The sequence below is a fragment of the Cupriavidus taiwanensis genome, from assembly GCF_900250115.1.
Lineage (GTDB): Bacteria > Pseudomonadota > Gammaproteobacteria > Burkholderiales > Burkholderiaceae > Cupriavidus > Cupriavidus taiwanensis_B.
The window spans coordinates 288,358-403,700 of record NZ_LT984805.1; the positions used below are offsets into that span (position 1 = coordinate 288,358).

82 protein-coding genes and 26 pseudogenes (2 of these 108 only partly in view) are annotated in these 115,343 nt (G+C 57.6%); 60 read left to right on the plus strand and 48 right to left on the minus strand.

The window, feature by feature from the left end; all coding sequences use genetic code 11:
* Positions 1 to 549, plus strand: the end of a protein-coding gene (locus CBM2586_RS30430; RefSeq protein ID WP_012353615.1) for an ISL3-like element ISRta1 family transposase. It extends 672 nt beyond the left edge of the window; 549 of the gene's 1,221 nt are visible here — the last part of the coding sequence; the start codon falls outside the window, past its left edge; it ends in the stop codon at positions 547 to 549.
* 51 nt (positions 550 to 600) lie between these two features.
* On the opposite strand, the gene CBM2586_RS30435 is transcribed toward CBM2586_RS30430, so the two are convergent.
* Both CBM2586_RS30435 and CBM2586_RS30440 read right to left on the minus strand, forming a co-directional pair.
* Positions 601 to 1,572: a ParB/RepB/Spo0J family partition protein gene (locus CBM2586_RS30435; RefSeq protein WP_012354633.1), complete on the minus strand. Its 972-nt coding sequence runs from the start codon at positions 1,570 to 1,572 to the stop codon at positions 601 to 603.
* Positions 1,569 to 2,780: a ParA family protein gene (locus CBM2586_RS30440; RefSeq protein WP_012354634.1), complete on the minus strand. Its 1,212-nt coding sequence runs from the start codon at positions 2,778 to 2,780 to the stop codon at positions 1,569 to 1,571. The genes CBM2586_RS30435 and CBM2586_RS30440 overlap by 4 nt, the downstream gene beginning before the upstream one ends.
* A gap of 1,226 nt (positions 2,781 to 4,006) precedes the next feature.
* On the opposite strand from CBM2586_RS30440, the gene CBM2586_RS30445 reads away from it, so the two are divergent.
* Positions 4,007 to 5,404: a replication initiation protein gene (locus CBM2586_RS30445; RefSeq protein WP_012354635.1), complete on the plus strand. Its 1,398-nt coding sequence runs from the start codon at positions 4,007 to 4,009 to the stop codon at positions 5,402 to 5,404.
* Here CBM2586_RS30445 and CBM2586_RS30450 read toward each other — a convergent pair.
* Positions 5,391 to 6,719 (minus strand): helix-turn-helix domain-containing protein, encoded by a 1,329-nt coding sequence (locus CBM2586_RS30450; protein ID WP_012354636.1) that lies wholly within the window; start codon positions 6,717 to 6,719, stop codon positions 5,391 to 5,393. The two genes, CBM2586_RS30445 and CBM2586_RS30450, sit on opposite strands and share 14 nt — an antisense overlap.
* Positions 6,720 to 7,000: 281 nt before the next feature.
* Here CBM2586_RS30450 and CBM2586_RS30455 point away from each other — a divergent pair, with 281 nt between their 5' ends.
* From CBM2586_RS30455 to CBM2586_RS30475, 5 genes are all read left to right on the plus strand, one after another.
* Positions 7,001 to 8,101 (plus strand): IS5 family transposase, encoded by a 1,101-nt coding sequence (locus CBM2586_RS30455; RefSeq protein ID WP_115691555.1) that lies wholly within the window; start codon positions 7,001 to 7,003, stop codon positions 8,099 to 8,101.
* 247 nt (positions 8,102 to 8,348) lie between these two features.
* Positions 8,349 to 8,624: a DUF2933 domain-containing protein gene (locus CBM2586_RS30460; protein ID WP_012354637.1), complete on the plus strand. Its 276-nt coding sequence runs from the start codon at positions 8,349 to 8,351 to the stop codon at positions 8,622 to 8,624.
* Complete coding sequence (locus CBM2586_RS30465) at positions 8,621 to 9,286, plus strand: methyltransferase family protein (RefSeq protein ID WP_012354638.1); 666 nt, start codon at positions 8,621 to 8,623, stop codon at positions 9,284 to 9,286. The genes CBM2586_RS30460 and CBM2586_RS30465 overlap by 4 nt, the downstream gene beginning before the upstream one ends.
* Positions 9,287 to 9,310: 24 nt before the next feature.
* Complete coding sequence (locus CBM2586_RS30470; RefSeq protein WP_012354639.1) at positions 9,311 to 9,577, plus strand: DUF5676 family membrane protein; 267 nt, start codon at positions 9,311 to 9,313, stop codon at positions 9,575 to 9,577.
* A gap of 363 nt (positions 9,578 to 9,940) precedes the next feature.
* Complete coding sequence (locus CBM2586_RS30475; RefSeq protein WP_012354640.1) at positions 9,941 to 10,510, plus strand: formate/nitrite transporter family protein; 570 nt, start codon at positions 9,941 to 9,943, stop codon at positions 10,508 to 10,510.
* Here the strand turns inward: CBM2586_RS30475 and CBM2586_RS30480 are convergent.
* On the minus strand, positions 10,447 to 11,667 hold the full coding sequence (locus CBM2586_RS30480; RefSeq protein WP_012353615.1) for an ISL3-like element ISRta1 family transposase: 1,221 nt from the start codon (positions 11,665 to 11,667) through the stop codon (positions 10,447 to 10,449). The genes CBM2586_RS30475 and CBM2586_RS30480 overlap by 64 nt on opposite strands.
* Before the next feature lie 1,161 nt (positions 11,668 to 12,828).
* On the opposite strand from CBM2586_RS30480, the pseudogene CBM2586_RS30485 reads away from it, so the two are divergent.
* The 10 genes and pseudogenes from CBM2586_RS30485 to CBM2586_RS30525 form a co-directional block, all read left to right on the plus strand.
* Positions 12,829 to 13,020, plus strand: a pseudogene (locus CBM2586_RS30485) (transposase); the annotation flags it as partial.
* 139 nt (positions 13,021 to 13,159) lie between these two features.
* Positions 13,160 to 14,524, plus strand: coding sequence for an LLM class flavin-dependent oxidoreductase (locus CBM2586_RS30490; RefSeq protein WP_012354641.1), 1,365 nt, complete (start codon positions 13,160 to 13,162; stop codon positions 14,522 to 14,524).
* 53 nt (positions 14,525 to 14,577) lie between these two features.
* The gene (locus CBM2586_RS30495; RefSeq protein WP_012354642.1) at positions 14,578 to 15,087 is read left to right on the plus strand and encodes a flavin reductase; all 510 of its coding nucleotides are present in this window, start codon (positions 14,578 to 14,580) and stop codon (positions 15,085 to 15,087) included.
* Between the two features lie 130 nt (positions 15,088 to 15,217).
* Positions 15,218 to 15,964, plus strand: a complete 747-nt coding sequence (locus CBM2586_RS32590) for an aldehyde dehydrogenase family protein (RefSeq protein ID WP_306414577.1) — start codon at positions 15,218 to 15,220, stop codon at positions 15,962 to 15,964.
* Positions 15,940 to 16,689, plus strand: a complete 750-nt coding sequence (locus tag CBM2586_RS32595) for an aldehyde dehydrogenase family protein (RefSeq protein ID WP_306414578.1) — start codon at positions 15,940 to 15,942, stop codon at positions 16,687 to 16,689. The genes CBM2586_RS32590 and CBM2586_RS32595 overlap by 25 nt, the downstream gene beginning before the upstream one ends.
* Positions 16,690 to 16,911: 222 nt before the next feature.
* Positions 16,912 to 17,037, plus strand: a complete 126-nt coding sequence (locus tag CBM2586_RS32600) for a hypothetical protein (protein ID WP_018003724.1) — start codon at positions 16,912 to 16,914, stop codon at positions 17,035 to 17,037.
* A complete protein-coding gene (locus CBM2586_RS30510) occupies positions 17,034 to 18,509 on the plus strand; it encodes a sodium:solute symporter family protein (RefSeq protein WP_025586772.1) in 1,476 nt (491 codons plus the stop codon). Before CBM2586_RS32600 ends, CBM2586_RS30510 begins: the two co-directional genes overlap by 4 nt.
* A 47-nt stretch (positions 18,510 to 18,556) precedes the next feature.
* Positions 18,557 to 19,096: a 6,7-dimethyl-8-ribityllumazine synthase gene (locus tag CBM2586_RS30515; protein ID WP_012354644.1), complete on the plus strand. Its 540-nt coding sequence runs from the start codon at positions 18,557 to 18,559 to the stop codon at positions 19,094 to 19,096.
* Between the two features lie 59 nt (positions 19,097 to 19,155).
* A complete protein-coding gene (locus tag CBM2586_RS30520) occupies positions 19,156 to 19,695 on the plus strand; it encodes a GNAT family N-acetyltransferase (protein ID WP_012354645.1) in 540 nt (179 codons plus the stop codon).
* Between the two features lie 104 nt (positions 19,696 to 19,799).
* Complete coding sequence (locus CBM2586_RS30525) at positions 19,800 to 21,011, plus strand: MFS transporter (RefSeq protein WP_051073457.1); 1,212 nt, start codon at positions 19,800 to 19,802, stop codon at positions 21,009 to 21,011.
* Positions 21,012 to 21,930: 919 nt separating this feature from the next.
* Here the strand turns inward: CBM2586_RS30525 and CBM2586_RS30530 are convergent.
* Positions 21,931 to 22,074 (minus strand): hypothetical protein, encoded by a 144-nt coding sequence (locus CBM2586_RS30530; protein WP_198053012.1) that lies wholly within the window; start codon positions 22,072 to 22,074, stop codon positions 21,931 to 21,933.
* Positions 22,075 to 22,169: 95 nt separating this feature from the next.
* Here CBM2586_RS30530 and istA (CBM2586_RS30535) point away from each other — a divergent pair.
* From istA (CBM2586_RS30535) to CBM2586_RS30550, 4 genes and pseudogenes are all read left to right on the plus strand, one after another.
* A pseudogene (gene istA, locus CBM2586_RS30535) lies at positions 22,170 to 23,723 on the plus strand (IS21-like element ISRme9 family transposase).
* Between the two features lie 7 nt (positions 23,724 to 23,730).
* Positions 23,731 to 24,486: an IS21-like element ISRme9 family helper ATPase IstB gene (gene istB / locus CBM2586_RS30540; RefSeq protein ID WP_012354650.1), complete on the plus strand. Its 756-nt coding sequence runs from the start codon at positions 23,731 to 23,733 to the stop codon at positions 24,484 to 24,486.
* Positions 24,487 to 24,859: 373 nt separating this feature from the next.
* Positions 24,860 to 25,960: an IS5 family transposase gene (locus tag CBM2586_RS30545; RefSeq protein WP_012354651.1), complete on the plus strand. Its 1,101-nt coding sequence runs from the start codon at positions 24,860 to 24,862 to the stop codon at positions 25,958 to 25,960.
* A 147-nt stretch (positions 25,961 to 26,107) separates the two neighbouring features.
* Positions 26,108 to 26,452 (plus strand): annotated as a pseudogene (locus CBM2586_RS30550) (Tn3 family transposase); the annotation flags it as partial.
* 347 nt (positions 26,453 to 26,799) lie between these two features.
* Here the strand turns inward: CBM2586_RS30550 and CBM2586_RS30555 are convergent.
* The 6 genes and pseudogenes from CBM2586_RS30555 to CBM2586_RS32320 form a co-directional block, all read right to left on the minus strand.
* Positions 26,800 to 29,844, minus strand: coding sequence for a hypothetical protein (locus tag CBM2586_RS30555; protein ID WP_240988751.1), 3,045 nt, complete (start codon positions 29,842 to 29,844; stop codon positions 26,800 to 26,802).
* A gap of 127 nt (positions 29,845 to 29,971) precedes the next feature.
* Positions 29,972 to 30,808 (minus strand): IS21-like element helper ATPase IstB, encoded by an 837-nt coding sequence (gene istB / locus CBM2586_RS30560; RefSeq protein ID WP_012354406.1) that lies wholly within the window; start codon positions 30,806 to 30,808, stop codon positions 29,972 to 29,974.
* Positions 30,805 to 32,303 (minus strand): annotated as a pseudogene (istA, locus tag CBM2586_RS30565) (IS21 family transposase). The gene istB (CBM2586_RS30560) and the pseudogene istA (CBM2586_RS30565) overlap by 4 nt, the downstream one beginning before the upstream one ends.
* Positions 32,269 to 33,150 carry a WD40/YVTN/BNR-like repeat-containing protein gene (locus CBM2586_RS32315; protein ID WP_012354653.1) on the minus strand — a complete coding sequence of 294 codons (882 nt, stop codon included), beginning with the start codon at positions 33,148 to 33,150 and terminating at the stop codon, positions 32,269 to 32,271. Before CBM2586_RS32315 ends, istA (CBM2586_RS30565) begins: the two are co-directional and overlap by 35 nt.
* 308 nt (positions 33,151 to 33,458) lie before the next feature.
* The gene (locus CBM2586_RS30575) at positions 33,459 to 33,824 is read right to left on the minus strand and encodes a hypothetical protein (RefSeq protein ID WP_145987298.1); all 366 of its coding nucleotides are present in this window, start codon (positions 33,822 to 33,824) and stop codon (positions 33,459 to 33,461) included.
* A gap of 28 nt (positions 33,825 to 33,852) precedes the next feature.
* A pseudogene (locus CBM2586_RS32320) lies at positions 33,853 to 34,889 on the minus strand (IS3 family transposase); the annotation flags it as partial.
* Between the two features lie 89 nt (positions 34,890 to 34,978).
* On the opposite strand from CBM2586_RS32320, the pseudogene CBM2586_RS30590 reads away from it, so the two are divergent.
* Positions 34,979 to 35,185: pseudogene (locus tag CBM2586_RS30590) on the plus strand (IS110 family transposase); the annotation flags it as partial.
* A 232-nt stretch (positions 35,186 to 35,417) separates the two neighbouring features.
* Here the strand turns inward: CBM2586_RS30590 and istB (CBM2586_RS30595) are convergent.
* A complete protein-coding gene (gene istB, locus CBM2586_RS30595; RefSeq protein ID WP_116342723.1) occupies positions 35,418 to 36,122 on the minus strand; it encodes an IS21-like element ISRme9 family helper ATPase IstB in 705 nt (234 codons plus the stop codon).
* A 57-nt stretch (positions 36,123 to 36,179) separates the two neighbouring features.
* A pseudogene (gene istA / locus CBM2586_RS30600) lies at positions 36,180 to 37,732 on the minus strand (IS21-like element ISRme9 family transposase).
* Positions 37,733 to 37,827: 95 nt separating this feature from the next.
* Here istA (CBM2586_RS30600) and CBM2586_RS30605 point away from each other — a divergent pair.
* Entirely contained in the window at positions 37,828 to 37,971 is a 144-nt protein-coding gene (locus CBM2586_RS30605; RefSeq protein WP_198053012.1) for a hypothetical protein, read from the plus strand.
* A 148-nt stretch (positions 37,972 to 38,119) separates the two neighbouring features.
* Here CBM2586_RS30605 and CBM2586_RS30610 read toward each other — a convergent pair whose 3' ends face one another.
* Complete coding sequence (locus CBM2586_RS30610; RefSeq protein ID WP_115671149.1) at positions 38,120 to 38,680, minus strand: hemerythrin domain-containing protein; 561 nt, start codon at positions 38,678 to 38,680, stop codon at positions 38,120 to 38,122.
* Between the two features lie 816 nt (positions 38,681 to 39,496).
* On the opposite strand from CBM2586_RS30610, the pseudogene CBM2586_RS30615 reads away from it, so the two are divergent.
* Positions 39,497 to 40,833: pseudogene (locus tag CBM2586_RS30615) on the plus strand (IS4 family transposase).
* Between the two features lie 205 nt (positions 40,834 to 41,038).
* On the opposite strand, the gene cysC reads toward CBM2586_RS30615, so the two are convergent.
* From cysC to nodB, 9 genes are all read right to left on the minus strand, one after another.
* Positions 41,039 to 41,635 (minus strand): adenylyl-sulfate kinase, encoded by a 597-nt coding sequence (gene cysC / locus CBM2586_RS30620; protein WP_232348030.1) that lies wholly within the window; start codon positions 41,633 to 41,635, stop codon positions 41,039 to 41,041.
* A gap of 161 nt (positions 41,636 to 41,796) precedes the next feature.
* On the minus strand, positions 41,797 to 43,518 hold the full coding sequence (nodU, locus tag CBM2586_RS30625) for a nodulation protein NodU (protein ID WP_012354659.1): 1,722 nt from the start codon (positions 43,516 to 43,518) through the stop codon (positions 41,797 to 41,799).
* 14 nt (positions 43,519 to 43,532) lie between these two features.
* A complete protein-coding gene (gene nodS / locus CBM2586_RS30630) occupies positions 43,533 to 44,156 on the minus strand; it encodes a nodulation methyltransferase NodS (protein WP_012354660.1) in 624 nt (207 codons plus the stop codon).
* Positions 44,157 to 44,246: 90 nt separating this feature from the next.
* Complete coding sequence (locus CBM2586_RS30635) at positions 44,247 to 44,840, minus strand: NodA family N-acyltransferase (protein ID WP_012354661.1); 594 nt, start codon at positions 44,838 to 44,840, stop codon at positions 44,247 to 44,249.
* 108 nt (positions 44,841 to 44,948) lie between these two features.
* On the minus strand, positions 44,949 to 45,674 hold the full coding sequence (locus tag CBM2586_RS30640) for a sulfotransferase (protein ID WP_081479546.1): 726 nt from the start codon (positions 45,672 to 45,674) through the stop codon (positions 44,949 to 44,951).
* 103 nt (positions 45,675 to 45,777) lie between these two features.
* A complete protein-coding gene (locus CBM2586_RS30645; RefSeq protein WP_012354663.1) occupies positions 45,778 to 46,566 on the minus strand; it encodes an ABC transporter permease in 789 nt (262 codons plus the stop codon).
* A gap of 3 nt (positions 46,567 to 46,569) precedes the next feature.
* A complete protein-coding gene (nodI, locus tag CBM2586_RS30650; RefSeq protein WP_012354664.1) occupies positions 46,570 to 47,484 on the minus strand; it encodes a nodulation factor ABC transporter ATP-binding protein NodI in 915 nt (304 codons plus the stop codon).
* 63 nt (positions 47,485 to 47,547) lie between these two features.
* A complete protein-coding gene (nodC, locus tag CBM2586_RS30655; RefSeq protein WP_012354665.1) occupies positions 47,548 to 48,900 on the minus strand; it encodes a chitooligosaccharide synthase NodC in 1,353 nt (450 codons plus the stop codon).
* Between the two features lie 412 nt (positions 48,901 to 49,312).
* Complete coding sequence (gene nodB, locus CBM2586_RS30660) at positions 49,313 to 50,023, minus strand: chitooligosaccharide deacetylase NodB (protein ID WP_012354666.1); 711 nt, start codon at positions 50,021 to 50,023, stop codon at positions 49,313 to 49,315.
* Positions 50,024 to 50,198: 175 nt separating this feature from the next.
* Here nodB and CBM2586_RS30665 point away from each other — a divergent pair, with 175 nt between their 5' ends.
* From CBM2586_RS30665 to CBM2586_RS30680, 3 genes and pseudogenes are all read left to right on the plus strand, one after another.
* Positions 50,199 to 51,131, plus strand: coding sequence for a LysR family transcriptional regulator (locus tag CBM2586_RS30665; protein WP_012354667.1), 933 nt, complete (start codon positions 50,199 to 50,201; stop codon positions 51,129 to 51,131).
* Positions 51,132 to 51,594: 463 nt separating this feature from the next.
* A complete protein-coding gene (gene nifA, locus CBM2586_RS30670) occupies positions 51,595 to 53,226 on the plus strand; it encodes a nif-specific transcriptional activator NifA (protein ID WP_012354669.1) in 1,632 nt (543 codons plus the stop codon).
* A gap of 86 nt (positions 53,227 to 53,312) precedes the next feature.
* Positions 53,313 to 54,325: pseudogene (locus tag CBM2586_RS30680) on the plus strand (IS3 family transposase); the annotation flags it as partial.
* Between the two features lie 71 nt (positions 54,326 to 54,396).
* On the opposite strand, the pseudogene CBM2586_RS30685 reads toward CBM2586_RS30680, so the two are convergent.
* Positions 54,397 to 54,618, minus strand: a pseudogene (locus CBM2586_RS30685) (transposase); the annotation flags it as partial.
* 236 nt (positions 54,619 to 54,854) lie between these two features.
* Here CBM2586_RS30685 and CBM2586_RS30690 point away from each other — a divergent pair.
* On the plus strand, positions 54,855 to 56,093 hold the full coding sequence (locus CBM2586_RS30690; protein ID WP_012354672.1) for an IS110 family transposase: 1,239 nt from the start codon (positions 54,855 to 54,857) through the stop codon (positions 56,091 to 56,093).
* Between the two features lie 25 nt (positions 56,094 to 56,118).
* On the opposite strand, the pseudogene CBM2586_RS30695 reads toward CBM2586_RS30690, so the two are convergent.
* Positions 56,119 to 56,945, minus strand: a pseudogene (locus tag CBM2586_RS30695) (IS256 family transposase); the annotation flags it as partial.
* 240 nt (positions 56,946 to 57,185) lie between these two features.
* Here CBM2586_RS30695 and nifE point away from each other — a divergent pair.
* From nifE to CBM2586_RS30720, 5 genes are all read left to right on the plus strand, one after another.
* Complete coding sequence (nifE, locus tag CBM2586_RS30700) at positions 57,186 to 58,556, plus strand: nitrogenase iron-molybdenum cofactor biosynthesis protein NifE (protein ID WP_012354673.1); 1,371 nt, start codon at positions 57,186 to 57,188, stop codon at positions 58,554 to 58,556.
* 132 nt (positions 58,557 to 58,688) lie between these two features.
* Positions 58,689 to 59,996, plus strand: coding sequence for a nitrogenase iron-molybdenum cofactor biosynthesis protein NifN (gene nifN, locus CBM2586_RS30705; protein WP_012354674.1), 1,308 nt, complete (start codon positions 58,689 to 58,691; stop codon positions 59,994 to 59,996).
* Between the two features lie 99 nt (positions 59,997 to 60,095).
* Positions 60,096 to 60,782 (plus strand): nitrogen fixation protein NifX, encoded by a 687-nt coding sequence (gene nifX / locus CBM2586_RS32725; RefSeq protein ID WP_012354675.1) that lies wholly within the window; start codon positions 60,096 to 60,098, stop codon positions 60,780 to 60,782.
* Positions 60,783 to 60,801: 19 nt separating this feature from the next.
* Positions 60,802 to 61,104: a ferredoxin III, nif-specific gene (fdxB, locus tag CBM2586_RS30715; protein ID WP_012354676.1), complete on the plus strand. Its 303-nt coding sequence runs from the start codon at positions 60,802 to 60,804 to the stop codon at positions 61,102 to 61,104.
* Positions 61,105 to 61,122: 18 nt separating this feature from the next.
* Positions 61,123 to 61,689: a nitrogen fixation protein NifQ gene (locus tag CBM2586_RS30720; protein WP_081479563.1), complete on the plus strand. Its 567-nt coding sequence runs from the start codon at positions 61,123 to 61,125 to the stop codon at positions 61,687 to 61,689.
* 84 nt (positions 61,690 to 61,773) lie between these two features.
* Here CBM2586_RS30720 and CBM2586_RS30725 read toward each other — a convergent pair whose 3' ends face one another.
* The 7 genes from CBM2586_RS30725 to CBM2586_RS30755 all read right to left on the minus strand — a co-directional run bounded on the left by CBM2586_RS30725 (position 61,774) and on the right by CBM2586_RS30755 (position 67,591).
* Positions 61,774 to 62,259 (minus strand): hypothetical protein, encoded by a 486-nt coding sequence (locus CBM2586_RS30725; RefSeq protein WP_012354678.1) that lies wholly within the window; start codon positions 62,257 to 62,259, stop codon positions 61,774 to 61,776.
* A gap of 238 nt (positions 62,260 to 62,497) precedes the next feature.
* Entirely contained in the window at positions 62,498 to 62,797 is a 300-nt protein-coding gene (locus CBM2586_RS30730; protein ID WP_012354679.1) for a ferredoxin family protein, read from the minus strand.
* Complete coding sequence (locus CBM2586_RS30735; protein WP_012354680.1) at positions 62,794 to 64,104, minus strand: FAD-dependent monooxygenase; 1,311 nt, start codon at positions 64,102 to 64,104, stop codon at positions 62,794 to 62,796. The genes CBM2586_RS30730 and CBM2586_RS30735 overlap by 4 nt, the downstream gene beginning before the upstream one ends.
* Positions 64,101 to 65,228 carry an electron transfer flavoprotein subunit alpha/FixB family protein gene (locus tag CBM2586_RS30740; protein ID WP_012354681.1) on the minus strand — a complete coding sequence of 376 codons (1,128 nt, stop codon included), beginning with the start codon at positions 65,226 to 65,228 and terminating at the stop codon, positions 64,101 to 64,103. The genes CBM2586_RS30735 and CBM2586_RS30740 overlap by 4 nt, the downstream gene beginning before the upstream one ends.
* Complete coding sequence (locus CBM2586_RS30745) at positions 65,225 to 66,073, minus strand: electron transfer flavoprotein subunit beta/FixA family protein (protein WP_012354682.1); 849 nt, start codon at positions 66,071 to 66,073, stop codon at positions 65,225 to 65,227. Before CBM2586_RS30745 ends, CBM2586_RS30740 begins: the two co-directional genes overlap by 4 nt.
* 15 nt (positions 66,074 to 66,088) lie before the next feature.
* Positions 66,089 to 66,427 carry a nitrogenase-stabilizing/protective protein NifW gene (locus tag CBM2586_RS30750; protein WP_012354683.1) on the minus strand — a complete coding sequence of 113 codons (339 nt, stop codon included), beginning with the start codon at positions 66,425 to 66,427 and terminating at the stop codon, positions 66,089 to 66,091.
* A gap of 108 nt (positions 66,428 to 66,535) precedes the next feature.
* Positions 66,536 to 67,591 carry a homocitrate synthase gene (locus tag CBM2586_RS30755; RefSeq protein WP_012354684.1) on the minus strand — a complete coding sequence of 352 codons (1,056 nt, stop codon included), beginning with the start codon at positions 67,589 to 67,591 and terminating at the stop codon, positions 66,536 to 66,538.
* 400 nt (positions 67,592 to 67,991) lie between these two features.
* On the opposite strand from CBM2586_RS30755, the gene nifB reads away from it, so the two are divergent.
* The 13 genes and pseudogenes from nifB (at position 67,992) to CBM2586_RS30830 (ending at position 83,225) form a co-directional block, all read left to right on the plus strand.
* A complete protein-coding gene (gene nifB / locus CBM2586_RS30760; protein ID WP_012354685.1) occupies positions 67,992 to 69,563 on the plus strand; it encodes a nitrogenase cofactor biosynthesis protein NifB in 1,572 nt (523 codons plus the stop codon).
* An 84-nt stretch (positions 69,564 to 69,647) separates the two neighbouring features.
* On the plus strand, positions 69,648 to 69,839 hold the full coding sequence (locus CBM2586_RS30765; protein WP_012354686.1) for a 4Fe-4S binding protein: 192 nt from the start codon (positions 69,648 to 69,650) through the stop codon (positions 69,837 to 69,839).
* A gap of 207 nt (positions 69,840 to 70,046) precedes the next feature.
* The gene (locus CBM2586_RS30770) at positions 70,047 to 70,454 is read left to right on the plus strand and encodes a nitrogen fixation protein NifZ (protein ID WP_012354687.1); all 408 of its coding nucleotides are present in this window, start codon (positions 70,047 to 70,049) and stop codon (positions 70,452 to 70,454) included.
* Between the two features lie 334 nt (positions 70,455 to 70,788).
* The gene (gene nifT / locus CBM2586_RS30775; RefSeq protein WP_081479548.1) at positions 70,789 to 71,007 is read left to right on the plus strand and encodes a putative nitrogen fixation protein NifT; all 219 of its coding nucleotides are present in this window, start codon (positions 70,789 to 70,791) and stop codon (positions 71,005 to 71,007) included.
* A gap of 1 nt (position 71,008) precedes the next feature.
* Positions 71,009 to 71,290, plus strand: coding sequence for a hypothetical protein (locus CBM2586_RS30780; RefSeq protein ID WP_012354689.1), 282 nt, complete (start codon positions 71,009 to 71,011; stop codon positions 71,288 to 71,290).
* 667 nt (positions 71,291 to 71,957) lie between these two features.
* Positions 71,958 to 72,839 (plus strand): nitrogenase iron protein, encoded by an 882-nt coding sequence (nifH, locus tag CBM2586_RS30785; RefSeq protein WP_012354691.1) that lies wholly within the window; start codon positions 71,958 to 71,960, stop codon positions 72,837 to 72,839.
* A 77-nt stretch (positions 72,840 to 72,916) separates the two neighbouring features.
* Positions 72,917 to 74,377 carry a nitrogenase molybdenum-iron protein alpha chain gene (nifD, locus tag CBM2586_RS30790; RefSeq protein WP_025586731.1) on the plus strand — a complete coding sequence of 487 codons (1,461 nt, stop codon included), beginning with the start codon at positions 72,917 to 72,919 and terminating at the stop codon, positions 74,375 to 74,377.
* Between the two features lie 68 nt (positions 74,378 to 74,445).
* On the plus strand, positions 74,446 to 76,005 hold the full coding sequence (gene nifK / locus CBM2586_RS30795) for a nitrogenase molybdenum-iron protein subunit beta (RefSeq protein WP_012354693.1): 1,560 nt from the start codon (positions 74,446 to 74,448) through the stop codon (positions 76,003 to 76,005).
* A 337-nt stretch (positions 76,006 to 76,342) separates the two neighbouring features.
* Positions 76,343 to 76,498: pseudogene (locus CBM2586_RS32730) on the plus strand (hypothetical protein); the annotation flags it as partial.
* Between the two features lie 306 nt (positions 76,499 to 76,804).
* Positions 76,805 to 77,155, plus strand: a complete 351-nt coding sequence (gene tnpB / locus CBM2586_RS30805; RefSeq protein ID WP_025586775.1) for an IS66 family insertion sequence element accessory protein TnpB — start codon at positions 76,805 to 76,807, stop codon at positions 77,153 to 77,155.
* 31 nt (positions 77,156 to 77,186) lie between these two features.
* A complete protein-coding gene (tnpC, locus tag CBM2586_RS32735; RefSeq protein ID WP_012354695.1) occupies positions 77,187 to 79,997 on the plus strand; it encodes an IS66 family transposase in 2,811 nt (936 codons plus the stop codon).
* 580 nt (positions 79,998 to 80,577) lie between these two features.
* Positions 80,578 to 81,612, plus strand: a complete 1,035-nt coding sequence (locus CBM2586_RS30825; RefSeq protein WP_012354696.1) for a pyridoxal phosphate-dependent aminotransferase — start codon at positions 80,578 to 80,580, stop codon at positions 81,610 to 81,612.
* Positions 81,613 to 81,626: 14 nt separating this feature from the next.
* The gene (locus CBM2586_RS30830) at positions 81,627 to 83,225 is read left to right on the plus strand and encodes a thiamine pyrophosphate-dependent enzyme (protein ID WP_012354697.1); all 1,599 of its coding nucleotides are present in this window, start codon (positions 81,627 to 81,629) and stop codon (positions 83,223 to 83,225) included.
* A gap of 556 nt (positions 83,226 to 83,781) precedes the next feature.
* On the opposite strand, the gene CBM2586_RS30835 is transcribed toward CBM2586_RS30830, so the two are convergent.
* From CBM2586_RS30835 to CBM2586_RS30845, 3 genes and pseudogenes are all read right to left on the minus strand, one after another.
* On the minus strand, positions 83,782 to 86,145 hold the full coding sequence (locus tag CBM2586_RS30835; protein WP_197714832.1) for a PEP/pyruvate-binding domain-containing protein: 2,364 nt from the start codon (positions 86,143 to 86,145) through the stop codon (positions 83,782 to 83,784).
* 415 nt (positions 86,146 to 86,560) lie between these two features.
* The gene (locus CBM2586_RS30840) at positions 86,561 to 86,779 is read right to left on the minus strand and encodes a hypothetical protein (protein WP_172587146.1); all 219 of its coding nucleotides are present in this window, start codon (positions 86,777 to 86,779) and stop codon (positions 86,561 to 86,563) included.
* Positions 86,706 to 87,689: pseudogene (locus CBM2586_RS30845) on the minus strand (transposase). Before CBM2586_RS30845 ends, CBM2586_RS30840 begins: the two are co-directional and overlap by 74 nt.
* Before the next feature lie 687 nt (positions 87,690 to 88,376).
* Here CBM2586_RS30845 and CBM2586_RS30850 point away from each other — a divergent pair.
* Complete coding sequence (locus tag CBM2586_RS30850; RefSeq protein WP_012354701.1) at positions 88,377 to 89,483, plus strand: efflux RND transporter periplasmic adaptor subunit; 1,107 nt, start codon at positions 88,377 to 88,379, stop codon at positions 89,481 to 89,483.
* 20 nt (positions 89,484 to 89,503) lie between these two features.
* Positions 89,504 to 92,722 carry an efflux RND transporter permease subunit gene (locus CBM2586_RS30855; protein ID WP_012354702.1) on the plus strand — a complete coding sequence of 1,073 codons (3,219 nt, stop codon included), beginning with the start codon at positions 89,504 to 89,506 and terminating at the stop codon, positions 92,720 to 92,722.
* A 47-nt stretch (positions 92,723 to 92,769) separates the two neighbouring features.
* On the opposite strand, the gene CBM2586_RS30860 is transcribed toward CBM2586_RS30855, so the two are convergent.
* Positions 92,770 to 93,030, minus strand: a complete 261-nt coding sequence (locus tag CBM2586_RS30860; protein ID WP_162098836.1) for a hypothetical protein — start codon at positions 93,028 to 93,030, stop codon at positions 92,770 to 92,772.
* Here CBM2586_RS30860 and CBM2586_RS30865 point away from each other — a divergent pair.
* A complete protein-coding gene (locus tag CBM2586_RS30865) occupies positions 92,993 to 94,093 on the plus strand; it encodes an IS5 family transposase (protein WP_012354616.1) in 1,101 nt (366 codons plus the stop codon). The two genes, CBM2586_RS30860 and CBM2586_RS30865, sit on opposite strands and share 38 nt — an antisense overlap.
* Before the next feature lie 451 nt (positions 94,094 to 94,544).
* On the opposite strand, the gene tnpC (CBM2586_RS30870) is transcribed toward CBM2586_RS30865, so the two are convergent.
* From tnpC (CBM2586_RS30870) to tnpA, 3 genes are read right to left on the minus strand one after another with little or no spacing between them, the layout of a single operon-like run.
* Entirely contained in the window at positions 94,545 to 96,119 is a 1,575-nt protein-coding gene (gene tnpC / locus CBM2586_RS30870; RefSeq protein ID WP_167330478.1) for an IS66 family transposase, read from the minus strand.
* A 31-nt stretch (positions 96,120 to 96,150) separates the two neighbouring features.
* Positions 96,151 to 96,501, minus strand: coding sequence for an IS66 family insertion sequence element accessory protein TnpB (gene tnpB / locus CBM2586_RS30875; RefSeq protein ID WP_012354445.1), 351 nt, complete (start codon positions 96,499 to 96,501; stop codon positions 96,151 to 96,153).
* Positions 96,501 to 96,914, minus strand: a complete 414-nt coding sequence (gene tnpA, locus CBM2586_RS30880) for an IS66-like element accessory protein TnpA (RefSeq protein WP_373429609.1) — start codon at positions 96,912 to 96,914, stop codon at positions 96,501 to 96,503. The genes tnpB (CBM2586_RS30875) and tnpA overlap by 1 nt, the downstream gene beginning before the upstream one ends.
* A gap of 341 nt (positions 96,915 to 97,255) precedes the next feature.
* On the opposite strand from tnpA, the gene CBM2586_RS32335 reads away from it, so the two are divergent.
* The 6 genes and pseudogenes from CBM2586_RS32335 (at position 97,256) to tnpB (CBM2586_RS30905) (ending at position 100,539) form a co-directional block, all read left to right on the plus strand.
* Complete coding sequence (locus CBM2586_RS32335; RefSeq protein ID WP_240991495.1) at positions 97,256 to 97,372, plus strand: transposase; 117 nt, start codon at positions 97,256 to 97,258, stop codon at positions 97,370 to 97,372.
* 881 nt (positions 97,373 to 98,253) lie between these two features.
* Positions 98,254 to 98,337 (plus strand): annotated as a pseudogene (locus tag CBM2586_RS32340) (hypothetical protein); the annotation flags it as partial.
* A 131-nt stretch (positions 98,338 to 98,468) separates the two neighbouring features.
* Positions 98,469 to 99,091 (plus strand): annotated as a pseudogene (locus CBM2586_RS30890) (Mu transposase domain-containing protein); the annotation flags it as partial.
* A gap of 7 nt (positions 99,092 to 99,098) precedes the next feature.
* A pseudogene (locus CBM2586_RS30895) lies at positions 99,099 to 99,718 on the plus strand (ATP-binding protein); the annotation flags it as partial.
* A gap of 29 nt (positions 99,719 to 99,747) precedes the next feature.
* Positions 99,748 to 100,017: a hypothetical protein gene (locus CBM2586_RS30900; protein ID WP_145987455.1), complete on the plus strand. Its 270-nt coding sequence runs from the start codon at positions 99,748 to 99,750 to the stop codon at positions 100,015 to 100,017.
* Positions 100,018 to 100,150: 133 nt separating this feature from the next.
* A pseudogene (gene tnpB, locus CBM2586_RS30905) lies at positions 100,151 to 100,539 on the plus strand (IS66 family insertion sequence element accessory protein TnpB).
* Here tnpB (CBM2586_RS30905) and istB (CBM2586_RS30910) read toward each other — a convergent pair.
* Together istB (CBM2586_RS30910) and istA (CBM2586_RS30915) are read right to left on the minus strand one after the other, a co-directional pair.
* Positions 100,536 to 101,365, minus strand: a pseudogene (gene istB, locus CBM2586_RS30910) (IS21-like element helper ATPase IstB). The pseudogenes tnpB (CBM2586_RS30905) and istB (CBM2586_RS30910) overlap by 4 nt on opposite strands.
* Positions 101,362 to 102,860 (minus strand): annotated as a pseudogene (gene istA, locus CBM2586_RS30915) (IS21 family transposase). The pseudogenes istB (CBM2586_RS30910) and istA (CBM2586_RS30915) overlap by 4 nt, the downstream one beginning before the upstream one ends.
* A 229-nt stretch (positions 102,861 to 103,089) precedes the next feature.
* On the opposite strand from istA (CBM2586_RS30915), the pseudogene tnpC (CBM2586_RS30920) reads away from it, so the two are divergent.
* Together tnpC (CBM2586_RS30920) and CBM2586_RS30925 are read left to right on the plus strand one after the other, a co-directional pair.
* Positions 103,090 to 104,634: pseudogene (gene tnpC / locus CBM2586_RS30920) on the plus strand (IS66 family transposase).
* 40 nt (positions 104,635 to 104,674) lie between these two features.
* Positions 104,675 to 104,797: pseudogene (locus CBM2586_RS30925) on the plus strand (ATP-binding protein); the annotation flags it as partial.
* 91 nt (positions 104,798 to 104,888) lie between these two features.
* Here CBM2586_RS30925 and CBM2586_RS30930 read toward each other — a convergent pair.
* Positions 104,889 to 105,153 (minus strand): annotated as a pseudogene (locus CBM2586_RS30930) (transposase); the annotation flags it as partial.
* A 274-nt stretch (positions 105,154 to 105,427) separates the two neighbouring features.
* Between CBM2586_RS30930 and CBM2586_RS30935 the strand changes: the two are divergent.
* Positions 105,428 to 106,043: pseudogene (locus CBM2586_RS30935) on the plus strand (IS30 family transposase); the annotation flags it as partial.
* On the opposite strand, the pseudogene CBM2586_RS30940 reads toward CBM2586_RS30935, so the two are convergent.
* A pseudogene (locus CBM2586_RS30940) lies at positions 106,023 to 106,289 on the minus strand (transposase); the annotation flags it as partial. The pseudogenes CBM2586_RS30935 and CBM2586_RS30940 overlap by 21 nt on opposite strands.
* Positions 106,290 to 106,414: 125 nt before the next feature.
* Positions 106,415 to 108,541, minus strand: a complete 2,127-nt coding sequence (locus CBM2586_RS30945) for a prolyl oligopeptidase family serine peptidase (RefSeq protein WP_012354770.1) — start codon at positions 108,539 to 108,541, stop codon at positions 106,415 to 106,417.
* 233 nt (positions 108,542 to 108,774) lie between these two features.
* Between CBM2586_RS30945 and CBM2586_RS30950 the strand changes: the two are divergent.
* Both CBM2586_RS30950 and CBM2586_RS30955 read left to right on the plus strand, forming a co-directional pair.
* Positions 108,775 to 109,179, plus strand: a pseudogene (locus CBM2586_RS30950) (transposase); the annotation flags it as partial.
* A gap of 412 nt (positions 109,180 to 109,591) precedes the next feature.
* A pseudogene (locus tag CBM2586_RS30955) lies at positions 109,592 to 110,919 on the plus strand (IS4 family transposase).
* On the opposite strand, the gene CBM2586_RS30960 reads toward CBM2586_RS30955, so the two are convergent.
* The 4 genes from CBM2586_RS30960 to CBM2586_RS30975 form a co-directional block, all read right to left on the minus strand.
* Complete coding sequence (locus CBM2586_RS30960; RefSeq protein WP_115691563.1) at positions 110,891 to 111,991, minus strand: IS5 family transposase; 1,101 nt, start codon at positions 111,989 to 111,991, stop codon at positions 110,891 to 110,893. The pseudogene CBM2586_RS30955 and the gene CBM2586_RS30960 overlap by 29 nt on opposite strands.
* A 224-nt stretch (positions 111,992 to 112,215) precedes the next feature.
* On the minus strand, positions 112,216 to 112,449 hold the full coding sequence (locus CBM2586_RS32740; RefSeq protein ID WP_012354716.1) for a transposase: 234 nt from the start codon (positions 112,447 to 112,449) through the stop codon (positions 112,216 to 112,218).
* A gap of 715 nt (positions 112,450 to 113,164) precedes the next feature.
* Positions 113,165 to 113,932 (minus strand): hypothetical protein, encoded by a 768-nt coding sequence (locus CBM2586_RS30970; protein WP_012354717.1) that lies wholly within the window; start codon positions 113,930 to 113,932, stop codon positions 113,165 to 113,167.
* Between the two features lie 165 nt (positions 113,933 to 114,097).
* On the minus strand, positions 114,098 to 115,343 hold the 3' portion of the coding sequence (locus tag CBM2586_RS30975; protein ID WP_012354718.1) for an aldehyde dehydrogenase. The gene runs 236 nt beyond the window's last position; only the last 1,246 of its 1,482 coding nucleotides appear in the window; its start codon lies off the right edge, out of view; its stop codon occupies positions 114,098 to 114,100.

Sequence of the window (115,343 nt, forward strand, 5' to 3'; positions counted from 1 at the left end):
CGGGCGCATTGCCCGCAAGCAGAGGTGGTCTTCGACCTGTTCCACGTGGTAGCTAAGTACGGGCGTGAGGTCATCGACCGAGTACGGGTGGATCAGGCCAATCAGCTGCGGCACGATCGGCCGGCCAGACGGGTGCTCAAGTCCACACGCTGGCTACTGCTGCGGAATCGGGAGAACTTGAGCGTCCCCCAGGCGGTTCATCTGGATGAGGTCCTGGAGGCGAACCGGCCATTGCTGACAGTCTATCTGTTGCGCGACGAGCTAAAGCGGCTATGGTTCTACCGCCGCCCGGCGTGGGCGCAAAAAGCTTGGGAGCAATGGTGCGAGCAGGCTCGGCAGAGCCGAATACCTGCCCTGGAGTTGTTTGCGAAGCGCCTGCAAGGCTACTGGCATGGCATCTTGGCCCGCTGCCGCCACCCATTGAACACCAGCGTGGTCGAAGGCATCAACAACACCATCAAGGTCATCAAGCGCCGCGCGTACGGCTATCGCGACGAGGAATACTTCTTCCTCAAAATCCGCGCAGCCTTCCCCGGAATTCCTCGATGAACCAAAAAAAAACCCGCCATTTGGCGGGCCTTCTTGTCACCTCGGGTCAGATTACTTCGGCTGGTGGTGGAACGTCTCGCTGATCAGCTGGCGGATCTGGTTCTCCAGCGCCTCGCTCAGTGCACCGAACTTGATCTTGACGGTGAAGCCGTTGGCGTCCTTGGTAATCGAGCCGGCATGCTCCTTACCGGCAAAGAACTTGTCGATGCTTCGCTCGCTCGCTGAATTGGCGGCATCAACTCGACGGGTTGCCAGCGCTTTTATCGCATTTGCTGCTTTGCCCTGGTCCATCTTCCCCGATGCCACCAGTGGCCAGATTTCCTTCGCCGCTGCATCGCCCGCCTCGCCATACTTGCGGATGGTCATAACGATCGCTTCGGCGGCCGTCCCGCCGAGCAGGGTAGGCTGAAGATCCAGATCCCGGATTACATAGTCGGGGAGTTGGGCAAAGCTGAGGAATCGGTAAAGCCCGCTTCTGGACAGCCCGAGAGCCTCGGCCAGACGAGCGCGAGACGGGAATTCCTTCTCGGTCTGACGAATGGAAAGCGCAATCTCATAGTCAGAGAGATCATCACGGCTGACGTTCTCCACGAGAGCCAGCACCGCCATATCGGCGTCAGACGGCTCAGCGACCACCGCTTTGATGGTATCGGCGCCCAGCATCTTGTGGGCCCGCCACCGGCGCTCACCGGCCACGATCTGATAACCCATTTCGGCGCGGCGTACCACGATAGGCTGCATCAACCCAACCTCTCGGATGGACTCCGCGAGGTCCGCGAGTTTTGAATCGTTGAAGACGCGCCGAGGCTGCCAGGGGTTCGGCACGATGTCAGCGACCGCGATTAGGGACGCAACCCCGGCAGCCTCGAGCTCCTGCACGCGCATCTGTGCCACGGCCAGTGCACCAGCCAACCCAGGTGCGGTCTGCGTGCGATCGTTACGCTTGATCTCGTCCTTCTGAATTGCCGACGTCTTCCGGATACCAGCCGTCTTCGCCAATAGCTGTTCTCGCATATTGCTCATTGCGCGCTCCTCCATTTTTCTGCGTAGATTTCATCCAACCATCGGCAATAGTCGACAATCGGCTGGCGCACCCGCTGCAGCGATTTTGCAGCGCTATGGGTACTACTCACGTCGAATACCGTTGAGAAAGCCAGGGCCCCAGTGCTCATCACAGAACTAGCGGGCACTTCAATTGAATGCAGCCAGCTCTCATAGGCGCTTTGAGCCCATGCCCGAACAATCGGTGCAGAGGACGTACGCCCATAGTCGACCCTCGACAGCAGCAGCGACACGAAGTCGTACTTCTTGTCCGCTTCGTATTTGATGAAGCTCTTGGAGACATCGGAGAACAGGCGCCAGAACGACAGCGAGCTGATGAAATCCAGGTTCTCTGGCACCATTGGCATGACCATGGCATCTGCCGCCAGCAAGGCGTTCAAGTTCATATAGGAAAGCGAGGGCGACGTGTCCATCAGGATGTAGTCGTAGTGCTTCCGTAACGGCTCCAGTCCCTCCCTGAGAACAGTCCAGAAACGGAAGCCCGGCTTGACCTTCTGCATGGCAGGCAAATGGAACTCCGCGCCGATCAGTTCTGTGTGCGCGGGAATGAGATCCAGGCCGTCCCAGTATGTCGATTGCACTTGGGACAGCAAGCCCCCCTCGATCTGCTGATCGTAGATATACGGCAGAACGGAGTCTTCTGGCGAGACGTCCTTCTCGGCGTAGAGACCACACAGCTCGGAAAGCGACGCCTGTGGGTCTAGGTCCACCACCAGCACCTTTCTGCCGCGCAGCGTCAGTCCCTGGGCGAGGCACATCGTTGTCGTAGTCTTGGCCGAACCGCCCTTCAGTTGGGCCGTGATGATGATTTTCCCTTCGGGCTCCCGCGTACCGGTGACCAGCGGTGTCTGATAAATGTCCGACACCTTCTGCACCCACGTGCGCGCCTCCTCCAACGTGAAGGTCCGCGTGCGTCCTGTTCCCGCTGCAGTACCTGGCGGCAATTCCCCATCGCCCTTGGTGGCAAGGTATTGAACCTGGGAATGTGAGATGTTGCACATCTCGGCGATCTCCCCGGTCTTGAATACCGGGGCGGTTTTTCTAGGACGCGGCGCAAGGATCGTCTGACGCAGTTCATCCGTGAAAATGGTGACCTTTTCCGCGAACTGGGATATTTGCTCAAGCGGGACAGTCCGATCGACTGCAGGAAGTTGGCTCGTTTTCACCATTCTGAGGTTTTTCCGCAAAATTCTGGAAAGCTCAGAATACAAGAAACGCTTGAGCAATGCTTTATAAACTGTTGTTTTTGAAACCAACTATCCTAAAAAACCACAGTTTTGCTCAAACTTTAGGCGAATTAGGGCGTCTTGCCCTGCACAACCCCATACAGGCGGTGTCAAACAAGCGGCCCCCGGGCGTATGCAGGCGCGGCAAACCAGCACAAATGACCTCACCATCCCGGCCAATCCAGTCAATCGTGATGCCAATTGCCTGGATGCTAGAAGCCTAGTTCTGGGATTATGCACAATTGACCTCACCTTGCCGGTCGAGCCGTGGGCCGCCTAGGCCATTGACACCACCTCGCACGGCGCTTCGACGGGAACGCTCTGCTTGGATTTTGCCTCGTTCAAATGAGGTCGCGACGGCCGGATTCACCCTGCATCGACAATGGTGAGGTTCATTGTGCGTGCTTCGTACGCGCCTTATTGAGGTCGCACAATGAACCTCACCCTGCAGGAGAAAAGCCTGCCAACGTCTTGCACAACGGACCTCACCTTTACTGCAGCACAAAAAACCTCACCATCAAAGACTTGTGTGACGACCGGCATGAAGGATCCCCGGCAGAGGGAGCCTTGGCGCTTCGTGAAGAATTCTGCAGCCGGCCCAGCGTGATGTTGGTGCCGTCGGCTGGGCGACCCTCCACGGCAGGACGAGGTCTGCGTTGCCCGCGCATCTGACGAGCCCCAGCACAGTCGGCGATCTTGTGAGCGTGGACCGTGCCTGTTTGTTTAGTTTTTTGAGAAGTAAACACACCGACAAACAAACGGAAAAAAGCAAAGCCCTTTCTAATCAAACACTAGATGCCAGCAAGGTGAGGTGCAATGTGCCAAAGGTGAGGTGTGTTGTGCCACGAACGTGCGGTTTGATGTGCGAGCAAGGTGAGACTCGTTGTTCCGCAAGGTGCTAGTTCTTGTGCCGAGGCAGTCAAGGTGAGGTACGTTGTGCGGACGCTGTGGATATCCCCGCTGACGCTAGGCTAGATGCCAACTTAGCCACTGCCCGCCTTGCGCAACGGTGAGGTCCATTGTGCGTAGGGTGAGGGTCGTTGTGCTGGGACCGCAGGGCAAGGTCAGGGCCGCTGATGCCTGGCTTTTATGGTGAGGTTCATTGTGTTGAGAACCTCACCATCACGTGCTAGAGTCACCCCAGCCTAAAAAGAGGGGAACCACAAGTTATGGCGGCCGAGAATCCGGTGGAGATCAAAACGAGGACCACGCCTCGGCAAATGGCGCTCGCATTGTTCGAAGACATGTTTGACCTCGGCACGTCCATCAACGAGGCGAACCGCGAAATCGGCTATCAGCGCAATAACTTCTTCACGGAAATCGTGAACATGGGGCTAGCGGCGCGACGGTTCCTCGATGCCGCCTACTTCATCGTCGCCCAAGAGCCGGAAGTCCCAGATCAGTACGACGTTGAGCTGAACTACTTCAAATGGCTGATGCGGTACGACAGCCGCAACCTGAAGCATTTGCGCACCATCGCAGACGAAGCGCAGAACGCGAAGGTCCGCGTCACCAACACGCCGTCAGACCGTGAGCCGGCGGAAGATGATATTTGGGTGCAGGTGCAACTGATCGGTATGGTGGCCATGCATCGTGGCCGCATCCGCTTCGACGTGCACCACAGCCTGATCCCCCACATTCGCGACCCACGCAAGTCCCACTGGCTAAGCCTGCGGATTTCGACGGCATTTACGCGCAGCCTGGCGCGCGCCATCTACGACAAGGTCTTGCCGAGCGTGCCGGCAGGGCGCACCGACTGGATCAAGCTGGACGAGATGCGGACCTGGCCAGGGAAGATGGGCGCGAACGCCAGCATCTTCAAATATTTCAAGCGCGACTGGCTTGAGCCAGCGGTCCGGGAAATCAATGAGATCTCGGACATCGAGCTGTCCTACGAAACTCGGACGGAATCGACCTCGTCGAAGAAGGTTGACCGCATCCGCTTCCAACTCCAGCGCAAGGACACGGCCGATGCGGTGATGGCGAGCCTATCTGACGCGAGCCAGATCTACAAGATCCTGAAGGACGAGTTCAACCTGTCCACGCGCCAGTTCACCGAGATCTCCGAGAACCGGGAAGCATGGAATGACGACCGCATCCTGCAAGCGATCGAGTACACGCGGTTCAAGCTCAATCGGGGCCAAGTGAAGAAGAGTCCGTCCGGCTATCTGATGAAGGCGTTGCGCGACAACTGGCGCATGTCCGAAGCTGAGCGGACCATGGTTCAGGTCCAGACGAAGCTGCTCACGGAGGAAACGGAGAAGGAAGCCGTAAAGGCAGCAGTGAAGTCATCCGTTGAGCACAGCGTGGCGTCGCGTGATGAAGAGACGCGTGCACGCATGAATGAAGAATCAGCCCAAGGTCGCGCGCATTTTACGTCGGCTGATACCAAAACTCGCAGGGAGTTTATTCGGGCTTGGCTGGCGTCGCGCGAAGGCAAGCTTGTACTGCGGCGGATGAAGCTGGAGCCTGCATCCGTCTCCGAAGACGTCATCCTGACGACGCCAGATTTGTCCTGGTACTTGGGACAGTTCGTGTTCGGCCGCGTGGCACTCAGTCGCGCATGACACAGCGGATTTCTTCGCGTTGATCGACGCTGTCGCTATCGCAGGTTTTTGATTCCTGCGCTGACTTCCGTAGCATGCCATAACCTGTTCGGGGTGTAGCCAGTTCCTTGGATATGCCGAGGCCAAAGCAATCTAACTCCTGAGATGCGTTCCTGCCGTGCACCAGCCCGCGGATAGTCTCAATAGCCGCTCGCGCCACTACCGACGACGGCTGCCCCGGCTGCGTTAACTGGATGGGGCCGGAAGAGGACCCACACGCTACTCTGTCCATCTCAAAGAGCCAGGCGCGCGCCTGATCGTGCCCCACCGAACTCCGGCGACCGTTGCGGTCAATAAACACGATCGACGCTGAATCGACTTCATAGGTCGACCCATCTGGTGCTGAAACCCGCTTGCCTCGGTATCTCGCCACCAGCTCGGCAATCTGCTGCCGCTCTCGTGTGGCCCGAGCCTCGGCTGCTCGCCCTGCATCTTCACGGAGCTTCCGCGTCCGGACTATATGTCCGTAGTCAACAGGCATCTCGAGGAGCGACTTGAGGTACGCGAACAGTTCTCGTCCCCGGAGCGGCCTGAGCGCATTGCCAGCCGCCGAGACGACGTCTGACAAACGGTGGCCCGTGGTTCTCGCAAGCTTCATCAGTAGGAACAGCGCGGACATCTTTAGGGCTTGGTCGCGTACCAAGGGCGCCAGGTCCATCGGCACCGCGCGACCGTCAATCCGCAAAAAGGATCCCGGCCCCGGATGTTTCTTCGTAGAAGACTGCATGGTCTTGTTTACGCCATTCACCGGTGCGAGACATGTAGAGGCCCCCGACTCATCAGAGCGGGTCGGAACGTGGATAGTGGACTGAACCTGCAGGCTGGTGATTCCAATGCATCGGAGCAACTTTGAGGAGAACCCGATCCGCCCAACGACCTCAAGCTGCGCCCTGGTGCGCCGCTGCCGTTCACGCTTAATAAGCCCGGCATCTTCAAGCGCACCAAGCGCTCGATAGACCGTGGCCTCACTCATCCCGAGGTGTTGCGCAATCGTTGCCTTCTTTATGAAGGCGAGCGCAGACGGATCCTTCTGGTTCAAAGCGAAGCGGACGAGCGTGGCCAGTACCTGACGATTCGTGATGTGCAAAGTCCGAAGTCCATCGGACTCGTAGACCAGCGCGATTGCTCTAAGAATCCGCTCAGGCAGCCGGCCGGCATCGAGCCTTGCTGCATTGGGTTGCAGGCCTTCGGCGGCGACAGGTTTAGGAGCATGCGACGCATCGCCGCACTTTGTTGTTCTTCGGGCAATAGGAAGCCCGTCGAAGCTACATGTCATCTTCGATCAGCGCAAACTTGGAAAGGAGGCATTGACAGCGAAGGCGCGGGCTTCGTACACTCGATCTGTCTTGTAGGTCGAGTCAAAGGGGTTTCGAAGCTCGTGACCTCTTTTGCCTATGCCGATGAAAAACCTGGAGTTGCTGGACTTATACCCTGCAGGTACATAGTTGCAGTGGGGAGCCGCCAGAGACCTAGCAGGCCGCTGAAATACCTCCAGCGGACGTCAGCGCGACGACTGGCTGAAGCGTTGCTTTGAGGATCCCATCCAATCCCACATTCATGCGCGGCGCAGATACCTTCACGGAAAGCTTGTTCACTATGCGGAGGCTGGAGGATTTCGTGCCGCAGTCCCATCCGCTGCGCTCGATCCGGACTATGGCCAACCAGGCGCTGGTGAAGATGGACCGGCTGTTCGCGCAGATGTACGAGGCCGATATCAAGGGTGGCCGCCCCAGTATCGCGCCGGAGAAGTTGCTGCGGGCCATGCTGCTGCAGGTGCTCTACAGCATTCGCTCTGAGCGCCAGCTCATGGAGCAGACGCAATACAACCTGCTGTTTCGCTGGTTCATCGGGCTGTCGATGGACGACTCAGTTTGGGTGCCCACGGTCTTCACCAAGAACCGCGAGCGACTGATCAAGCATGATGCGGTGATCCAGTTTTTCAACGAGGTGCTGGCCATCGCGCAGAAGAAGAACTGGCTGTCGGGTGAGCACTTCAGCGTGGACGGCACGCTGATACAGGCGTGGGCAGGCCACAAGAGCTTCGTGCGCAAGGATGGCGACGACCAAGACGATGACGCCGGCGGCAACTTCAAAGGTCGCAAGCGCAGCAACGAGACACACGAATCCAAGACCGATCCCGATGCCAAGCTCTACCGCAAGGGCAAGACATCCAGTGAGCTGCGCTACATGGGTCATACCCTGAGCGACAACCGCCATGGCCTGGTGGTTAGCGCCATGGTGACCAAGGCGGACGGACACGCCGAGCGGGAGGCCGCAAAGGTCATGCTTAACGATGCCAGGCAGGTGATTGAAGACCTGAATGTGGAAGTCACCGTGGGCGCGGACAAGGGCTATGACGCGCACGAGTTCATTGAGGCCTGCCTGGAAATGAAGGTGACGCCCCACGTGGCGCAGAACACATCGGGTCGTCGCTCGGCCGTTCCTGATGCCATTGCTTCCAGCGCCGGTTATGCCGTCTCGCAACAAAAGCGCAAGCTGATCGAACAGGGCTTCGGGTGGGTCAAGACCGTGGGGCGCATGCGTCAGGTGATGGTGCGCGGTCTGAAGAAAGTCGATCAGATGTTTGTGCTGAGCATGGCCGCCTACCACCTCGTGCGCATGCGCTCGCTGGGACAAATCCGTCCGCAGTTGCAGTAATCGCGCTAATGAGGCCGGAATGGGCGCCAAAACGCGGAAAAAGCCGAGGCAGTGACGTCCGGCTTCCGGATTGTGAAAAACAGCGCTCCCCGCCTTGCGGGGAAAAACTCATCGCTAGCGCGATGAGTACTTCAGCAGCCTGTTAGGCTTCGATTTCCTTGATCGACCTCAAGGGCGAGCGTCTTTCGGCACCGATACTGAAGAGAAGCAAGGCTTTGCCTGCGCCGTTGCGCGCAAGGAGGCTTCTATGTCGGGCAAGCTGGCAACGACAAGCAATGATGAGCGCGTTCAAGCGACGGAGCGGCGGCTATCGAGGTCAAGACTGGTTACGGTCGGATTTCTGCTTGTCATTGGCTACTTTCTCTGGACAGAGCACCGGGCCCATGTCATCCAGGCCCTGCCTTACCTGCTCCTGGCCGCCTGTCCGTTGATGCATCTTTTCATGCACCAGGGGCACGGGCATGGTCATCACCGACAGGGGCGAGCGCGGGACGGTCATGACATCGATGGAGGACGGCGATGACCGAGCATCCGCAATACGGCTATGGGCTGTGGTCGCTGGTGATCATCAATTCGGCGGTATTCATCGTCTTCGCCTTCAGCTTCGCCAAGCCCAAGACATCTCGTGACTGGCGGTCCTTTGGCGCGTTCTCGGCGTTCATTGTTGCTCTCTTCACCGAGATGTACGGGATCCCCTTGACGATCTACCTCATGCTGCCGTGGCTCTCGGCGAGATTCCCTGGCATCGATTTCCTGTCGCACGACGCGGGCCATCTGCCTGAGATGCTGTTCGGCTGGCAAGGCAATCCGCACCTGGGGCCATTCCATATCGCCAGCAATATCCTTATCTTCGGCGGCTTCCTGATGTTGTCATCCGCCTGGCGTGTTCTATACAATGCGCAGCAGGAAGGCCGTCTGGCGACGACGGGCCTCTACGCGCACATCAGGCATCCGCAGTATGTTGCGTTCATTCTCGTCATGGCCGGCTTCCTCCTGCAATGGCCGACGATTCTTATCTTGTTGATGTTCCCGGTTCTCGCCTGGATGTATGTTCGCTTGGCCAGAGCGGAGGAGCAAGATGTGCTGGAAGCATTCGGCCAGCAGTATGAAGCGTACCGCAGGCGAACGCCTGGGTTCGTTCCACGGATTCGATTCAGCCAGTTGTTTCGCGCCAAGCCTCACTGAAGCGGCTGAACCAAGGAGGTAGTCATGAAACCCATCAAGACTGGCATCGTGCTTTCCCTCACGGTTGTGTTGTTCTATATCTTGTGTACTCTGGTTTGGGTAGCACTCCCGGAGCCGTTCATGAACTTCATGAACTCACTTTTTCACGGGCTCGATTTCAGGCGGCTCCAGACCGGTCAGTCGTTCTCCTGGTGGGATACCGCGTATCCGGCCATTGTGTTCGCGATCTGGTTTTTCGCCGTTGGTGTCTTCTTCGCCTGGCTTGGCAACAAAGTGGGAAATGAGGATTGAAGCCATGGGCATATGCACGCACCGGCGCGTCGGCACCGTTAGGGTGTTGGCCTTGCTGGAGCCACTACCGCTGCAACCATGGGCCATGCGCGTAGAGAAGCAGCGTCCACGTGTCAGAGTCGTCGCGTTGACAACGACTCAATGTACGCAGAGCCTGGCGCGAGCACGATCATCCGCGAGTCATCTTCGATTGCCCGGTGGTTCTGAGCGCGATTGCCGCGCCCTTGAACTCGTCCAGACGCGCGTCGCAGCGCATTGCCATTACCCATAATACTTGCGGCCGATCAAATGGAGGCCGGTCTGGCGTCCTACAGTAGCTTGCACCAGGAACTCTCCCAGCTAACGCCCCCCAGGAGTGTCGCAATGACGCCTGTAGCCGACCATGGCTTTGACGTTTACTCGCCTAAACAAGTCGCGAGCAGGGTCAACGAATTCTGCATTGCCAAGGCTCACATGCCGCTGCTCACGCTGGCAATGCTAGGCATGCTCGCGGGGGCGTTCATCGGGCTGGGCGCGCTGATGTTTGCTCTGGTGAGCAGCGATGCATCGCTCGGCTTCGCAGCGAGTCGCCTGCTAGGGGGGCTTGGATTTTCGCTTGGCCTGATTTTGGTGACGGTGGCCGGTGCTGAACTGTTTACCGGCAATAACCTGCTGGCCATGGCCTGGGCCAGCGGCTGCGTAAGCACTCGCGACGTGCTGCGCAACTGGGTGGTCGTGTGCATGGCCAATTTCATTGGCGCACTCGGGCTGGCGCTGCTGGTCTGGCTTTCGGGCCACGCCACGATGAATGGGGGTGCCGTAGCAACCACAGTCGTCGCCATCGCCACCGCCAAGGCCGGACTTTCGGCAACCGACGCCTTTTTTTGGGTTCATCGAGGAATTCCGGGGAAGGCTGCGCGGATTTTGAGGAAGAAGTATTCCTCGTCGCGATAGCCGTACGCGCGGCGCTTGATGACCTTGATGGTGTTGTTGATGCCTTCGACCACGCTGGTGTTCAATGGGTGGCGGCAGCGGGCCAAGATGCCATGCCAGTAGCCTTGCAGGCGCTTCGCAAACAACTCCAGGGCAGGTATTCGGCTCTGCCGAGCCTGCTCGCACCATTGCTCCCAAGCTTTTTGCGCCCACGCCGGGCGGCGGTAGAACCATAGCCGCTTTAGCTCGTCGCGCAACAGATAGACTGTCAGCAATGGCCGGTTCGCCTCCAGGACCTCATCCAGATGAACCGCCTGGGGGACGCTCAAGTTCTCCCGATTCCGCAGCAGTAGCCAGCGTGTGGACTTGAGCACCCGTCTGGCCGGCCGATCGTGCCGCAGCTGATTGGCCTGATCCACCCGTACTCGGTCGATGACCTCACGCCCGTACTTAGCTACCACGTGGAACAGGTCGAAGACCACCTCTGCTTGCGGGCAATGCGCCCGGATCTCCAACTCATACGCGGTCGTCATGTCGATGGCGACGGCCTCGATGCGCTGCGCAACGCCGGCGGGGAGCTGCTCAAAGAAGGCTCGGGCGGTCTCGCGTGAGCGCCCCTGTCCGATCCAGAGCACCTGCCGCCCAATGGGGTCGACTACCACCGTGGCATATCGATGCCCCTTGTGTAGCGCGAACTCATCCATGGCCAGGTAGCGGATATTGGACCAGTCCGGCTCGGCCACTGCCTCACGCAAGCGAGCCTTATCGATCGATTTAACTGTGTGCCAGCCCAGATCGTAGAAGGCCGCCACCGCCTGCACCGTACAGTGGCGCAACAAGTGGCCGCAAGCCTGGGCCAAGCGGGCCGTCACGCGTTGGTAGCGCCCAAGCCATTCCAGCCGCTCCAGCCTCGGACCGCCGCAACGGTCGCACCAAACGCGCCGGCGCGGCACGTGCAGTACGACCCGATACTCGAACAGCGGAAGGTCCCGGACTCGCCTGACCACTGTCTCATGCACCTGATGGCAGCGCGCGCCACACTCCTCGCAATGCATGACCTTGCTGACCGGCTTCAAGTACAACGACAGCGTACGGCTCTCTCCCTCCGGCCATTCCACGCGCTCCAGCCGGTAGCCCTTCCAGCAACCCAGTGCTTGCAGCGTCTTGCGATCCAGCACACATCCCCCTGATACCTGAAGAAACAGACATCAGCATACAAAATGTGCTCTTTCGGGCCACGGTTTTCTGCGAAGAACCCTTTTTTTACCCACCAACGCTTCGCTTGGTGCGGCTGGAGTTCACGTCCGGCGTTTTTCCTGTCCGCGATTCTCGCCCATGGCCGGCGGAGATGTTCTCTTATTGATCGGCTTGATGTGTCTCTATTGAGCCAGGCAGTTCGAAAATGAATAGCCCGACGGGTAGCTACCCGCGTTATACAGAAATCATGGCAAAGCGCGGCGCGGCTGACGCGCGACCTTCTGTCGAGGATAAGGCATTCAGCGCAGTGGAATGGATTTCGCGGAATGATTTCCTTGCAGACGTCGAACTAAGAAACGGTAGTGTGCCCGTTTGCCTCTTGAGGTCATGCGCTCAGTCCATGGGATGCATCAATGGGTTGGCTCGGAATTTAGCCGTTTGTCACGATGGATCTCAGTGTACTGCCTAATTCATGCGGGAAATGTCGGTCCGACTATGTCGTCGGGGATATTAGGGGCGTTAATTAAATGTAATCGGGCGAACCCGATGCCATTTATCGCCCGCAAAGGACGGCGTTGGATCGTGCGCTTCGCCTGTAGTGGCATTACGAAAGCACAGAATGCATTCGATATTGCCATCAACTATCCGTCAATGGAGGAAGCATGGCAGCAGAGAAGTCGTTACGTTCAATGGTTGAAAAATGGCTTACACCGTCGGTAGGGAAGCCGCCCCGCGTTATCGGTACGGGCCGCCTGCGAGACTGCCGCAGCCGCTTTGTTTGTGTGGAGTGCAACCGCGCTACTGGTACGCTGTCGATCATGTTCTTCCGGCACTGCGACGGTGGCTGGTATGTGTTTCCACCTGTGACAAGCAGAGCTGGAGGGGCTAGATAGGTTCGCACTCATGTTGTGGGCTTGCGGGCTAGTGCCATATCAGAAAATCCTTGGTGGAAATTCGAGAAGATCTGATAATACTTTTTGTGGGCTGCGATTAGTATGTTCATCGGGGTGCGCCAGTTAGGTGCACCCAAGTCGGTTGTATGTATCCCCCGACAATGCGTCCCTTATAGCGCCCGACGTTTCGTCGGGCGTTTTTTCTTTAGTTTTCGAAGAATTTGGGGGGCTGAATTGCCACATGCCGGCATTCGTTCCCTAGCCATGGACGAATTCGCGCTGCACAAAGGCCATCGCTTTGCCACGGTGGTAGTCGATCCGAGCGGCAGCAAGTGCTCTGGATCTGTCAGGGCTGCTCGCGCGAGACGGCGCGCCTTCTTCGAGCAACTGCCACCAGACGCGGCCAGGCGGATCGAAGCGGTTGCGCTTGAAGCTAGAACCGAAGGCTGCATAAACTCAGATCCCATCTAGGGGTTTACCTCCGGCCGAAATGTCTTTTTTCATGCTCGATTGTTTACTATAGTAAACGGCATGGGGGGATACCTTCCTTCCAAGTCTCTCTCGACAACTAGGAGTAGAAATGAGTCGTGAAATCCACCTGAACGCATTTGAGATGAACTGCGTGGGTCATATCCAGCAGGGACTGTGGACCCATCCCCGTGATGAATCGAGCCGGTACAGCGAGGTTCAATACTGGGTGGACTACGCCAAGAAACTTGAGCGTGGGCTGTTCGATGGCATCTTCTTTGCCGATGTCGTTGGGGTCTATGACGTCTTCGGTGGTAACGCCAACGCGGCTGTTCAAAACGCCGTGCAGGTGCCGGTGAACGACCCAATGTTAGTGATTCCGGCCATGGCCGCGGTCACACGCAATCTGGGGTTCGGCGTTACGGCCAACCTCACCTACGAGCAGCCGTTCCTGTTTGCCCGCCGCATGTCGACGCTCGACCATCTGACAGGTGGGCGCATCGGCTGGAACATCGTGACTGGCTATCTGGACAGCGCGGCGCGAGCCATCGGCCTCGACGGGCAGGTTGCGCACGATGACCGTTACGATCTGGCCGACGAGTACCTGGAGTTGGTGTACAAGCTCTGGGAAGGAAGCTGGGATGACGACGCGGTCATCAACGACAAGGCCAGAGGCATCTACGCAGACCCGTCGAAGGTTCGCGTGATCCACCATCGCGGTCGTCAATACAAGGTAAATGCGATGCACCTATGCGCTCCGTCGCCGCAGCGGACACCGGTGCTCTACCAGGCAGGCTCCTCGACGCGTGGCAGGCAGTTTGCCGCGACGCACGCTGAATGCGTCTTCGTGAATGGCCAGAAGAAGGACGGCGTCAAGACCATCGTCGACGACATCCGCGCGAAGGCTGTGGCCTTTGGCCGCATCGCGGACGATGTCAAGGCATTCCTGGGAGCGACGCTGATCATTGGTGGCACCGAAAAGGAAGCGCAGGAGAAGTACGAGGAATACAAGCGATATGTGAGTTCGGAAGGCGCACTCGCACACGCAGCCAGTTCGCTTGGCATCGATTTTTCGCGCTACGACCTCGACGAGCCGATCGATGTGAGCAAGAGCCAGGCGATCGTTTCCAACGTGGAAGCCATGACTCGCAGCGCAGGGGCCCAATGGACCTTGCGCAAGCTGCTCGAACAGATGCCGCTGGGTAGCCGCCAGGCACCGTGGGTCGGCTCTGCCGAACAGATCGCTGACCTGATGATCGAGTGGACCAACGAGACCGGTGTAGCAGGGTTCAACCTGTCGCGTACGGTGGCTCCGGAATGTCTCGACGACGTCATCGATCTGCTGGTACCGCTCCTGCAGGAGCGCGGCGTGTACAAGACCGCCTATCGCGAAGGTACGTATCGCGAAAAGCTGTTCGGTCATGCACGCCTGCCGGTCACCCATGCCGCAGCCAAGGCACGCGCCGCTGTGCGGTAATCCGCGCAGCACGTCCTTCACAAACTATGAGGCCCCAAGCTAAGGGGAGCACTATGGTAGACAAAACATCGTTCCGAGAAGCCATGGCCGGGCTAGGGGCCGCGGTCAACATCATCACTAGTAACGGCGAAGGTGGACTGGCCGGCTGCACAGTATCGGCAGTGTGCGGCATCACGGACGAGCCGCCAACTCTGCTTGTCTGTATCAATCGTGGCAGCAAGAACAACGAGGTTGTGCGTGAGAACGGCTGCCTTTGCGTCAATGTTCTCGCAGCGGATCAGCAAGACGCGGCTATCCGGTTCTCGAGCAAGAGCGTCTCGGTCGAGGAGCGTTTTGCCGATGTGGAATGGGATCGGCTGGTGACCGGTGCCCCCGTGATTGCCGGCACCGTCAGCGCTTTGGACTGCGAAGTCGCATCCATGATGGACGTTGGCACGCACACCATGTTTCTCTGTGAGATCAAAGCCGTGCGGACGCGCAATGATCGCGACGCCTTGATCTACTTTGGGCGCAACTTCCATAGTGTCGAAGCGCCGGCTGTGAAAGGCGCCGTAGCCGCCTAGGTCCAGCTCCAAAACCCCCGAGACGTCAGGTCGCACATGGGCGCTACGCGCCCATGTCGGACACGCTCGTCCTTCCCGATGCGCCGTGTGCGCGCCAGGTGTCACGGGCGTCCCCATCGCAGGCGACTGAATGGCTTCGATCTCTCCTTATCTCCAGCAGGCAATGCACATGACTTCCTATCCGGAAATTCGAATGCTGATCGCCGACAAGTGGCGCAGCGCGCCCGGTCGGCCCGTTATCAACCCATCGGACGAAACAACCATCGGCACTGTGCCAATCGCAACGACTGCAGACCTCGACGATGCCTTGTCGGCCGCGGCCGATGGTCTGAAGATCTGGCGTCGCACGTCGCCCGCACGGCGCGCCGAGATCATGCTGAAGGCGATTGACTTGATTCTCGAACGAGTCGAGGCCATTGCGACCGCCATTGCCCTGGAGCAAGGCAAGACCCTGGCGCAGGCGCGCGCTGAGGTGCTGCGTGGTTGTGACTTGATGACATGGGATGCGAACGAAGGCAAGCGGTTGTACGGACGTGTGATCCCGGCAGAGCCGCCCATGCGGCATACGGTGATCCGCGAACCCATTGGCGTGATTGGCGCATTCACGCCATGGAACTTCCCGATGAGTTCTCCCGCGCGCAAGGTGGGTGGTGCCCTCGCTGCCGGATGTTCGATCATTCTCAAGGCCGCTGAGGAAACGCCTGCGGGAGCCGTGATGTTGGCCCAGGCCTACCGCGATGCCGGACTTCCTGCTGGTGTGCTGAACCTGGTATTTGGAGAGCCGGGGATGATCTCGTCGTCCTGGTCGCCAGCCCGGTCGTCCGTGCCGTCACGTTTACTGGCTCCACGCTCGTGGGGAAGCACCTGGCCGGCCTGACAGCCCAACACATGAAGCCGGCGATTCTGGAGTTGGGCGGTCACGCGCCGGTCATCGTTTGCGATGATGCCGATCCCGACGCGGCAGCCCTCGCCTGCGTAAAGGGGAAATTGAACAACGCCGGGCAGATATGCGTTGCCCCTACGCGCTTCTTCGTTCATCGCAAGGTCTACGACAGGTTTGTCGAAGCATTTGCTCGGTACGGTGCCCGGATCCGGGTGGGGCATGCGCTGGAGCCGAGCAGTGATATCGGACCTGTCGCAAATGAGCGGCGACTTGCCTGCCTTGACGAGTTGGTGAAAGACGCGATCCATCAAGGAGCTCGCCTGCTTTGCGGTGGGGAGCCATTGCCGGGCGCAGGATACATGTTCCCGTTCACCGCACTTGCCGATGTCCCGTCCACCGCCCGCGCGATGCTAGAAGAGCCATTCGGGCCTCTGAGCCTGATTGCCCCTGTCGAATCGCTCGACGAAGCCATCGAACGTGCCAACAGCCTGCCTTATGGCCTTGCCGGATACGCATTCACTCGCTCTGCAGCGGCCGCCTATCGCCTTGGCGACGAGCTGGAGGTGGGCAACCTCGCAATCAATCACCTGACTTCCGCCGTGTCGGAAACGCCATTCGGTGGCGTGAAGGAAAGCGGGTACGGACGCGAAGGAGGCATCGAAGGGCTCGAGTGCTACACGAACGTGAAAAGCATTTCACACGTGATGGCCGACGCCTGAAGCGACGAACACCAGGACAACTCCAGAAAGCACAACAACGTTCCGCCCAATCCGGCCCGTTCACGTTGGTACCTTCGGTCACCAACTTGAGCGGGGTAGGAAGTTTATTGCCACCAAAGGAGATGCAGATGCGCCCCATCCATTTACTAGCCTTGCTACCCGCCGCAGGCGTGCTGATAGGCCCGTTCTTTCTGAACCGCGTTACCCCCCCAGATTCTCGGTATGCCCTTTCTGCTGGGCTGGCTGTCCCTCAATCTCGTACTCACGTCAGTTGTGATGGCGATCATCTTTCACAGCGATAGTAAGGCGCACGACGATCGCGGGACCGCGGCTGAGGAGCACGTATGAACAGCGCCCTGATCTTCATTTTTGGTGCCATTGCCCTGGCACTTGCGCTCGGTTTGCTGGCCAGGCGAGGAAAAAAGATGAGCCTGGAGGAATGGGCGGTGGGCGGCCGAGGCTTCGGCACGGCAATCGTGTTCCTGTTGATGGCCGGTGAAATCTACACGACGTTCGTCTTCCTTGGCGCGAGTGGATACGCATATGGCCACGGTGGTCCGGCCTACTACATGCTGGGCTATGGAAGCCTTTGCTTTGTCCTGTCGTACTGGCTGTTACCGCTGATCTGGCGCTATGCCAAAGCGAAGAACCTGATCTCTCAATCCGACTTCTTCGCGTCGAAGTATGACAGCCGGCCACTGGGCATCCTGGTCGCCGTTGTCGGCATCGTGGCACTGATGCCATACCTGGTGTTGCAGCTCAAGGGGCTTGGCATTATCGTGAGCGTTGCATCGTATGGCGCCATCGACTCCAGCCACGGCATGTGGATCGGTGCCATTGTGGTGGCCTTGTACGTGGCCATCTCCGGCGTACACGGGTCCGCGTGGACGTCGGTGGTCAAGGACATCCTGGTCATGTTTGTCGCCGTGTTCCTCGGCCTCTATCTGCCGTTCCACTACCACGGTGGCGTCGGGCAGATGTTTGCGGACATCGAGGCAGCAAAGCCAGGTTTTCTTGCCCTGCGCGAGTCCGGTGAAAGCCCGGTGTGGCTGGTTTCGACCGTTCTGCTTTCGGCGCTCGGCTTCTACATGTGGCCACACATGTTCATGGCGACCTACACGGCAAAGACCGACGTGGTGTTGCGCAAGAATGCCTACGTTCTGCCGATCTACCAGTTGATGCTCTTGTTTATCTTCTTCGTCGGATTTACTGCAGTCCTGCAGATTCCTGGGCTCAAAGGAAGCGACATCGATCTGGCACTGTTGAAGATTTCGCTGCAAACCTTCGACCCATGGTTTGTTGGTGTCATCGGGGCGGCAGGCGTTCTGACAGCGCTAGTGCCGGGTTCCATGATTCTGATGACATCGGCAACCTTGCTGGCCAATAACGTCTATCGTCCGTTGCGCCCGTCTGCCAGCAGCGCCGAGATCGTAAAGCTGAGTAAGTGGATGGCACCGTGCATCATGGCAGTCGGGCTCTTCTTCGCGCTCCAGGGCGGGAAGACGATCGTCGCACTTCTGCTGATGGCTTACGCGTTCGTCACCCAGTTGTTCCCGGTCCTTGTGATGAGTTTGCTGCGGAATAATCCGGTGACGCCGGTCGCGGCAATGACTAGCATTGCCGTGGGAGAGGCGACGGTTGCGTGGGTGTCTTTGACTAAGCAGTCGGTGGCTTCGCTCTTTCCATTCCTGCCGGATGCTTTGAAGGACGTGAATGTCGGCGTTGTCGCACTGGTACTGAACATCGCGACGTTGATCATCGTAACCTTGCTGACGCGGCGAAGCGAGCGCCCGGGTCTGACGGCTCCGGTTTCCCAATAACACCTGGGTGATGTGGGCGGAGGCGATCCCTCCGCTAGGAGATTGTTATGAAGACAAGCATTTTTTCCCGCGCGGCGCGTGTTGCATTCATTCAGGCGGAGTGGCACAAAGACCTGCTGGAGAACGCGCTTGAGGGATTCCTGCGCCGCATGGTCCAACTCGGGGTGTCTACCGATGCCGTAGACTTCTTCGAAGTGCCTGGAGCATTCGAAATTCCGCTGTTCGCCAAACGGATCGCGACACGCGGAGACTATGCGGCGATTATTGAAAGTGCGCTCGTTGTTGACGGAGGCATCTATCGGCACGAGTTCGTCGCTCAAGCCGTCGTGGAGGGGTTGATGCGCGTGCAACTCGAAACGGACACACCGGTGTTTTCAATGGTGCTGACGCCGCACAATTTTCGAGCTGAAGAGCACATGCGCGGATTCTTCGCCAAACTCTTGATAGAGAAGGGCGATGAGGTGGCAGACGCGTGTGTTAGGGCAGTCGGCTGCCTCGAGCGCCCGGGTGGATGCATGTCTGCTGAGGCAGCACGGCATCTGGCTCCTGGACGAGTAGGCGAGCGCCTGATTTCGACCACCGCATAGGGATCCAATGCCGCCGCCAGCAGGCAGCGCGGAGACCTTTGACCATATTGAAGGGGTACATGATGACCGAAATAACGATTCGCGATGCCACGCCAGAAGACATGGAAGCGGTATGTGCGATCTACAACGATGCTGTGGAGAACACGACGGCAATCTGGAATGAGGTCCTTGTCGATGTGGCCAATCGCTTGGACTGGCTTTCCGCACGGCGCAAGGCCGGCTTACCGGTTCTCGTGGCGCTGGACGCAACGGGCGTTGTGGTCGGCTATGCGTCATTTGGGGATTGGCGCGCGTTTGATGGCTATCGCCATACCGTGGAGCACTCGGTGTACGTGCGAACTGACCAGCGTGGCAAAGGTATTGCCGGCTCGCTAATGAAAGCTCTTATCGAGCGTGCGGGCGAACTCGGCAAACACATCATAGTCAGCGCGATCGAAGCAGGTAACGCGAGCTCGATCCGTCTACATGAAAAACTGGGCTTCGAGCAGGTCGGCCTGATGAAGGAGGTTGGCACGAAGTTCGGCAAGTGGCTGGACCTTGTCTTCATGCAGCTCAACATCGACCATCGTGCTGACCCGGATGGTGCGCGGAAGCAGTAGCGCATACGTGTGCTCCATCGTTTCCCCTCGCCGATCAAAGGTGCTGCGCTGGCTGATACCGCGGATTGAAGTCCGCTCCCAGCAACAGAATGCATTCCCAGAGTATGGCTCAATCTTCAAATGCTGCTCTGAAGTCGGGATGGCTTCGTCTCGACCCTGTATTGACAATAGCCACCGCGCAATTGTTCGGAACCTCGCTTTGGTTCAGCGCCAACAGCGCGGCCGACGATCTTGCCCGGACGTGGGGGCTGACGGCCGCAAACATTGGCATGCTCACGGCGGCGGTTCAGAGCGGCTTCATACTGGGTACCCTGGTATTCGCCGTATTCGGACTCGCGGACAGGTTCTCGGCGAGCCGAATTTTTTGCCTTTCGGCACTGCTTGGTGCTGCTTTCAACGCGTGGTTCGCGTGTCTGTCAGGGGATTTCTCCGCAGCAATCGCACTTCGGTTTGCTGTGGGCGTATGTCTCGCTGGCGTCTATCCGATTGGGATGAAGCTGATTATTAGCTGGGCCCCCGATAGAGCAGGGGCAGCGCTTGCATTGCTGGTAGGCATGCTGACCTTAGGGAGCGCGCTGCCGCATGGCTTGCGAATTATGGCCGCACAATGGCCGTGGCAGTACGTCATGGCTGGCTCTTCGGTGCTGGCAGGTATTGCGGCAGTCATGGTCATCTACTTGGGTAACGGACCGCACTTGCCGATGCGCCGCCCGGGCGGCCCGAATCCGGGTAATCCATTGCACGCGTTTCGCGATCCCCAGTTCAGAGCGATTGCGGTAGGTTATTTCGGGCACATGTGGGAGCTTTATGCCTTCTGGACCATACTACCCATGCTCGTTGCACGCTCGCCCCTGCCTTCGCTTTTCGAAACACAGGGCATCTCAGCGCTGGCCTTCGCCATCATTGGGGTTGGCGCCATTGGGTGCGTCTTCGGCGGCGTGCTAACCCGCTGGGTAGATAGTGCCCGCGTCGCGCTCAGCGCTCTCGCGATTTCAGGAGTGTGCTGCTTTCTCTTGCCGTTCGCGGCAGACGCGCTGTCACGGGGTTGCCTGTTGGTTTTTTTCTTGATTTGGGGAGCGGCAGTTGTCGCAGATTCCCCGCAGTTTTCAGCGTTAGCTGCCAAGACATGCCCTCTGCCCTTGGTCGGCGGTGCACTCGCCATTCAGAACTCGATTGGATTTGCGCTGACGGTGGCTTCCATTACCCTCGTGTCCACGTTGCTAGGGGACCTGGGCATGAAAACGTCCTGGGTGCTTCTGCCGGGCCCAGTTTTGGGAATCATAGGCTTCCTGTCGTTGCGCCGCAGTTCCCGCTGACAGCGGCTGCGGCAGCGAACGCTCGGCTCGGATATGTGTCGGGAATCGCTCCTTAACGCCCGATCAATATAGTTGAATGCGCGTCTAGCACGCAAGTACGGCCGCTTTCGGCGCCGTCCATGTTGCAGTTCACAAGGATGTCGGCTGCAGGGGTGAACTTGCTCGAGGCAACCCCCCCGTTTCCTAAACAGGCCGCATTCAGAAGGATTCACTCATGAGCAAGGTCCGTCGCGGGAAGGTACGAAAACCGTGACCACGATCTTTACCGTAGGCGCGATACTCCGCGAATACACCGGCGAAGTACTCTACTCTCCACTTCAATGGTGCGCTGGCAGGCTGGACCGCGTGGTCAGCGATCTGGAGTTCTAGATGCTGGAAGGCATTTCAGCGACCTCGATATCCCTTGATCGGCTCAGCAGAGGAGCGTGCGACTTGAGCGGCCGGAACCCCCATGGGGCACTTCACGGGTTCTGGGCGCATTGACCCGAAGCCTCGGAAAGTCTTCTTTACGCCCGTTGGCTGCCAACGCCATGTGACACTTCCGCTCATTGCCGACAAGCGTCAGCATTAGGATTTCATATTGGTGTGGTCAGTCCACTGACCACGTCGAGGAACGGCTGTCTTGTTCTCGAGCGAAGGAGATCGCAGGCGTGCACACACGGCGCTATGCTTGAGCTGCGATGGGGCCGCAGTGGAAGCATGCGCCCTTTCAACCGGCTACTCTAGGGAAGTGCTTATGTGGACGCCTCCCGGATAGCAAGGTCGATTTGACATGGTGGTCGACAGGTAGAGGCAGCACGCTTATGTCCGGCCCGTTTGTTGCAGGCCTTAAGGCCTGCTGGCCCATATGGAATTCGCTGACGAGGTCCCCAGCTTGCGTATTTCGGGGCGCTTGATCAGCGATTTCGGGGGAACGTGATCACCTGTTTCGGCGGGAAGCTGCTCGCTGGTTTCGGCGGAACGTGATCACTTCGACGACGCTGCCGAAATCGGTGATCACGATCCCGAAACGAGTGATCACGTTGCCGAAATAGGTGATCAAGCAGCCGAAACGGGTGATCACGCACCGTAATGGGGCCGGGCAAGGGCTGGGGTGGGACTGCGCATGGACTAGAACGCCGGCGATACGCTGCTTCCTTTTTGCAAGGAAGCAAGCTGATGCCGGCCAACCGGATGACCATGCGCAAGATCAAGGAAGTGCTTCGCCTGAAATGGGCGTGTGGCCTTTCGCACCGGCAGATCGCTAGGGCGACGGGTGTGAGTGTTGGTGCCGTTTCGCAGTACGCGCGATGGCGAAGGCAGCGGGGCTGGATTGGGCGCAGGCGGATAGCCTGAACGAGGATACGCTGGAGCAGCGGCTGTTCGGCGCACAGAAGCCGGCCAACAGCCCGGGCGGACGGGTGACGCCGGACTTCCCCTACCTGCACCGCGAGCTGCGCCGCAAGGGCGTGACACTGCAGTTGCTGTGGGAGGAATACCTGGACGCGAATCCCGGGGTCCCCATTTACCAATACACGCAGTTCTGCTGCCGTTACCGGGACTGGGCAGCGACACTCAAGCGGTCCATGCGCCAGCAGCACCGCGCCGGCGAGAAGCTGTTTGCGGACTTCGCAGGTCAGATGGTGCCGATTCTGGACCCGGAAGGCGGCCTTGCGTTTGAAGCCAGCATCTTCGTCGCTGTGCTTGGCGCGTCGAATTACACATACGCGTGCGCCACCCGGGGGCAGACCACCGCCGACTGGATCGGGGGCAATGGTCTGTGCGATGGAATTCGCCGGCGGCGTGCCTGAGCTGCTTGTGCCGGACAACCCGCGCGCGCTGGTGGCTCGCCCTGACCGATACGAGCCAGTGCTGTCCCGAACTGCAGAAGACTTCGTTCATCACTACGGCACGGCCATGCTGCCGGCACGGCCGCGCAAACCGCAAGACAAGGCCAAGGTCGAGACCGGCGTGCTGATCGTCGAGCGGTGGATCCTGGCGCGGCTGCGCAACCATCGCTTTTACAGCTTGGGCGAGCTCAACAAGGCCATCAAGAAGCTCGTCGCCGACCTGAATGACCGACCGTTCAAGAAGCTGCCTGGCACGCGCCGGGAGTGGTTCGAGCGGTTGGACCGGCCAGTGTTGCGACCGCTGCCGCCGCGGCGCTACGAAGTTGCAACGTTCAAACAATGCCGCGTCAACGTCGACTACCACGTCGAGATCGACGGTCACTACTACAGCGTGCCGCATGCCCTGGTGCGAAAGGCGGTCGAGGCTCGCGTAACCCGCCACACCATCGAGATCCTGTACGGTGGCAAACGGGTGGCGCTGCACGCGCGCAATACCCGCAAGGGCAGCCACAGCACGGTCAAGGAACACATGCCGGTGGCCCACCGCGCGCACCTCGAATGGACGCCCGGCCGGCTGCTCAACTGGGCAGCCTCGATTGGGCCCAACGTCGCCGTCATCGTCGAATACCAGCTCACCCACAAGAGCCATCCCGAGATGGGCTATCGCGCCTGCCTGGGTCTGCTGAGTCTGGCCAAGAAGTACAGCAAGGAGCGGCTCGAAGCCGCTTGCGCTCGCGCCGTCGCCATTGGCTCGCTCACGCGTAAGTCTGTGGTCTCCATCCTTGAAAACCATCTGGACCGGCAAGCCACTCTGCCGGTATCGCAAACCGAGTGGCATTCCCCCATGCACGACAACGTGCGCGGACCCGACTACTACCATTAGGAAAACTATGCTGATGCAACACACCGTCGGCCAGCTCAAGGCCCTCAAGCTCGACGGGATGGCGCGGGCCTTCGAGGAACAGTCTGCCCTGACCGCCAGTTCCAGCCTGCCGTTCGAAGAACGCTTCTCCATGCTGGTCGACCGGGAGATTGCTTGGCGCGACACCAGGCGCCTGGAGCGGCTGCTGCGCTCGGCCAAGCTCAAGCACACCCAGGCATGCCTCGAGGATGTGGTCTATGACGGCAGTCGCGGCCTTGATCAGCGGCTGGTCGCTACCCTGGCCAGTTGCGACTGGATCCGCAACGCTCAGAGCCTCATCCTGACCGGGGCGACCGGTGCCGGCAAGTCCTGGTTGGCCTGTGCGTTTGCTCAGCAGGCCTGTCGACAGGGATTCTCTGCTCTCTATCTGCGGGTGCCTCGACTGTTCGAGGAACTGCAGATCGCCCACGGCGACGGGAGCTTTACGCGCCGCCTGGCGCAACTCGCACGCATCGATGTTCTGGTGCTGGACGACTGGGGCCTACAGGAGCCTTCTGAAAGCGCTCGCGGCGATCTGCTGGAAGTTCTGGACGACCGCGTCGGTACCCGCTCGACCATCGTGACAAGCCAGCTCCCGATCGAGCATTGGCACCAGTGGTTGAATGATCCGACGCTGGCTGACGCCATCCTGGACCGGCTGGTCCACCAGGCGCACAAGGTGGCGCTCAAAGGCGAATCCATGCGCAAGCGCACGGCAACCGACGCCAAGAAACGGGCATCGTGATCACCTACGCTACAATCTCCTGACCGCGCAGTACCACCTTCCTTCCCTGATCACGTTCGCCGAAACCGCTGATCACCTTCACCGAAATCCGCAAATTAGACCAAGTCATCAGGGTATGCGCTATCAGCGACCATCCGTGTCATGAAACCCGAGGGGTCAACGTCTTCCGAGGGGTTCATTGGCGCTGCTCGAATTCGCTTCTCCATCGCCACACGACCAAAGCACCGAGAAGCAAAAAGAATCGCCGCGGCGGGATGCGGAGACGTCCCGACACGCTTTTCGGCCCTAACAGGCCGCTGAAATACCTCCAGCGGACGTCAGCGCGACGACTGGCTGAAGCGTTGCTTTGAGGATCCCATCCAATCCCACATTCATGCGCGGCGCAGATACCTTCACGGGAAGCTTGTTCACTATGCGGAGGCTGGAGGATTTCGTGCCGCAGTCCCATCCGCTGCGCTCGATCCGGACTATGGCCAACCAGGCGCTGGTGAAGATGGACCGGCTGTTCGCGCAGATGTACGAGGCCGATATCAAGGGTGGCCGCCCCAGTATCGCGCCGGAGAAGTTGCTGCGGGCCATGCTGCTGCAGGTGCTCTACAGCATTCGCTCTGAGCGCCAGCTCATGGAGCAGACGCAATACAACCTGCTGTTTCGCTGGTTCATCGGGCTGTCGATGGACGACTCAGTTTGGGTGCCCACGGTCTTCACCAAGAACCGCGAGCGACTGATCAAGCATGATGCGGTGATCCAGTTTTTCAACGAGGTGCTGGCCATCGCGCAGAAGAAGAACTGGCTGTCGGGTGAGCACTTCAGCGTGGACGGCACGCTGATACAGGCGTGGGCAGGCCACAAGAGCTTCGTGCGCAAGGATGGCGACGACCAAGACGATGACGCCGGCGGCAGCTTCAAAGGTCGCAAGCGCAGCAACGAGACACACGAATCCAAGACCGATCCCGATGCCAAGCTCTACCGCAAGGGCAAGACATCCAGTGAGCTGCGCTACATGGGTCATACCCTGAGCGACAACCGCCATGGCCTGGTGGTTAGCGCCATGGTGACCAAGGCGGACGGACACGCCGAGCGGGAGGCCGCAAAGGTCATGCTTAACGATGCCAGGCAGGTGATTGAAGACCTGAATGTGGAAGTCACCGTGGGCGCGGACAAGGGCTATGACGCGCACGAGTTCATTGAGGCCTGCCTGGAAATGAAGGTGACGCCCCACGTGGCGCAGAACACATCGGGTCGTCGCTCGGCCGTTCCTGATGCCATTGCTTCCAGCGCCGGTTATGCCGTCTCGCAACAAAAGCGCAAGCTGATCGAACAGGGCTTCGGGTGGGTCAAGACCGTGGGGCGCATGCGTCAGGTGATGGTGCGCGGTCTGAAGAAAGTCGATCAGATGTTTGTGCTGAGCATGGCCGCCTACCACCTCGTGCGCATGCGCTCGCTGGGACAAATCCGTCCGCAGTTGCAGTAATCGCGCTAATGAGGCCGGAATGGGCGCCAAAACGCGGAAAAAGCCGAGGCAGTGACGTCCGGCTTCCGGATTGTGAAAAACAGCGCTCCCCGCCTTGCGGGGAAAAACTCATCGCTAGCGCGATGAGTACTTCAGCAGCCTGCTAGAGGCATCAACCTGATACCTCGCATGCGCAATATCAAGAACCTTGTGCTGTACAAGGCGGACCGACGACGCCGATACGACCATATCGAGCGCCTGTGCCGCCGGTCCATCGACTGGGACCTGATCCAACGACACTACCCCGACATGATGCGGGTTGCCGTCTCGATCAAGGCCGGCAAGATGCCGCCGTCGACCATCCTGCGCCGGCTGGGTTCGGAGAGTACGAAGAATAAGCTATACTTTGCGTTCCGGGAGCTGGGCCGCGTCATCCGCACGGTGTTCTTGCTGAAGTACCTGGACGACCCGGAACTCCGTCGCACCATTCATGCCGCAACGAACAAGAGCGAATAGTTCAATGGATTTGCGCAGTGGTTGATGGAGACCGCGCCAAAACGGGGGCAGACGACCGGACCCCGGACCGCTGCCGAGCAACTTTGCTCGCTGGCCGCATAATCCTAGCACCCCCGCGACTCCCGGCTGGCACTACCTCCTTATCGCGACAACCTTCTCCCCTCGGTGTGTTAGCTCAGTCCTCAGCCGAGAGGATCGTCCCAGTTCTAGGGTTGTTGTCAAGCCGCGCCCAGCCAGGACAGCTCTGTCCGTTGCATGGCTTGCCATCGCTGCGCCAGATGGCTCCATCGTCATGCAACTGGTACAGCACACCAGCTGCACCTGCAATCGTTTGCGCGTGTCCATTATTGTCCATCAGCCGCCATCCAGGACACGATTGAACTGCGCATTTCTGGCCGGTGGACTCTCAGATTCGCCCATCGTCGTGACGCTGATACAACTATGTCGACCGTGCGCGGGTCATTGTCCATCATTTGCCATCCTGGGCACGACGGCCCGGAACACCGTACGCCGGTGTGCGTCCAGATCCGACCATTGTCGTGCAGCTGATGCAGCAGTCCGCCAGCCGCGACGAGCTTTCTGGTTTGCGGGTTGTTGTCGAGCATGATCCAACCGGGACAAGACTCGCCCGTGCAGTTGACGCCGGTCCAACGCCAAATCCGACCGTTGTCGTGCAGTTGGTACAGCTGCCCACCACCCGCCACAATGTCGCGCGTAGCCGAATTCTGATCGAGACGCACCCAGCCGGGACAGCTCTCGCCGCTGCAGGCCTGGCCAGTGAAGCGCCACACCTGTCCGTTGCTGTGCAACTGGAAGAGCTGGCCCGCAGACGAGACGATCTTGGTCGTGCTCGGGTTGTTGTCGAGCAACTCCCAGCCAAGACAAATGTCATCAGTGCAGGGTCGGCCGATCGATCGCCAGATGCGGTCGTCGCGGTGCAGCTGATACAACCTGCCACCGCTCGCGGCAAGTGCCTTCGTGTTCGGATTGTTGTCAAGCCGTTGCCATGACGGACAAGACTCACCGGTGCAAGCCCCGCCGATTGACTGCCATATCGCGCCGTCGTTATGCAGTTGGAACAGTTTGGGCGCATGGAGTTGATACAGCAGGGCGTTCTCGCCATCTGCTGCCGCCACCAGCTTTGTACGCGGGTTGTTGTCCAGCATGTCCCAGCCTCGACAAGCTTCGCCGGCGCAAGGCGAGCCGGTGAACCTCCAGACGCGTCCGTCATGGTGCATCTGGTAGACACCGCCTGCAATAGCGGTGGAATGGAGGTTGTTGTCCATCCTCACCCAGCCCGGGCAATTTTGACCGGAGCATGCGGCGCCGTTCGAGCGCCAGATCCATCCGTTGCGGTGCCGCTGGAACAGGCCACCTGCGTTGGCACTGAAGTCGACCGTGGCGGGGTTGTTGTCAAGCTGCACCCAGCCCGGACAACTCTGGCCAGCACAGGCTTGGCCCGTCGAACGCCAGATCCGGCCGTTGAAATGCATCTGATACAGCATACCGTCCGCGGTCCGGATGGCCACGGTGGCCGGGTTGTTGTCGAGCATGCGCCAGTGCGGGCAACTGTCACCTCTGCACGGACTGCCGGTCCATTCCCAGATGCGGCCGTCCCGGTGGAGCTGGTAGAGCTTGTTGCCGTTGGCGGCGATGGCTACAGTGGCCGGGTTGTTGTCCAGCCGCTGCCAGCCCGGACAGTTTTCTCCCGAGCACGCGACGCCAGTAGATCGCCAGATCCGGCCATCGTTGTGCAGTTGATAGAGATCCGCGCCACCGGCCGCGATCGCCACCGTCTTCGGGTTATTATCGAACATCTGCCAGCCGGGGCAGCTGTCGACGTTGCAAGGTGTTCCGTTCGAGCGCCAGATGCGGCCATCGAGGTGCAACTGGTAGAGACGCTCGCCGCCAGCGGCGATCTGCACGGTGCGGATGTTGTTATCCAGCATCTGCCATCCGGGGCAGCTGTCGCCGACGCAGGGGGCTCCGGTCGAGCGCCAGATTGCGCCCGCCCAACGGCTCTCGATGTCCACGCCCACCCGCCAGACGCCGCGGCCGCGCGCGCCGACATAGACATTCATCCGTTCATTACCTAGCGATTCAAAGTGCGCAAACAGCGGCCGGGAAATGTGTGGGCGCAGCGTCGAGTTGCTGACTGGATCGGTAAGTGGCGTCCAACTCGTTCCCCCATTTGCGCTCAGGTACAGGCCCGAGTCTTGCCCACCAATGAGGATCACGCTGCGGTTGCGCGGGTTGATCGCAACCAGCGAGGCCTGCGGATAGCCATTACCGGTACCGAACGCACCAAACCCCTGCTGGACGCGGGCCAGGAATGCGCCGTTGCCCGTCAGCAGTGTGTCGATGCCGGGAACGACTGCCCAATTGGCGCCACCGTCGATCGTGCGCACCATCGAGGGTGAGGCCCCCGAAAGGTCGTTGGCGATGATGTGGTTGAAGTCGGAACGGTCGACCCCGAACGCACCGAACTGACTATTGCCATTGCGGGCCACCTGCACCCAGGCGCCGATCGAAGTCGCACCTTCGTGTCGCCAGAGCGACCCCGTGCCGCCCAGGTTGCACGCTCCGATGCCCGCGCGCAGGTAGAACACCGAGGTGCCATCGTTGCGCCTGGACACGTTGATGCCGCAGGCGTTGGCTGGCGCGCCCGTGCCCAGCGTGCGCCAGGTCACCGTATTGCTCGAGATGTTGGAGGTGAAAAAAACACCGCTGCTGGTGACCACCGCATAGCTGTTGCTGGCGTAGTTCACCAGGGATCGGTTGTCCTTGAATCCTGTGAGGCTGCCGGCCGGATAGGTTTGGATTTCAGTGCCGCTGCTCATCGCGTCGCCGTCGAGGAACATGCGCGTGGCGGGCGCCACGTTGAAGCGACAGACGGTGTAGACCACCCGACCGGCTTCGGCTTCTACATCAAAGACATCGCAACATGTCGGGCTGTTCCAGTCCCGCGTCGCTTTTCCGCCGTCGCGCGTGCCAAAGCCACCAGAGTCCTGCTGGCCGATGTAGACGCCTTTCTCGCCCTGCGCTGCGCGTTCATTGCCGGCCATCGACCAGAGCCATAGCGCGGTGACGGTCGTCGTTTGCTGCTGCCAGCGCGGGTCGTGGCAGTCTGCCCCCGTGCGCTGGTTGAAGTAGATGCCGCCGTCGTTGGAGAACAGGGCGGGGCACGCGTTGAGGCCGCTGGCCGTATTGAAGGCAATGTCACCAACGTCCCAGTGCGCCCCGGTCTGCGCGGCTGCCCACGCCGAACTGGCGGGACAACGAGCCGCCGTCGACGCTGTGTTCGTTGGCGTCGCGCAGGCCGCTCGATAGAGTTGAGTGTCTCCGAACCACAGATCGAAAGCGCGCCCGTCGCGATCGTTCACCTTCACGAACGGGATGCGCCCCTGGGGGCCGGGGTTGGAGAATTGTGTGGGCCAGGTTAGATAGCGTCAAGCAGGACGGCCGGTCCAGCGACAATCATTTTGGCCGGTTGGCCGGGATGATTGTCGGTGAGTGTTAGGTCATGGTTGTCGCTCCGTTATCGATGTCGCGGTGATTGTCGTTGTCGCTGGATGATTGTCGTCGGCGAGCAGACTGCTTGTCGCTTGCGGTGCGCCGACGGTAGCTTTCGACGTTCATTTCAAAGATCGTCGAATGGTGGACGAGTCGGTCAATCGCGGCGATGGTCATGCCGGGGTCAGGGAACACGTTGTCCCAGCCTGAGAACGGCTGGTTGGCCGTGATCAGCAGACTGCGCCGCTCATAGCGCTCGGCGATCAGTTCGAATAGGACACTGGTTTCGGCCTGGTCCTTGCGGGCGTACGACAGGTCGTCCAGGATGATCAGGTCAAAGCGGTCGAGCTTGGCCAGGGCTGCAGGTAACTGCAGGCTCTGCCTGGCTGCCTGCAGCTTCTGGACGATCTCGCTGGTACGCGTGAACAGTACCCTGTACCCAGCGTCGATCAGGGCATGCCCGATGGCCGATCCGAGGTGGCTCTTCCCACCGCCCGGCGGGCCGAAGATCAACACATTGGCACCTTTCTCCAGCCAGGAATCACCGCTCGCCAGTGCCATCACGTGCGCCTTGGAGACCATGGGCACAGCACTGAAGTCGAAGGCAGCCAGCGTCTTGGTTGGATCCAGGCGGGATTCGGTTCGGTGTCGTTCGATACGCCGCTTGGCCCGTTCGGCCAGTTCGTGTTCGAGCAAGGCGCCAAGCAGCCGGGTTGCCTGCCAGCTTTCCTTGTCGGCGCGCTGTGCGAACTCTGGCCAGAGCCGGCCAATGGTGGGCAGGCGCAGTTCGTTGAGCATCAACGTCAGGCGGGCGGCATCAATTGGGAGCGGCGCGTTCATGCTGCGACCCCCTGGCCCAGCAGGGCGTCGTAGCAACTGGTCGCCGGCATCTGGACATGGATGACGGGGTGATCGGCTTGCCGCGGCGAGAACTCCTCGCGCAGCGCTTCCAGATCCGGCAGATCACCATCGCCCAACATGGCTTCCAGGCGCACGGCCAGCACGGCTTCGATACCGTCCATGGCCGCCAGCTCAAGCAGGCCAACCATCGTCTTGCACGCGTCGCGTTGCGACAGCCGGGCATCAAGCTGCTCCCAGGTTCGCCGATAGGCCTCCCGAGGGAACAGATCGTCCCGGAACGCCAGGCCCTTGAAGGCCTGCGGCTTACGTTTGAGCCCTCAATGAAGTGCCGATAGTCGATAGCGCGGCGGGTGCTGTGCGCGGCGTGGGAGCCCCGAGGAGTGCTGAACACCATGGCTCCGGACAGGTAGCAGTCCAGTCGGTCGCCGTACACACGCACCTTCAGACGGTGACCAATCAGGCGGGACGGCGCGCTGTAGAGGATGCCGCGCACGGTGAATGTGCTGCAACGGGTGACACGCGCTTCCTCTTCGGCAAAGTCCGTCGTGCGCCGGGGAGGCAGGTCCGTCAACTGCTCGCGCTCGAGACGGAACGCCGCTGCATGACGCCGGTTACGACGCATCACGACCTCGCGCAGGAGCGCCTCATAGGCGGCTCGATCCTCGAAGTCCCGGTGGCCGCGCAGCATCAGTGCCTGGTCGACAGCCTCCTTCAGATAGCGGTGGGATGATTCCACACTGCCGTTCTCGTGGCCCAGGCCGCGGTTGTTACGGGTGCCGGTCATCCCATAGTGGTCCAGCAGGGCTTCGTAGCGCGTTGTGAAGTCCTCCTGCTCCTTCAGGTTCTTGAACGCCGCCGAGAGGCTGTCGGTGCGATGTTCTCGCGGGCAGCCGCCGGCCTGCCAGAGCGCGTTCTGCAAGCCCGAGGACAGCGCCTCGAAGCTCTCTCCGCCTTCAACCACTTGGGCGTACTCCCAGCGCGAGAACGCGAACACGAAGTGATACAGGCGGTGAGGGAATGGAACGCCGGAGATGGTGATGCCCAGCGCCTGCATATCGGTGAAGTCCGACAGTGCCCGGATCCCCGGCGCGTGTTCCTGTGGGAAGAAGACTTCTTTGGCCGGTCCAGACACAGCCCGCCACTTGCTGATGCGCCGTTCGAGCGTGCGGCGCATGCTGTCAGGGTATTGGTCGGGATGGTCGTCCTGGAGCTTGCGCAGAATGGTGATGGCTTGCAGGCGCGGCTCGCTAGCAAGCATCGGCACGACCTCGGTGTCCCAGACCTCGACGAATGGATCGGGCCGCGAGCGCCAGTAACGGCGGGGCTTCTGCGAAGGCAGTTGGCTATCACGTTCGATACGCCGGGCACTGCGCACACTGATGCCGGCCTTGGCAGCGGCAATCTCCTGGGTATGCTGTTTGCGTTTGGACATGTAGAGGCTAACCTGTTGGTCGGTAATACGGGTTCCAGACATGGACTGACCGCTTATTGATGCGATCAGCCATCGTAGAACCCGGCCAACTCGGCGCCGCCGGTGGCGGAAACTCTCCGGCGGCTACGCCGCCTCCGAGTTCCCGCCACCGGCCAAGATGTTTGTCGCTACGCCGGACAAAATGATTGTCGCCGCCCAGCCAGGTCGCGCCGCCGTCCCGGCTCTCGAAGATTTGCGTGCCGACCGAGAGGAAAATCACGTTGCCTTCGTCGGGAGAGGCTGCCAGTGAACATAAGCCTGCCGGCTCTGCACCACCACCAATGAAGGTGGCCGCATTGTCGGTGGAGCGCAGGTGCCCCTCGTCACCGCAGATGTCGACAACACCGTGGTGGACGATGACGCTCCACACTCGCATGCCCCCATAGGCTGGCGTGGGATCAATGTAGCGCCACGTGACGCCAGCATCGGTGCTGGTCGCCAGACCGCAGCTTGTGCCCACGTAAATCGTGTTCGCATTCGCGGGGTCAAACGCAATACCGAAAGCCTCGGGCTCCGTCCTGTCCACTGCGAATCGGCAATCACTCGCACTGGGGCGCGCGGTGGGAGGAACTGTCCACGTGGTGCCGCCGTCCCGACTGACGCTGATCCCGGAGTCCGGGGTCGTCTTGCCGTCGAACCGCGAGGTAGCAACGAGGATCGTGGGATTATTCGGACTGAACTTCACATCCCAGACTGCCTGCGCGCGGTGCCCGGGAACATATACCCAGTTGCGCCCGCCGTCGGTCGTTCGATACAGGCCGCCCCATTCGCTGGCCGCAAAGTAGATCTGGTTGTTGGTGGGATGCGCGCCAAGTTTGTTGACGCGCCCCCCCGCTAGCACTGTTTGCATCGGACGTGTGGCGGTCCGAATTGAGTGGGCTGATGTTGTCGATCCGCCAATTGACCTGCGCTTGGGCCACAGGGGAGCCCTGCGATCAATGCAACGCCGAAGGCGGCAATCGCCCTCCGCACACGCTGCCTGAATGGGCTACACCGCACATGTCTTCTTTGTTGTTCGCTCCCCTGCAAGGCGGCAGCAGACTGACCTTCACGCATGATCGCCTCCCCCATTTACGTTGCGATTTTTACCGCGGATTGCTTGACCGCAGGGCGCCTGGTGACAGACGCGAACCCCTTTATGTCTTCGACAAGCCGCCCTTACCTCGGCTGCACGAAATCGGCAGGGCAGACCGGTACTCGGCATACGTTCTCCGCCGCCGTCATGGTTTCGGCATCGCGCTCGTGCACGACGCGCACGCCATAGGTAAGCCCAGGTTGCATGCCTTCGATCACCACGGTGCGCTGAGGGTGCTCCCGCGCGCTTTCGACCCCCTGGGCGACCACGCGCATCTGCTCAAGCCCTCCAGTGCGAGCGTCGCGCTGGAGGGCTTCCTGGAGATCCGCGGGCAAAGTTGCCTGCGCCGAAGGCAGGACGAGCACCTGCCGCAGGCGCTGTGGAGTCAGCGCCGGATCACGGGGCACGATGCGGTTCGCCTGCACCTTGTGGAAGACAGCAGGGTTCACGAGATGTCGTAGGCGCTCCACGTCGAGGCCAGTTAGCGATAGAGCGGCGCGCATGGCTGACCGAGTCGTAGGCTTTCAGGTAGACCTCCTCGTATTTGACGCTGCGCCAAAGGCGTTCGACGAACACGTTGTCGCGCCAACTGCCCTTGCCGTCCATCGACAGTCGGATGCCGCGGTCGAGCACAGCGTCTGTGAACCCCGTCGCGGTGAACTGGCTGCCCTGGTCGGTGTTGACGATCTCCGGCGTGCCGTATTTCGCAAAGGCCTCCTCCAGCGCCTCGACAGCATGGCAGCTCTCCAGAGTGATCGCCACCCGGTGGGCCAGTACTTTGCGGCTCGCCCAGTCCACCACCGCCATCAGATACACGAAGCCCCGCGCCATCGGAATGTAGCTCGTGTCCAGCGCCCACACCTGGTTGGCGCGATCGATCGTCCGGTCGCGCAGTAGGTATGGCCAGATCTTGTGCGCCGCATGCTTGCGGCTCGTGTTGGGGCGACGGTACAGCGCCTCGATGCCCATGCGCTTCATCAGCGTGCGCACGTGCCGGCGGCCGACCGGGATGCTCTCCCGTCGCAACAGGCGGGCCAGCATGCGTGCGCCCGCGAAGGGATGCTCCAGATGCAGTTCGTCGATCCGGCGCATCAGCCTCAGATCCGCGTCGCTGATTGGACGCGGCTGGTAGTAGACGCTCGATCGGGAAATGTCGACCAGCTTGACCTGGCGGCTCACCGGCAGCGGGTGATCGCGGTCAATCATCGCTTTCCGCTCAGCAATCCCGCCTTGCCGAGCGCGTGCTCTAAAAAATCGTTCTCCAGTGTCAATTGGCCTATCTTTGCATGCAGCGCCTTCACGTCCACCGGCGGCTCGGCCGCAGTCTTGGTTTTGCCGCCGCCGAACACGTCCGCGGCGTGCTCCGCCAACTGTTGCTTCCACTCCGTGATCTGGCTCGGGTGCACGTCATACTGCTGGGCCAATTCCGCCAGCGTCTTGTCGCCCTTGAGCGCGGCCATGGCCACCTTGGCCTTGAAGGTTGCCGAGTGGGTCCGTCTGCTTCGTTTCGTCATCTTCTGGATCCTTTATGCCCGCCATTATGGCCGGCTCAGGCCCCAGCTCTTCCACTTAACCGACTGTCCGAATTTCCGCCGCCACCTGTGACACCTATCTCCGCACCTTGCTCATACACGGCGCCAGATCCGTGGTCACTCGAGGTGCGGGAACCGCCTGGCTCGACGAATTGCTCAAGCGACGTCCCTTCAACGTCGCGGTCGCTGCGGTAGCTAACAAACTCGCCAGGACCATCTGGGCAGTATTGGCCAGGCAAGGGAGATATGAGGCACACCTGCCCATAGCTGCATCATAGCCTCCCAAGCGGATACACCAGGACTGATCAACCCTTCTCAAGGAGCGCAAGCAATGATCGCATGATGGCTAACAGGTTGGACCGGGACGAGGAAGACCCGATAGGGAACGTGAGCCGCAAGGCTCGATAATCAGCTGGGTGCGGATTTCGGTGAAGGTGATCAGCGGTTTCGGCGAACGTGATCAGGGAAGGAAGGTGGTACTGCGCGGTCAGGAGATTGTAGCGTAGGTGATCACGATGCCCGTTTCTTGGCGTCGGTTGCCGTGCGCTTGCGCATGGATTCGCCTTTGAGCGCCACCTTGTGCGCCTGGTGGACCAGCCGGTCCAGGATGGCGTCAGCCAGCGTCGGATCATTCAACCACTGGTGCCAATGCTCGATCGGGAGCTGGCTTGTCACGATGGTCGAGCGGGTACCGACGCGGTCGTCCAGAACTTCCAGCAGATCGCCGCGAGCGCTTTCAGAAGGCTCCTGTAGGCCCCAGTCGTCCAGCACCAGAACATCGATGCGTGCGAGTTGCGCCAGGCGGCGCGTAAAGCTCCCGTCGCCGTGGGCGATCTGCAGTTCCTCGAACAGTCGAGGCACCCGCAGATAGAGAGCAGAGAATCCCTGTCGACAGGCCTGCTGAGCAAACGCACAGGCCAACCAGGACTTGCCGGCACCGGTCGCCCCGGTCAGGATGAGGCTCTGAGCGTTGCGGATCCAGTCGCAACTGGCCAGGGTAGCGACCAGCCGCTGATCAAGGCCGCGACTGCCGTCATAGACCACATCCTCGAGGCATGCCTGGGTGTGCTTGAGCTTGGCCGAGCGCAGCAGCCGCTCCAGGCGCCTGGTGTCGCGCCAAGCAATCTCCCGGTCGACCAGCATGGAGAAGCGTTCTTCGAACGGCAGGCTGGAACTGGCGGTCAGGGCAGACTGTTCCTCGAAGGCCCGCGCCATCCCGTCGAGCTTGAGGCCTTGAGCTGGCCGACGGTGTGTTGCATCAGCATAGTTTTCCTAATGGTAGTAGTCGGGTCCGCGCACGTTGTCGTGCATGGGGGAATGCCACTCGGTTTGCGATACCGGCAGAGTGGCTTGCCGGTCCAGATGGTTTTCAAGGATGGAGACCACAGACTTACGCGTGAGCGAGCCAATGGCGACGGCGCGAGCGCAAGCGGCTTCGAGCCGCTCCTTGCTGTACTTCTTGGCCAGACTCAGCAGACCCAGGCAGGCGCGATAGCCCATCTCGGGATGGCTCTTGTGGGTGAGCTGGTATTCGACGATGACGGCGACGTTGGGCCCAATCGAGGCTGCCCAGTTGAGCAGCCGGCCGGGCGTCCATTCGAGGTGCGCGCGGTGGGCCACCGGCATGTGTTCCTTGACCGTGCTGTGGCTGCCCTTGCGGGTATTGCGCGCGTGCAGCGCCACCCGTTTGCCACCGTACAGGATCTCGATGGTGTGGCGGGTTACGCGAGCCTCGACCGCCTTTCGCACCAGGGCATGCGGCACGCTGTAGTAGTGACCGTCGATCTCGACGTGGTAGTCGACGTTGACGCGGCATTGTTTGAACGTTGCAACTTCGTAGCGCCGCGGCGGCAGCGGTCGCAACACTGGCCGGTCCAACCGCTCGAACCACTCCCGGCGCGTGCCAGGCAGCTTCTTGAACGGTCGGTCATTCAGGTCGGCGACGAGCTTCTTGATGGCCTTGTTGAGCTCGCCCAAGCTGTAAAAGCGATGGTTGCGCAGCCGCGCCAGGATCCACCGCTCGACGATCAGCACGCCGGTCTCGACCTTGGCCTTGTCTTGCGGTTTGCGCGGCCGTGCCGGCAGCATGGCCGTGCCGTAGTGATGAACGAAGTCTTCTGCAGTTCGGGACAGCACTGGCTCGTATCGGTCAGGGCGAGCCACCAGCGCGCGCGGGTTGTCCGGCACAAGCAGCTCAGGCACGCCGCCGGCGAATTCCATCGCACAGACCATTCCCCCGATCCAGTCGGCGGTGGTCTGCCCCCGGGTGGCGCACGCGTATGTGTAATTCGACGCGCCAAGCACAGCGACGAAGATGCTGGCTTCAAACGCAAGGCCGCCTTCCGGGTCCAGAATCGGCACCATCTGACCTGCGAAGTCCGCAAACAGCTTCTCGCCGGCGCGGTGCTGCTGGCGCATGGACCGCTTGAGTGTCGCTGCCCAGTCCCGGTAACGGCAGCAGAACTGCGTGTATTGGTAAATGGGGACCCCGGGATTCGCGTCCAGGTATTCCTCCCACAGCAACTGCAGTGTCACGCCCTTGCGGCGCAGCTCGCGGTGCAGGTAGGGGAAGTCCGGCGTCACCCGTCCGCCCGGGCTGTTGGCCGGCTTCTGTGCGCCGAACAGCCGCTGCTCCAGCGTATCCTCGTTCAGGCTATCCGCCTGCGCCCAATCCAGCCCCGCTGCCTTCGCCATCGCGCGTACTGCGAAACGGCACCAACACTCACACCCGTCGCCCTAGCGATCTGCCGGTGCGAAAGGCCACACGCCCATTTCAGGCGAAGCACTTCCTTGATCTTGCGCATGGTCATCCGGTTGGCCGGCATCAGCTTGCTTCCTTGCAAAAAGGAAGCAGCGTATCGCCGGCGTTCTAGTCCATGCGCAGTCCCACCCCAGCCCTTGCCCGGCCCCATTACGGTGCGTGATCACCCGTTTCGGCTGCTTGATCACCTATTTCGGCAACGTGATCACTCGTTTCGGGATCGTGATCACCGATTTCGGCAGCGTCGTCGAAGTGATCACGTTCCGCCGAAACCAGCGAGCAGCTTCCCGCCGAAACAGGTGATCACGTTCCCCCGAAATCGCTGATCAAGCGCCCCGAAATACGCAGTCTAATTGATCGAAACGCTTTCACAACGTATCGCTCATTAGAGGTCAAAGGTGTCAACTTGTATGCCGCTTGTGACTTGGAAAAAGGGTCGCCGGTATTCAGTTCACCGATCCAACTGCTCCTCATCATGTATTTGCTTGCGCAATGTCGCGAAATGCTCCTGAAGACTTATCCCACATACTGGATGAACGCTCTCCGGAACGACGGCGGCACCGACTTTGGCCCAATCCTCTGCAGTCAGCATCTCCCCTGTTCGTGGCATGACTAGCTTTTCCTCGGAAGATAGATGATTGCGATAGTAAGCAAGATATACTGCCGCTTGCGCCACTAACACGTCTCTAGGCGTTATAACGTCCCATTCGGCGCCCTTGAAGTGGTCAAGTAGTTGGGCGCTGGTTTCCGCGATCACTAGATGTTCCTGTAGAAGTCGATTCACCACGAGCTGTATATCGGGATCTCGCTTCACCAGTAAAGAAAAAGCAACATCCTCTCGAGGGTGATGAATGCGATCGCCATAATCACACATGTACTCGACGATTTTAGCTATCAATCGATAATTAGGATGTCGTCCCTCAAAAAAAGCCCCGATTTGATTTTGGAGTAGGTCTAGTAAATGAGCGAAGTACAAATGATCATTATGCCAATCAGTAATGGTATTGTTCATTTCGTTGGCCATCCCAAGGGATGGGGTTGTTATTGGAATTTAGGTTAAAGTTTTAATTTTTTACCAAAGGCTAACATCCAGTGGCTTTAAAAAAACCAAAAATGCGAGTAAGACAGAGTCCGCGTGATGTTTAACCCGTGTCCATGCCAAGGGGATAGCGCTAGAGCAGTCAAGTTCTCCTCGTGCATTATTCCTGCGCCCCATGACCGTGATCTCATCGTTGACCGGCCGTACACCGCCACACAGCCTATCGGCTTCGTTTCCCATGAACGGAGTGATTGAGTTGTACAGATGTCTGCCATTTCGATATCGTTTGTGAGTTTCACCGGGGATATTAAATATCGGCTCTGAGCTAGGCTTCAACCGGGGGGGGCGCTCATACCATAGGCGTCGTCAAGGCAGGCTCTCAAGAAACATCCAATCGCAATATATATGCCAATGGCATGGCGCTTTGGCAATGCGCAATGTAATTAGACATCGAATGTCATAGATGCGACTGTTTGTCGTAAATCAAACGGCAGGCCGGTGTTTGACAACTGCGAAAGGCAGAACCATTTCCGGCCTGCTTCGACAGGCGGAATTGTGTGTAGGAGCTCTCAACCCTACTGTTGTGAATGGGTTGCCGTGCTGCTTTTCACACTACTGCAAGCAGGAACGCCGTGGTATATCTTCGACCAGGCCCCCGCTAAAGGCACCTCATTACACACAACTCCTGGCGGCTGGTGCTCTGCAGAAAGTCGTTTACGGTCAATGACATAGCGGGTGGGGTTGTAAACTCTTTCGGAATGTCGTTCACTCTTGCAATTTGGGCGGCACATGCAGCGAGAGGCAACGAGTTGGGCAGCGGCGGAATTCAAGGACATTGACTTGGGCGACCAGCGCCTGAACAAGCGGGCGGTGCTGCTAGCGGAGCGGCTCGCAGAGAAGCCGACGGCAAGCATACCCAGCGCATGCGGCGGCTGGGAGGAAACGGCTGCGGCGTACCGCTTCCTGGCTCAGGATGAACTGGACTGGCGCGATATTCTGGCGCCCCATTGGCAGAGTTCAGCCGAGCGGATGCGAGCTTGCGAAGTGGTGCTATGCATCCAAGACACGACGGAGCTGGACTTTAACGGCCAGGCCATCGCAGGCCTGGGACCGCTGTCGTATGAGGCGCAACGTGAGCTATATCTGCACCCGACTTACGCGGTAACGCCAGCGCGCGAACCGCTGGGCGTGCTTGACGCCTACATGGGGGCGCGCGAGCCCAAGGGTGCGGATGGCGTTCGCCCCGGCATCAAGGAAAGTACCATTGGACCGAAGGATATGAGCGGGTTGCCGAACAGGCGACCGCACTGCCTGCCACGCGACTCGTCTATGTGACTGACAGAGAGTCGGACATCATGGCGTTGATGATCAAGGCAAAGGAGTTGGGCCACCCGGCGGATTGGCTACTGCGCTCGCAGCACAATCGCACCTTGCCTGGCGGCGGCAAGCTGTGGGAGCAAGTAACTGCGGGTGAGCCAGTGGGCAGGATTCACTTCACGCTGGCAGCCCGTCAGGCTCAGCCGGCGCGCGCGGTACGGCAGCAGGTGTGGGCGCAACGTGTTGCGTTGCCTGACGCTGCAGGCGGCGTGGTGAGTGCCACTTGTATTGTCGCCCGGGAGGTCGACCCGCCGGCAGGCGTCAAGCCGATTGAATGGCGACTGCTGAGTAATCGCGAGGTGAACGACCTTGACGCGGCCGCGCAGCTTATTGACTGGTACCGCGCGCGTTGGGAGGTGGAATTGTTCTTTCATGTGCTCAAGAACGGCTGTCGAGTCGAGGCGTTGCAACTTGCATCGATGGCACGGCTTGAGCGTGCCTTGGCGCTGTTCATGGTGGTGGCATGGCGCATCGCTCGGTTGATGCGACTGGGTCGAACTTGCCCGGACCTGGATGCAGGGCTGCTGTTCGAGCGCGATGAATGGCGCGCGGCATTCAATCTCGACAAGAAGAAGCCGCCGAAGACGTCACCGCGTCTGAATGAGGTCGTGCGCTTGGTCGCTATGCTCGGCTGCTTCCTGGCGCGCAAAGGCGACGGCGAACCCGGAGTCAAGACTATCTGGCAAGGCCTGCAGCGAGTGGTGGATTTCGCCGCCGGTCTTCGGTACGCCCGTGAACTTGACGACTGAGATGTGTGTAACCAAATGCGCTAAAGGTCGGCTTCTGTCGCCCACTGCCAAAACTTAATCACAGGTAGTCTTGGGTGGCGTATACGCAAAACTCCTTTTGGGGTGTGAGGTGCATTTGCGTCTTCGACGCGAGACACTTTTAACCCCCGAGGGGCTTGATATAGGGTCGGAATCACACTATCAAGTTCCAACCTTCTCAACATATTTAATGACGAGACACCCAGTCCAATACCATATTGGCCCCTTCATCGATAGACATTGTGCATGTGTCGATGAAGATATCGGGACTTGTTGGTCTTTCATATGGCGAATCAATGCCGGTGAAGTTTTGGATCGCCCCCCGTCTGGCAAGTCGATATAGTCCTTTAGTGTCGCGAGCCTCTGCTACGGCCAATGGTGCGTGAACGTAAACTTCAGCAAAGACATGTTTCCCCGCAATTAACCTAGCAAGCTCTCGGTCGGAATGGAAGGGTGAGATAAGGCATACAAGCACTACGATGCCGGCGTCGGCCATAAGTTTGGCAACTTCAGCCACGCGCCGAACATTTTCGCGTCGATCCTCCTTGTCAAAGCCAAGATCTTTGCAAAGGCCACGCCTGACTGAGTCGCCATCAAGAATATAAGTGAGCCGCCCGCACGCATGCAGGGCTGCCTCAAGCCGGTCGGCAATTGCCGATTTCCCTGCGCCGGAGAGGCCTGTGAACCAGAGGATGGACGGGGCCTGACCAAGCAGTTGCGCTCTCGATTCCGGACCGACTCCGAAGTCGTAGATGTAAAGGTGAGGAGTGCGAGCATCGCTCATCATATTTCGTATACGTGTGTGAAATTGGACTTTGCAAACAACACGGGCGCCCGGCTTGCAAACGCGTCCTGCGAAGTCCACGTGCAAATTGGGCGAAGCTAGTTGAACGTCTACCTCTGAAACGCGTAGCTACGTCGGGAGCGATGTCGCCAATATCGGGTCTATGCTCCTTTGGAACGCACTACTGCTTCGTCCACATTCAATGTTGTGCTGCTTCCTTCCGTCTTTCTCCAAAGAATACCCTCGAACCAAACTTGTTCCACGCGCCCCCATTCACAAGCGGAAGCAGCGTCGGGGAAAAATCCTCGGCCGTGGAAATTCGCGCTTGTGTTGCAGAGCAAAGGAATACCTGTTAGCTTCTCATATTCGACCAAAAGCTCTGCTACGGGATGTTTAGAACTTCTATGGATGGTTTGCAAACGAGCAGTACCGTCAAGATGCACGACCGCAGGGATCTTGTCACGCCATTCCTTACGCGTTAGATGGTCGAAAAGCATGTAGGGGTCCGGAGTACCAGGCTCAAAGATGGACATTGCCTTATCCTCAAGGCATATTGGCGCCACCGGACGAAAATGCTCTCGATGCTTGACATCGTTCAGAAGATGTTTCATTGCAGCCGAAGTTGGGGCTGCCAAAATGCTTCTTCCGCCCAAAGCCCGAGGGCCCAATTCGGCACGACCGGCAAGAAAAATGACTGGCTTGTTATCTGCAAGTATGCGGGCGAGTTCCGAAATCGTGCACGGAAACGCAGTCCATCCCGGAGGGACGACGCCAAGTTTTGCGGAAGGCCCGCTATACACGGACCATTCCAACGGTATGAATCCCTGGTCCGCAGCCATCGCACAGCAAGCCGCACCAATTGCCGAGCCGCTGTCGTTGGGGAACGGAGGGACCCATATTGCAGCGAATAAGCCACTTTCACGTAATGCGCTATTCCATTTGATGTTTAGCGCACATCCCCCAGCAATGCACAGGTTTTGCGGAACTTGTATTGAATGACGCTGCAGCGCCATTCCGATTTCATGAACGAGAAGGCGCTCGAGGAAGACGTGAAAGGAGGCAAGCACATCTTGGTGAAGCTTCCCTTCAAGTCGAGGCACGCTAGCTTCGAAAAAATCACGGACGGGTTTCAACGAGCCTTCAGGTGCCCTAATATTCGCACGATAGCTGCGCGCCAACTCGCTGTTACCAGCGAAGTGATCGTCGTAAAGGCTGTGAAATACAGATACGATACTTTCATCGACGGACCCGAGCCCAATATAAGCCATGAGCTTGCCTGCCACGCCGAGATCCCATTCTGCTCCGCCTAGTTTCTTATAGGGACCAAAGTAGTGACCCGCCGCCGCATAGATATGGCCAACGAGGGGGAAAAGGCAGTCAACGCGGCGTGCCCCATCACGCTGCACATGGTAGAGCCTTGGGACGATGCCGCCATCCCAAACCAGACAAAGGGCGGGTTGCTCCTTTTGTGCAAACGGGCTGGTGCAGTATGCGGCCGCTACGTGCCCTGACACATGAGGAAAACTCTTGTACGGAAATGAACCTTCGCCGACCACCAAACCGTCGCCGTCAAGGGAGGCAAGGAGGTGATTGGCGTCGCTCTCAGCATACGGTGCGCCCTTTAGACTCATCGGAACAGATCCACTACGGACGTGGAATCTAGACTCCACGTCTCCGTCCCAGCCATCAATGACGAACTGGTCGATATCCACAGCGTTCAGCCCATGTTCCGCCAAAATGAGAGCGATTTCCTCAAGGTTCTCGATTTCCTGATAGCGCTTATTGTTCTCTCGCTTCTCCTGCTCGATGCAAAAAATCAATTTCCCATCTTCTACCACGGCGATGGCCCCGTCGTGCGTTAGCTTGATCCCGCAGATCCGCATGCTATTTCCTCTTTCTAACTCGGTAAACGTGTGTGTTGTGATTCGTCCGGAGATTTGCGAAATCGTGCTAGCGAGCAACCCTCAGTGAGCAATTGTCCTTTGCATTCAACGTGCTCAACTTCAGTCAACTCTTCTCTGAGCATAGCAAGCACAGTTTCTGCACCAGCAATGTGGCCCCATCTCCGGCAACTGTCGTCATGTGACGATCCGAATACCAACTGTCCGGCCGGCGCAAGCATTCCTGCGAGATTTAGAATCGTAGAACGCATTTCTTCAAGGTTATCCAAATAATAGAGAACTTCAGCGACCACGATTAGATCGAACTTGTCATGTGTCGAGAACTCTTTGACGTCTGAAACGATCCACGTAGTGTTCGCTGGCTCCTTCAGTCGTTCGCGAGTACGAGCTATCGCTTGCGGAACAACATCTATGACTGTGAGCCGTTGGCAGTGGTCCAAAAGTTTCTCCGTGAATGTCCCCGCAGCACATCCCACTTCGAGCGCATTAGTGACTCGGCCCTGCGCGAGTGACAATCGAAGCATATGTCTGTGACGTTCCTGTTCGTAAGGATTAGTGTCGAGGCGCCAGGGGTCATCTGTACTTAGTTCACGACGCAGCAATTCTAGGTTTGAAAGCATGGGAAAATCTTTCGGTTCCTAATAGTGGACCATAACGTAGGCTTCCTTCTGCTCGAAGATCGCCTACCAATCAATCCAGTAGAACTGTCTTCATAGCTCGGGTCCGTTGCGTTCGATTGTTTCGCCGCTTGGCCATTCTTGCAACGAACTGTTAATTGGCATAACCACGACGAGGACATCCTCTACCCGAGTAGACGGCAAATCCAAGTGGACGTTCGAGAGAGTTGAGCGCACACGAATTCCTTCGATGATTGTTCCTAGTCCATGTCGGCACAATCGGGAAAAGTGAGTTTTCAACTCGTGCCTGACGGTCCCGAAAGCGAACGGTATGCGAAGCTCTTGAAGCACGGGGTACATTGCGCGGATGGAATGGCTAATTCCGAATCCTTCAAGGTCCGGCCGAACTCCGTATAGACCTAGTTCGGCCACAAGCACATCGGCTGAATTTACCTTGATGAATCGTCGAAGTGCACCCATGTGTGCCGCAATCCCTTGAGAATCGTAAGCTATGGCGCGGAGCTCAGGCCGTGCGCCTGCCCAACTTCGACCGCCACTAAACGGCTTCGCATTGAAAGGCCCTGTCGGACCGTAGGTCGCTTTGAAAAACTCAGCCAATTCCAAATGGTCGGAGAGTTCAAGATCATTTTCCCAGCGTAGTTTCCACTGAACTTTTGGCGACGACATAAAAGTAACCTATTGGAAGAGTAATAGGCCAACCACAGTCACCTGGCGACCAATTAATTAAGTTGAGGCACAAAACTACGCATTGCTCGTGCGATGGTTTGAGCCATTCTAGGCTTCGAAATAGCTTGTATGCGGCCCCCCGCTGAAATGGCGCTTTAGCTCCACGAAGTTGCATACCGTCTCTCGCAGAGGTCGCATTTCCTGACGCCGAAGGGCCGTGCGTACTGAGCATGCGTGCGGAGATGTTCCAAGGAAGAACCAAATTGCGTCGAGGCAGGGGGCTGGATCGCGCAGTAGATCCTCATAGTCGATAGTCATAATCCGATCTCGCTGAAAGGAATTCGCGACGAGAGTGTGGAAGTCGTCAGCGATCCTGAAGTAGGCTTCGCATTCATCGATGGTCAACGTTACGTTGGGTGGAACGGCCAAGGAGTGGCACGTACCGTACTGTAGCCATTGACCACTTGTCCTTGCCTGAACGAGGGATCGCAGCGACTCCAGAGAATTTCTGCGGACAAATATCGCGCGAAGATGTGGCCAACCGATCAAGGTTTCAAAGAATCCTGGCCGCTCGCGGAACTGCGGTTGGTTAATCTTGCAGCCAACGTGGGTGAGCGCCGTCTTTCCAGAGCGGGTAGGGTAATATTGATAAGCTAGCTCAAGAAGGTCCCTATCGCTACGTAGGAGTCGGCTATTATCTGGCCAGTTCATATCGTACGGATTGAGCAATTCTCCGTTGCTCGACACATTTGGATGCAAATTCAGCAATTCTTCCAGATAGTGCGTACCTGTTCTGGGCATCCCAAGGATTACGAATGGTGCGGCTGTTGGCATGATTTCGCTAAAGAGTTGCACAGATATACATCAAGTGGTTAGCGGCGGTAGAAGGATTTGACCTATATTCAAATTCATCCTGGTCAGAGTGTCGATGCGATCATCAAGACATCAGACGCCGGCGAACAAGGTTTGTCGATAGGAAGAAGGGCACTATTGCGTAAAGGCAAAGTACGGACACATGCAGACCGACGCTCGCCGACGGGCGTCCAAGCATCGCGGGGCGGATGAGTTCGACGGAATGGGAAAGTGGAAGGGCTCTCGAAACAAGATGAAGGGCCCCTGGCAACTGTTCTACTGGGAAAATGACACCACTCAGGAAAAGCATCGGTGTGAGGACAAGCGTTTGGTAGAACACAAAGTAATCGTAACTCGGCGCAATCGCGACGAGGACCATAGCAAGGCTTGCAAATGCGAAGCCAGTTAGAACAATGACCGGTATTAGTAAAAAAATATTCGAGAGATCGGCATAGCCCAATGTTGCGGCAACCCCAGCCACCGCGGTGCCTGCCAATAGGGCTTTGCTGGCCGCCCACGTCATTTCACCGAGTACGACGTCGCCAACCGTAAGCTTTGTGCACAGGACTGCTTCCCACATGCGCTGCGTGTGCATCCGAGAGAAGGCCGCATAGATTGTCTCGACCGTTGCGGAAGTCATTGCACTCGCAGCAACCATACCGGCTGTCAGAAACGAAATATATGCAGATCCTTCAACGTGATCTATCAGTACCCCAACTCCGAAGCCAAGGCCGAACAGATACATCATTGGATCTGCAAGATTGCCAATTAGGGAAACGAGAGCAGCCTTCCGCCATGCTAAGAAATTACGGCGCCATACCGTACGCCAGTTCCAAGCGTTCGCGGGCAAAGTCATCATGAGTACGTCACGCATTATTTATTCCCTGATCTCACGTCCGGTTAGCCGCAGGAATACGTCCTCCAAATTTGCGGGGCGTTGTAGGACGCGCAGGCCAGAAAGCTCGCGTAAAGGTACCCGAATCTGTTCCAAATCGGAGGCGTAGCAGAACAGCGTCTCGCCGCTTACCTCGGTGCGGGGACCGTAGGGTGCTAGTAATGAACGCAGCTCGTGTGGTTTGCCGCCATATACTTCTAGCACTTCGGTACCGATTTGTTTCTGGACCAGACCCTGCGGAGTTCCCTCAACGAGCTTGCATCCGTCCTCTATTACGCAAAGCTGGTCGCACAACCGCTCCGCCTCTTCCATGAAGTGAGTAGTGAGAAGAATAGTCTTGCCCTTCGTTAGCAGCGAGCGTAATCGCTCCCAAATCAGGTGGCGCGCATGAGGATCCAAGCCGGTTGTGGGTTCGTCCATTACCAGAAGTTGGGGATCATTGATCAGGGCGCGCGCGATAGTCAATGCCCTTTTCATGCCGCCTGACAGTTCCGTGACGCGAGCATGGGATTTTGTTTCAAGATGCGCGAACTCAAGCAGAGATGGAATCGCCGCCTCGATCTCGGCTGTGGTCATGCCAAAGTAGCGTCCAAAGACAATCAGGTTCTCGCGTACCGTAAATCCTGGTTCCAGATTGTCGAATTGCGGAACTACGCCGATGCGAGCGCGAGCTCGGCGTGCTCGTATTGGTACGGGCTCTCCCAAGACTGTGATCGTGCCGCCGTCAGGCATTGCCATTCCCAGAACCATTCGAGCAATCGTGCTTTTACCAGCGCCGTTAGGGCCCAACAAGCCAAAGCATTCGCCAGTTTTCACACAAAAGGATAGATCATTGACGACAGGCTTGCCGCCATATGACTTTCTAACGCCGGAGAACTCGATCGCTGCGGTGGACATGAAGCTCGGGAATAAAAGTGTGTTGTTGTCTACTGAAGGAAGCTCGAACAAGTAATATCTATCCTACTCGGTATAATATTCATTTCCCGATGTCACGCACGTAGAGGGCAAACATTTATTACCAGTAATTTCAGAACGAGAAGTTGAATGCGTTTCGCCAGCTGTATATTTTTCCGGAGATTCCGATGATGGATAGACGGACTTATCGTGCGAACTGTTTAATGCCTCGCCTCGCGACAGCCAATCGCTATTTCCGAGCGTGCACAATGCGTAGGCCTTCACCGGAAGTAGAAGGAACAGGTTGATCAGGGTATGCGCCGAGAATCCAAAAAATCTCAGCTGTCGAGCGCGAATAGCCGCTACGGTGGACCGAACGAACGTCATTGAGGCAATTGTTATGCACGCCGGCCAAGGAATTGTTGCCGTCATCACAAACTGTGCAAGTCCACTGATGACTGAGATCGCTAGCAATAGCGAACCAACGTTCTGCGCAAGGGTGTCCAGCGTAAGAAAGCCATTGAGGTGGGGCAACAGACGTAGCGAGAGGAGCGTGTCACGGTATGTGCTGCGTGCCCACCGGAGCTGTTGTCGAAGATACGGTATGAGCTTATCTGGCACAACAGTAGCCGCGATAGCGTTAGGAACATACTCTGTTCGATAGCCTGCAGTCAGCATGAGAATCGTCAAATGGCGATCTTCACCAAAATCACTTTGCTTGCCCCGGAAGAACTGGGTTTCGTATTTGTCAAGAAGACGAAGAAGCGCGGAGCGACGGTATATCGCACAAGGACCGCAGCAGCACATAACGGCGCCAAATCTTCCCTGAGCCGCTCGCTCCTCGTTACATGCGAGCCAGTACTCCATGTCGATCAATCGAGTCAACCACGACTGCTTTCGATTACTGGCTGTCAACTGTCCCATGGCGGCACCAATCGATCTGTCCCGCATCTTGAGTACAAGGTTTTTTACGACATCATGGGCCAGCGTCGTATCTGAGTCGACGTTAAGTATGAGCTCTCCATACGAGGAACGTATTGCGGCGATCTGTGCTTTACGTTTACCCACGTTCTTGGGAAGAAGAATAAAGTTAAACCTCGGATCTTCCTCATAGTCCCGGTAGACCGCGCCCAACGCATCACGGTTACTTGAGCCGTCATCAATTACATAAACGTTCAATACTCCGGCATACTCCTGCTTTGCGATTGAAGTAAGGCAAGCTCTGAGCGTGGCCGGGTTTTCGTTGAAGCAGGGCACAATAACGTCGACGTCCGGCCGCCATTCCGGATCAACGACCTTGGTTGACGCAGGAGTACACCGTGTTGGTCGACTATGCAGAACCTGTGCGCTCTTATAAATGGTGGATAGGAGTGCGTACAATAAAACAGAAGTCGTGTTGATTGCGGCCGGAATATTCATCTTTGTCGTTTTGTCAGGGGGGCGTTAAGAAATTTTCAGATTACAAGACTACGCTGATCCGCAAAGAGAATCAGATGAAAATCCGAGGCGAGTTATGAGCGCCATTTAAGCTCAGATCGACGCGGTTCGGTTGGAAGCACGCGACGTCTGATGTATAAATTTCGGAACTGAGGCGCGGCGAGTACAATATGAGGTAAGAGAGCCGGCTGCTTGATTTGATGTTAGCGTTAGGAGCAATGCCTACCAATGGGGAAAGGCGGGGACTTGGTTCAGTACTATCTGTTTCTTGTGTCAGTAATTCCTGATGTACTCACGTCCGACGAGATGAACTTTTGATAAATGTTCCCTAGAAGACGACCCAGGGGTAGTGGAGAACACATTCGTCTCGGGGTCTATGTGGGATAACAGGTTCTTAGGCAGTCCGTACTGGATTGATCTGTCCGCGTAGTTTGGGCAGTGAGCTGATCACAAAGTTACGTTCCTTCAACGCCGAAATTAGCCGAGGAAGCGCCCTCACGGTTTGCTCTCGTGATGCTGTGTACGGGCGTGATGCCAATTCGTTCGGTGGACTGCCATCATGCAATAGCACGATTGCCCCCGGCTCTACGGTCGCCAAGACCGTATCGACAATCAGATCAACTCCCGGGCGGGCCCAATCTTGAGGGTCTACCGACCAGTGAAGCGGTGTAAGACCTGCATTCATTCCTTCGACGCATACTTCAGGAGTCCATATTCCATACGGTGCACGCAAGAAACGCACAGCTAGGCCAGGGGAGGCCTTGGTGATGATTACATTCGTATCGAGTATTTCGCGTCGCAACACATCGCGGTTGCATTGGGACAGATCGAGATGCGTCATCGTGTGGTTGGCAACTTCGTGTCCATCGGAGATCATTCGCCGAATTAGCTCCGGATGTTCCGCTGCGTATGCTCCGAGGACGAAGAACGTGCCGGGGACATGAAATTGGCGCAATATGTCCAAGATCTTCGGTGTCCATGTCGGATTCGGCCCGTCATCGAATGTAAGAAAAACCTTACGTGGTTTGACTTTGGCATCACGTTCTCGAATTTTCCTCGGCCAAGACAAACGTTCCGATGGTTCGCTGTGCACCTTTTCAGCCATGATTCGTTACGTTACCTTTGTGGTTTGCACGCTATGCCTTCGGTCTCAAAGTGCGCCGTCCGCAATGGGACACGGAGATCTGCTAATCGTTAGTCGCCACAACTTTGCGTCAGCGGCGCAAATTTGTACAATCGATTGTTTCGATATCAATCATCGATGATGTGGATGGCTCCATATGCGCTTCAAAGGCCTTGACCTGAACCTTCTCGTCGCACTTGACGCACTCATGACGCACCGGAATCTGACAGCCGCGGCGCATAGCATCAACCTAAGTCAGCCCGCTATGAGCGCAGCTGTCGCGAGGCTGCGAGACTATTTCAGTGACAGTCTTTTTGTTATGCGTGGGCGGGAGTTCGTTCCGACTGCTCGTGCGATGGAACTTGCCGGTCCCGTCCGTGAAGCACTATCGCACGTCCAGCTCTCGATCATTTCGCGTGACGTATTCCTGCCATCTAAGTCGAAACGACGTTTCAGAATTTGTCTTTCGGACTTCATGACACTTGTCTACTTTAAGAAGGTCATGAAGCGCGTCGCATGCGAGGCGCCTTCCGTTAGCTTCGAGCTATTCTTTCCTGACGATGAACCTGGCGAATTGCTCAGACGAGGCGATGTTGATTTCCTGATACTACCGGAGTTGTTGTTGAGTGATACACATCCCAAGGCGCGTCTTTTTGAAGAGAAGCTTGTGTGCGTAGGTTGTCCGACAAATAAGCAGCTGTCCCGAAGACTCGCTTTGGAAAAGTACATCTCGATGGGGCATGTGACTGTAAGGTTCGGACGTTCACGCCGGCCCTCGATAGAGGAGTTTTTTCTCCTTGAGCTGGGATTCAAGAGACGGGAAGAGATTGTTGTACCAACCTTTGACCTGATCCCACCGATGCTGTCCCGTACCGATCGCATCGCAACACTGCCACTACGACTAGCTCAGTATTTTGGCGAAGTGGTTCCTTTGAGGATTGTCGATGTACCGCTGCCACTTTCCTCGTTTACGGAGGCTATCCAATGGCCTGCGTTACATACCGGCGATCCAGCAAGCATTTGGATGCGCCAGGTGCTATTGGAAGAGGCAAAAAGTTTGGCTAGTGTTGACGCGAAGAAGTCTGACTGATAATCGATGTCCGGGCAGTCACAAGAGGTGCCAATTGTATTCAATCTCGTAGGTATTGAGATCCCTTCAATCCAGCAGGGCACAAGTTTCAGAACTACGATGCACCGGCAGATGAGGCTCTACCCATACTTCGCGCGCTTTCTACCCCTGTTGGTGTGCAACCCCTCATATGAGGCGTTAAGCATAAGACGACCTCGATGGTCGGAGCGACGTCAACGCAGGATTGTGTTAAAGGCGCCGTTTTTTCAGTTAGTATCCTATGCGCGCACAGAGAGGCGTTGTTGTCCTCCGTGTCCCTCCGACATCGCCACTGCGATATTGTCCGTTTGTTGACATTGTAGATGTCCGCCCACTTGGCGGCATCGTTCGAACTTGCCATAGCGCGCAGCAAACTAATGTGTCGTTGTGACCTAGTCGTGTTTGCTGACGGCGTTTGACGAGCCATCCCGGGGAGTTTAAATCCATGCCGCATTTCTATGCTAACGATTTCGATTTGGTGTACGAGGTAGTGCAGACACTAGTTTCGTCGCGGGATGCTGAGCAGACGTTGGACAGATCCTTACGGCATCTTTCGTCTGCGCTAGGATGGCGCTCCGCCTTCATAGCCGTCGCGGAGCCGGGTGGATATCTAGCTGGTTTTTGTTCCACGGGACTTTCGGAGGGCTGGCGCGAGCGCGTACGCTTTCTTCCCGATGAGGGAGTCGTGGGCCGCATTCATTCAAGTGATTCGCCTATCATTGTCCCTGAGATTCACGACGAACATTTTCTCGCGGACCGCTTCGGAACTGCTAATGAATTGGACGGTGATCATATCGCTCTCCTGGGAACTCCTATCCGGCATGAGGGCCGTCCGCTCGGGGTGCTGGTCGCATTTTGTGAGAATCGAGACGGAACGCGCGCCTTTGCTAACGATCTTCAACTTATGAAAGTTGTTGCAGCGCCGATGGGGCAAGCGCTGCTGCTTAATCGCGAGGCGATGAACAAGGGCGGTTACAGGGAACAGGTATGTAGACGTCCACAGAAGGAGCATCATCCTTTGCGCAATATAGAGAACGCGGTAGGCCATTCCCCATCGATGCAGAGGGTGTTTGCGCAAGTCCATCAAGTCGCCCCGGCGAGGGCGACAGTACTCTTGCGCGGTGAAAGCGGAACGGGAAAGGAATTGATCGCACGCGCAATCTATAGCTTGTCTCGGCGTAATGATCAGCCATTCGTTTCGGTGAACTGCGCGGCGCTTTCAGAGACTCTCCTGGAGAGCGAACTGTTTGGCCATGAGAAGGGAGCGTTCACGGGGGCGCAATCGCAACGGAAAGGTAGATTCGAACTAGCGCACGGCGGCACACTATTTCTCGATGAAATTGGCGATATCTCACCGTCCTTCCAAGCGAAGCTGTTGCGGGTTCTGCAAGAAAGGGAGTTTGAGCGCGTAGGGGGGGCCACGCCTGTAAGGGTTGATGTGAGGCTAATCGTTGCGACAAATCGCAACCTCGAACGGATGGTCAAAGAGGGTGAATTCCGAGCAGATTTGTATTATCGCATTAATGTGGTAAGCATTCGTCTGCCACCCCTACGTGAGCGCCGCGAGGACATCCCGGCTTTGGCGCAATACTTTTTAGATCGATTCAACCGTGACAACGGCAGGTCGCTGCGCTTCACAGAAGGAGCATTGAGCGTGCTTTCGGGTTGCTACTGGGCCGGTAACGTACGTGAGTTGGAGAACTGCGTTGAGAGGACCGCGACGATGGCACTCCACGATTCCATTGATCGGCTCTCATTCCTGTGTGAGATGGATAAGTGTCTAACCCAAGGATTGCATGACATCGAGCGCGAAGACGCCGTACGTCCGGGCCGATCGGCAAACGCTGCAGCGAGCGAGGAGATCACTCCTACAGTCTCCGTAGATGCAGGTCACGAGAGCGCCAGATTTGCCCTGCCCAGCAGGAACGATAGACCTCAAGGCGAGAGAGAGCGACTCATTTGGGCCATGGAGCGCTGTGGCTGGGTGCAGGCAAAAGCGGCGCGGCTCTTGGGTATTACGCCACGGCAGATTGGCTACGCGCTGCGTAAGAACGGGATCGAGCTTCGCCGTTTCTGATGGCAGAATATCGCTGCCTGCGGTGGTCTAATGTCCTTGGACAGGTCGATAGGAGGATAATCCGTAATCGACGAGTGAAAAGATAGATGACAAGAAGGCGCCGACAATTTGACGCCAGCTTCAAGCTGGAAGTAGTACGGATGGTACGAGACCAAGGCCTATCGGTGAGCGAAGTTTGCCGGTCGATGGAGCTTGGTGAGTCGGCCGTTCGGTGCTGGATCGCGCAGTATGATGCGGAGTGCGCTGGTGGACCTGGGGTGGGAAAGCCGCTGACGGCAGAACAGCAGCGCATCCGGCAATTGGAGGCGGAGAATCGGCAACTGCGCGAGGACAATGCTCTGCTAAAAAAAGCGTCGGCCTTCTTTGCACGGGAACTAAAGTGAGCTACCGCCTGGTAGCCCATTTGCAACAGGAGGCCGTATCGGTCAGTGATGCCTGCCGGGTATTGCAGGTGAGCCGCTCCGGCTACTATGCGCACCGCCGCGCCAAGCCGAGCACGAAGGCTCTGCAGGAGCAGACCCACGTCAAAGCGGCGTTCGCTGCCAGCGGCGCGAGCTACGGCAGCCGGCGTGTCATGCATGCGCTGAGGGCACAAGGGCTGCGCCTTGGCCGGTACCGGATTCGTACGCTGATGCGCGAGGCAGAGCTGCGCACGAACTGGAAGCGTAAGTTCGTGTCGACGACCAACAGCAAGCACGCTCTGCCAGTGGCCGAGAACGTGCTGGATCGTCAATTTGACGTGGCTGAGCCGAAGCGGGCCTGGGTGTCGGACATCACCTATGTCCGCACGGCCCAGGGCTGGCTGTATTTGGCTGTCGTGCTGGACTTGTACTCGCGCAAGGTCGTGGGCTGGGCGATGGCGCCGACCATGCCGACGGACCTGGTCATGTCGGCGCTGACCATGGCGCTGCAGCAGCGTCGGCCAGGACCAGGACTGGTGCTGCACTCGGACAGAGGCAGTCAGTACGCGAGCGCAGAGTATCAGGCTTTGCTGAGACGGCATCAGATCGTTTGCAGCATGAGTCGAAAAGGCAATTGTTGGGATAACGCGGTGATGGAGCGGTTCTTCCTGAACCTGAAGATGGAGCGCGTGTGGCGGGGCCTGTCAGTTTTTTTGTGTGCAGGGCAGGTAAAGGCTCACCGTCGATGGAACGGTGAGCCAGCAATATCTTAACGATAAGGGTGGGTGAAGCGTTCCTCGTAGAGGATCGCAAACTGGTTCATGGCAGCCTTCCAGTCATGGGTTGAACTGCCCCACTTCACCGTGATGTTTCGCAGCGCCAGCCACAGCAGCTTGGTCGCCGCCTCGTCGCTGGGGAAGTGACCGCGCGTCTTGATGATCTTGCGCAGCTGCGCGTTGATGCTCTCGATCGCGTTGGTAACCGGCATGATAGGAACCGGTGCCCTTCCTCTCCTCACCGTGTAACTTGGTGTATGGTTCGACCATCCGGGACAGGGGCACCGGGGAGCACTTCGGGTGGGCAGGCCGTTCATATACGTTGAGCTGCGAGCTCGTGTTAGTAGTTGGCCGCCCCTGCGACCCGCCCGGTTGCGCTGCGAGCGCGAATCCGTAGTTGTCGTGCTGTCCCACCGGCTCCCATTTGCGATGTTTCCCATGGGAGACGCCAATGCGAGTGATAGGACTGGATGTATCGCGATCGGTGGCCGAGATCGCCTATTTGGAGAATGGCCGGCTACGCGCCGGCGGGCGCGTCGGACTGCGACGCGACGAGCTGGAACACTTTGCTGCCAAGCTAAAGCCCGACGACCACGTGGTACTCGAGGCGACCGGCAACACGATCGCCATCGCGAACGTGCTGACAGGTCATGTCGGCAAAGTGATTGTCGCCAACCCGTTGCAAGTCCGCCTGATCGCAGAAGCGCGCGTCAAGACGGATAAGATCGATGCCGCGATCCTTGCGCAACTCTATGCGAGTGGCTTCCTGCCCGAGGTGTGGATTCCAGACGAGGCCACGCAAGCGATGCGACGGCAGGTGTCGCGCCGCGCCCAGATCGTGCGGCAGCGGACGCGGCTCAAGAATGAGATTCACGCTGTCCTTGCCGCACATCTCATCGCACGGTGTCCTGCGACAGACCTGTTTGGCAAGAAAGGGCGGGCCTGGCTGAGCCTTCAGCCGCTACCCATGGACGAGCGCATCGGGATTGACCAGCGGTTGCATGAGCTCGACAGGCTGGCAGAGAATCTGCAGCAGGTTGAGCGCGTCCTGGCCCAATCCGCTATTCAGGACGACAGGCTGCGCAAGCTGCTGACCATCACCGGCATCAACACCACCGTTGCGATCGGGTTGATCTCGGCCATTGGCGATATCGCTCGCTTTCGTTCGCCGCAGAAACTGGTCAGCTACTTTGGCCTCAATCCTTCGGTCTACCAATCCGGCTTGCAGCCAGCAAAGCACGGACACATCAGCAAGCGCGGACGTTCCTATGCGCGTGCCATGCTGGTCGACGCTGCCTGGGCCGCAGCCCAAACGGCCGGCCCCGTCCGAGCCTTCTTCCTTCGTATCCGGGATCGTCGCGGTCAGCAGATCGCGGCTGTTGCCACGGCACGCAAGGTGGCGATCATCGTGTGGCACGTCCTCACGCGTAACGAAGCCTTCGCCTGGGATCGCCCGGCGCTGACTGCGCGCAAGACCCGTGAGCTGGAACTGCAGGCAGGCATGCCTGCGCGTCGCGGTAGCCGCAAGGGGTCTGCCGCCGCCTACAATCTGAAGTCCGTCCGGGATCTGGAGCGTGCGGCAGGCGAACAAGCTGAGCACGCTTACCAACGGCTGTTCTCGCGCTGGAAGCAAGCGCGACCGCAGGCAAGTGCGGTACGCGCTCCGTGGCCACCAATACGGACGCCATAAACGAGCGAAAGCACACCACGCGCTTGTCAACTTCATCCGTCGTGTAAATGATCTTGCGGATCGCCGGCGGGAACGTAAAGAACGGGATCACCTGATCCCAGGCGCGACGCCAGGATGCGCCGATCGGTGCATACCGCCGACCCCATTCCCCGTTCTCGAAGGCCGCCAACTCGGCCAGCGCGGCCTCGACGGTGGGGGCCGTGTACACGGGCTTGAGCGCCGCCGCCACGGCGCGGCGCTCCTTCCAGTTGGCGTACTCCAGGCTGTTGCGGATCAGATGCACGATGCAGGTCTGCAGGGTGGTGTTCGGGAACACCGCGGCCAGGGCCTGTTCCATGCCCTTAAGGCCATCGGTCACCGCGATCAGGATGTCTTGGGTACCCCGGGTCTTCAGGTCGTTGAACACCTTCATCCAGAACTTGGCGCCTTCGGTGCTCTCGATCCACAGGCCCAGGATGTCGCGCGTGCCGTCGGGCAGCACGCCCAAGGCCAGGTAGACGGCCTTGTTGCGCACCACGCCGTCCTCGCGCATCTTGACGCGCAGCGCGTCGAAGAACACCACCGGGTACATCACCTCCAGCGGACGGGCCTGCCAGGCGGTCACCTCGTCCATGACCGCATCGGTCACCGAACTGATGAATTCGGGCGAGACCTCGGTGCCGTACTGTTCGGCCAGAAACGCCTGGATCTCGCGCAAGGTCATGCCGCGCGCATACATGGCGATGATCTTGTCGTCGAACCCGGTGAAGCGCCGCTCGTGCTTGGAATCAGGATCGGATCAAAGCTGCCGTCGCGATCGCGAGGGATGTCTAACCGCAGCGGCCCGTCGTCGGTCAGAACCGTCTTATTACTTGACCACTACAGCCTGGGTGCTTCCCTACACCTATGACAAAAGTTTGTGACAACTCAACGCATTGGTCTACCCTCGAGGAACTTCAAAGTGTCGGGATCGATTCCAACTCTGCGACAGGAGCGGCCATCCACGACAGTCGCGGGAGCGGGCGTGTAGGGCTGCATAACGGTAAATGCATGGCTGCGACGATGGTACGCAACTTGCTGATCTTCGCGAACCGCAGAGCGTATGGAGCCGTTATGTCGCGAAAGGCGAGGGCTGCCGATCTTTTTGACCAACCGAATTGTGCGAAGAACCGGGCCAAGAGCGAGGAAGAGCGAAAGCTGGGCTGCTCAAGGCAGCTTTCACCGGGCGCGGCCGCTGGGGGCTGCGCTTTCGATGGGGCAAAAATTGCACTTCAGCCTGTAGCTGACGTGGCGCACCTCGTGCATGGACCAATCGCATGCGAAGGCAACTCTTGGGACAACCGCCAGGCGGCCTCATCAGGGCCGACGCTCTATCGCACTGGCTTCACGACTGACATCAATGAGTTCGACGTGATCTACGGGGGTGAACGACGTCTATTCCGTAGCGTCCGCGAGATCATTGAAAAGTACAATCCACCTGCGGTCTTTGTTTATCAAACGTGTGTTACTGCGTTAATCGGCGATGACATAGATGCAGTGTGCAAGCAGGCTTCAGTAGAATTCAGTAAGCCAGTTATACCGGTGCACGCGCCTGGGTTCGCTGGATCAAAGAACCTCGGCAATAAGCTTGGCGGCGAGGCGCTTTTGAATTATGTGATAGGTACCCGTGAGCCGGCATATACAACGCCCACAGACATCAACGTAATCGGCGAGTACAACCTGTCAGGCGAGTTATGGCAGGTAAAGCCGCTCTTGGACGAACTTGGCATCCGTCTTTTGTCGTGTATAACTGGCGATGGCCGGTACAGCGATATTGCGAGCGCGCATCGGGCCAGAGCAAACATGGTGGTCTGTTCGAAGTCCATGGTCCATGTGGCAACTAAGATGCAAGAGCGTTATGGGATTCCATACCTTGAGTGCTCATTCTACGGAATTGGCGACACAAGCAACGCTCTCCGCCAGATCGCGAGTCTGTTGGTGCAGCGAGGGGCATCTGGAAAGCTGTTAGACAGTACAGAGCGCCTGATTCAAGCTCAGGAGGAGCGGGCATGGGAGCGGATTGCCACGTACCGTGCGCGTCTTGAAGGTAAACGGGCGCTGCTAATCACAGGTGGCGTGAAATCATGGTCAGTTGTGGCTGCGTTACAGGAGGCCGGCTTAGAAATCATTGGCACAAGCGTGAAGAAGAGTACCAAGGAAGACAAAGAAAGAATCAAAGGGATCCTCGGACAGGACGCGCTCATGTTCGATAACATGACGGCGCGCGAGATGTACAAGCTATTGCACGATGCAAAGGCCGACATCATGCTGTCTGGTGGGCGCTCACAGTTTATCGCATTGAAGGCGCTTATGCCTTGGCTTGACGTAAATCAAGAACGTCATCATCCGTATGCCGGGTATGAAGGGATCGTGGAGTTGATCCGAGAGATAGAGCGTACTATTTACAACCCGGTGTGGCAACAGGTGCGAATCCCAGCGCCGTGAAATAACGGAGGTGAAGTCGACTGGTCAAAAGATTCGCGGCACAGCTAATGTACTCGGAATACTAAGCCGCCACAGAATCCAGGAAGTACATCTCTACGCGTGGCGGCGGTCTAGGAAAGTGAGGAGACCATTATGGCTATCGTGATCCAATCTGAAAAAGCCTGCACGGTAAACCCGTTGAAGACTAGCCAGCCGCTCGGCGCTAGCTTTGCGGCTATGGGGCTTGAGGCCTGTATGCCCGTATTGCACGGCTCACAAGGTTGCACGTCGTTTGCCTTGGTTTTGCTGACGCGACATTTCAAGGAAGCAATCCCGCTGCAGACTACCGCAATGGATGAAATCTCTGCGGTTTTGGGCGGATACGATAATGTCGAGACGGCATTGCTTAACATCCGAAAGCGCGAGGCGCCGAGAATCATTGTGGTCTGTTCAACAGGTCTCACCGAGACCAATGGCGAGGATCTCGATGGTCATCTAAGAGCTATACGCAAAGGTAATCCAGAACTTTTCAATACAGAAATTGTGTATGTCTCGACGCCAGATTATGTTGGCGCTTTCGAGGACGGCTACAGCAAAGCTGTGGTGGAGATTGTCATGGAGCTGGTAGAGCCGCTGCCTGCTATTTATCGACAAATTAGCGTGTTGCCGGGAAGCCATTTATCGCCGCGCGACGTTGAAGAACTACGCGTGATAGTCCAGTCATTTGGCCTAGACCCAATAATCCTCCCTGACATTTCCGGTTCGCTCGATGGCCACTTTGATTCAGAATGGCGTGGCGTAACGCGGGGCGGAACCACGCTCGAACAAATCCGCGCTGCTGGGGCATCTTCTTTCACAATTGGCATTGGAGAGCAGACTCGTGCTGGTGCGCGAGCGTTACAGGAAATATGTGGCACGCCATTTGAAATCTTCGAACGTCTCACGGGTCTAGAACCTAACGATCGATTATTGCGGCTTCTCGCGCAGTTGTCAGGGCGAGCCATTCCAGAGAAGTATCGTCGGCAGCGTGAACAACTTCTGGATGCAATGCTGGACAGTCACTTCTATACGGGGGGTATAAAGGTTGCGATTGGTGCAGATCCGGACATGCTCCTTTCGGTTGGGTCACTGCTGCACGAGCTAGGGGCAGAACTATCAGTCTGCGTCAGCACGACCCCATCTCCAGCGCATGCGCTTTTGCCCGCAAGCGAAGTAGTGCTGGGCGACTTGGAAGACATGGAACGTGCGGCTGGCAATTGCGACGTGCTAATCACTCACTCGCATGGCCGCCAAATGGCTGCGCGACTCGGTAAGCCGCTGATGCGCGTAGGCTTCCCCGTATTCGACCGCGTCGGAAATGCACATCGATGTCAGATAGGATATCGAGGCACGATGGACCTGATTTTCGAGATTGCAAATCTGATGCTCGAGCGAATCCAGTTCCGCGCACCGAAGGATTAGCCCCTATCCACGATCAATACCCATCGCGCTCCGGAAACACCGGTGATCTGATCTCAAGGTTTCCTCCAGCCACTATGTGATCCTACAAGGAGACGGCACATGAAAATCGCCTTCGCTACGCAAGATAAGGAGCATGTTGACGCCCACTTTGGGTGGGCGAAACATATACTCGTCTATGACGTGACAGCCGCCGCGCACAGGTTCATCCAGGCTTTCGATTTCAGCGACACGCCACAGAAGCACGACAACGAAGAGAAACTGGGTCAAAGGCTTGAAGCAATCCATGACTGCGCGATATTGTACGTCGCCGCGATTGGAGGTGCCGGAGCCGCGCGGGTTGTTGCGCTGAAGATCCACCCTATCAAGGTGGCAAAGGCGGAGCCTATTGAAACGATCCTTAGAAAGCTGCAGGAGGTGTTGAAGGGGACGCCGCCTCCGTGGTTAAGGAAGGTGATCAAGAAGGATTCGGGCACGGCATACGATTTGGGCGCGGACGACGGGTTAGCGAATAATCGCGCCTACCTCAAAGAGAAGGACTATCCTCCGCCACAAATAACTGTTGGTGCTGAAACTGACAGCGAAGACAGGATAGATGACCCTGAGGCAACAAAAGCTCGTTTGAAAAGATTGAACACGCTTGCGGTGCAAGCCAAGATGGATCTACACGATTTATCCGAAGAGTTGCCGGCCAGTTGGGAGAAAATTTTAGTGGTTGCCAGACGCTGCCACGAAATCCACGCCGCGTTGATGGAGGCGCGGAAAACCGCCGGCTTGGCTTATAAGTGAATATCGCGAGAATGCAAACGTGAATGACAACTTTACTGTAGTGCTACCAAGTGGCGCGATCTGGACACCGAGCTTCGTAAATTCTATCGATCATCATAATTGTATCGGCTGTGGCCGATGTTTTCGTGTGTGTTCGCGCGGTGTCCTTCAATTGGTTGGAGTGAGCGAGGATGGCAGCCATATTTCCCTTGAGGGGGAGAACGAGAATGAGGAGGAGCTTGAGAAGAAGGTTATGACAATCTTGCATCGCGAGTATTGCATAGGTTGCACCGCTTGCGCGAAGATTTGTCCAAAAAAATGTTATACGCACGCGCCTGCTTAGGCCTTTGTTATGACGAAGATGAATTTTCACAGTACCCTAATGCGTCACGCGGTAGATGACGACGACTGCACGGTGCTGACGCTAGCTGGCGCCATTTCGTCGACGTTAGAGGAAGGAAATGTACATGGCCTCCCCATAATAGGACTTGACGCCAATGAAACTAGGTGGCTGCTTGCACACTGGTTTCCAGGTGCCGAGTATGCCTTATCTTTGGAGCTAAATAGGGAGGCAAACGCGCCAGACCCGATGTACTATGACGAAGTCGAAGAACTCGTAGCCTTGCTTGAGGCACACGCAGATCCGAGTGCCGGTACACCCATCGAGGTGCGCTGTGTTTCTCATGCATTGGCTTGCGGGTGTTTGAAAGACAAACATCTCTGGCAAAACTTACGCCTTCCATCCCGGGCCGCGCTGTTAGAGGTTCTGAGGTACTGGTTTCCCATGCTTGCCGAAAAGAACGTCCATGGAATGAAGTGGAAAAAGTTCCTCTACAAACAGCTATGTGAGCGTGATGCGCTATACGTGTGCAGGGCTCCGAGTTGCAGTGTTTGCCCCAGTTTCGGAGACTGTTTTGGGCCTGAATGACGAAAAAATAATCGCTTTTTACAAGTAGAGAACTGTCAGGGCCGGAACATATAAAAAGGATAAGGAGACTCATATCAGTTGGCGTTATCTCAATGGTGAACGAGCGAGAAAGGAATCAACGATATCTAAACCGATGCTGTTGTCGGGGTCCAGGCAGCGAAGTTTGTTCATCAGTTGGAGCGCCATGGCATGCTCGCCAAGCCGTATACTAAATAACGTCTGGGCTTTTAGGGTAAAGAGCCAGAAGCGAGCAGGGCCTGAAATAGTGAAGTCAGCGTCGCCAGGCCATACTGCCCGCCAATCAATGTTGATAGACGCCTGGCGCGCAGCAGCTACCAGGGCTTTGCCTGCGACTTCCCGCGCTTTTCGAAGCTTGCCGCAGCTTGCTTGTAACTTATACAGCATATAGTACGGTGGTAAGCAGGTGGGGAAGGAAAGAACTGTCGTCCATAAAATTACTTCCGCATCGTCATTTCCCCCTTCCGGAATTGTATTAATCAACTGCATGCCCGGGGGAGTGGCAGTGCTGCCAAAAAATTCGGCTAATTCGATATCGGTAATGAGGTTCATTCTTCTCTCCTGCAAGGTGGGGCGCCGGATGGTGTCTTTGCTTCCAGGCTGATGCGATGACCGCCGGAATGGTGAGTTGGGCGCACGTGCATCATAAAGAAGCAGTCCATACAGAAGGCCACTTGGATTAACGTCTCAGACGGTATGCAGGATTCAGCTTAGGGAAGAAGTTCTGAGATTATTTGTAAATGTGGCGCAGCAGTATGGTCAATACTGCTCATTTCATTGCGCTGTGGACTCAGCCGAACTTGAACTGGATGCCATGTCCGCCTCGCGGGTATTCCCATTCGACGTTACTGTGGTCGGTGCAGAGAATGCGGCAACTGCCGCATTCGAGGCAGCCGTCGGTAATGAGCGTAACGGCACCGTTGGTCTCAATGCGATAGCAAGAGGCTGGGCAGATGTAGGTGCAGCTTTTGTCGGCACAGTTATTGGCGCATACCTCCGCGTTCTTGACATGGATATGTGGCCTACCTACATCCACGCGATAGCGGTTTTGATATAGCTTTTCTTCGATGTTGACTATTACTTTTCTCATCGAAATGCCCTCCAGAGTTTGTACGCGTCGCCAAGAAGGCCGGGCAGAGTCCGGCTCTTTCGAAACTTTCCGATGATTTCATGTTTTTTCGTCGTCTTATCGATGCCGTCCACGGTAATCATCGTACGTGCTGCGAATGCGAGCAGGTCAGGATACGTCGTAAAGAACTGGGGGTTCTGTCGGAGGATCTCTGGCATGTGGCGATATTTGTGTAAATCTTTTATCACGAAGCTCCTATCGAGCGCGCTCTTGTACGCAGAAAGTACCTCGGCGCGGTAGCCACGACCCATGGCCTTTGCTCGAATTGCCGTTTCAGCAGCAAGGCGGCCTGTCGTCATTGCTAGGTTAGACCCCTCTCGATGCGCGGAATTGACGAAGCCTCCGGAATCGCCCACTATCATCCATCCATTGCCATATACTTTTGGAATCGTATTGAAGCCACCTTCTGGAATCAGATGTGCACAGTACTCCTTCATTTCGCCTCCATCAATTAGCGGCGCTATCGAGGGGTGGTGCTTCATCTTTTCGAGCAACTCATAAGGGCTCATGCGGTGTACGGAATTCTTGAAGTCACTTAACATGCAACCAACGCCGATGGTCAGGGATTCTCTATTTGTATAAAGAAAGCCCGTGCCCGTCATGCCATTGGTGATGCGGCCGACCATTTCAATAGCGACGCCTTCGTCCCCTGAAACGTTAAAGCGCTGGCGAATGGTTTCCTCGGGAAGAAAGAGAATCTCTTTGACAGCGAGCGCAACGTTATGCGCTTCAATTTCGCTGTGAAATTTTGCCTTTCGGGCGAGAGTTGAGTTGACGCCATCTGCGAGAATCACAATGTCTGCATACACGTCACCCTCCTCCCGGTCGCAGTGAACGCCGACAACTTGATCTCCATCCATAATCAGTTGATTCACCGTCGTCTCGCAGATGAGAAATCCGCCGGCCTCTCGGACCTTTGATGAGAACCATTTATCGAATTGAGCGCGGATAATGGTGTAACGGTTGTACGGTGGTTTGTTGTAGTCGTCGCTTCGTACGTGCGTGCCTACGAACGACGTATCGTCGAGCATCCACATGCGTTGCTCAATGATGTGCCGCTCGAGCGGTGCGTCGTCGCGAAATTCTGGGATAATTTGTTCGAGGGCATTCGCATAGAGAATCGCTCCCTGAACGTTCTTACTGCCCGGATACTCACCGCGCTCAACTTGGAGAACCTTTAGACCGGCCTTGGCCATCAAGTAGGCAGCGGCGTTTCCGGAAGGGCCTGCGCCAACGACAATTACGTCAAAACGCAAAGGTTCTGTCATTTGACTACCCTCATATGTCTGGACTTATGCTGCGCCAAGTGATCCTCGCAAGCTTGAGTCAATGCAGGCAGTAGTTGCATGGCATCTCCTACGATACCGTAATGCGCGTAGTCGAAGATTGGTGCGTTTTCATCAGTGTTGATGGCCACGATCACGTCAGAACTTTCCATCCCGACGCGATGCTGGATGGCACCGGAAATTCCTGCGGCGATGTAAAGTTTTGGTCGAACGGTTTTACCCGTTTGCCCTACTTGGCGCTCGGCTTCGACCCAGCCAGCTTGCACGCAGGGGCGAGTCGCACCCACTTCGCCGCCGAGGACACGCGCCAGATTGAAGACCAGCTTGAAGTTTTCAGGGTTCTTAAGGCCCTTTCCCCCACTTACAATCACATCCGCATAAGGAAGGTTAATCTTATTGCTTTTTGAATCGGCAATAAAATTGAGCAACTTCGTCACGATGTCGGACTCGATCATACCTAGTTGCTCATGAATAATCTCTCCGCAACGGCCGGTCTGAACTGGCGGCATCGCCATTACGCGCGGACGGACCGTCGCCATCTGAGGTCGGCATGCAAGTGTCATGATCGTACAAAGAAGTGAGCCACCGAAGGTTGGACGAGTGGCCGCAAGAGCGCGCGAGGTAGAGTCTATGCTCAAGCTAGTGCAATCGGCCGTCAGCCCCGTCGAAAGAGTCGTTGCCACAGAGCCGGCAAGATCTCGACCCATAGTGGTCGCCCCGAGAAGCAGGATCTCCGGACGATATTTGCTAACTAGATCGGTCAATCCTTTCGTGAATGGTTCATTCCGATACCCCAGCAACACGGGATCGTGGATCACATACGCCTTATTTGCACCGAAACCAAATGCTTCAGTTGCAAACTGCTCAAGGGGCTCTTCAGGGCCGCCGAGCGCGACAATTGCTACCTCACTGCCCAGCTTGTCTGCGAGCTTATATGCCTCTCCTAGGAGCTCCCACGACACGCTATGAACCTGACCCTGATCGTGTTCAAGGAACACCCATACACCCTTGTAAGTTTTCAGGTGCTCAGGCAACTCAAGGTGGCGGTTGCTGCCCCTTCTAACGGTGGTGTTCGGCATATTGTGTGAACTAACGGGGGAATTCATGAGAACCTCTTCATTAACAGGTCTGCCTCCAATGTTGGATGACGGGCCAGGATCTTTTGAACAAGTTTGTGGGAGACTTCGCGGAGGTTCGCGGCACCCACTTCCAGAATTTCGGCTTTCTCGTCCTTTTGCGCTGGGCCGAAGACTTTGCTGACTACGGTGGGCGAGCCTTTGAGCCCAATCCTATTCAAGTCAGTGATGCCGGCTTGTTCTCGATTCCATTTGCGTATCGGAACCGCCGCCGCGTGTATCATCGCGGGGAGTGTTGCAAAACGTAATTCGTTCGTGTTCTCAAGCATCGTTATGAGACAAGGCAGCGTGGTCTGAAGCACTTGCACGCCTCCTTCCGCACGACGCTCGACGACGATTGAACGCTTATTTAAATCCGTTTCAACGATCCTTGATACATAGGTAAGCAGTTGGAAGCCGAGCCGTGTCGCAATACCAGGTCCGACTTGCGCAGTGTCGCCATCGATGGTCTGCTTACCGGTAAAGACCATATCCACTGTTTGTTGAGTCGTGATCTTTTGGATGGCAGCGGCAAGCGCGTAGGACGTCGCAAGCGTATCAGCTCCGGCGAAAGCGCGGTCGGTAATGAGTATGGCATCGTCAGCGCCGAAGCTGATGCACTTGCGTAGCGCGTCCTCGGCCTGGGGCGGCCCCATGCATAGCGCCGTGAGTCGTCCGCCGAAGCGGTCCTTCAGCCGTAACGCCTCCTCTAGTGAGAAGAGGTCGTATGGGTTGATGATAGCTGGAACGCCTTGGCGCATTATTGTATTGGTCACCGGATGCACCCGAATCTGCGCTGAATCGGGGACTTGCTTGATACAGACAACAATATGCATGGTTCCTTCTCCGCGTCAGACGGTGTCGCGCTTTCCCACCGAAGCGCGAAGGTTGTCAAGGCTAACGTACCTTCGTGCTTCTGCCTCCCCAAAACACCTGAAAACCTTCTGTTCCGCTGGCGTTGACGACACGAAATCGTTGTAGGCTTTGAGCAACAAGCTGCGATAAAACTCGAACAGCGCGGTGCCGTTGTCCAAGGGAGGCTCTTCTTGTTGCTCGATGTACTGGAGGAACCTTTTTAGGATATGTAGACGGCTAACGTTCAAAACTGTTTCGTCGAATGCGATGTCAAAATGCCGAAAAAAGTCCTCAGTCGAAGAGAGGTGTTGCTGCTGATGGAGGTGTCCTTGCATATCTTTGAAGTAGGTTAAAAATAGGGTGTGTGACGTAGATGCGGGCCGCGCTATTTCGACGGGCCGACGTTTATTGTTAGCTAACGCTACATGGACAACCTATGGTCGCTAAGAATAGGAATCATTGGCTTTGCTTGATATCTCCGGCGCCTGCTCGCGTTGTCGCGATAACAACATTTTTGTAACTACTCGGTCCTGGAAAACGGCCTCAGAGTTACCCGAATCTTTGTAATCTGGGTGCGGATGCGTCTTAGCAGGCAATGCATCGTGCTTGTCGCATCGTCTCAGCCGGGAATCGAAATGGGATACGCGGGAGTGTGTATCCCAACGCCTAACTCGATGGGAGCACATATGCGTTCTTATTTTTTTCGACGGCACTGCCCAGTGAGACGAATCTTGGGCAAGAGAAGAGATCTGGACGAACGTATTACTATCGACACCTGTATCCTGCTCAATCAAATGCCGTGAACCCGTCACGACTTCCTTGAGCGCTGCCTTGCCCTTCGGGTGAACCATGCCATTTACCGCTGGGCTCACATGTGGGGCGCTGGAGTTGAGCGCAGCTAGTGTATGTGCGGTAGCGAGACCGACATCATGTTGCAAATAGATTTCTACATCGTGCAGCCTTGCAATGAGGTCGTAGGCCGAAAACTGGAGAATTGCACCAACTTTGTTGGAGAATTGGATCCACTGTTCACCATACATCCTCGGGCGCAGCGCGACTTCCACAAGGAATGAAGGGTGCGGACGCGCAAGGTTTGCCATACGAATAGAGCTTCCTGTGTGGCATTCCTCTATCTTCCGGATAAGGTACGCGATCAGAGATAATGCCAAAATTCGCGACAGCCGCAGATGGTTAAAATAGCGATCGGAAACGGAGATGGACAAGTATACAAACTCAGCTTTGCAGCACAGGGCAGCGATTTGCTTGGTGTCTGTCGAGCAGCCGGAAATTGTTGTTGCCGGCTTGAGGTTTATGTCCCCAGTAGCATCGATAAGCGTTATCTCCTCATCACCCATTGCAAATATTGCTGTAAGCAGCTCCGGAATTTCTCCATGCGCGAGTATGCCGGCAATCGCACAATTTTCTTCTATCCGATAAAGGCTCATTGCGGGCCGTTTTAGGCCGGACAATGTTCTCTCGATAATAATCGGTTTAAGCATCGCGGTAGTTGCCTTTGCGCTTCATTGGTCCTACACGGTCGAGCAAGCGTTGTGCCAGCCGAGTTCAATAAGCTGGAGCGCTATCTTCAAGAGCGGCAGCGGCGACGCTGTCAGTAAACGTTGGGGGCTTCGCACATTTTTCGTGTCGCGAATGTCTCTGTCCGGACAAGCTGCTGGGTGCCGAGAAGAGGGAGCCGTATTAGGCCAATTTAGCTACCCTGTTTTCGCAGTGAGCTTCGAGCTGGCTTCAACCCACACGCAAGACGAATGCGCTGCTGTCGAACTTATAGAACGCCGGCAGATGCTGCGCCCTCATACCGGTCGAGATGCTCCTTGCGCGATGGCACGGATTTCGCTTTTTGGCGGATGTACAACTACTCTCGATGTGAAGGAAAGAGTTATGCGAAATAGGGCGTGCACGCGACCATCGGCTGCCTGTTTTGAAGGCGGGGAGAAAGTTGTGCCCCTAATGCCAACTAGCAGAACATCGGCCCTACGGGGCGAGGGTACTCCGTCTGTTGGAGCCAGCGTGTTGAAGTGCGAGTCGCCTGGAGAGGCCGAGGGGATGCGGCCGGGGGTGTGGGATAAGATAAAAGATCATCCGTGCTACTCAGAGGAAGCGCATCACCATTACGCGCGCATGCATGTAGCGGTTGCGCCCGCCTGCAACATTCAGTGCAACTACTGTAACCGCAAGTACGACTGTTCAAACGAGTCGCGACCTGGCGTTACGTCGAGAAAGCTGACGCCAGAGCAGGCAGTGAAGAAGGTGATGGTTGTCGCGAGTCGCATACCGCAACTGACGGTGGTGGGTGTTGCTGGGCCCGGTGATTCGCTCGCGAGCCCAGGAACCACGTTTGAGACGTTCCGTTTGCTTAAGGAGCGAGTTCCCGATGTCAAACTATGTCTCTCAACCAATGGCCTCGCGTTGCCTGACTTTGTGGATGACATCTGCCGATACAACATTGATCATGTGACAATAACCATCAACATGATCGATCCGGTTGTCGGGGCAAGAATTTACCCGTGGATTTTTTGGAACCGTCGCCGGTTGACAGGGACGGACGCCGCGTGCGTGTTGCATGAGCGGCAGATGCAAGGGCTCGAGATGCTAACAGAACGAGGCGTACTGACGAAAATTAATTCGGTGTTGATTCCGGGTATTAACGATAAACATTTGATTGAGGTAAATCGTGCTGTGAAACAGCGAGGTGCGTTCCTTCACAACATTATGCCGCTAATCTCCGACCCGTCGCACGGTACGTACTTCGGCCTGCACGGACCACGAGGACCTACCTCCCGTGAATTGAGGACAGTACAGGAAGCTTGTTCGGGCGGTCTGAAATTGATGCGGCATTGCCGGCAGTGCCGAGCGGACGCGGTAGGACTCTTGGATGAGGATCGCGGTGCCGAGTTTTCACTGGAGAGTATCGAGCAGATGGATATCGGCTATGACCGAAACATCCGCCAAGAGTACCAGTTCCGCACGGAGACTGAGCTCATGGCGCAACGTGAGGCAAAGCGGGAAGTGCCAGCCTTAACCAAGGTCAGGAAAGCGACAGGAGCACTGAAGGTCAATATCGCCGTTGCAACGAAAGGCCGGGGTCGCGTGAATGGGCACTTTGGGAATATCTCTGAGCTAAAAATCTTCGAAGTTAGCGCCTCTGGCGCGCACTTTGTGGGTTACCGCCGGGTTGAATTGTATTGCCAAGGGGGGTACGGTGACGATGAACGACTAGTACGTATCATACGCGCGATCAACGATTGTCATGCCATTTTTGTGGCGAAAATTGGTATCTGTCCGCGTAAGGAACTCGCCGATGCGGGCATCGAGTCGGTGGAGCAGTACGCGGGGGAAATTGTTGAGGTCGCAGCACGATCTTGGTTCAATGATTACTCAAGCCGTGTGGCTGGTGGCGGATCGCTGCGTAAACATTGCGACGAGACGCATGATCAGGCAAAGGATGTCTAAAAGGCTCCAACGACCGTTTGATGTGCAAAGGCCATGCAAGCGCGGAGGAGTAGTACCGTACTTTAAATTGTAAGGAGCGTATCTATGGCCTTGAAGATTATTGCCTCAGCCTGCACCGGCTGCTCGGCGTGCGAGGCGCAGTGCCCAAATGCTGCCATTAGTGAGAAAGGTGACGTGTTGGCAATTGATCCTAAGAAGTGCACTATGTGCGAGGGACTCGATTTTCCGCAGTGTCTGTCGGTGTGCCCCGTGGACGATTGCATAGTAACGGCTTAGCCTGGCCATAGCGCTCTTCTTGAAGGCGTGTTTATCGATCTGGTTCATTTCATGGCTCAAGCCTTACCGGTAGCGAAACTATGAATTGCCGGAAAATATGGAACTAGGATCCGTCGGCGTTACATCGTCGGTGGGGTGCGAACATGCTTCTATAGTGGAGGGCAAGTTTGTGGATGCTAATTTAGAGACTGATCTCGGGGAAAGGCGATGTCGAGGCCAAAGCAGCTCTTATGTAACTCCGAGAGGGGTGACACCGTTGAAATAGCCTTTGAACCTAGGTTTGAGGTTGGCGAGCGCGTAATCGCACGGTCGATGGTTCGCAATGATGGTACGTTTTTTGGGAAAAGCATTGGCGAAGTTATCGTGAATAAAGGAGATATTGGCTACGTCACTAGAATCGACACCTTTCTGCAACGATTCTACATCTATGCTGTTCACTTCGTCGCGGATGATCGTCGCGTTGGCATGCGCGCAAGAGAACTCTGCACTCTGGACTACTTAAATGAAGGCGTATGCGCGCCTATACGTGACCACATCGCGGGTCCACCGTCCATCACAGACGGGGGAATTTTTGACGGGGCCGTTCTAAATTCCAAGGGGGGAGTCGATCGCTAAAAGGTGCCGGCGTGCTGTTGTATGGAATCCAGACGAACCGGCGGTATTTTGCCGGCTAAGAGAAACTGCCTGTTGTCGCTGTTGTCGCGCAAGAGATCGATTCCCCGGCGAGATGTGGCGGAACCAGACCAAACGGGTAAGCTGTCCTTACAGGTCCTTTTGTACGTAATGAGTCGATTATGCTTGTCGGGGCAATGACAAAATGTGTGTGGTTTGTCTGGAGAATTTTTCAATACGCGAAGGTCAATGCATGGCGGTGAACCTGACAAATCCTTTGTAACGGAGTGTTTGCCATACACTGTGTTTCCAGTTTCTCCGTTTTTGGAGGCCAAAAATGAAAATTATGATTCGAAAGGATATTACAGGTACACTTAAGGCATATCTGCCAAGAAAGGACCTTGAAGAGCCGATAGTTTCCATGACGAAGGATCAAATGTGGGGCGGCCTCGTTAAGCTTGGGAATGGTTGGCAGTTTCAGTTACCAGAGATGGCGCCAGATACTAGGCTTCCAGTGACTGTCGAAGCTAGAAGAGTTGATTCTGGAGGCAAATGACATGGCGCTCACTGGCGATCAGATCAATATTATAACGGAATTGATTCGCAAGGAATCATCACTTCCCGAAGTTGCGGCTAAGTGGCAAAGCTGCTATCCGGATGTTCGTGCAATCCGGGTGAGCGATCTCGAAATGCGGTACGAAAGACCGGTTATAGAATTGGCTGGGCGGCGCGTCTATTTTGGTGCATCCACGGGCGTCTGCATTTCTATAACATCGGAGCCAAGCCACGCGAATATGCTGATCCTCACGGAAAATTGGGCATCCAATGAAGATGGATAACATTACCATAATATTTGAATGGGGGATTTCATAACTGAATGGATTTCATCTTTACTAAGTGAGGAAATGGCCTCTCATAGACGACCATAATGGTTTAAAAGTTGGCTAAACAACGGCTAAGTCGACCTCGGGGTCTCTTCTCTAGGACCTCTCGAATGTACGACGACTCTCCGTACGTGGTTACGATGGATTTCCAAAAAAAGCATAAGGTATTCTACATTACCGCTGGGCACGGCGTTTGCCGTTCAGTTTTACGAAATTGTCCGATGGCTAGCGTGAAGCTGCCAAACACGTCTCTGTTTCACACAGGCTGTGCCAGCCTTAATGATTCAAGTTAATAGGTCAGTGGGGGCGACGCGAGGGCGTGTTAGTTGCCAAGCGACGTATTTCGACACAGTGCGATCGGTTTGTCAGTATCGCGACGCGGACCATGGTTCATAGTTAGGGCTACAACAAGTTCCGGAAAGCCGCGATTTCGCGGGTTTTCTGGAGTTCTTAGCGACATGGCACGAAAGCTGCGCTAACGCGGTCGCGCGGACACGAGCTGGCCGATGCGTGCTTTTGAAAGAAGAAGACCATAGGGAAACACCGCAGACTGAGGACATGATCGTGGCCTTGCAAACCATGGTTTTCTAGCTACACCTTCAATTCAAAATGGAGTATCACAATGTCTAACCTTCGGCAAATTGCCTTTTATGGTAAAGGTGGCATCGGCAAGTCGACTACCTCGCAGAACACGCTAGCGGCGCTGAGCGACCTCGGGCAGAAGATTCTCATCGTTGGGTGTGATCCAAAGGCGGACTCCACACGGCTTATTTTGCATGCTAAAGCACAGGATACAATCCTCTCGCTTGCGGCTGAAGCGGGATCCGTCGAGGATCTTGAACTGGATGACGTAATGAAGATTGGTTACAAGGACATCCGATGTGTCGAGTCGGGGGGGCCTGAACCGGGGGTTGGCTGCGCAGGCAGAGGTGTTATAACGTCAATCAATTTCCTGGAAGAGAACGGCGCGTATGACGGTGTTGATTACGTTTCCTATGATGTGCTCGGCGATGTCGTCTGTGGCGGTTTCGCGATGCCAATACGTGAAAACAAGGCCCAAGAGATCTACATTGTTATGTCTGGCGAGATGATGGCGATGTACGCCGCAAACAACATTTCTAAAGGAATTTTGAAGTACGCAAATAGCGGCGGCGTGCGCTTGGGTGGGTTGATCTGTAACGAGCGAAAGACGGACAAGGAACTTGAGCTAGCAGAATCGCTGGCGGAGATGCTAGGCACGAAGTTGATACACTTCGTGCCTCGCGACAACGTAGTCCAGCATGCAGAACTGCGTCGAATGACCGTCATTGAGTATGCGCCAGACTGCGCTCAGGCAGGGGAGTATCGTGCGCTTGCCGAGAAGATCCATAACAATGGCGGAAATGGTGTTATTCCGACGCCAATCACGATGGACCAGTTGGAGGATCTCTTGATGGCGAAGGGGATTCTGGTGCAGATCGACGAGTCAAAAGTTGGGAAGACTGCGTCAGAACTTACTGCCTAGTCAGGCTTGAACGACAGCCGCCGTGCACGCACGGCGGCTATTTGCGACGAGCATGTTGATTACCTATGGACTACGCGATGACCACGACGGTTGAGGAACGGAAGGCCGCTAACAAGGCCCTCATTGACGAAGTGCTACGGGCTTACCCTGAAAAGATGGGAAAACGACGGGCCAAGCACCTAAGTTCATTCGAGGAAGGCAAGCCAGATTGCGGGGTGAAGTCGAATATCAAGTCGCTGCCTGGGGTCATGACGATTCGCGGGTGCGCGTATGCTGGATCAAAGGGCGTGGTATGGGGGCCGATCAAAGACATGATCCATATAAGCCATGGGCCCGTTGGCTGTGGCCAGTACTCATGGGGATCGCGTCGCAATTACTACGTTGGCACCACGGGCATCGATACGTTCGTTACTATGCAGTTCACCTCTGATTTCCAGGAGAAGGACATAGTGTTCGGAGGTGACAAGAAGCTTGACAAGATCATTGATGAGATACAGCAATTGTTTCCGCTCAACAAGGGGATTTCTATTCAGACAGAATGTCCGATTGGTCTTATCGGCGACGACATTGAGGCTGTCTCAAAGAAGAAGAGTAAGGAGTATGGCGGGCACACCGTCGTACCTGTGCGCTGCGAGGGTTTCCGTGGTGTGTCGCAGTCACTCGGTCATCATTTGGCAAACGACGCGATCCGCGACTTTGTGTTCGATGCTCACTCCAATAAGCGTCTCGCGCTTGAATCGACACCCTATGACGTTGCTATCATAGGCGACTACAACATTGGGGGAGACGCGTGGTCAAGTCGAATTCTTCTTGAAGAGATGGGTTTGCGGGTCATCGCACAGTGGTCGGGTGACGGTACATTGGCGGAACTAGAGAACACCCCAAGGTCAAAGCTGAATTTGTTGCATTGTTACCGATCGATGAACTACATCAGTCGACACATGGAAGAAAAGTATGGCATCCCATGGGTAGAATATAATTTTTTTGGTCCCACAATGATTGAGAAAAGCTTGCGTGAAATTGCAGGTCGATTTGATGATGCGATTATGGAAAATGCAGAAAAGGTGATCGCTAAATACCGCAAGGTATCTGATGCCGTCACTGCGAAATATAAGCCTCGGTTGCAAGGTAAAAAGGTGATGCTCTTTGTAGGTGGATTACGCCCGCGGCACGTTGTAGGGGCATACGAGGATCTAGGCATGGAGGTTATCGGAACGGGGTATGAGTTTGCACACAATGACGATTACCAACGAACGACGCATTATCTAAAGGATGGCACACTCATCTATGATGATGTGACGGGGTACGAATTTGAAAGATTCGTAGACCGGGTGCGCCCCGACCTTGTCGGTTCTGGTATCAAAGAGAAGTACGTATTCCAGAAAATGGGTGTACCGTTCCGTCAAATGCATAGCTGGGATTACTCAGGCCCTTATCACGGCTACGACGGATTTGCGATATTCGCCCGTGATATGGACATTGCCATCTCAAGTCCTGTATGGAACCTCGCGAAGACGCCGTGGAAAGATCGAACATGAGCACAGAGATCGCAGCGGCGGGCGCGTCTAGCGAACGTTTATTTGGAACTTACGTACAGGAGTGAGTGATGCCACAATCGACTGACAAAATTCTCGACCATGAACTACTCTTCCGGGAGCCGGAATACAGGGCGCTCTTTCAGAATAAGAAGAAAGAGTTTGAATTTAAGGATCCCGAGGAAAAGATAAGGGATTTTTCCGAATGGACTAAGACAGAAGACTATAAGAAAAAGAACTTCGCAAGAGAATCACTGACTGTGAATCCGGCCAAGGCGTGTCAGCCACTTGGAGCCGTGTTTGTAGCAAACGGCTTTCACAAGACACTTCCATTCGTTCATGGTTCTCAAGGCTGCGTTGCATACTACCGTTCACATTTCTCAAGGCATTTCAAGGAGCCGACTTCGTGTGTGAGTTCCTCTATGACTGAGGATGCGGCGGTGTTCGGCGGCCTGAACAACATGATTGATGGGCTGGCTAACGCGTACAACCTTTACAAGCCCGAGATGATTGCTGTATCCACAACATGCATGGCGGAGGTGATCGGGGACGACCTCGATGCATTCATCAAAAACAGCAAGCAGAAGGGCAGCGTCCCTGAAGATTACGACGTGCCCTTCGCCCACACGCCAGCATTTGTCGGTAGTCACGTGACGGGTTATGACAATGCGCTACTGGGCATCCTGAAGCACTTTTGGGGCGGTAGGGCAGGAACGTCCAACCCGCTGGTACGAATGCCTGACGACAGTGTGAACTTCATCGGCGGCTTTGATGGCTTTGTCGTCGGAAACATGCGCGAAATCAGGAGAATATTTGATCTGTTCGGCGTAAAAGTGAACATTATCTGCGACCCGTCGGAAACCTGGAACACACCTACGGATGGCGTGTTCAGAATGTATCAAGGTGGGACAACGAAAGAGGAGGTGGAACGCGCACTGAACGCTAAAGCAACATTCGTTTTCCAGGAGTTCTGCTGCGAACGAACAAGTAAGTTTATCGCTGAACAGGGTCAGGATGTCGTGGTTTTAAATGCGCCAGTTGGCGTTGGTGGCACTGACCATTTCCTTATGGAGATTTCACGGGTGACCGGTAAGCCGATACCAGCTGAACTGGAAAAGGAGCGAGGTCAACTCGTAGACGCTATGGCGGACAGTCAGGCAAGCCTCCATGGTAAGCGGTACGCATTGTATGGTGATCCGGACCAGATGCTGGGATACACCCAATTTCTCCTCGAGATTGGGGCTGAACCAAGCCACGTGTTATCGACAAACGGTAACGATGCTTGGGCTGAGAAAGTGCAGGCGTTGCTCGATGCGTCGCCATATGGTGTAGGATGCAAAGTCTATCCGAAGCGTGACCTCTGGCACCTGCGCTCTTTGTTATTCACGGAGCCGGTGGACTATCTGATCGGCAACACATACGGAAAATACTTGGAGCGCGATGCCGGGACACCTCTCGTTCGGCTCGTGTTTCCAATTTTTGACCGTCACCACTATCATCGGTACCCTACTTGGGGATACGCTGGCGGTCTGCGCATTCTTATGGCGCTACTGGATGAATATTTTGAAGCCTTGGACGCTAGCACTATTGCTGTTTCGGAGACCGACTACAGCTATGACATTGTTCGGTGAACGAACTGCGTAGCCTATCGAAGGTCTAATAGCCAAACGGCTCTTCGTTTTTGCGTGAGGATTTTGAATCGGATAAGCAAGAAACTCGTCTTTGGGGAAAGCGAATGAGTGATCGCTCGCTCCGAGCGGCTTTCTTCCTGCCGATAGCCATTGAGATGAGCTCTGTTGGGAGCGGGCGCGGTAGTCTCACGTGTGAAGGCGCTTGTTCAACGTACGTTCCTTAGCTGCTTGTCCGACAGGCTTTCCCTCAGTGCGGGCGTGGTTACGGTGGTGGACGTGTATGCCTTTTGGAGGCGCGGGAATTTATGCGGGCGGCGCGGACCTGTCCGCATTCTTTATGTGCGGGAGGTTTTTTAATTCTGTTAGCCTCGACGAGATTGACCTATTTCCGCTGCAGGCGGTGCGTGCCCGCTCCAATGGGAAGCGAGACTACGAGCCAGCGGGCAAGCGGCGTCTGATTGAGTTCTGTCTTCAATCGGGAGCATCGGTTTCAGGCACGGCTCTCAAGGCGGGCATCAACGCTAACCAGTTGCGCAAATGGATTCGGGATCCGAGATTCAGCGCAGGCGCAAGGTGCGTTGCCGGCATTCGTGCCGGTTGTCGAGGAGGTTCTAGATTCGCGGCCAATCAAGACACCCGCACAGGTTGTGGTGTCTGGCGATCCGCCACCGCGGCGAGCGCAACCGCTGGCGCTGTTGAGCGCAAAGCTGCCCAACGGTGTATCGCTCGAGCTGGAATGCAGCGAGCGAGACGTTGGGCTCGTAAAGGCAATGATCGAAGCCCTGAGTGGAGGCCATTGATGTTCCGCCTCGACGCTGGGCTGCGGGTGTATCTGCATCGCGACGCAGTGGACTTCCGTAAGAACATCAACGGCCTGGCACTGCTGGTCGAGCAGGCGCTCGGGCTGGATCCGTTTGCATCGGCTGTATTTGTGTTCCGTAACCAGCGGGCCGATCGTATCAAGATTCTCGGGTGGGATCGCAACGGCTTCTGGCTATTGTTGAAGCGATTGGAGGCGGACCGGTTTGCCTGGCCACGCGAGGCGACAGTGGCTATGCTGACGGTCGAACCGTTGCACTGGCTGCTCCAGGGAATCGACATCGAGGCGATGCGCCGGCACCCGCACCGAGAATACCATCGCGCTGCGTGAACGCTGCTTGGCGGCAGCGGTCTAACCCGCCATGCCATCCACGCCCGTCACCGTTACCGCCGCCGAGCTGCAATTGTTGCGCGATGCCGAACGCGAACTCAAGGCAATACTCGCGGAACGCGAGGCAATCAAGGGCGAGCTGCGTGTGATGACGGTCCAGCGAGACCTGCTCTTGGAACAGCTCAAGGCGTTCCAGCGTAAGCTGTTCGCCGCCAAGAGCGAGGCGCGAGGTTCGGAGCAGAAGGACTTGTTCCTCAATGAAGCCGAAGCCTTGGCGGCGGCCGCGCAGCCAGCGCAGGAAGAAGAAGGTACGCCCGAGACCGAAGTGGCCGGACACAAACGCAAGAAGCGTGGCCGCAAGCCGCTCCATCCGGCGCTGCCCCGTGTCGAGGTTCGTCACGAACTACCCGAGTCGGAACGCGTCAGCCCCCTCGATGGCCAGACTCTGGTCGAGATTGGCGTCGAGGTCAGCGAACAGCTCGACATCGTGCCGCAGCAGGTCCGCGTGATCCAGCACCAGCGGGTCAAGTACGCCTGCCCATGCTGCGACGGCGGCATCAAGACAACGCCGGCACCGGCGCGCATTATTCCCAAGGGACTCCTTACCGAATCGGCGCTGGCCTGGTGCATCACCTCGAAGTATCAGGATGGCCTGCCGCTGTACCGCCAGGCAGCGCTGCTGCATCGCTTCGGCGGGGACCTCTCTCGCGGCACCCTGGCCGCAAGCATAGTGCGAGTAGGCCAAGCGGTGCAGCCAGTCGTCAACCTGCTGCGCGACCATCTGCTGGAAGCAGACGTCGTGTACGGTGACGAGACAACGGTACAGGTGCTCAAGGAGCCCGGCAGGCCTGCCCAGAGAAAGAGCTTCCTATGGGCGCAGATGAATGGCACGGGGCCGCCGGTACGGTTGTTTGCCTATAGCCCGACACGCGAGACAAAGCAGGCTACGGCTCTCTATGCCGGTATCAAGCCTGGGGCGGTGTTGATGACCGACGGCTATGCACCATACGACGACGTCTCAAACACCTATCAGTTGGTGCATCTCGGATGCTGGGCACACGCGCGCCGCTACCTGGTCGAGGCGGAGCAAGCCTTGCCCAAGGACAAGCGCCCCGACCACCCGGTCACCGGATCCCTGCAGCGCATCGGCAAGCTGTTTGCCATCGAAAGCCACACGCTCAAGATGAAGCCGGAACAACGGCAGCAGGTTCGCGCCGAACAAAGCCAGCCGCTGCTGGCCGAGATCGAAACAATGCTGCTGCAACATCTGCATACCGTGCTGCCGCAAAGCCTGTTCGGCAAGGCGCTGCACTACCTGCATGGGCAGTGGCCAAAGCTCGTGCGCTACATCGAGAACGGAACCTGGCCGATCTCGAACAATCCCTGCGAGAACGCGATTAGGCCATTCGTGATCGGACGGAGAAACTTCCTCTTCTGCGACACCGTGGCCGGTGCCAACGCCAGCGCAAGTCTTTACTCGCTGGTGGAAACCTGCAAGGCCAACGACGTCGATTCGTATCAGTATCTCGTTGCCTTGTTCAAGGCGTTGCCACACGCACAGACAGCCGACGACTACGAGGCTCTGCTGCCCTGGAGGCTCAAGCCCTCAACCGTCTTCGGATACCGCCGGCGGCCGGAAGGGACGCCCTTAAAAGACCGCTTACAGAAGAAGGGTATCGTGGAATCGGGAGTCAAGTACGTAAAGAACAGCTTCGGGCCGCTGCGCGACTTCCGCGACCTCGCCGATGCCAACCGCCAGGTGCGCGCCTGGGTCATGGCCGAGGCCGGCACTCGCATCCACGGCACACCGGGATGGTCACGTTCAGTTCGAGCGGGCTTATTACTCGGCGCCGTTCCGTCTGGCCGGCAAGTCGTGTGGCTCAAGGCTACGGCGACGATGGTGCATCTGTATGAGGAATACATCCTGCTTGCTACTCACTTGCGACAGGGTGCGCTCGGCGCCCGCAGTCCCGTCACCGACCATCTGCCACCCGAGGCACAGGCTTGGCAATTGCACGATGTCCAGTGGTGCTTGCGCGAGGCCAAGCGCATCGGTCCGTCCTGTTCCGCTCTGGTGCGCGTGCTGTTCGGCGATCGAGTTCTGATCAAGTTGCGTGCTGTCCAAGGCCTGTTGCGGTTCGCACAGCAATGCAGCGACGAACGGCTGGAAGCCGCCTGCCGGCGGGCCAACCACTTCGGCACGCCCAACTACGGCGCGGTCAAGCAGATTCTGGCCAAGGGGGCTGGATCTCGAACCAGCGCCCACGGTCAGCACGCTGGCCACCACCTACGCCCAAGGCGGCCGCTTCTGCCGCGACACCCAGACGCTGCTTCTTCATTGAATCCCATGAATCCGATCCCCGAACTCTCCTCCGCCCTCAAGCAACTGCGCCTGTCTGGCGTTCTCGACACGCTGGAAGTACGCAATCGCGAAGCCGTCGAGCGTCAGTTGGCCCACACCGACTTCCTCGCCTTGCTTGTCCACTACGAACTGGCTCGCCGGGACCAGAAGAAACTCAGCCAACGCGTGCGCCGCGCCAGCTTCCGCGGGGAGAAGACCCTGGAGGGCTTCGACTTCGACCGCCTGCCAAACTTGAACCGGGCGACTGTCTATGACCTGGCCACCGGCCGCTACATTGAGGAGAAGGCCTGCATCTTGATCGCCGGACCGTGCGGTACCGGCAAGAGCCACTTGGCCCAGGCACTGGGGCATGCCGCCGTCCGCGCCATTCTTGAGACCCCGTTCGAGCCCGATCCAGGCGACTCCGCCTGGCTCCATTACGCCGAAGATGCCCGGTTCCTTTATGCCGGCGATCGACAACGCCTGACCGCTGGCCCCTGATCGAGGCAACCACAATATCTCAAGGTCAGCAGGGTTCGCGCGTACGGCTATCCTGACGAAGATAGTCCGTAAAAATATCAGTAAATGTTCGTTCCATGAAATAACTTCATGGCGTCTTGAAAACGGATCATTTTACCGACCTCGCACCGAGCAATTACAATAAAGACTTGGCTTGAAAAGAAAGCGGCTAGGGTCAAGCTAAGAAGTGTAGAAATTTTAGTGCATCCCGAGGGGGCATGGGATAAGGAAGTGTAGCGGTATCCAGCATCGCCGCAAATAAAGGAGGCCCTTTGCGCAAGCCTCGTTGATTATGCCTTGCCATATTCTTAGTCGTATGTTGAGTGATATTCTCCATTGAGCTTGAACTCATCCGGCATCAAGCGGACGAATCAATTTCGTGTGGACACACGGCACACACAAGGCACTTCCGCGAACATAATGCTCATGAATTATCGAGGGGGAAGTTCAATCCAGCGGAGGAAAGATTAGTCCACTTTTCCGAGTCGTTATCGGGTATCCAGCGCTGAAATAGTGAAATATCTCCTATTTCACTATTATAAATGGTAAATCATTTGATGAAATGATGGCGGACGAAGAAATAATGCAGATTACGAAACTCTCCTCAAACGAGAACCCATTTGGCCCATCACCCAAAGCAGTTGATGCCGCGAAACTAGCAATTGCCTCTGCGAATCGCTATCCAGAACGCACCGACAAAAAGCTCTGCGACGCCCTAGCTGCCTTTCATGGTAGAGGCCTTACAAGCGCGCAATTTTTCTCGGCAAACAGCGGTGTCGAAGTACTGTCTTTAGTGGAAGATGCGCTGATTAAGCCTGGTCAACGTGCCATCATATGTCCGCCGTGTTTTAGTGAATATTCAAAATCTCTTGCAAATAAGGGATGCGAGATAGACAGAGTACCGCTGATTGGATCGGATTTCCGCTTGGACGTCGATGCAATCCTACGCAGGATAAACAAGGATACCAGGTTGCTATATCTTTGTAATCCAAATAATCCGACCGGGACCTGGTTTGGGGAAAGTGTGTTGGGTACAGTGTTGGGAAAAATTCCGGATGATGTCACCGTAATATATGATGAGGTGTATTATCAATTTGCTACAGAAGAAGGCCTTCCTGATGCTATACGGCATGTCCTCGACGATCAAAATGTCGTGATTGTTCATAGCTTTTCCAAGGCTTATGGTTTGGCTGGTATGCGCATCGGTTATGGGATCGCGCCGCAACGGATAGCTCAGAGTGTGAAGAAGCGGAAACGAAATTTTCACCTAAGCGCAGCAGGAATGGATGCTGCAATTGCCGCTTTGGGGGATAGGGTTCACTTGCAGCGCACCGTCGATAACAACCATGCCGAGCGGCTCAGGCTCGCGACCGGGCTAAAAGCCCTGAATCTGGAGGTGACACCAAGCCAGGCAAACTTTCTCATGGTTCGCTGTCCCAAAGGCTTCAACGCTGAGGAACTGGCAGGGCTCTTGGTTGGGAACGGGGTCATGGTACGTCCCGCATTCGATCTGCCGCACTGCATAAGAATCACGGTCGGTGCACCAGGTGACAACACGAGATTACTCGCATTATTGGATACGCTTCTGGAGGGCTGAAGACTATGAGAGCTATGACGGGTGGTGAGGCAGCAGTTCTTTCTTTGCATAACCTCGGAATAAGGACGGTATTCGGTCTACCTGGCATGCAGAACGATTGGCTCTATAATGCATTTTTCGATCATCGAGAAAAATTCCGGATAATTCACACTCGACATGAGCAAGGTGCGGCATATATGGGACTCGGTCATGCTCTGGTCAGCGATTTGCCCACGGTATTCAACGTTGTTCCGGGGCCAGGCCTTCTCAATTCAACCGCCGCGATCTCAACGGCGTACGCACTTAACGCAAAGCTGATGTGTTTGACCGGTCAGATAAACTCAGCGGCAATAGGAAGAGGTTGGGGTGAATTGCATGAAATTAATGATCAGCTCTCAATCTTGCGTTCCCTTAGCAAATGGGTAGCAACTGCTCACACCCCATCGGAGATTCCGATCTTGATCGGTGAAGCCTTTCACCAGATGCTTTCGGGTCGACCTCGACCAGTTGGGCTGGAGATTCCAATGGACGTGTTAGCCAGCACGGCTCCCGCCGATCCCCAACTCAAACTACGGACTCCCTATGAACCTCCTCTGGACGAGGAAGCTATCGAAGAGGTCGCCAAAGTGCTAGGTGCCTCTGTTGCTCCAATGATATTTGTCGGAAGCGGTGCGCAAGGCGCGAGCACATTGGTCCGGCAGTTAGCGGAGGTCTTACAGGCACCGGTCGTGGCATATCGTACCGGTATGGGGGTTGTGGATGCCCGTAGCTATCTCTCCCTGCACCTGCCTGCCGCGAAGGACCTTTGGGGAAAAACCGATGTTGTTCTGGCCATCGGTACCAACATGCGAATACCAGCAAAAAAATGGATTCGGACACATCGGCCGGATATTATTCGCATTGACGTTGACCCGACCACACATCGTAGATTTTTTACGCCGAAGTGCGAAATTACGGCTCGGGCAGAGCAAGCCTTGCCACTCTTGCTGAGAAGGCTTGAAGAATACAATGCCGTTCGACGTCCACGAGAAACTGCATTGATGGAAGTCAAAGCCGCATGGGAAGCGCGTTCAGCGGTGCTCGAACCACAATTGAGCTATCTGAAGGTTATCCGTGAAGAAATAGGTGAACATGGAATATTTGTAGACGAATTAACCCAGGTTGGCTTTGCGAGTCGCATCGTTTATCCTGTATACAGTCCCCGCACTTACATATCTACCGGCTATCAGGGGACACTCGGATATGGCTTTCCGACTGCGCTCGGAGTGAAGGTTGCAAAGCCAAACGTACCCGTGGTTTCTATTACGGGGGACGGCGGGTTCATGTTTGCCGTTCAAGAGCTAGCCACTGCTGTACAGCATAAGATTTCTCTGATCGTTCTGCTTTTCAATAACAACTGTTTTGGAAATGTCCGCCAGATGCAAGTCAACGACTACGGCGGTAGAATTATAGCAACTGATCTTCGAAATCCAGATTTCTGCCGTTTGTCGGAAAGCTTTGGTGCACAAGCGTTCCGAACGGACTCTCCCGAAGGACTGCGGTTCGCATTACGTCGGGCCATCTCAACGACGAGTGTACCGACGGTGATCGAAGTCAGCGTGGGGGATATGCCAAGTATTGACCAGTTCCGGTGAGGTGATTCTCCATTCTATGAAGTTTTCGATAAATCTAACCGCTTCGGGAGCCCGTATTGAGAACGGCGGGACACATATGAGTTTCCAAGTGTTTATGGGCTTGACCCCGTGCCTGACTAGAATCCCTCATATAACGGCTGAGTGATCATCGCCGCCATCGATTTGTTTATTTTCACGCGCTTCCAAATCAAACGGGCACCTCAGTTGGCGACGCTCATGATGTCAACATGAGCCTGACATCACCTAGCGATTACAATTGTATTGACCGTTCGCCTTGCTGAGTAAGTTCGATCATGGTATCGGATTTATCACGCTGGTTACCTCCTACCCTATGAGAGCATCAGGGCGACCTGTTGCGCGAAATCATCCTGGAATATGGAGTCGAAGGGCTGACCGCCCCTCGGCGGGCCGTGATCAGTGTGCCTGCCGAGGGCCAAGCGAAGCAACTTGGCTATGAGGTCTTCACGAGTTTCGATAAGGCCGCTCGTGGGAGCGTTCTAATGCGGCGAGGGCATCGCCGTACTCCGTGTTCAGACATCGCTTCCATTTCCATAGCTTAACTGAGAACTTGGACGCGTTGAGCTGCACATTCGAGTCGAATAACGCGTGCGTTCCGCCATTGCTCAAAGCGGCTGCCGGCGCCGATAACGGCGGGAACACCAAGTTCACGCGCTCTGATTGACATATGTGAATTTTCGCCACCGTACTTCGTGATAAATCCCTTGACGCCGTGCGTGAATATCCAGTCAAAACCGGGGTCAGCATTTTCCATAAAAACGATGCTGTCCTTGAACGACGAACCATGTACATCCGTCACAAGCCCCTCAACTGTGAGCGCGGTGATGAAGCTCGGGCGGGAGTGGAAGACATGGAAGCCGAAGATGTCTTTTGGGGAGCACAAAAGATCAGGAAGGCGGAGATATCTGGTTGTTTCCCAGTGCTGTCGATTTCTCTCGACTGCAGACCGCAGAAAGGTCGAAGGATTGGAGCGAATCTCTAAAGAGAATGCAATGTCGGGCATCGTAAGGAACGACAGATCGTCTCTGCTAAGACCAAGATTTGCTCCAACGAGTGCGAGCATCTCCAAGGCGTCCGAAATTAGACGGCTAAAAGAATGTTTGACGCGTTCACGGCCCTGAATCGCCTTCATTGCAAAGGCTTCAAATATCGGCCAATCGAAAGCGTAGCCGGTTCGATCGAACTCGGAAGAAAGGGCCGATATCTGGGCAGGTGACAGAGCTAAGTCAATGGCGGATACTTCTGTCGTCTCCTCTTTGATGGTGCGATTCATCCAGTCGAAGTATTTACTAATAGGATCGTCGTATCGAGGAACGGTGATCTCGTATGTGCCAGGGCGAATATGGCCGTGCAAATTTAAAAATTCTGCAGGCTGTAGTGCAAAAAAATCGTTTACTAGTTGGGCTGCAACGGAGTCGGAGGCGCGCACGACGGCATCCAGGAACCCCGGGCGAAGCAATTTCTCAGACTCTAATGACTTGAGAATGTCCGTCGCTACGAAGGCCGCTCTCGCAATCTCAGAGAATAGCACTGTGCCATGCACGTGCACTTTTTCGATCAGCGACAGGACATCAAGCAATCCGTGGTCCTCATTCCAATTTGTAAATTTTGCAGTGGATTCTAACGCTTCGATGCCGTGTCTAGCACGATCAAAGAGGTCATCGCCAGTGATAATGCGGTTCGTTAAAGCACGTAGCAGGTCTAGGTACGATGCCCATTCGTTCTCAGAAAGGCTTGGGAATAGCTCGCGCCAATGACCGTCCCTCATTCTTGGTTTGAGGCAAGTTGGAACAACGCGAAATTCTATTTTGTCATGAAGCTCTGGCTTAAGAATTAAATTGCGTTGAGCATCGGTGATGATTTTTTTTGCTATGGAATTGGGCAATGCGGCCGGTAGAAAAGAGGCGACGCTTGCTGATACAGAAACATATGGTGTGCCGCCAATCATATGCATTAGGGGAACTGCGCGCAAATCTCGGTACCCGAAATTTGCCCGCGCGGAAGCCCACGCGGTATTAGTGAACAGGTGACGAAAGAGGGAGGCGGCCAATGGCCGTGGCTTAGTTCCTATCAACTCGGCGGGGTTCACATCCGGCATGACTCCAAGAACTTCCCCTACGAGTCCCTGGCGGTTATTGAAGCTGTTGACGTCCTCAATCGACGCTTCAACGCCATTCAGTGATTGGAGAAGCATGGCAAGGTGGCCTGCGCTGTATCCACATCTCCGCGGGGCTGTTATGGGCCGTACCTGGAAGATCACCACGGTTCCATTATTCGAGATCCCGAATTCGATATCTACCTCTTTAATGCCAACAATTTCGATCACTTCTTCTATTGCTGGCACCAAACGCCGGAGAGGCTCCGGTGCATCGTGGCCCGGTACAAATATGTAAGTGCGGGTGCCGTTTCCACCAGAAGTCACAACTGTAGTATCGCCGCTCTCATCGTAGCTAACAATATAGTATGGAAGGCCAGATTCAGGGTCGCATGTCATGACAACGCCACTTACCGCGATATCTTTGGCCATCGGTTGGACGAACACCTCGTCGGATGGCAATAGGGTGCCGTACGAAGAGAACACATCATCTATTGCTTGAATCAGTTGCTCATCGGTACGGACATTTAATACAGAAAGGTACTGGCCGGCTTTGGATTGCTCCAGACTATCCTCGGATGCTGCGCTAGATCTAACTGCTAGAGGATCCGATATTCCGAAAGAAATTTTTATTAATTTGACAATCTTTGTGGAACTTGTGCTCCATTGTGCATGCGTCACACGATGAAGCGGATAAACGTCGAATTTAGAGGCGGCTGCTCTGAGTGCGATTAATGTTTTCGCTTTTGTGTTTTTGAAGGGGGCGGCGTCTGGGAAAATCCTCATGGAGGAGTTTGATTTGTCCAAGTTATTGATCTCCAGGCTAATAATATGTTCCGTATTTTTGGTGTGATTTGTGGTCCAAATGCAGCGAAATTATGTGGCATTAGGTAAATTTCCACATCGACGCGCCGCAAGTACATAGAGCAACATGCGTGCCAAACCTAAACACATAAATGCTCACAACTCAATGGATTGATTGAGAGCGGGGACTTCGAAGGAAATGACAAGCCGATCGTGGGCCGTTGAATGTCTATGAGGGGTGGCGTGGACCTTCAACGCGCCCGGCATGAGTGGACTATTCGGGCCTTCGGTACTGGCTGCGGGCTTTGGCTGGGTCTCGATAGGCTGTGCGCATTTTGATCGAGACAATTAGCAATGATCCGTTTGCTTATATAGTAAAGGCACTCTTTACTTTATTTATTGGTATGTCGCTATATGATCAATGGCGGCGACTATTGGTTGGAAAGACGACGATTTTGTCGTAAAGCAGACTTTTGCTGCTACATTGGTGACCGCGAAACCATGGCAACACCATTTCGACAAACATGCCAAGGTTGCCGTCCTGTTTAGGCATTTTGTTTGGTTCAACGAGGAATTCCGGGGAAGGCCCCGCGGATTTTGAGGAAGAAATACTCCTGGTCTGGGTAGCAGTAGACATGGCGCTTGATGACCTTAATCGTGTTGCTGATCCCCTCCGTGTTTAACGGCTGCCGGCAGCGGATGTACCTCCTGAGGGGCACTCTGATTCTGCGGGTTGCGCAGCAGCAGCCAGCGCGTGGACTTGAGCACCCGCCTGGTACTGTGATCGTGCCGCAGGCGATTGGCCTGGTCGACGCGAACCCGGCCAAGGGCCTCGCGCCCGTACTTGGCCACGACGTTGGAACAGGTCATAGGCGCTTCCGAAGCCCAGCTCGTACGCGGTCGTCATGTCGATGGGCGACTGCCGCGACGCGCTTGGCCGCGTCCGGTTAGGAGTTGCTCGAGGAACGTTGATGCCGTCTCGCGCGAGTGGCCCTTTCCGATCCGGAGCACGTCCGATCGGATCGATGACCACTGTGGTGTAGCGATGTCGCTTGCGCAGGGTGAATCGTCCGTAGCCAGATAAGGGATTGGTCGACCACAGGCTCGCGCAGGCGTGCCTTGTCGATGGATTTGACGGTACGCCAGCCCAGTTCGTAGAAGGCGCCCACGGCCTGCACCGTGCAGCTGCGTAAGCAAATGGCCGCAGCTTGTGCCAGCCGGGCTGTGGGACGCGTTGATCGCGCCCGAGCTATTCCAGCCGTTCAAGCCGGGGGCCGCCGCACTGGCCGCACCACACCCCACGCCGCGGGAAGTGCGGCACAACGCGGTACTCGAACAGCGGCAGATCCCTGACTCGGCGAACTAACGTCTGTGAGTCTGATGACACCGCGCCGCGCACTCCTCGCAATGCATGACCTTGCTGACAGCATCGGATAGAGCGACAGCGTGCGGCTCTCGCCCTCGGGCCAAGCCACACGTTGCGGCCTGCAACCTGAAAAGCAACTCAATGCTGTGGTAGTGTGAAGCCGGCCGCGAGTTGTTGGCAACGAAGGGATCCGTCTCTGACGTGGGCATTCATATTGTGTCCAGATTGAATTCGGTTCGCCCGCGTTGTGGGCGGGCCGCGGCCGCAAGGATGTGCGTTGTGGCTACATGTATTCCGGCGATTCCTCATAGGTTCTAGTGATCCCGGCCTCTTGCGGTCGGGTCCGATCTTGCCCTGCGTCACGAATGGGAGGTGATTGAGCAGGCCGGCCACTTGAAAGCCAATTCCAGCACAAAGGAAGCATACGGAAGTACCTACGAGGGATTGCGCGTTAATGAGAACCTTCTATACTCGGCGCTCGACAGCCCTAAAAGGTTGCGCTTTACCGTGCGCCATCAGATTGATGATCTATCAGAGAATCCCTACGCGCAATTCGGGTCTGACTGACGGACAGATTATTATGGTGCGGCAGATAATTTGGAATGAGAGGTTCTGTGTATAGCGGGTCATTAAATTCACCGGGCTTGCACCGTTGTGCGTTCTCGTTGGGGGTACCAAGTCGCAGGCCTAAGAGCGGTGTGCTGGCGGGTGCTTATCGTGATCACCCCTTTGGTAAGGGACTGAGCGTGAGTGACGCAAAAGAAGTCCCGAGGTGTCGCAGAGTATTTCCGCGACGATATGTTCGGGCAAGCCTTGAAGGATGGGTAAGGGGTTGCCGCCAAAGCCAGTAACCGTCCAAAAGGCCGACATGAAACGAAAGAACCTCCTAGTCACTATTGGCTGCACTTTTTTAGTGCTGGGCATTGTGACCTACGTGCGCACCGCTAGAAGTTCGCATCGGATATTTGAACCTGAGGAGGCCAGCGGCGTCGAATTCCTGCAGACAGACTTGGTTCAAGTGGCGCGCCAGGACCTGCAGTTGTCGCTACCACTGTCGGGCAGCCTGCGCGCGCTGAACCAGGCCTCGGTCAAGGCCAAGGTCTCCGGTGAGGTGAAGCAGGTGCTGGTGCGCGAGGGCGAACCGGTGCGCGCCGGCCAGGTCATCGTGCGCATCGACCCGGCCGAATACGAGGCCCGGGCCGCGCAGGCGCGCGGGCAGATGCTGGCCGCGCGCGGCCAGTTCGAGAATTCGCGCCAGACCTGGGAACGCAACCGCGAACTGGTCGGCAAGGGCTTTATCTCGCAGACCGCCTTCGACAAGTACCAGTCCGACCTGGCGGTGACGCGCGCCAACCTCGACGCTGCCCAAGGCGGGCTGGCGGTGGCGCAGAAGGCGCTGGCCGACACCGTGGTCAAGGCGCCGCTCGACGGTATGGTGGCCGCGCGCGCGGTGCAGCCTGGCGAGAAGGTGTCGCCGGATACGCGCCTGGTCGATGTGGTCGACCTGCGCGTGCTGGAGCTGGAAGCGCCGATCCCGATGGCCGAGGTGGCGCGCGCCGCGGTGGGCCAGCCGGTGGCGCTGGAAGTGGAAGGCGCCGGCGGCTTTGCCGGCAAGCTGGTGCGCATCAACCCGGCGGTCAGCGAGGGCACGCGCAGCATCATGGTCTATGTGCGCGTCGACAATGCCGACCAGAAACTGCGCGCCGGCATGTTCGCGCGCGGCGCGCTGGTGCTGGGCCAGCGCGCCGCGGTGGTGGCGGTGCCGGTGTCGGCGGTGCGCACCGAGGGCGAGCGCGCCTTCGTCTATGCCATCGAGCGCGACACGCTGGCGGAACGCCCGGTGCAACTCGGCCTGCGCGACGAAGCCGGCGGCATGGTCGAAATCGTCGCCGGCCTCGACGCCGGCGCCGAGATCGTGCGCAACAACCTGGGCACGCTGCGCAGCGGCAGCCAGGTCAGGCTCGTCAAGACCTGACAGCATAGAGGACGCGCCCCATGTGGTTCACCCGCCTGTCGATCCGCAACCCGGTGCTGGCCACCATGATGATGATGGCCTTCATCGTGGTGGGGCTATTCTCGTACCAGCGGCTGCCGGTTGACCAGTTCCCGGACATCACCTTCCCGGTGGTGGTGGTGCAGACCGAATACCCAGGCGCCGCGCCGGAGTCGGTCGAGTCCGACGTCACGCGCAAGGTCGAGGAGATCGTCAATACCATCTCCGGCATCGACGAGATCTTTTCGCACTCCTACCAGGGCACTTCGGTCGTCGTGATCAAGTTCGACCTGAGCGTCGATGTCGGCCAGGCCGCGCAGGACGTGCGCGACAAGATCGCGCTGATCCGCCCGCAGTTCCGCGACGAGGTCAAGGAACCGCGCGTGCTGCGCTATGACCCGTCCGACGCGCCGATCTTCTACCTGTCGGTGTCCAACGCGCCGGGCGCCGGCCGCGGCCAGCGCGAGCTGACCACCATCGCCGACCAGATCGTGCGCAAGCGGCTGGAAACCGTACGCGGCGTGGGCGCGATTAATCTCGTCGGCGGCACCAGGCGCGAGGTCGAGATCCGCATCCGTCCGGCGCAGCTGGAAGCGCTGGGCATCGGCGTCGACCAGGTGATGAACGCGATCCGCAACGAGAACCAGGAATTGCCCGCGGGCGAACTGCGTTCCGCGGCGACCGAGACCGTGGTGCAGATCAAGGGCCGCGTGCCCACGCCGGATGCGTTCCGGCAGATCATCGTCGCGCGCCGCGCCGGCCAGCCGGTGACGCTGGGCGAGATCGCCGACGTGCGCGACGGCCAGGAAGAACAGGAAAGCCTGGCATTGCTCGACGGCAAGCGCGCGCTGTTCCTGTCGGTGGTGAAGGCGCAGGGCCAGAACACGGTCGATACCGTCGACGGCCTGGTGCGCATGACCGACGAGGTGCGCAAGCTGGTGCCCGCCGGCGTGCAGCTGAATGTGGTCAACGACACCGCGCGCGGCATCCGCAGCAGCGTGAAGGAAGTGCGCTCGACCTTGCTGGAAGGCGCCTTCCTGACCGTGGCGATCGTGTTCCTGTTTCTCGGCTCGTGGCGCAGCACGGTGATTACCGGGCTGACGCTGCCGATCGCGCTGATCGGCACCTTCGGCGTGATGTACCTGTGCGGCTTCACCCTCAACGTGATCACGCTGATGGCGCTGTCGCTGTGCGTGGGCCTGCTGATCGACGATGCCATCGTGGTGCGCGAGAACATCGTGCGCCACAACCTGATGGGCAAGGACCACCGCAGCGCGGCGCTGGACGGCACCAACGAGATCGGGCTGGCGGTGCTGGCCACCACCTTCTCGATCGTCGCGGTGTTCCTGCCGGTGGGCTTCATGGGCGGCATCATCGGGCGCTTCTTCCACCAGTTCGGCATCACCGTGGTGGCGGCGGTGCTAATCTCGATGTTCGTCTCGTTCACGCTGGACCCGATGCTGTCCTCGGTCTGGCATGACCCCGACCTGCACGGTACCGGCAACAAGGCCAGCTGGTACGGACGCACGGTGGGACGGCTGCTGGACTGGTTCTCGGCCAGGATGGACCGGCTCGGCGACGGCTACGCCGGCATGCTGGGCTGGGCGCTGAAGCATCGCCTGGCGACCGCCGTCATCGCCGCCACGACCTTCTTCGGCAGCTTTGCGCTGGTGCCGCTGATCGGCACCGAGTTCGTGCCCAATGCCGACCTGGGCGAGACCCAGGTCGGCTTCACCACGCCGGTCGGCACCCCGCTCGACGTCACCGAAGCCAAGGTGCGGCAGGTCGAAGCCGCGCTGAAGGCCTTCCCCGAAGTGGCCTACACCTACGCCACCATCAACTCGGGCAACGCCTCGGGCCGCAACAACGCGCTGGTGTCGGTGCGCCTGACCGAGCGGCGCGCGCGCACCCTGACCACCGCGCAGCTCAACCCGCTGATCCGCCAGCGCCTGGCCGGCATTGCCGGCATCACGCTGACCATGGTCGGCATGCCCGACGGCGCCGGCGGGCAAAAGGCGATCCAGGTATCGATCCAGGGCGACGACCTCGACGAACTGCGACGCCTGTCGCGCGAAGCCAGCGCGCGCATGGCGGCGATTCCCGGCCTGACCGACCTGGATTCGAGCATGAAGGACGACCGCCCCACCATCGAAGTCCGCATCCGGCGCGAGCTGGCCTCGGACCTGGGCGTGGGCGTGGCGCAGATCGGCAATGCGCTGCGCCCGCTGCTGGCCGGCGATGCCATCAGCTCCTGGCGCGCGCCCGACGACGAGAATTACGACGTGCGCGTGCGCCTGCCGAAGGACGCGCGCACCGGCATGGCCGACCTCAGCGCGCTGATGATCGCCAGCAGCCACGCCAATGCCGATGACTCGCCGAAGATGGTGCCGCTGCGCCAGATCGCCGAGCTGGTGCCCACCACCGGCGCCAACCAGATCAGCCGGCGCGACCTGAACCGCGAGGTCGAGCTGACCGCCAACGTGGCCGGGCGCTCGGCTGGCGAAGTCGCGCGCGACGTCAAGGCCGCGCTGGATGGGGTCAACTGGCCGGCCGGCTACAAGTACCGCTTCGGCGGCTCGACCAAGTCGATGAACGAGTCGTTCGGCTACGCCGTGTCGGCGCTGGCGCTGGCGGTGATCTTCATCTACATGATCCTGGCCTCGCAGTTCGCCAGCTTCTTCCAGCCGATCGCCATCATGACCTCGCTGCCGCTGACGCTGGCCGGCGTGTTCGCGGCGCTGCTGCTGTTCGGCTCGACCCTGAACATGTTCTCGATCATCGGTTTCATCATGCTGATGGGGCTGGTGACCAAGAATGCGATCCTGCTGGTGGACTTCGCCAACCAGGCGCGCCACGGGGTCGACGGCCGCGAGCCGCTGTCGCGCGAGGCCGCGCTGGTCGAAGCCGCGCGCGTGCGGCTGCGCCCGATCCTGATGACGACGCTGGCGATGATCTTCGGCATGGTGCCGCTGGCCTTCAGCCTGGGCGAAGGCGCCGAGCAGCGCGCGCCGATGGGACAGACCGTGATCGGCGGCATCATCACCTCGTCGATCCTGACGCTGGTGGTGGTGCCGGTGATCTATACGTACCTCGACGATTTCGGCGCGTGCTTGCGTCCATTTTGGCGAGACAGAACGCCGTCTTCAGTTGCCCATCAGGCTGGCGGTGATTTGCTCTCCACGAAAGGCGACCCCAAAAAAGCGAACGAGCCTGCAAGATGAACTTTACGCGAGATAGCCATCCTCTTGTGGAGCGTAGTTGTCGTGGACTAACTCCGATTACGAGTCATCTTGGCAGAGGCCATCATCCACGAAAGGTAATGTGCAAAGAATGGCGCCCAACTTGGTGCCGGTGCCTTGGCAAACAGCGAGTTATAGGAAGCGATGAAATTCGCCATGAACGCATAGCAGGCCGCTGAAATACCTCCAGCGGACGTCAGCGCGACGACTGGCTGAAGCGTTGCTTTGAGGATCCCATCCAATCCCACATTCATGCGCGGCGCAGATACCTTCACGGAAAGCTTGTTCACTATGCGGAGGCTGGAGGATTTCGTGCCGCAGTCCCATCCGCTGCGCTCGATCCGGACTATGGCCAACCAGGCGCTGGTGAAGATGGACCGGCTGTTCGCGCAGATGTACGAGGCCGATATCAAGGGTGGCCGCCCCAGTATCGCGCCGGAGAAGTTGCTGCGGGCCATGCTGCTGCAGGTGCTCTACAGCATTCGCTCTGAGCGCCAGCTCATGGAGCAGACGCAATACAACCTGCTGTTTCGCTGGTTCATCGGGCTGTCGATGGACGACTCAGTTTGGGTGCCCACGGTCTTCACCAAGAACCGCGAGCGACTGATCAAGCATGATGCGGTGATCCAGTTTTTCAACGAGGTGCTGGCCATCGCGCAGAAGAAGAACTGGCTGTCGGGTGAGCACTTCAGCGTGGACGGCACGCTGATACAGGCGTGGGCAGGCCACAAGAGCTTCGTGCGCAAGGATGGCGACGACCAAGACGATGACGCCGGCGGCAACTTCAAAGGTCGCAAGCGCAGCAACGAGACACACGAATCCAAGACCGATCCCGATGCCAAGCTCTACCGCAAGGGCAAGACATCCAGTGAGCTGCGCTACATGGGTCATACCCTGAGCGACAACCGCCATGGCCTGGTGGTTAGCGCCATGGTGACCAAGGCGGACGGACACGCCGAGCGGGAGGCCGCAAAGGTCATGCTTAACGATGCCAGGCAGGTGATTGAAGACCTGAATGTGGAAGTCACCGTGGGCGCGGACAAGGGCTATGACGCGCACGAGTTCATTGAGGCCTGCCTGGAAATGAAGGTGACGCCCCACGTGGCGCAGAACACATCGGGTCGTCGCTCGGCCGTTGCTGATGCCATTGCTTCCAGCGCCGGTTATGCCGTCTCGCAACAAAAGCGCAAGCTGATCGAACAGGGCTTCGGGTGGGTCAAGACCGTGGGGCGCATGCGTCAGGTGATGGTGCGCGGTCTGAAGAAAGTCGATCAGATGTTTGTGCTGAGCATGGCCGCCTACCACCTCGTGCGCATGCGCTCGCTGGGACAAATCCGTCCGCAGTTGCAGTAATCGCGCTAATGAGGCCGGAATGGGCGCCAAAACGCGGAAAAAGCCGAGGCAGTGACGTCCGGCTTCCGGATTGTGAAAAACAGCGCTCCCCGCCTTGCGGGGAAAAACTCATCGCTAGCGCGATGAGTACTTCAGCAGCCTGCTAACGCAATCCGCCATCGAGCCAATGGTACGGCCCGCCATGGCGAGCCGCCAGTGAACGAACGATCAGGATGCCACGTTTGAAGCCAACGATCCGTCCATGGCCTTTCACGCGCGCACGCATCTCGACACGATGCTGGCACTGCGCACGGATTGCATAGCTGTCAATGTGCGGCAAATGATGTCTCGCCTGCTGCCGCAAGGCAATTGCTCGATTGAGGCGGTGGCCAGGCAACTGGGAGTTGATCGTCGTACGGTGCATCGTAAGCGGTCGACTAACAACGCCTCTTGCGGCCGGATACGAGGTCGGCTAAACAGCGGATGTCTTGAGATTCCAAGGCAGCAAGGCCTCGTAGTCGTCAGCGGTCTTCGCGAGCGGCAGCGCCTTGAACAAGGCGACGAGATAGCGGTACGTATCGACGCCATTGGCCTTGCAGGTCTCAATGATCGAGTACAGATTCGCGCTTGCGTTCGCGCCAGCCACGGTGTCACAGAAGAGCCAGTTCCGGCGCCCTACGGTGAACGGCCTGATCGAATTCTCAATCACATTGTTCGATATCGGCCAGGCGCCGTTCTCGACGTAACGGACGAGCTTGGGCCACTGGTTATGGAAGTAGTGTAGTGCCTCGCCGAACTTGCTTCGCGGCAACACGGTGTGCAGGTGCTGCAACAGCATGGCTTCGATTTCGTCTAGCACAGGCCGACTCTGCTCGGCACGGATCTGCTGGCGCTGCTCTGGTTTCATCTCGCGAGTCCGAGCCTCGACAGCAAAGAGCTTGGCGATGAGCGCGATGAACTGCGTGATTGGATGTTCGCCACCGCGCTGCTCCTTGGGCAGAGCCTCCTCGGCCTCAATCATGTAACGACGGGCATGAGCCCAGCATCCAAGATGGATCCGTCGATTCGCGTGCGCGACCTTGTCGTATGAGTCGTACCCGTCGGTCATCAACACCGTTCCTGGCTTGATGCCGGCATAGAGCTCCGCAGCATGTTTCGTTGACCGCGTTGGGCTGTAAGCAAACAGCCGTACCGGCGGGCCTGATCCATTCATCTGCGCCCAGAGGTAACTTTTGGTCTGGGCAAGCTTGCCGGGCTTCTTGAGCACCTGGACGGTAGTTTCGTCGCCGTGCACAAGGTCATCGTCCAGCAGATGGTCGCGCATCAGGTTGATGATGGGCTGCACGGCCTCGCCGACACGTACTACGCTGGCGGCCAATGTACTGCGCGAGAGGTCGCCGCCGAAGCGGTGCAGCAAGGCGGCCTGGCGGTACAGTGGCAGCGCGTCTTGGTACTTGGAGGTGATGCACCAGGCTAGCGCGGATTCAGTCAGCAAGCCCTTGGGGATGATGCGTGCGGGGGCGGGCGTCACCTTGATACTGCCGTCGCAGCACGGGCACGCGTACTTGACACGCTGGTGCTGGATCACTCGGACCTGCTGGGGGATGATGTCGAGTTGCTCGCTGATCTCCACGCCAATCTCAACCAGAGCTTGTCCATCATGCTGGCACACCCGCTCTGACTCCGGCAGTTCGTGGCGCATTGGCACGCGGGGAAGCGCCGGGTCCAACGGCTTGCGGCCGCGCTTCTTGCGCTTGTGACCGGCCACCTCAATCTCTGGCGTACCTTCTTCTTCCTGTGCCGGAAGTGTCGCCGCCGTTGGCGCCAGCGTCTCGGCTTCATTGAGGAACAGGTCCTTCTGCTGCGATCCCCGAACCTCGCTCGTGGCGCCGAACAGCTTGCGCTGGAAGGCCTTGAGCCTCTCGAGCAGCAGGTCACGCTCGACCGTCACCACGCGCAGTTTGCCTTTGAGCGCATCGCGCTCCTTGGCGGCATTGCGCAAGAGCTGGAGTTCCGCGGCGGTAATCGTGACAGGCGTTGACGACATGGCGGATTTGACCGTCGATGTCATGCAGCGTTCACACGGCCCGTTGGTAATGTCGCGGCGGGTGCCGCTGGACGGCACTGATGTCGATGCCGTCCAGCAGCCAGTGAAGTTGCTCGACCGAGAGCGTCGCCACTGCCGCCCCACGCGGCCAAGCAAAACGGTCTGCCTCAAGTCGTTTCAAAAAGAGCCAATATCCGTTCCGGTCCCAGCCAAGCAGCTTGATCCTATCGGCTCGTCGATTGCGAAACACGTAGACCGCTTGTGCGAACGGATCGAGCCCCAGCGACTGCTCGACCAGCGCCGACAGACCATTGATACTCTTGCGGAAATCCACAGCTTCCCGGTGCAGGTAGACCTTCAGCCCTTCGTCGAAGCGGAACATCAGCTCGCCCCCAACGCTTCGATCATCGCCTTTACGAGTTCACCGTCACGCTCACCGCATGCGAGCTCAATCGCTACGCCGTTTGGCAACTTCGCACTCAGCAGCGCGACTGATCGCGACGGCTGAGGTTGCGGTTCAACTGCCACGGCCGTCGTGCGACGCGGCGCAGTGACCACAGCTTCGACTTCAGGGGATCGGATTCCCTGAACAACCGGCACGAACGCCGCCAGCGAACCGTGTTCCACTGCCCTCGATTCCCGATGCAGCCGAATCCATTTGCGCAGTTGATTGGCATTGACTTGAGCCTTGAGCGCCATGCCTGCCACCGATGCGCCAGGCCGAAGACACAGCTCAATCAAACGCCGCTTGGCCACCGGCTCGTAATCGCGTTTCCCATTGCGCCGGACACGCACTACTCGCAGTGGAAAGCAGTCAACGATCAATATCGTCAGTGATCATGGTTTGCGTCCGCAAAGTGTTTGCGGACGCAAGCCTGCCAAGACTCACCCTACAAAACTAGGACGCCGTTTCTCGGTCGCTTACGTCATCCCCTTATACGGAAGTAGGACCGTCTCCGCGGCGAGGCTTGGAGCTTGAAGTCCCGGGAATTTCGAGGTAAGGGGGTTGTTAACTTCGCCAGACTCGCGTTTACTCTCGGATTTTCGCGCAGCAATGAGCAACGAGTCGGGGGCATGGGGACGAGGAATTCGAGAGTCTGGATCTTGGTGATCCGGGCGGGATCGCGCGCCAAGAGCTGCTCAAGCGGTTTGCGGCTCTGCCGACGGCGAGCATCCCCGGCGCATGCGATGACTGGTCGCAAACCATCGCGCATATCGTTTCTCGCAATGAGCAGATCGATTGCGGGACGTAATGCAGCCGCATTGGGAGCGCACTGCAGCGAGGGCCGCGCAGTTCCGTGTGCTGTGCATCGCTGATACAACCGAATTGAACTTTAATGGCCAGGAGATCGACGGCTGGGTCCGTTGACCTATGAAGCCCAGCGGCATGTTTTGCATCCGACCTACGCGTGACGCCTGACCCGAGCCGCTGGGTGATCGATGCCTGGATGTGGGCTCGGGAGCCCAAGGACGCCGATGGCAACCGGCGGGATCAAGAAAGCGTACGCTGGATTGAAGGATATGAACGGTTGCGGAGCAAGCCGCGCTATTGCCGCAGACACGGCTGTGTATGTGACAGACCGCGAGGTGATATTGCCGAGTTGATGGCGCGCGCCCAGGAACTTGGCCAACCGGCCGACTGGTGATCCGCAGCCAACACAACCGCAACCTGCCGAGGGCGGCAAGTTGTGGATAGCGTCGACGCCAGCCCGGTACTCGGGAAATCACCTTTATCTTGCCAGGGCGAGCAGGCCAGAAGGCGCGCGAGGTCAAACAGGAACTACGCGCCCAGCGTATGAAGCCGCGGTCTGGTCGGAGCGGAGTTCACCTGTGTGCGGCAAGGAGATCGAAGCGCCCGCAGCGTCAAGCCAGTGTTTGGCGATTGTGACGAACCGAGAAGCGCAGACGCTGATGCGGTCAACGAACTTGTTGAATGTATCGGCAAGTGGAGATCGAGATGTTCTTCCATTCCTGAAGACCGGCTGCAAGGTCGAGGCGCTACAGCTATCGCACATGGATCGTGTGAGGCCTTGGCGTTGTATATGTGTGGCATGGCGCATTGCCCGCCTGATGCGTTGGCAGAACCTGTCCGGATCTGGATGCGTCTGTTCTCGATGCCGACGAGATTCGGGGCATACGTGCTCTCCAAGAAAGCTCGCCCGAAGACACCGTCACACTCAATCAGATGATTCGGTTGGTTGCTTCCCTGGCGGGTTCCTTGGCGGAAGAACGATGGCGACCCGGCGCCAAGACGATCTGGATCGGCATGCAGCGAACCATGGACGCCGCGCTCACTATTCAAACACTGAGGAAGAGTCATGACTTCCGTATAAGAAATGCGCTTACGTTCAAAAGCTGCCTGGCACGCGCCGGGAGGTTCGAGCGTTGGACCGCCAGTGTTGCGACCGCTGCCGCCGCGGCGCTACGAATTGCAACGTTCAAACAATGCCGCGTCAACGTCGACTACCACGTCGAGATCGACGGTCACTACTACAGCGTGCCGCATGCCTGGTGCGAAAGGCGGTCGAGGCTCGCGTAACCCGCCACACCATCGAGATCCTGTACGTGGCAAACGGTGCGCTGCACGCGCGCAATACCCGCAAGGGCAGCCACAGCACGGTCAAGGAACACATGCCGGTGCCCACCGCGCGCACCTCGAATGGACGCCCGCCGGCTGCTCAACTGGCAGCCTCGATTGGCCCAACGTCGCCGTCATCGTCGAATACCAGCTCACCCACAAGAGCCATCCCGAGATGGCTATCGCGCCTGCCTGGTCTGCTGAGTCTGGCCAAGAAGTACAGGAGCGGCTCGAAGCCGCTTGCGCTCGCGCCGTCGCCATTGGCTCGCTCACGCGTAAGTCTTGGTCTCCATCCTTGAAAACCATCTGGACCGGCAAGCCACTCTGCCGGTATCGCAAACCGATGGCATTCCCCATGCACGACAACGTGCGCGGACCCGACTACTACCATTAGGAAAACTATGCTGATGCAACACACCGTCGCCAGCTCAAGGCCCTCAAGCTCGACGGGATGCGCGCCTTCGAGAACAGTCTGCCCTGACCGCCAGTTCCAGCCTGCCGTTCGAAGAACGCTTCTCCATGCTGGTCGACCGGGAGATTGCTTGCGCGACACCAGGCGCCTGGAGCGGCTGCTGCGCTCGGCCAAGCTCAAGCACACCCAGGCATGCCTCGAGGATGTGGTCTATGACGCAGTCGCGGCCTTGATCAGCGGCTGGTCGCTACCCTGGCCAGTTGCGACTGGATCCGCAACGCTCAGAGCCTCATCCTGACCGGGCGACCGGTGCCGGCAAGTCCTGGTTGGCCTGTGCGTTTGCTCAGCAGGCCTGTCGACAGGATTCTGCTCTCTATCTGCGGTGCCTCGACTGTTCGAGAACTGCAGATCGCCCACGGACGGGAGCTTTACGCGCCGCCTGGCGCAACTCGCACGCATCGATGTTCTGTGCTGGACGACTGGGCCTACAGGAGCCTTCTGAAAGCGCCGCGGCGATCTGCTGGAAGTTCTGGACGACCGCGTCGGTACCCGCTCGACCATCGTGACAAGCCAGCTCCGATCGAGCATTGGCACCAGTGGTTGAATGATCGTAAGCGTGGCCCCAGCACCGTCTGTTCATGAAGACCATAGCGGCAATCTGGTTCCCACCAGAATTTGTGGAACCAGAAGAAATGGAAATCAAGGCGCGGGTCGCCGCGAGCTCCAAGAACTACTCGAAGGAATTCCGCACGCAGGTCGTGGCGGAAACGCTGGACCCGGCAAGCTCACTGCAGAATTGCGCGCTCGCATGGCCTGAACGCGAATCTCGTGTCGAAGTGGCGGCGGATTATGAGCGAGCTGCGACGTCAGCATCGAGCCTTCGGAATTATTCCTGCCCGTTCAGATAGCATCGCCGCCGAGGCCGGAGCCATTGGATCGACCGGCTCGTCATCGAAGTCGTGGCATGCGTGTGAGTTTCGAAGCAAGCCCGAGCCTGATGTCCTGCGCTCGTGCTGGCGAGCTTGCTGGAGTGGGTTCGTGATGCCGGGCCTTCCCGCTGGAACGCGGGTGTGGCTGCTGCTGGTGTGACCGATATGCGCTCTGGCTTCAACAGCCTGGCCGCGAAGGTGCAGACCGTGCTAGAGCGGGACCCGTTCAGCGGCCACGTGTTTGTGTTCCGTGGCCGACGAGGCGATCTGGTCAAGGTGCTTTGGTGGAGCGGTGATGGCATGTGTCTGCTGATGAAACGGCTTGAACGCGGCCGCTTCGTCTGGCCTCGTGCGGATGGAGGTGTCGTCAGCCTGAGCCAGGCGCAGCTCTCAATGCTGCTGGAAGGCATCGACTGGCGACTAGATAGCGTCAAGCAGGACGGCCGGTCCAGCGACAATCATTTTGGCCGGTTGGCCGGGATGATTGTCGGTGAGTGTTAGGTCATGGTTGTCGCTCCGTTATCGATGTCGCGGTGATTGTCGTTGTCGCTGGATGATTGTCGTCGGCGAGCAGACTGCTTGTCGCTTGCGGTGCGCCGACGGTAGCTTTCGACGTTCATTTCAAAGATCGTCGAATGGTGGACGAGTCGGTCAATCGCGGCGATGGTCATGCCGGGGTCAGGGAACACGTTGTCCCAGCCTGAGAACGGCTGGTTGGCCGTGATCAGCAGACTGCGCCGCTCATAGCGCTCGGCGATCAGTTCGAATAGGACACTTTCGGCCTGTCCTTGCGGGCGTACGACAGGTCGTCCAGGATGATCAGGTCAAAGCGGTCGAGCTTGGCCAGGCTGCAGGTAACTGCAGGCTCTGCCTGGCTGCCTGCAGCTTCTGGACGATCTCGCTGGTACGCGTGAACAGTACCCTGTACCCAGCGTCGATCAGGGCATGCCGATGGCCGATCCGAGGTGGCTCTTCCCACCGCCCGGCGGGCCGAAGATCAACACATTGGCACCTTTCTCCAGCCAGGAATCACCGCTCGCCAGTGCCATCACGTGCGCCTTGGAGACCATGGGCACAGCACTGAAGTCGAAGGCAGCCAGCGTCTTGGTTGGATCCAGCGGGATTCGGTTCGGTGTCGTTCGATACGCCGCTTGGCCCGTTCGGCCAGTTCGTGTTCGAGCAAGGCGCCAAGCAGCCGGGTTGCCTGCCAGCTTTCCTTGTCGGCGCGCTGTGCGAACTCTGGCCAGAGCCGGCCAATGGTGGGCAGGCGCAGTTCGTTGAGCATCAACGTCAGGCGGGCGGCATCAATTGGGAGCGGCGCGTTCATGCTGCGACCCCCTGGCCCAGCAGGGCGTCGTAGCAACTGGTCGCCGGCATCTGGACATGGATGACGGGTGATCGGCTTGCCGCGGCGAGAACTCCTCGCGCAGCGCTTCCAGATCCGGCAGATCACCATCGCCCAACATGGCTTCCAGGCGCACGGCCAGCACGGCTTCGATACCGTCCATGGCCGCCAGCTCAAGCAGGCCAACCATCGTCTTGCACGCGTCGCGTTGCGACAGCCGGGCATCAAGCTGCTCCCAGGTTCGCCGATAGGCCTCCCGAGGGAACAGATCGTCCCGGAACGCCAGGCCCTTGAAGGCCTGCGGCTTACGTTTGAGCCCCTCAATGAAGTGCCGATAGTCGATAGCGCGGCGGGTGCTGTGCGCGGCGTGGGAGCCCCGAGGAGTGCTGAACACCATGGCTCCGGACAGGTAGCAGTCCAGTCGGTCGCCGTACACACGCACCTTCAGACGGTGACCAATCAGGCGGGACGGCGCGCTGTAGAGGATGCCGCGCACGGTGAATGTGCTGCAACGGGTGACACGCGCTTCCTCTTCGGCAAAGTCCGTCGTGCGCCGGGGAGGCAGGTCCGTCAACTGCTCGCGCTCGAGACGGAACGCCGCTGCATGACGCCGGTTACGACGCATCACGACCTCGCGCAGGAGCGCCTCATAGGCGGCTCGATCCTCGAAGTCCCGGTGGCCGCGCAGCATCAGTGCCTGGTCGACAGCCTCCTTCAGATAGCGGTGGGATGATTCCACACTGCCGTTCTCGTGGCCCAGGCCGCGGTTGTTACGGGTGCCGGTCATCCCATAGTGGTCCAGCAGGGCTTCGTAGCGCGTTGTGAAGTCCTCCTGCTCCTTCAGGTTCTTGAACGCCGCCGAGAGGCTGTCGGTGCGATGTTCTCGCGGGCAGCCGCCGGCCTGCCAGAGCGCGTTCTGCAAGCCCGAGGACAGCGCCTCGAAGCTCTCTCCGCCTTCAACCACTTGGGCGTACTCCCAGCGCGAGAACGCGAACACGAAGTGATACAGGCGGTGAGGGAATGGAACGCCGGAGATGGTGATGCCCAGCGCCTGCATATCGGTGAAGTCCGACAGTGCCCGGATCCCCGGCGCGTGTTCCTGTGGGAAGAAGACTTCTTTGGCCGGTCCAGACACAGCCCGCCACTTGCTGATGCGCCGTTCGAGCGTGCGGCGCATGCTGTCAGGGTATTGGTCGGGATGGTCGTCCTGGAGCTTGCGCAGAATGGTGATGGCTTGCAGGCGCGGCTCGCTAGCAAGCATCGGCACGACCTCGGTGTCCCAGACCTCGACGAATGGATCGGGCCGCGAGCGCCAGTAACGGCGGGGCTTCTGCGAAGGCAGTTGGCTATCACGTTCGATACGCCGGGCACTGCGCACACTGATGCCGGCCTTGGCAGCGGCAATCTCCTGGGTATGCTGTTTGCGTTTGGACATGTAGAGGCTAACCTGTTGGTCGGTAATACGGGTTCCAGACATGGACTGACCGCTTATTGATGCGATCAGCCATCGTAGAACCCGGCCAACTCGGCGCCGCCGGTGGCGGAAACTCTCCGGCGGCTACGCCGCCTCCGAGTTCCCGCCACCGGCCAAGATGTTTGTCGCTACGCCGGACAAAATGATTGTCGCCGCCCAGGCGACAGCCGGTGCGCACGGCGGAGCCGATCTCGGCGTTGTAAACCTGAGTGCCGGCGCGTAGACTGCTGGCATGACGACGGCGAACGCGTACCCGGACGACATCGAAGCGCTCAAAGCCCTCTTGCTGGAGCGCGATGCCCGCATCGGGCATCTGCAAGACGTGGTCGAATCGCAGAAGGCAGCGACGGCAACGGACAAGGCGGAGATCGAGCATCTCAAGTTGCTGATTGCAAAGCTGCGCCGCATGCAGTTCGGCCGTCGCTCGGAGAAGCTGGACCGCCAGATCGAACAGCTCGAACTTCGCCTAGAAGAACTCGAGGCCGACGAAGGTGCCGCACCCATCGAGATCCACAGGACGCCGCGTACGGCACCGGAACAGGTACAACGTAAGCCGTTGCCAGAACACCTGCCGCGCGAGTTCCAGACTCATTGGCCCGAATCACGTGATACCTGCACGGCATGCGGTGCGCCGATGAAGCAGCTTGGCGAGGATGTCTCCGAACAGCTCGAATATGTGCCAGCGAGCTTCCGGGTCATCCGGCATGTGCGACCTGGCTGCATGCTGCGATCACATCGCCCAGCTGGTCGAGCGAGGCATGGCTGGCCCGGGACTGCTGGCCCACGTGCTGGTCGCGAAGTTCGCGGATCACCTGCCGCTCTACCGACAGTCGGTGATCTATGCGCGTGAAGGCGTCGAGCTGGATCGCTCGTTGCTGGCGAAGTGGGTTGGTCACAGTGCGGCGCTGCTGCAACCACTCGTCGACACACTGCGTCGACACGTCATGGCGGCGACGAAGCTCCATGCCGACGATACGCCAGTGCCGGTGCTCGCGCCAGGCAATGGCAAGACTAAAACTGGACGCTTGTGGTGTATGTGCGTGACGACCGGACGTCGGGCGATGCTACTCCGCCGGCCGTCTGGTTTGCCTATACGCCGGACCGCAAGGGCATCCACCCGCAGCAGCATCTTGAATCGTTCAACGGGACGTTGCAGGCCGATGCCTACGGCGGCTACCAGGCGATCTACGAAACGGGACGGGTTGCCGAAGCAGCGTGCTGGGCCCATGCCCGGCGGCAGTTCTACGAATTGTATGCAGCTCGCCCCAATTCCTTGAATACCGAGGCCCTGGAACGCATCGGCGCGCTCTACAAGATCGAAGAGCAGATCCGGGGCAAACCACCCGATGTGCGCCAGGCGTATCGACAGGCGCAAGCGCGTCCACTACTCGATCAACTCCACGCGTGGCTGAGAGCCACGTTGGAGACGCTCTCGCGCAAATCTGACACGAGTCGAGCGATCCTGTACGCACTGAACCGGTGGGAGGCGCTCACGCGCTATTGCGACGACGGACGACTGGAGATCGACAACCTGCCGGTCGAACGTGCGCTGCGCGGGGTGGCCATCGGAAGACGTAATTACCTGTTCGCGGGTGCTGACTCAGGTGGGGAACGCGCCGCTGCAATTTACAGCCTGATCGGCACGGCAAAACTCAACGGCGTCGATCCCGAGGCTTACCTACGCTTCGTGCTCGCACGCATCGCGGATCACCCGATCAACCGCGTCGACGAACTCATGCCGTGGGTCGTCACTGAGCAACTGGTTACGCCAGCGTAACTGCTGCGGCCGTCAAGACGGTACTGGCTACTCGCTTACGAATGATCCGACGCTGGCTGACGCCATCCTGGACCGGCTGGTCCACCAGGCGCACAAAGTGGCGCTCAAAGGCGAATCCATGCGCAAGCGCACGGCAACCGACGCCAAGAAACGGGCATCGTGATCACCTACGCTACAATCTCCTGACCGCGCAGTACCACCTTCCTTCCCTGATCACGTTCGCCGAAACCGCTGATCACCTTCACCGAAATCCGCAACCCGGCGAACTCCCGATACAGCGGAACGTCGTGCAGCGCTTCTTCCATCGCCGGGTCCGACAGGCCGAACCATTGCTGAAGGAAGTGGATGCGCAGCATCGCCTCGACCGCGAACGGGGGACGGCCGCGCTTGCCTTCTGGGGCGTACGGAGCGATCAGCATCACCAGATCGGCCCACGGCACCACACGGTTCATCTCGTCCAGGAATTCGCGCTTGCGGTTGCGCTTGGTCGACAAGTTCAGCAAGGTCAGTTTGTTTCATGCGCCACATGCTCGCTGGCTCGACGATTCATTTCAAGCACATCTGCTGGCTAATTTTTGCAGAGCATCCTTAACTTCAAGTTTCGCGTCACATCCATCCCTGCAAAATACAACTCTGACTCGAGGAAAGAAAATGCAGTCATTCGCAAATTTAATTCTGAATTCTATAAGTAATAATCACGGCGACCTCAAAATCTGAAGTGCAACACCTTGCCATCCGGTAAGGTGTGGTGAATGACAAAAACGAAGTACCGCAACTGCAATCCGAAGAGCGCATGCGCATCGAGATTTGGAAGGCGGAGAAAGTCAGTCAGCGCGAGATGGGCGCAGGCTGGGGCGTGCGCCTTCAACGCTGAAGCGCGAGCTTCGCCGCAACGCGACAGCAAGCGGTGGCTATGGGGCAATGACAGCGTAAGCCCGCCGCGCGCAACGCCGCCAGGCCAGCCGTCCCGCCCGCAAACTCGCTGCCGACAGTGTGCTGTGGCGCGTGGTGCGCCACTTCCTTGACCAAAAGTGGTCACCCCAGGAAATCCCGCTACTCTCAAGCGCGCCTTTCCTGACCACCGCGAGCGCCACGTGTCCCACGAGACCATCTACAACGCCATTTACGCCTACCCGCGCGGCGAACTGCGTCGCCAGCTCATCGCTTGTCTGCGCCAGGGCCACGCTAAGCACCTGCTGCGCTCGCGTGGCACCGACCGGCGTGGCCAAATTCCCGACATGGTCAGCATCCATGAGCGCCCGCCTGAGGTCAACGACAGGCTCATGCCCGGGCACTGGGAAGGCGACCCCATCAAGGGTGCGGGTAACCGCTCGGCAGTGGGCGTACTGGTGGAGCGCATGAGCCGCGCCGTGCTGCTGGTCAAGATGTCCGATGCCACCGCGGCTTCGGTCTGCTGGCCCCCGGGGGCTGGCCACTGCCGCAGCATCGATGCTTGCCCGACTCCAATCGATCTGACCATGCTCGCGCAGGCGGGTTAGCAGGGCCAGGTGCATGCGCGTCCAGACGCCACTGGCCTGCCAGTCACGCAGACGACGCCAGTAGGTCATGCCGCTGCCAAAGCCCAGTTCCTGCGGCAAGTCTTTCCACGGAATGCCGGTGTGCAAAGCAATCACGATGCCGCTTAGCGACAGTTTCACCAGAAAACACGCCTATATCGCTAATATAGGTTAGCGGTGGGGAGTCGTAGGACGATCATCGGTATTTGCACGGGGGACTATTCTTGCCGCAAGAAAGCCAGTGTGTGACGCTTAAAATCGGGTCACGCGTTCGGTCGTAACGACGCCCCAATCTTTGCCCGCAGGAACTCAAATGTCGTTGCACTGGCGCGGGCTCTGGTTTCGGGTTCGACGCCAGCGCCATGACCGCCATCGCGCTGTTCTAGGTAGAAGACCTCGCGATGTCCGAGTGCCTGCATTTTCGCGACCATCTTTCGTGCATGGCCTGGATGCACGCGATCGTCAGTGGACGATGATGTGAATAGAACCGGCGGATAGGAGACGTCCGGCTTTACGTTGTGATAGGGTGAGTAAGCCATAAGCATCCGGCGATCGTCGGCATCGTCGGGATTGCCGTACTCGTCGACCCACAAAGCGCCCTGCAACAACAGGTGAAAGCGTGACATGTCGAGCACTGGCACATGCGAGATAACGGCACCGAATAAATCCGGACGCTGGATCATGCACGCTGCGGTTAACAACCCGCCGTTGCTCGCCCCTTGGATCGCGAGTTGCCCCGGGGTGGTAACACTGGAGCTGATCAATGCCTCAGCGACGGCAATGAAATCACCAAATGCGACCGGACGTTTTTCTCGTTGCGCGGCTTGATGCCAGCCAGGCCCGAACTCACCTCCCCCCCGGATGCTCGCGATTGCGTACACACCGCCCGGTTCTAGCCAGGAGAATCCCAAAGTGCCCATATAGGCGGGTGTATCGAGCCGGATTTCGAATCCGCCGTATCCATAGAGCAGGCAAGGTCGAGGGGTACCCTGAAGATCTGCCTCGCGGCCGATCACCCAATAGGGAATCTGCACGCCATCGGGTGCCATGGCATGCCGGCGCAACGCGAGGAATCCGGTTGAATCGAAGCGTGCGGGAAGCTGTCCGAGCTGGTGCCAAGGTGTGTCACTGGAGAGATCGGCATGGTACAGCGCTGGTGGTGTCAGGAAGTGATCGACGTAGATCAGTACAGTGTCATCGCGTGCTCTATCGACGGCGGTCACAGATGCTTCGCATCCGGCCGGCAACGGATACGCTCGAGATTGCCACGTGTCGTCGACCGAGTCTGGCGGACGCCAAAGCGTCACGCGGGTAACGCTTTCGCTCTTGTCAGAGACGATTAGCCAGTGCTTCGTATAACGCACCCCCGACAGTACATTCTCGTCAGTTGGCGTGAAAAGTACGGTGAAGTGGCGATCACCGTCGAGAAATGCGTCACGTCGAATGGCCAGTAAAGAACCGCCCCGATAAGCCGTCTCGTTGACGTGCCAATTGGTGCGCGGCGTGACGAATAGCCATTCGCTCCACTCAAACAAAGCAGCCGTATTACGCGGCACATCGTACAACCGCCATTCACGAGCCTTTTCATCGAGCCAGAATTGCTCCCGTTCGTAGAATGTCGTGCTGCGGCTTGCAATATGACGTGCTTGGATTGGGTCGTAATTCGCTGACGCACCCAAGTCGTCAGGCTCGCATTCGAACACCACCGGCGCATCCGCTACTGGCGTTCCGCGCTTCCATCTGCGCACCTGTCGCGGGTGACCGGAAACAGTGACAGCGGGGGCCGCGTTTACTGCGCTGTCATCCCAGCTCGCATAAACCGTATCTCGATCGATCCATGCAACGCTGTGGTGACCGGAATCTGGTAGTTCGAATCCGTTCTCAACAAACGCACGCGCTTCCACGTCGAATTCCCGCACGATACAAGTATCGGAACCGCCGGGCGACAGGAAGACCAGTGCGCGATCAGCAGTGGGATAAATAAGATGAAAGCCCGCCAGAGCCCAGCGCGTGCCGTCCCCGTTTCGGTTGTTCAAGTCAAGCGCATCGACCTCCAGTACCACTTCCCATTGTGGGTTGCCCTCGATCCAGGCATTCCAGGGCGTACGCCGTACGAAACCGAGCGGATGCGCTCCGTCAAGCCAAGTATTGTAAGCCCAGTTACCCCAGCGCGAGCATATGACGATGCGATCTTGGTCCATCATGGTCTCGACGAGCCGCTTAGTTAGCACGTCGGCGGCTGACGTGCGTCCGTACATTTCCATAGTACGGGCTGTCTGAGCGAAAACCCATGAATTGACAGTGGGACTATCGAGTTCTTCGAGATCGATATACGGATCGGCAGCGTTACCTGTCGGCGGCCAAATAATTTTCGATTGCGAATTTATCATAATGAATCATCCATTAAAGTACTTTCAGAAGGAACAGCTTCATCTTTCAAATCGCCCGATTCGGTTCAACTAATCGTGCCATTTCGACATGGTTGAGGTAGTCGAGTTCCATGATGATTTGCGCGCTGCGCGGCACATCGATTGGCTACCACTCGCCACACGTGACCTGCGCGTCCAACTCGATCGAGCCAGAGGTTTTCGACTTGCCCCGAAACCAGCATCGCAAGCAAGCCCTTGCGAAGGGGATTGCGTGGGAAGACTTGCCGCAGGAACTGGGCTTCGGCCGCGGTATGACTTGCTGGCGTCGCCTTCGTGATTGGTAGGCCAGCGGCATCTGGGAACGCTTGCAACTGGCCCTGCTGACGCGATTGCGTGAGCATGACCAGGTCGATTGGAGCCGGGCGAGTATCGATGGTGCGGCTGTGACTAGCCTCCAGGGGGGCAGCAGACCGGCCCGAACCCCACCGACCGTGGCAAGCTCGGCACCAAACGCCACCTCGTCGTAGACCGGCGCGGCGCTGGCCGTGACCGGTGCCAATTGGCACGACTCGGTGGTCTTCGAAGCCCTGGTTGATGCCATACCCGCAGTGCCGGGGCTGCCTGGCGGGCCGCGCAGCCGCCCCGACAAGCTCAACGCCGCGATTGAAACACCGCCGCCGAACCGTCATTGCATCCTGATGGCGGACACTTCGGTTACGATTCACCCCGTCACTCAGGACGCCAGCGCAAGGTGTCCGCCTTCGCATGGAACACTGTCCGCGATGAGTCTGGAATCACTGTCCGCCATCAGTGGAATGCGCACGAATCTTGCGGGCTTGCGTTCAACGAAGGAAAGCAATAGCAGTCCTGAGCCCAACGCAAACGATTGAATGTGACTATACAAAAGTCCTACGAACTCAATTTAACGGCGATCAGTTATAAGGCATCCCCTTATACGGAAGTAGGACCGTCTCCGCGGCGAGGCTTGGAGCTTGAAGTCCCGGGAATTTCGAGGTAAGGGGGTTGTTAACTTCGCCAGACTCGCGTTTACTCTCGGATTTTCGCGCAGCAATGAGCAACGAGTCGGGGGCATGGGTGGACGAGGAATTCGAGAGTCTGGATCTTGGTGATCCGCGGCGGGATCGGCGCGCCAAGGAGCTGCTCAAGCGGTTTGCGGCTCTGCCGACGGCGAGCATCCCCGGCGCATGCGATGACTGGTCGCAAACCATCGCGGCATATCGGTTTCTCGGCAATGAGCAGATCGATTGGCGGGACGTAATGCAGCCGCATTGGGAGCGCACTGCAGCGAGGGCCGCGCAGTTTCCGGTGGTGCTGTGCATCGCTGATACAACCGAATTGAACTTTAATGGCCAGGAGATCGACGGGCTGGGTCCGTTGACCTATGAAGCCCAGCGGGGCATGTTTTTGCATCCGACCTACGCGGTGACGCCTGACCGCGAGCCGCTGGGGGTGATCGATGCCTGGATGTGGGCTCGGGAGCCCAAGGACGCCGATGGCAACCGGGGCGGGATCAAGGAAAGCGTACGCTGGATTGAAGGATATGAACGGGTTGCGGAGCAAGCCGCGCTATTGCCGCAGACACGGCTGGTGTATGTGACAGACCGCGAGGGTGATATTGCCGAGTTGATGGCGCGCGCCCAGGAACTTGGCCAACCGGCCGACTGGTTGATCCGCAGCCAACACAACCGCAACCTGGCCGAGGGCGGCAAGTTGTGGGATAGCGTCGACGCCAGCCCGGTACTCGGGAAATCACCTTTATCTTGCCAGGGCGAGCAGGCCAGAAGGCGCGCGAGGTCAAACAGGAACTACGCGCCCAGCGTATGAAGCTGCCGGGTCTGGTCGGAGCGGAGTTCACCTGTGTGGCGGCAAGGGAGATCGAAGCGCCCGCAGGCGTCAAGCCAGTGGTTTGGCGATTGGTGACGAACCGAGAAGCGCAGGACGCTGATGCGGTCAACGAACTTGTTGAATGGTATCGGGCAAGGTGGGAGATCGAGATGTTCTTCCATGTCCTGAAGACCGGCTGCAAGGTCGAGGCGCTACAGCTATCGCACATGGATCGTGTGGAGCGGGCCTTGGCGTTGTATATGGTGGTGGCATGGCGCATTGCCCGCTTGATGCGGTTGGGCAGAACCTGTCCGGATCTGGATGCGTCGCTGTTCTTCGATGCCGACGAGATTCGGGGGGCATACGTGCTCTCCAAGAAAGCTCGCCCGAAGACACCGGTCACACTCAATCAGATGATTCGGTTGGTTGCTTCCCTGGGCGGGTTCCTTGGGCGGAAGAACGATGGCGAGCCCGGCGCCAAGACGATCTGGATCGGCATGCAGCGAACCATGGACGCCGCGCTCACTATTCAAACACTGAGGGAAGAGTCATGACTTCCGTATAAGGAAATGGGTTGTAGGCGGCCATGCTCAGCACAAACATCTGATCGACTTTCTTCAGACCGCGCACTATCACCTGACGCATGCGCCCCACGGTCTTGACCCACCCGAAGCCCTGTTCGATCAGCTTGCGCTTTTGTTGCGAGACGGCATAACCGGCGCTGGAAGCAATGGCATCAGGAACGGCCGAGCGACGACCCGATGTGTTCTGCGCCACGTGGGGCGTCACCTTCATTTCCAGGCAGGCCTCAATGAACTCGTGCGCGTCATAGCCCTTGTCCGCGCCCACGGTGACTTCCACATTCAGGTCTTCAATCACCTGCCTGGCATCGTTAAGCATGACCTTTGCGGCCTCCCGCTCGGCGTGTCCGTCCGCCTTGGTCACCATGGCGCTAACCACCAGGCCATGGCGGTTGTCGCTCAGGGTATGACCCATGTAGCGCAGCTCACTGGATGTCTTGCCCTTGCGGTAGAGCTTGGCATCGGGATCGGTCTTGGATTCGTGTGTCTCGTTGCTGCGCTTGCGACCTTTGAAGCTGCCGCCGGCGTCATCGTCTTGGTCGTCGCCATCCTTGCGCACGAAGCTCTTGTGGCCTGCCCACGCCTGTATCAGCGTGCCGTCCACGCTGAAGTGCTCACCCGACAGCCAGTTCTTCTTCTGCGCGATGGCCAGCACCTCGTTGAAAAACTGGATCACCGCATCATGCTTGATCAGTCGCTCGCGGTTCTTGGTGAAGACCGTGGGCACCCAAACTGAGTCGTCCATCGACAGCCCGATGAACCAGCGAAACAGCAGGTTGTATTGCGTCTGCTCCATGAGCTGGCGCTCAGAGCGAATGCTGTAGAGCACCTGCAGCAGCATGGCCCGCAGCAACTTCTCCGGCGCGATACTGGGGCGGCCACCCTTGATATCGGCCTCGTACATCTGCGCGAACAGCCGGTCCATCTTCACCAGCGCCTGGTTGGCCATAGTCCGGATCGAGCGCAGCGGATGGGACTGCGGCACGAAATCCTCCAGCCTCCGCATAGTGAACAAGCTTTCCGTGAAGGTATCTGCGCCGCGCATGAATGTGGGATTGGATGGGATCCTCAAAGCAACGCTTCAGCCAGTCGTCGCGCTGACGTCCGCTGGAGGTATTTCAGCGGCCTGTTAAGAGCTGGTGAAGGCGGGCGACGCCCCCAACTCAGGCCATTGGCGCCCATGGGCCAGTAAAGCTTTTCGGCAATCTTGTAGGCCAGTGCCACCACGACGTCCTTGAGGCGCCGCTGCAGCATGGGCAGTGCCCGTGCCTAAGGATATCTGGTGCGCGTGAGCATCGTTTGTCCTGCGTTGACCACCTGTCGTCGCAGAAGCGTTGCCGCGCGCTTGCTGATGTGCCCAAGCGATACATGACCGCCGTGCCGGTCTGTGCCGGAATAGCCGCAGGCTTGCGGCGAATGCCCTGCCTGTGCGAGTGGCTGGGCAGAGAATGGTGCGACCAAGGCAGTAGCGGTAATAGGGCCCAAGCCGGACATCTGGTCCACAATCTGCGCGGCCGGATCAGACCTTAGCCACTATGTAGGTCACGCGCAACCAGTAGGATCTTCTATTCATCGAATTCGCCAAGCGCACGGACTTTCCGCTCCAGCGCCGTGTCAGCAAGAGCGGTACGACGCGAGCGAACTACGGCCCAGCGCTCTTGGCCCGGAAGGACAGCGTACCGAAGTGCAAGCCTCACCCCAGCAGCCCCGGCATTTGGTTGCTCTGCCGGGTACGCGTACTCTCCTCCACCTTGAGTGTTGGATCCAGTTCTCACTCTGGCACAGCGACGCCGCCGATCAAGCGAGAGCCCCTTTTGCCTTCGAGGCTTTGGCTTAGCGTTAGATGGGCGGTTCATTCCAACTCCCCTCATCCGCCCCGATTTTGAAGAAAACCTGCCGTGCACTATCGAAGCATGCGTCGCTTCGATATCATTTTTTTGCCTCACACGGAAAATGAATAGATGGAAGACAGACTAGCTAGCCGCAACGACTAATGTTCGTCATGATGATGAAAAAATTTCCCATCAGTTTGTCGCGATCGATTGGCCTAATAATTGGGTTACCCCCGGAGAACGGAACAGGCTTACAGCTAATATAGCGGCATGCTTAGTCGGAATATCTGGCTCATTTTGAATTGGTCTATGCCTAACCGCGCATTGGCCTTTGGTTGGTCGTGAAGCTAGGCGTGTCAGCAATGATTTCCTTATACATCTGTACGTCACATCTCAAAATCCTCCTTCGCCAGCCATTGGCTAATGTATCCTCCCAGTGCCTTCAGAAGGGCATCAGAGCACATACCAGCGGAACCGGCTAATGCAGGGCAAAGCACGAGCTGCGTGCCTGTGTCGTCGTAGACATGAAGTATTCGGACCTGGTCCGCCGGCTTCAGAGTGTGCTCTTTATATGAAAGCCCGCGCATACCGAAGGCATGCACATAATCATCTTCATGACGCTCGCCTAGACACACCACCACCTTCGGCTGCTCGCGCCGACGTAACGCCTCGATGAAGCGAAAGCGTCCTCCATCACGGCAAAGAGACATGTAAGCGACTTTCGAAGTGAGTTCAGGTTGCATGCTAAAGCGTCGCCTCCAGCTCTGGCCATCGTCTGTACGAATTGGGAGCGGAAATAGGCTGAGCATGAATTCCCAGCCTTGCGGTCGGTACAGAAGATCTGAAAGATATTTCTTCCAGTCACCACCATCTTCGTCGCCAAACAGCACCATTTGACGAGCAGCTGACATAATACGAGCGATCCGCTGATGTGTCTGCCACCGGACTATCGCCGTTGCATGCTGAGCTCGAAAGGCGGCGTCCCAAGCTGGACATTCAAGCTTCGGCATCAGAGGCGAGACTAGCGATATGCAGCCCCTTCTCGGCGAATAATTGCAAAACCAAACTGCAGCGGACGGGTTTCCTCCTTCCATGCCGAGAAAAGACGCAAAATAGCTGCCTAATTGCTGGCGGGTAAAAGCGTTTGTGGTCATGATTCAGCTTCGTGATGGCCCTGTTAGAGTTTACCATTAGCTTCAAAATGAAAAAATATCGCGTCACCTAAACGATCAACAAAAAAATCGATATTTTTGTTTTCTCCCTTTATCTTACCCTCATTCCCTATGTATAGGCCAATTTCCTACTGCGGGGCCAATTTGCTACTGCATATTTGCGCTGACTTTCTTAGCCGGCGTCCCTGCCTTAGTTGAAACCCAGACACTTTTGGTCTCGAGGAACTCGCGCACAGCTTCGATACCGTTCTCACGGCCAATACCGGATTGCTTCATGCCACCGAAAGGGAGGTTGAAGCTCATCGCGCGATAGGCGTTAATCCACACTGTGCCGACCCTGAGCGCCTTTGAAACACGAAGCGCCTTGGAGATATCAGCTGTCCATACTCCGGCGGCGAGCCCATAAATAACATCATTGGCGATCCTCACTGCGTCCGCTTCGTCATCGAAGCCCATGACCGAGAGCACGGGGCCGAATACCTCTTCTTGCGCGATGCGCATGTCGCTCTTTACGTCGATAAAAACGGTGGGCTGTACAAACTGCCCACCAGAGAGATCCCGCATAGCCTCACCTCCTATTACACAGCGAGCACCTTCTGACTTGGCGATGTCGATGTACCGCAAAACCTTTTTATACTGCTCCGGTGTTGCTAGAGGACCGATGCTATTCTCCGGTGCGTTTGGATCACCGATTCGCGCCAATGCAACCATGCTGACAAGTTGATCGACGAAAAGGTCCTTGATACTATTCTGCACCAGCAAGCGGGACCCTGCCACACAAGCTTGACCGGTCGCTGCAAAGATCCCCGACACAACTCCACTTACTGCCTGTGCGAAGTCGCAGTCTTCGAACACAATATTGGGCGACTTGCCACCTAATTCCATTGAAACCCGTTTCATAGACTTTGCAGCAGCCGCGTATACCTTTGCCCCGGTGGCATCCGATCCAGTAAAACTCACCTTGGCGACGTCAGGATGTTCCACCAACGCAGCCCCGGTCTCCGGACCAAATCCAGTGACAACGTTGAATACTCCACTCGGGAAGCCGGCGTGCTGGGTTAACTCCATGAACTCCAGTGTGCTCGCCGAAGCAAATTCTGATGGCTTCAGGACCACGGTGCAGCCTGCTGCCAAGGCGGGCGCGCATTTCATCGCTACGAAAAGCAAAGGCGAGTTCCAGGCCGTCAAGGCACCGACCACGCCAACTGGCTCGTGGGTCGTAAAAGCAAAGGCATCGGACCTATCCAAAGGAACAACAGCGCCTTCTATCTTGTCAGCTAGGCCGCTGAAGTACCACCACCACTCCGACTGCGACCGAAGCTGGTTCAGCACCTCAGTCATCACCTTGCCATTGTCCCGTACCTCAGTTTCTGCCAGGCGCTGGGCGTTTTCA

What these genes read in the sequence shown, in the direction of transcription:
- CBM2586_RS30435 (WP_012354633.1), bottom strand. Translation starts at nt 1,572, where the DNA reads ATGAGCAATATGCGAGAACAGCTATTGGCGAAGACGGCTGGTATCCGG.
- CBM2586_RS30440 (WP_012354634.1), bottom strand. Translation starts at nt 2,780, where the DNA reads ATGGTGAAAACGAGCCAACTTCCTGCAGTCGATCGGACTGTCCCGCTT.
- CBM2586_RS30445 (WP_012354635.1), top strand. Translation starts at nt 4,007, where the DNA reads ATGGCGGCCGAGAATCCGGTGGAGATCAAAACGAGGACCACGCCTCGG.
- CBM2586_RS30450 (WP_012354636.1), bottom strand. Translation starts at nt 6,719, where the DNA reads ATGACATGTAGCTTCGACGGGCTTCCTATTGCCCGAAGAACAACAAAG.
- CBM2586_RS30455 (WP_115691555.1), top strand. Translation starts at nt 7,001, where the DNA reads ATGCGCGGCGCAGATACCTTCACGGAAAGCTTGTTCACTATGCGGAGG.
- CBM2586_RS30460 (WP_012354637.1), top strand. Translation starts at nt 8,349, where the DNA reads ATGTCGGGCAAGCTGGCAACGACAAGCAATGATGAGCGCGTTCAAGCG.
- CBM2586_RS30465 (WP_012354638.1), top strand. Translation starts at nt 8,621, where the DNA reads ATGACCGAGCATCCGCAATACGGCTATGGGCTGTGGTCGCTGGTGATC.
- CBM2586_RS30470 (WP_012354639.1), top strand. Translation starts at nt 9,311, where the DNA reads ATGAAACCCATCAAGACTGGCATCGTGCTTTCCCTCACGGTTGTGTTG.
- CBM2586_RS30475 (WP_012354640.1), top strand. Translation starts at nt 9,941, where the DNA reads ATGACGCCTGTAGCCGACCATGGCTTTGACGTTTACTCGCCTAAACAA.
- CBM2586_RS30490 (WP_012354641.1), top strand. Translation starts at nt 13,160, where the DNA reads ATGAGTCGTGAAATCCACCTGAACGCATTTGAGATGAACTGCGTGGGT.
- CBM2586_RS30495 (WP_012354642.1), top strand. Translation starts at nt 14,578, where the DNA reads ATGGTAGACAAAACATCGTTCCGAGAAGCCATGGCCGGGCTAGGGGCC.
- CBM2586_RS32590 (WP_306414577.1), top strand. Translation starts at nt 15,218, where the DNA reads ATGGCTTCGATCTCTCCTTATCTCCAGCAGGCAATGCACATGACTTCC.
- CBM2586_RS32600 (WP_018003724.1), top strand. Translation starts at nt 16,912, where the DNA reads ATGCCCTTTCTGCTGGGCTGGCTGTCCCTCAATCTCGTACTCACGTCA.
- CBM2586_RS30510 (WP_025586772.1), top strand. Translation starts at nt 17,034, where the DNA reads ATGAACAGCGCCCTGATCTTCATTTTTGGTGCCATTGCCCTGGCACTT.
- CBM2586_RS30515 (WP_012354644.1), top strand. Translation starts at nt 18,557, where the DNA reads ATGAAGACAAGCATTTTTTCCCGCGCGGCGCGTGTTGCATTCATTCAG.
- CBM2586_RS30520 (WP_012354645.1), top strand. Translation starts at nt 19,156, where the DNA reads ATGATGACCGAAATAACGATTCGCGATGCCACGCCAGAAGACATGGAA.
- CBM2586_RS30525 (WP_051073457.1), top strand. Translation starts at nt 19,800, where the DNA reads ATGGCTCAATCTTCAAATGCTGCTCTGAAGTCGGGATGGCTTCGTCTC.
- istB (WP_012354650.1), top strand. Translation starts at nt 23,731, where the DNA reads ATGCTGATGCAACACACCGTCGGCCAGCTCAAGGCCCTCAAGCTCGAC.
- CBM2586_RS30545 (WP_012354651.1), top strand. Translation starts at nt 24,860, where the DNA reads ATGCGCGGCGCAGATACCTTCACGGGAAGCTTGTTCACTATGCGGAGG.
- istB (WP_012354406.1), bottom strand. Translation starts at nt 30,808, where the DNA reads ATGAACGCGCCGCTCCCAATTGATGCCGCCCGCCTGACGTTGATGCTC.
- CBM2586_RS32315 (WP_012354653.1), bottom strand. Translation starts at nt 33,150, where the DNA reads ATGCAAACAGTGCTAGCGGGGGGGCGCGTCAACAAACTTGGCGCGCAT.
- istB (WP_116342723.1), bottom strand. Translation starts at nt 36,122, where the DNA reads ATGGCGCGGGCCTTCGAGGAACAGTCTGCCCTGACCGCCAGTTCCAGC.
- CBM2586_RS30610 (WP_115671149.1), bottom strand. Translation starts at nt 38,680, where the DNA reads ATGAACAATACCATTACTGATTGGCATAATGATCATTTGTACTTCGCT.
- cysC (WP_232348030.1), bottom strand. Translation starts at nt 41,635, where the DNA reads ATGAGCGATGCTCGCACTCCTCACCTTTACATCTACGACTTCGGAGTC.
- nodU (WP_012354659.1), bottom strand. Translation starts at nt 43,518, where the DNA reads ATGCGGATCTGCGGGATCAAGCTAACGCACGACGGGGCCATCGCCGTG.
- nodS (WP_012354660.1), bottom strand. Translation starts at nt 44,156, where the DNA reads ATGCTTTCAAACCTAGAATTGCTGCGTCGTGAACTAAGTACAGATGAC.
- CBM2586_RS30635 (WP_012354661.1), bottom strand. Translation starts at nt 44,840, where the DNA reads ATGTCGTCGCCAAAAGTTCAGTGGAAACTACGCTGGGAAAATGATCTT.
- CBM2586_RS30640 (WP_081479546.1), bottom strand. Translation starts at nt 45,674, where the DNA reads ATGCCAACAGCCGCACCATTCGTAATCCTTGGGATGCCCAGAACAGGT.
- CBM2586_RS30645 (WP_012354663.1), bottom strand. Translation starts at nt 46,566, where the DNA reads ATGCGTGACGTACTCATGATGACTTTGCCCGCGAACGCTTGGAACTGG.
- nodI (WP_012354664.1), bottom strand. Translation starts at nt 47,484, where the DNA reads ATGTCCACCGCAGCGATCGAGTTCTCCGGCGTTAGAAAGTCATATGGC.
- nodC (WP_012354665.1), bottom strand. Translation starts at nt 48,900, where the DNA reads ATGAATATTCCGGCCGCAATCAACACGACTTCTGTTTTATTGTACGCA.
- nodB (WP_012354666.1), bottom strand. Translation starts at nt 50,023, where the DNA reads ATGGCTGAAAAGGTGCACAGCGAACCATCGGAACGTTTGTCTTGGCCG.
- CBM2586_RS30665 (WP_012354667.1), top strand. Translation starts at nt 50,199, where the DNA reads ATGCGCTTCAAAGGCCTTGACCTGAACCTTCTCGTCGCACTTGACGCA.
- nifA (WP_012354669.1), top strand. Translation starts at nt 51,595, where the DNA reads ATGCCGCATTTCTATGCTAACGATTTCGATTTGGTGTACGAGGTAGTG.
- CBM2586_RS30690 (WP_012354672.1), top strand. Translation starts at nt 54,855, where the DNA reads ATGCGAGTGATAGGACTGGATGTATCGCGATCGGTGGCCGAGATCGCC.
- nifE (WP_012354673.1), top strand. Translation starts at nt 57,186, where the DNA reads ATGTCGCGAAAGGCGAGGGCTGCCGATCTTTTTGACCAACCGAATTGT.
- nifN (WP_012354674.1), top strand. Translation starts at nt 58,689, where the DNA reads ATGGCTATCGTGATCCAATCTGAAAAAGCCTGCACGGTAAACCCGTTG.
- nifX (WP_012354675.1), top strand. Translation starts at nt 60,096, where the DNA reads ATGAAAATCGCCTTCGCTACGCAAGATAAGGAGCATGTTGACGCCCAC.
- CBM2586_RS30720 (WP_081479563.1), top strand. Translation starts at nt 61,123, where the DNA reads ATGAATTTTCACAGTACCCTAATGCGTCACGCGGTAGATGACGACGAC.
- CBM2586_RS30725 (WP_012354678.1), bottom strand. Translation starts at nt 62,259, where the DNA reads ATGAACCTCATTACCGATATCGAATTAGCCGAATTTTTTGGCAGCACT.
- CBM2586_RS30730 (WP_012354679.1), bottom strand. Translation starts at nt 62,797, where the DNA reads ATGAGAAAAGTAATAGTCAACATCGAAGAAAAGCTATATCAAAACCGC.
- CBM2586_RS30735 (WP_012354680.1), bottom strand. Translation starts at nt 64,104, where the DNA reads ATGACAGAACCTTTGCGTTTTGACGTAATTGTCGTTGGCGCAGGCCCT.
- CBM2586_RS30740 (WP_012354681.1), bottom strand. Translation starts at nt 65,228, where the DNA reads ATGAATTCCCCCGTTAGTTCACACAATATGCCGAACACCACCGTTAGA.
- CBM2586_RS30745 (WP_012354682.1), bottom strand. Translation starts at nt 66,073, where the DNA reads ATGCATATTGTTGTCTGTATCAAGCAAGTCCCCGATTCAGCGCAGATT.
- CBM2586_RS30750 (WP_012354683.1), bottom strand. Translation starts at nt 66,427, where the DNA reads ATGCAAGGACACCTCCATCAGCAGCAACACCTCTCTTCGACTGAGGAC.
- CBM2586_RS30755 (WP_012354684.1), bottom strand. Translation starts at nt 67,591, where the DNA reads ATGCTTAAACCGATTATTATCGAGAGAACATTGTCCGGCCTAAAACGG.
- nifB (WP_012354685.1), top strand. Translation starts at nt 67,992, where the DNA reads ATGCGAAATAGGGCGTGCACGCGACCATCGGCTGCCTGTTTTGAAGGC.
- CBM2586_RS30765 (WP_012354686.1), top strand. Translation starts at nt 69,648, where the DNA reads ATGGCCTTGAAGATTATTGCCTCAGCCTGCACCGGCTGCTCGGCGTGC.
- CBM2586_RS30770 (WP_012354687.1), top strand. Translation starts at nt 70,047, where the DNA reads ATGTCGAGGCCAAAGCAGCTCTTATGTAACTCCGAGAGGGGTGACACC.
- nifT (WP_081479548.1), top strand. Translation starts at nt 70,789, where the DNA reads ATGAAAATTATGATTCGAAAGGATATTACAGGTACACTTAAGGCATAT.
- CBM2586_RS30780 (WP_012354689.1), top strand. Translation starts at nt 71,009, where the DNA reads ATGGCGCTCACTGGCGATCAGATCAATATTATAACGGAATTGATTCGC.
- nifH (WP_012354691.1), top strand. Translation starts at nt 71,958, where the DNA reads ATGTCTAACCTTCGGCAAATTGCCTTTTATGGTAAAGGTGGCATCGGC.
- nifD (WP_025586731.1), top strand. Translation starts at nt 72,917, where the DNA reads ATGACCACGACGGTTGAGGAACGGAAGGCCGCTAACAAGGCCCTCATT.
- nifK (WP_012354693.1), top strand. Translation starts at nt 74,446, where the DNA reads ATGCCACAATCGACTGACAAAATTCTCGACCATGAACTACTCTTCCGG.
- tnpB (WP_025586775.1), top strand. Translation starts at nt 76,805, where the DNA reads ATGTTCCGCCTCGACGCTGGGCTGCGGGTGTATCTGCATCGCGACGCA.
- tnpC (WP_012354695.1), top strand. Translation starts at nt 77,187, where the DNA reads ATGCCATCCACGCCCGTCACCGTTACCGCCGCCGAGCTGCAATTGTTG.
- CBM2586_RS30825 (WP_012354696.1), top strand. Translation starts at nt 80,578, where the DNA reads ATGATGGCGGACGAAGAAATAATGCAGATTACGAAACTCTCCTCAAAC.
- CBM2586_RS30830 (WP_012354697.1), top strand. Translation starts at nt 81,627, where the DNA reads ATGACGGGTGGTGAGGCAGCAGTTCTTTCTTTGCATAACCTCGGAATA.
- CBM2586_RS30840 (WP_172587146.1), bottom strand. Translation starts at nt 86,779, where the DNA reads ATGTCTACTGCTACCCAGACCAGGAGTATTTCTTCCTCAAAATCCGCG.
- CBM2586_RS30850 (WP_012354701.1), top strand. Translation starts at nt 88,377, where the DNA reads ATGAAACGAAAGAACCTCCTAGTCACTATTGGCTGCACTTTTTTAGTG.
- CBM2586_RS30855 (WP_012354702.1), top strand. Translation starts at nt 89,504, where the DNA reads ATGTGGTTCACCCGCCTGTCGATCCGCAACCCGGTGCTGGCCACCATG.
- CBM2586_RS30865 (WP_012354616.1), top strand. Translation starts at nt 92,993, where the DNA reads ATGCGCGGCGCAGATACCTTCACGGAAAGCTTGTTCACTATGCGGAGG.
- tnpC (WP_167330478.1), bottom strand. Translation starts at nt 96,119, where the DNA reads ATGTCGTCAACGCCTGTCACGATTACCGCCGCGGAACTCCAGCTCTTG.
- tnpB (WP_012354445.1), bottom strand. Translation starts at nt 96,501, where the DNA reads ATGTTCCGCTTCGACGAAGGGCTGAAGGTCTACCTGCACCGGGAAGCT.
- CBM2586_RS30900 (WP_145987455.1), top strand. Translation starts at nt 99,748, where the DNA reads ATGAAGACCATAGCGGCAATCTGGTTCCCACCAGAATTTGTGGAACCA.
- CBM2586_RS30945 (WP_012354770.1), bottom strand. Translation starts at nt 108,541, where the DNA reads ATGATAAATTCGCAATCGAAAATTATTTGGCCGCCGACAGGTAACGCT.
- CBM2586_RS30960 (WP_115691563.1), bottom strand. Translation starts at nt 111,991, where the DNA reads ATGCGCGGCGCAGATACCTTCACGGAAAGCTTGTTCACTATGCGGAGG.
- CBM2586_RS30970 (WP_012354717.1), bottom strand. Translation starts at nt 113,932, where the DNA reads ATGACCACAAACGCTTTTACCCGCCAGCAATTAGGCAGCTATTTTGCG.